The sequence below is a fragment of the Lysinibacillus sp. GW823-FHT06C08 genome (genome assembly GCF_058795135.1).
In genome coordinates this window covers 1,268,771-1,384,113 of record NZ_JBXAHN010000001.1, presented here as the reverse complement: position 1 = coordinate 1,384,113, position 115,343 = coordinate 1,268,771, and the positions used below count along the sequence as shown (strand labels likewise).

The 115,343-nt window shown below is 38.3% G+C and carries 105 protein-coding genes, 1 other RNA gene, 1 pseudogene and 2 riboswitches (1 of these 109 cut by a window edge); of the genes and pseudogenes, 25 read left to right on the top strand and 82 right to left on the bottom strand.

All coding sequences use genetic code 11. From position 1 onward, the window contains the following. The 6 genes from AC1Q6O_RS06475 to AC1Q6O_RS06450 form a co-directional block, all read right to left on the bottom strand. Positions 1 to 495, bottom strand: partial view of a sensor histidine kinase gene (locus AC1Q6O_RS06475; RefSeq protein ID WP_342550884.1) — the 5' portion only. It extends 948 nt beyond the left edge of the window; only the first 495 of its 1,443 coding nucleotides appear in the window; the start codon lies at positions 493 to 495; its stop codon lies beyond the left edge, outside the window. Beyond that, positions 488 to 1,150: a response regulator transcription factor gene (locus AC1Q6O_RS06470; RefSeq protein ID WP_008176378.1), complete on the bottom strand. Its 663-nt coding sequence runs from the start codon at positions 1,148 to 1,150 to the stop codon at positions 488 to 490. Before AC1Q6O_RS06470 ends, AC1Q6O_RS06475 begins: the two co-directional genes overlap by 8 nt. A gap of 228 nt (positions 1,151 to 1,378) precedes the next feature. Continuing rightward, complete coding sequence (locus tag AC1Q6O_RS06465; protein WP_008176380.1) at positions 1,379 to 1,690, bottom strand: hypothetical protein; 312 nt, start codon at positions 1,688 to 1,690, stop codon at positions 1,379 to 1,381. Between the two features lie 31 nt (positions 1,691 to 1,721). After that, entirely contained in the window at positions 1,722 to 2,405 is a 684-nt protein-coding gene (locus tag AC1Q6O_RS06460; RefSeq protein ID WP_043990124.1) for an ABC transporter ATP-binding protein, read from the bottom strand. Between the two features lie 12 nt (positions 2,406 to 2,417). Next, complete coding sequence (locus AC1Q6O_RS06455; protein ID WP_089985087.1) at positions 2,418 to 3,833, bottom strand: ABC transporter permease; 1,416 nt, start codon at positions 3,831 to 3,833, stop codon at positions 2,418 to 2,420. Between the two features lie 387 nt (positions 3,834 to 4,220). Next, positions 4,221 to 5,495: a cation:dicarboxylate symporter family transporter gene (locus AC1Q6O_RS06450; RefSeq protein ID WP_025115097.1), complete on the bottom strand. Its 1,275-nt coding sequence runs from the start codon at positions 5,493 to 5,495 to the stop codon at positions 4,221 to 4,223. Positions 5,496 to 5,841: 346 nt separating this feature from the next. Between AC1Q6O_RS06450 and AC1Q6O_RS06445 the strand changes: the two genes are divergently transcribed. The 3 genes from AC1Q6O_RS06445 to AC1Q6O_RS06435 are packed head-to-tail and all read left to right on the top strand — an operon-like array spanning position 5,842 to position 8,036. Next, on the top strand, positions 5,842 to 6,492 hold the full coding sequence (locus tag AC1Q6O_RS06445; RefSeq protein WP_043990126.1) for a DUF1232 domain-containing protein: 651 nt from the start codon (positions 5,842 to 5,844) through the stop codon (positions 6,490 to 6,492). Positions 6,493 to 6,508: 16 nt separating this feature from the next. Continuing rightward, positions 6,509 to 7,474, top strand: coding sequence for an LCP family protein (locus AC1Q6O_RS06440; RefSeq protein WP_492401008.1), 966 nt, complete (start codon positions 6,509 to 6,511; stop codon positions 7,472 to 7,474). 7 nt (positions 7,475 to 7,481) lie between these two features. Beyond that, positions 7,482 to 8,036 carry a phosphatase PAP2 family protein gene (locus AC1Q6O_RS06435; RefSeq protein ID WP_239354428.1) on the top strand — a complete coding sequence of 185 codons (555 nt, stop codon included), beginning with the start codon at positions 7,482 to 7,484 and terminating at the stop codon, positions 8,034 to 8,036. Positions 8,037 to 8,116: 80 nt separating this feature from the next. On the opposite strand, the gene AC1Q6O_RS06430 is transcribed toward AC1Q6O_RS06435, so the two are convergent. The 11 genes from AC1Q6O_RS06430 to AC1Q6O_RS06380 all read right to left on the bottom strand — a co-directional run bounded on the left by AC1Q6O_RS06430 (position 8,117) and on the right by AC1Q6O_RS06380 (position 20,125). After that, a complete protein-coding gene (locus tag AC1Q6O_RS06430) occupies positions 8,117 to 8,851 on the bottom strand; it encodes a 5-oxoprolinase subunit PxpA (protein WP_008176388.1) in 735 nt (244 codons plus the stop codon). A 5-nt stretch (positions 8,852 to 8,856) separates the two neighbouring features. Beyond that, complete coding sequence (locus tag AC1Q6O_RS06425) at positions 8,857 to 9,720, bottom strand: 5-oxoprolinase subunit C family protein (protein WP_342532459.1); 864 nt, start codon at positions 9,718 to 9,720, stop codon at positions 8,857 to 8,859. A 3-nt stretch (positions 9,721 to 9,723) separates the two neighbouring features. Beyond that, on the bottom strand, positions 9,724 to 10,419 hold the full coding sequence (gene pxpB / locus AC1Q6O_RS06420) for a 5-oxoprolinase subunit PxpB (protein ID WP_342532458.1): 696 nt from the start codon (positions 10,417 to 10,419) through the stop codon (positions 9,724 to 9,726). Next, complete coding sequence (locus AC1Q6O_RS06415) at positions 10,403 to 11,017, bottom strand: pyroglutamyl-peptidase I (protein WP_008176394.1); 615 nt, start codon at positions 11,015 to 11,017, stop codon at positions 10,403 to 10,405. The genes pxpB and AC1Q6O_RS06415 overlap by 17 nt, the downstream gene beginning before the upstream one ends. A 7-nt stretch (positions 11,018 to 11,024) precedes the next feature. Further along, complete coding sequence (locus AC1Q6O_RS06410; RefSeq protein ID WP_446936999.1) at positions 11,025 to 13,853, bottom strand: M14 family metallopeptidase; 2,829 nt, start codon at positions 13,851 to 13,853, stop codon at positions 11,025 to 11,027. 5 nt (positions 13,854 to 13,858) lie between these two features. Beyond that, a complete protein-coding gene (locus AC1Q6O_RS06405) occupies positions 13,859 to 14,761 on the bottom strand; it encodes an ABC transporter permease (RefSeq protein WP_008176398.1) in 903 nt (300 codons plus the stop codon). Next, positions 14,761 to 15,693: a nickel ABC transporter permease gene (gene nikB / locus AC1Q6O_RS06400; protein WP_043990131.1), complete on the bottom strand. Its 933-nt coding sequence runs from the start codon at positions 15,691 to 15,693 to the stop codon at positions 14,761 to 14,763. The genes AC1Q6O_RS06405 and nikB overlap by 1 nt, the downstream gene beginning before the upstream one ends. A 66-nt stretch (positions 15,694 to 15,759) precedes the next feature. Further along, a complete protein-coding gene (locus AC1Q6O_RS06395; RefSeq protein WP_115648607.1) occupies positions 15,760 to 17,340 on the bottom strand; it encodes an ABC transporter substrate-binding protein in 1,581 nt (526 codons plus the stop codon). A gap of 31 nt (positions 17,341 to 17,371) precedes the next feature. Next, positions 17,372 to 18,163, bottom strand: coding sequence for an IclR family transcriptional regulator (locus tag AC1Q6O_RS06390; protein ID WP_008176403.1), 792 nt, complete (start codon positions 18,161 to 18,163; stop codon positions 17,372 to 17,374). Continuing rightward, a complete protein-coding gene (locus AC1Q6O_RS06385; protein WP_492401007.1) occupies positions 18,160 to 19,137 on the bottom strand; it encodes an ABC transporter ATP-binding protein in 978 nt (325 codons plus the stop codon). Before AC1Q6O_RS06385 ends, AC1Q6O_RS06390 begins: the two co-directional genes overlap by 4 nt. Then, on the bottom strand, positions 19,112 to 20,125 hold the full coding sequence (locus AC1Q6O_RS06380; RefSeq protein WP_171365159.1) for an ABC transporter ATP-binding protein: 1,014 nt from the start codon (positions 20,123 to 20,125) through the stop codon (positions 19,112 to 19,114). Before AC1Q6O_RS06380 ends, AC1Q6O_RS06385 begins: the two co-directional genes overlap by 26 nt. Before the next feature lie 514 nt (positions 20,126 to 20,639). Here AC1Q6O_RS06380 and AC1Q6O_RS06375 point away from each other — a divergent pair. The 4 genes from AC1Q6O_RS06375 to AC1Q6O_RS06360 all read left to right on the top strand — a co-directional run bounded on the left by AC1Q6O_RS06375 (position 20,640) and on the right by AC1Q6O_RS06360 (position 23,711). Continuing rightward, positions 20,640 to 21,101 carry a chemotaxis protein CheX gene (locus AC1Q6O_RS06375; protein WP_008176411.1) on the top strand — a complete coding sequence of 154 codons (462 nt, stop codon included), beginning with the start codon at positions 20,640 to 20,642 and terminating at the stop codon, positions 21,099 to 21,101. 323 nt (positions 21,102 to 21,424) lie between these two features. Then, positions 21,425 to 21,547 carry a hypothetical protein gene (locus tag AC1Q6O_RS06370; protein ID WP_009370491.1) on the top strand — a complete coding sequence of 41 codons (123 nt, stop codon included), beginning with the start codon at positions 21,425 to 21,427 and terminating at the stop codon, positions 21,545 to 21,547. Between the two features lie 24 nt (positions 21,548 to 21,571). Beyond that, positions 21,572 to 22,063 (top strand): cupredoxin domain-containing protein, encoded by a 492-nt coding sequence (locus AC1Q6O_RS06365; protein WP_008176413.1) that lies wholly within the window; start codon positions 21,572 to 21,574, stop codon positions 22,061 to 22,063. Further along, on the top strand, positions 22,050 to 23,711 hold the full coding sequence (locus AC1Q6O_RS06360) for a b(o/a)3-type cytochrome-c oxidase subunit 1 (RefSeq protein WP_089985098.1): 1,662 nt from the start codon (positions 22,050 to 22,052) through the stop codon (positions 23,709 to 23,711). Before AC1Q6O_RS06365 ends, AC1Q6O_RS06360 begins: the two co-directional genes overlap by 14 nt. A gap of 48 nt (positions 23,712 to 23,759) precedes the next feature. Here the strand turns inward: AC1Q6O_RS06360 and AC1Q6O_RS06355 are convergent, their stop codons facing one another. From AC1Q6O_RS06355 to AC1Q6O_RS06230, 26 genes are all read right to left on the bottom strand, one after another. Next, a complete protein-coding gene (locus AC1Q6O_RS06355; RefSeq protein ID WP_427071628.1) occupies positions 23,760 to 25,256 on the bottom strand; it encodes a carboxypeptidase M32 in 1,497 nt (498 codons plus the stop codon). A gap of 73 nt (positions 25,257 to 25,329) precedes the next feature. Then, positions 25,330 to 26,424: a helix-turn-helix domain-containing protein gene (locus AC1Q6O_RS06350; RefSeq protein WP_427071627.1), complete on the bottom strand. Its 1,095-nt coding sequence runs from the start codon at positions 26,422 to 26,424 to the stop codon at positions 25,330 to 25,332. Positions 26,425 to 26,488: 64 nt separating this feature from the next. Beyond that, positions 26,489 to 27,469 (bottom strand): serine hydrolase domain-containing protein, encoded by a 981-nt coding sequence (locus AC1Q6O_RS06345; protein WP_008176424.1) that lies wholly within the window; start codon positions 27,467 to 27,469, stop codon positions 26,489 to 26,491. Positions 27,470 to 27,482: 13 nt separating this feature from the next. After that, complete coding sequence (locus tag AC1Q6O_RS06340) at positions 27,483 to 28,328, bottom strand: MerR family transcriptional regulator (protein WP_008176426.1); 846 nt, start codon at positions 28,326 to 28,328, stop codon at positions 27,483 to 27,485. A 279-nt stretch (positions 28,329 to 28,607) separates the two neighbouring features. Continuing rightward, entirely contained in the window at positions 28,608 to 29,555 is a 948-nt protein-coding gene (gene mdh / locus AC1Q6O_RS06335) for a malate dehydrogenase (RefSeq protein ID WP_008176430.1), read from the bottom strand. Further along, positions 29,555 to 29,929 (bottom strand): BMC domain-containing protein, encoded by a 375-nt coding sequence (locus tag AC1Q6O_RS06330; RefSeq protein ID WP_096364028.1) that lies wholly within the window; start codon positions 29,927 to 29,929, stop codon positions 29,555 to 29,557. Before AC1Q6O_RS06330 ends, mdh begins: the two co-directional genes overlap by 1 nt. Beyond that, positions 29,922 to 30,206, bottom strand: a complete 285-nt coding sequence (locus tag AC1Q6O_RS06325) for a EutN/CcmL family microcompartment protein (protein ID WP_008176433.1) — start codon at positions 30,204 to 30,206, stop codon at positions 29,922 to 29,924. Before AC1Q6O_RS06325 ends, AC1Q6O_RS06330 begins: the two co-directional genes overlap by 8 nt. A gap of 36 nt (positions 30,207 to 30,242) precedes the next feature. After that, complete coding sequence (locus tag AC1Q6O_RS06320) at positions 30,243 to 31,112, bottom strand: phosphate propanoyltransferase (RefSeq protein WP_008176435.1); 870 nt, start codon at positions 31,110 to 31,112, stop codon at positions 30,243 to 30,245. Positions 31,113 to 31,124: 12 nt separating this feature from the next. Further along, positions 31,125 to 31,715, bottom strand: a complete 591-nt coding sequence (locus AC1Q6O_RS06315; RefSeq protein WP_342532443.1) for a phosphate propanoyltransferase — start codon at positions 31,713 to 31,715, stop codon at positions 31,125 to 31,127. Positions 31,716 to 31,805: 90 nt separating this feature from the next. Then, positions 31,806 to 32,084 carry a BMC domain-containing protein gene (locus tag AC1Q6O_RS06310; protein ID WP_008176438.1) on the bottom strand — a complete coding sequence of 93 codons (279 nt, stop codon included), beginning with the start codon at positions 32,082 to 32,084 and terminating at the stop codon, positions 31,806 to 31,808. 16 nt (positions 32,085 to 32,100) lie between these two features. Continuing rightward, the gene (locus AC1Q6O_RS06305; protein WP_089985105.1) at positions 32,101 to 33,591 is read right to left on the bottom strand and encodes an aldehyde dehydrogenase family protein; all 1,491 of its coding nucleotides are present in this window, start codon (positions 33,589 to 33,591) and stop codon (positions 32,101 to 32,103) included. Positions 33,592 to 33,606: 15 nt separating this feature from the next. Beyond that, on the bottom strand, positions 33,607 to 34,257 hold the full coding sequence (gene eutL / locus AC1Q6O_RS06300) for an ethanolamine utilization microcompartment protein EutL (protein WP_089985106.1): 651 nt from the start codon (positions 34,255 to 34,257) through the stop codon (positions 33,607 to 33,609). A gap of 11 nt (positions 34,258 to 34,268) precedes the next feature. Then, on the bottom strand, positions 34,269 to 35,279 hold the full coding sequence (eutC, locus tag AC1Q6O_RS06295; RefSeq protein WP_089985108.1) for an ethanolamine ammonia-lyase subunit EutC: 1,011 nt from the start codon (positions 35,277 to 35,279) through the stop codon (positions 34,269 to 34,271). A 9-nt stretch (positions 35,280 to 35,288) separates the two neighbouring features. After that, positions 35,289 to 36,659 carry an ethanolamine ammonia-lyase subunit EutB gene (locus AC1Q6O_RS06290; RefSeq protein WP_008176446.1) on the bottom strand — a complete coding sequence of 457 codons (1,371 nt, stop codon included), beginning with the start codon at positions 36,657 to 36,659 and terminating at the stop codon, positions 35,289 to 35,291. Positions 36,660 to 36,664: 5 nt separating this feature from the next. Beyond that, on the bottom strand, positions 36,665 to 38,089 hold the full coding sequence (locus tag AC1Q6O_RS06285; RefSeq protein ID WP_008176448.1) for an ethanolamine ammonia-lyase reactivating factor EutA: 1,425 nt from the start codon (positions 38,087 to 38,089) through the stop codon (positions 36,665 to 36,667). 17 nt (positions 38,090 to 38,106) lie between these two features. Next, positions 38,107 to 38,607, bottom strand: coding sequence for a EutP/PduV family microcompartment system protein (locus tag AC1Q6O_RS06280; RefSeq protein WP_008176450.1), 501 nt, complete (start codon positions 38,605 to 38,607; stop codon positions 38,107 to 38,109). Positions 38,608 to 38,617: 10 nt separating this feature from the next. Continuing rightward, positions 38,618 to 38,959 carry an ethanolamine utilization microcompartment protein EutS gene (gene eutS, locus AC1Q6O_RS06275; protein ID WP_008176451.1) on the bottom strand — a complete coding sequence of 114 codons (342 nt, stop codon included), beginning with the start codon at positions 38,957 to 38,959 and terminating at the stop codon, positions 38,618 to 38,620. 25 nt (positions 38,960 to 38,984) lie between these two features. Then, positions 38,985 to 40,226 (bottom strand): ethanolamine utilization protein EutH, encoded by a 1,242-nt coding sequence (eutH, locus tag AC1Q6O_RS06270; protein ID WP_008176453.1) that lies wholly within the window; start codon positions 40,224 to 40,226, stop codon positions 38,985 to 38,987. An 83-nt stretch (positions 40,227 to 40,309) separates the two neighbouring features. Next, positions 40,310 to 40,888, bottom strand: a complete 579-nt coding sequence (locus AC1Q6O_RS06265) for an ANTAR domain-containing response regulator (protein WP_025115126.1) — start codon at positions 40,886 to 40,888, stop codon at positions 40,310 to 40,312. Beyond that, positions 40,881 to 42,287 (bottom strand): sensor histidine kinase, encoded by a 1,407-nt coding sequence (locus AC1Q6O_RS06260; protein WP_258954906.1) that lies wholly within the window; start codon positions 42,285 to 42,287, stop codon positions 40,881 to 40,883. The genes AC1Q6O_RS06265 and AC1Q6O_RS06260 overlap by 8 nt, the downstream gene beginning before the upstream one ends. 280 nt (positions 42,288 to 42,567) lie before the next feature. Further along, positions 42,568 to 44,475 (bottom strand): ATP-dependent DNA helicase, encoded by a 1,908-nt coding sequence (locus AC1Q6O_RS06255; RefSeq protein WP_008176459.1) that lies wholly within the window; start codon positions 44,473 to 44,475, stop codon positions 42,568 to 42,570. Positions 44,476 to 44,560: 85 nt separating this feature from the next. After that, complete coding sequence (locus tag AC1Q6O_RS06250) at positions 44,561 to 45,697, bottom strand: THUMP domain-containing class I SAM-dependent RNA methyltransferase (RefSeq protein ID WP_089985113.1); 1,137 nt, start codon at positions 45,695 to 45,697, stop codon at positions 44,561 to 44,563. Positions 45,698 to 45,700: 3 nt separating this feature from the next. Beyond that, a complete protein-coding gene (locus AC1Q6O_RS06245; protein WP_089985115.1) occupies positions 45,701 to 47,446 on the bottom strand; it encodes a putative bifunctional diguanylate cyclase/phosphodiesterase in 1,746 nt (581 codons plus the stop codon). Positions 47,447 to 47,938: 492 nt separating this feature from the next. Then, an RNA gene (rnpB, locus tag AC1Q6O_RS06240) (RNase P RNA component class B) lies at positions 47,939 to 48,318 on the bottom strand. A 60-nt stretch (positions 48,319 to 48,378) separates the two neighbouring features. Further along, positions 48,379 to 48,678 carry a cell division regulator GpsB gene (gpsB, locus tag AC1Q6O_RS06235; protein ID WP_036124847.1) on the bottom strand — a complete coding sequence of 100 codons (300 nt, stop codon included), beginning with the start codon at positions 48,676 to 48,678 and terminating at the stop codon, positions 48,379 to 48,381. A gap of 121 nt (positions 48,679 to 48,799) precedes the next feature. Continuing rightward, positions 48,800 to 50,023 carry a ribonuclease H-like domain-containing protein gene (locus AC1Q6O_RS06230; RefSeq protein WP_492401006.1) on the bottom strand — a complete coding sequence of 408 codons (1,224 nt, stop codon included), beginning with the start codon at positions 50,021 to 50,023 and terminating at the stop codon, positions 48,800 to 48,802. A 521-nt stretch (positions 50,024 to 50,544) separates the two neighbouring features. Here AC1Q6O_RS06230 and AC1Q6O_RS06225 point away from each other — a divergent pair. Beyond that, positions 50,545 to 50,901: a hypothetical protein gene (locus tag AC1Q6O_RS06225; RefSeq protein WP_107921791.1), complete on the top strand. Its 357-nt coding sequence runs from the start codon at positions 50,545 to 50,547 to the stop codon at positions 50,899 to 50,901. Between the two features lie 136 nt (positions 50,902 to 51,037). Here AC1Q6O_RS06225 and AC1Q6O_RS06220 read toward each other — a convergent pair whose 3' ends face one another. The 3 genes from AC1Q6O_RS06220 to AC1Q6O_RS06210 form a co-directional block, all read right to left on the bottom strand. After that, positions 51,038 to 53,311, bottom strand: coding sequence for a DEAD/DEAH box helicase (locus AC1Q6O_RS06220; protein WP_090001751.1), 2,274 nt, complete (start codon positions 53,309 to 53,311; stop codon positions 51,038 to 51,040). Next, positions 53,286 to 53,678, bottom strand: coding sequence for a YppE family protein (locus tag AC1Q6O_RS06215; RefSeq protein ID WP_239354402.1), 393 nt, complete (start codon positions 53,676 to 53,678; stop codon positions 53,286 to 53,288). Before AC1Q6O_RS06215 ends, AC1Q6O_RS06220 begins: the two co-directional genes overlap by 26 nt. Before the next feature lie 209 nt (positions 53,679 to 53,887). Continuing rightward, complete coding sequence (locus AC1Q6O_RS06210) at positions 53,888 to 54,082, bottom strand: hypothetical protein (RefSeq protein WP_008176489.1); 195 nt, start codon at positions 54,080 to 54,082, stop codon at positions 53,888 to 53,890. Positions 54,083 to 54,463: 381 nt separating this feature from the next. On the opposite strand from AC1Q6O_RS06210, the gene recU reads away from it, so the two are divergent. Together recU and AC1Q6O_RS06200 are read left to right on the top strand one after the other, a co-directional pair. Beyond that, entirely contained in the window at positions 54,464 to 55,108 is a 645-nt protein-coding gene (recU, locus tag AC1Q6O_RS06205) for a Holliday junction resolvase RecU (protein ID WP_008176494.1), read from the top strand. 1 nt (position 55,109) lies between these two features. Then, positions 55,110 to 57,791: a penicillin-binding protein 1A gene (locus AC1Q6O_RS06200; protein ID WP_089985119.1), complete on the top strand. Its 2,682-nt coding sequence runs from the start codon at positions 55,110 to 55,112 to the stop codon at positions 57,789 to 57,791. A 69-nt stretch (positions 57,792 to 57,860) separates the two neighbouring features. On the opposite strand, the gene AC1Q6O_RS06195 is transcribed toward AC1Q6O_RS06200, so the two are convergent. From AC1Q6O_RS06195 to AC1Q6O_RS06165, 7 genes are all read right to left on the bottom strand, one after another. Continuing rightward, on the bottom strand, positions 57,861 to 58,175 hold the full coding sequence (locus AC1Q6O_RS06195) for a YpoC family protein (protein WP_089985120.1): 315 nt from the start codon (positions 58,173 to 58,175) through the stop codon (positions 57,861 to 57,863). After that, on the bottom strand, positions 58,172 to 58,834 hold the full coding sequence (gene nth, locus AC1Q6O_RS06190; protein ID WP_089985122.1) for an endonuclease III: 663 nt from the start codon (positions 58,832 to 58,834) through the stop codon (positions 58,172 to 58,174). The genes AC1Q6O_RS06195 and nth overlap by 4 nt, the downstream gene beginning before the upstream one ends. A 12-nt stretch (positions 58,835 to 58,846) precedes the next feature. Then, the gene (locus tag AC1Q6O_RS06185) at positions 58,847 to 59,575 is read right to left on the bottom strand and encodes a DnaD domain-containing protein (RefSeq protein ID WP_008176501.1); all 729 of its coding nucleotides are present in this window, start codon (positions 59,573 to 59,575) and stop codon (positions 58,847 to 58,849) included. A 77-nt stretch (positions 59,576 to 59,652) separates the two neighbouring features. After that, positions 59,653 to 60,948 (bottom strand): asparagine--tRNA ligase, encoded by a 1,296-nt coding sequence (asnS, locus tag AC1Q6O_RS06180; RefSeq protein ID WP_089985123.1) that lies wholly within the window; start codon positions 60,946 to 60,948, stop codon positions 59,653 to 59,655. A gap of 28 nt (positions 60,949 to 60,976) precedes the next feature. Further along, complete coding sequence (locus AC1Q6O_RS06175; RefSeq protein WP_008176505.1) at positions 60,977 to 62,170, bottom strand: pyridoxal phosphate-dependent aminotransferase; 1,194 nt, start codon at positions 62,168 to 62,170, stop codon at positions 60,977 to 60,979. Positions 62,171 to 62,186: 16 nt separating this feature from the next. Next, positions 62,187 to 62,669 (bottom strand): cell wall elongation regulator TseB-like domain-containing protein, encoded by a 483-nt coding sequence (locus tag AC1Q6O_RS06170; RefSeq protein WP_008176506.1) that lies wholly within the window; start codon positions 62,667 to 62,669, stop codon positions 62,187 to 62,189. A gap of 344 nt (positions 62,670 to 63,013) precedes the next feature. Next, positions 63,014 to 64,435, bottom strand: coding sequence for a tetratricopeptide repeat-containing diguanylate cyclase (locus tag AC1Q6O_RS06165; RefSeq protein ID WP_043990148.1), 1,422 nt, complete (start codon positions 64,433 to 64,435; stop codon positions 63,014 to 63,016). A gap of 286 nt (positions 64,436 to 64,721) precedes the next feature. Here AC1Q6O_RS06165 and AC1Q6O_RS06160 point away from each other — a divergent pair, with 286 nt between their 5' ends. Beyond that, positions 64,722 to 66,581, top strand: coding sequence for a multicopper oxidase family protein (locus AC1Q6O_RS06160; protein WP_107921787.1), 1,860 nt, complete (start codon positions 64,722 to 64,724; stop codon positions 66,579 to 66,581). 51 nt (positions 66,582 to 66,632) lie between these two features. Here the strand turns inward: AC1Q6O_RS06160 and AC1Q6O_RS06155 are convergent, their stop codons facing one another. Both AC1Q6O_RS06155 and AC1Q6O_RS06150 read right to left on the bottom strand, forming a co-directional pair. Then, positions 66,633 to 67,880, bottom strand: a complete 1,248-nt coding sequence (locus tag AC1Q6O_RS06155) for an MFS transporter (protein ID WP_008176514.1) — start codon at positions 67,878 to 67,880, stop codon at positions 66,633 to 66,635. 190 nt (positions 67,881 to 68,070) lie between these two features. Then, the gene (locus AC1Q6O_RS06150; protein WP_089985128.1) at positions 68,071 to 68,949 is read right to left on the bottom strand and encodes a LysR family transcriptional regulator; all 879 of its coding nucleotides are present in this window, start codon (positions 68,947 to 68,949) and stop codon (positions 68,071 to 68,073) included. Positions 68,950 to 69,076: 127 nt separating this feature from the next. Here AC1Q6O_RS06150 and AC1Q6O_RS06145 point away from each other — a divergent pair, with 127 nt between their 5' ends. After that, positions 69,077 to 70,249, top strand: coding sequence for an MFS transporter (locus AC1Q6O_RS06145; RefSeq protein WP_089985130.1), 1,173 nt, complete (start codon positions 69,077 to 69,079; stop codon positions 70,247 to 70,249). A 240-nt stretch (positions 70,250 to 70,489) separates the two neighbouring features. Here the strand turns inward: AC1Q6O_RS06145 and AC1Q6O_RS06140 are convergent, their stop codons facing one another. From AC1Q6O_RS06140 to AC1Q6O_RS06105, 8 genes are all read right to left on the bottom strand, one after another. Continuing rightward, positions 70,490 to 71,725, bottom strand: coding sequence for a M20 family metallo-hydrolase (locus AC1Q6O_RS06140; protein ID WP_089985131.1), 1,236 nt, complete (start codon positions 71,723 to 71,725; stop codon positions 70,490 to 70,492). A 163-nt stretch (positions 71,726 to 71,888) separates the two neighbouring features. Further along, a complete protein-coding gene (locus AC1Q6O_RS06135; protein ID WP_008176521.1) occupies positions 71,889 to 72,347 on the bottom strand; it encodes a nucleoside deaminase in 459 nt (152 codons plus the stop codon). Positions 72,348 to 72,365: 18 nt separating this feature from the next. Then, positions 72,366 to 73,316 carry a carbamate kinase gene (arcC, locus tag AC1Q6O_RS06130; RefSeq protein WP_008176523.1) on the bottom strand — a complete coding sequence of 317 codons (951 nt, stop codon included), beginning with the start codon at positions 73,314 to 73,316 and terminating at the stop codon, positions 72,366 to 72,368. Between the two features lie 2 nt (positions 73,317 to 73,318). Continuing rightward, positions 73,319 to 74,797: a cytosine permease gene (locus AC1Q6O_RS06125; protein ID WP_107921786.1), complete on the bottom strand. Its 1,479-nt coding sequence runs from the start codon at positions 74,795 to 74,797 to the stop codon at positions 73,319 to 73,321. 31 nt (positions 74,798 to 74,828) lie between these two features. After that, a complete protein-coding gene (locus tag AC1Q6O_RS06120) occupies positions 74,829 to 76,256 on the bottom strand; it encodes a YlbE family protein (RefSeq protein ID WP_107921785.1) in 1,428 nt (475 codons plus the stop codon). Next, on the bottom strand, positions 76,249 to 77,802 hold the full coding sequence (gene fdrA, locus AC1Q6O_RS06115) for an acyl-CoA synthetase FdrA (protein WP_107921784.1): 1,554 nt from the start codon (positions 77,800 to 77,802) through the stop codon (positions 76,249 to 76,251). The genes AC1Q6O_RS06120 and fdrA overlap by 8 nt, the downstream gene beginning before the upstream one ends. A 2-nt stretch (positions 77,803 to 77,804) precedes the next feature. Next, entirely contained in the window at positions 77,805 to 78,683 is an 879-nt protein-coding gene (locus AC1Q6O_RS06110; RefSeq protein ID WP_008176530.1) for an oxamate carbamoyltransferase subunit AllH family protein, read from the bottom strand. Between the two features lie 31 nt (positions 78,684 to 78,714). Continuing rightward, on the bottom strand, positions 78,715 to 79,323 hold the full coding sequence (locus tag AC1Q6O_RS06105; protein ID WP_008176532.1) for an ankyrin repeat domain-containing protein: 609 nt from the start codon (positions 79,321 to 79,323) through the stop codon (positions 78,715 to 78,717). A 218-nt stretch (positions 79,324 to 79,541) separates the two neighbouring features. On the opposite strand from AC1Q6O_RS06105, the gene AC1Q6O_RS06100 reads away from it, so the two are divergent. The 4 genes from AC1Q6O_RS06100 to AC1Q6O_RS06085 all read left to right on the top strand — a co-directional run bounded on the left by AC1Q6O_RS06100 (position 79,542) and on the right by AC1Q6O_RS06085 (position 84,914). Then, the gene (locus AC1Q6O_RS06100; protein WP_008176534.1) at positions 79,542 to 81,260 is read left to right on the top strand and encodes a PucR family transcriptional regulator; all 1,719 of its coding nucleotides are present in this window, start codon (positions 79,542 to 79,544) and stop codon (positions 81,258 to 81,260) included. 134 nt (positions 81,261 to 81,394) lie between these two features. Beyond that, positions 81,395 to 83,149 carry an ABC transporter ATP-binding protein gene (locus tag AC1Q6O_RS06095; protein ID WP_089985138.1) on the top strand — a complete coding sequence of 585 codons (1,755 nt, stop codon included), beginning with the start codon at positions 81,395 to 81,397 and terminating at the stop codon, positions 83,147 to 83,149. 17 nt (positions 83,150 to 83,166) lie between these two features. Beyond that, positions 83,167 to 83,844 (top strand): response regulator transcription factor, encoded by a 678-nt coding sequence (locus tag AC1Q6O_RS06090; protein ID WP_008176538.1) that lies wholly within the window; start codon positions 83,167 to 83,169, stop codon positions 83,842 to 83,844. Beyond that, positions 83,841 to 84,914 carry a sensor histidine kinase gene (locus AC1Q6O_RS06085; RefSeq protein ID WP_008176540.1) on the top strand — a complete coding sequence of 358 codons (1,074 nt, stop codon included), beginning with the start codon at positions 83,841 to 83,843 and terminating at the stop codon, positions 84,912 to 84,914. The genes AC1Q6O_RS06090 and AC1Q6O_RS06085 overlap by 4 nt, the downstream gene beginning before the upstream one ends. 23 nt (positions 84,915 to 84,937) lie before the next feature. On the opposite strand, the gene AC1Q6O_RS06080 is transcribed toward AC1Q6O_RS06085, so the two are convergent. Continuing rightward, a complete protein-coding gene (locus tag AC1Q6O_RS06080; RefSeq protein ID WP_090001738.1) occupies positions 84,938 to 85,525 on the bottom strand; it encodes an NAD(P)H-dependent oxidoreductase in 588 nt (195 codons plus the stop codon). A 119-nt stretch (positions 85,526 to 85,644) separates the two neighbouring features. Here AC1Q6O_RS06080 and AC1Q6O_RS06075 point away from each other — a divergent pair, with 119 nt between their 5' ends. Continuing rightward, positions 85,645 to 86,082 carry a MarR family winged helix-turn-helix transcriptional regulator gene (locus AC1Q6O_RS06075; RefSeq protein WP_043990151.1) on the top strand — a complete coding sequence of 146 codons (438 nt, stop codon included), beginning with the start codon at positions 85,645 to 85,647 and terminating at the stop codon, positions 86,080 to 86,082. A 222-nt stretch (positions 86,083 to 86,304) separates the two neighbouring features. Next, positions 86,305 to 87,051: a YqcI/YcgG family protein gene (locus tag AC1Q6O_RS06070; protein WP_107921782.1), complete on the top strand. Its 747-nt coding sequence runs from the start codon at positions 86,305 to 86,307 to the stop codon at positions 87,049 to 87,051. A gap of 6 nt (positions 87,052 to 87,057) precedes the next feature. Here the strand turns inward: AC1Q6O_RS06070 and AC1Q6O_RS06065 are convergent, their stop codons facing one another. The 4 genes from AC1Q6O_RS06065 to AC1Q6O_RS06050 all read right to left on the bottom strand — a co-directional run bounded on the left by AC1Q6O_RS06065 (position 87,058) and on the right by AC1Q6O_RS06050 (position 90,735). After that, positions 87,058 to 88,374: an amino acid permease gene (locus AC1Q6O_RS06065; RefSeq protein ID WP_043990153.1), complete on the bottom strand. Its 1,317-nt coding sequence runs from the start codon at positions 88,372 to 88,374 to the stop codon at positions 87,058 to 87,060. Between the two features lie 15 nt (positions 88,375 to 88,389). Next, positions 88,390 to 89,325 carry an arginine deiminase family protein gene (locus tag AC1Q6O_RS06060; protein ID WP_107921781.1) on the bottom strand — a complete coding sequence of 312 codons (936 nt, stop codon included), beginning with the start codon at positions 89,323 to 89,325 and terminating at the stop codon, positions 88,390 to 88,392. Positions 89,326 to 89,469: 144 nt separating this feature from the next. Further along, complete coding sequence (gene splB, locus AC1Q6O_RS06055; RefSeq protein ID WP_012293725.1) at positions 89,470 to 90,498, bottom strand: spore photoproduct lyase; 1,029 nt, start codon at positions 90,496 to 90,498, stop codon at positions 89,470 to 89,472. A 12-nt stretch (positions 90,499 to 90,510) separates the two neighbouring features. Next, the gene (locus AC1Q6O_RS06050; RefSeq protein WP_008176555.1) at positions 90,511 to 90,735 is read right to left on the bottom strand and encodes a transcriptional regulator SplA domain-containing protein; all 225 of its coding nucleotides are present in this window, start codon (positions 90,733 to 90,735) and stop codon (positions 90,511 to 90,513) included. Between the two features lie 176 nt (positions 90,736 to 90,911). Between AC1Q6O_RS06050 and AC1Q6O_RS06045 the strand changes: the two genes are divergently transcribed. From AC1Q6O_RS06045 to AC1Q6O_RS06035, 3 genes are all read left to right on the top strand, one after another. Then, the gene (locus AC1Q6O_RS06045) at positions 90,912 to 92,300 is read left to right on the top strand and encodes a TldD/PmbA family protein (RefSeq protein WP_008176557.1); all 1,389 of its coding nucleotides are present in this window, start codon (positions 90,912 to 90,914) and stop codon (positions 92,298 to 92,300) included. A 3-nt stretch (positions 92,301 to 92,303) separates the two neighbouring features. Further along, positions 92,304 to 93,647 (top strand): TldD/PmbA family protein, encoded by a 1,344-nt coding sequence (locus AC1Q6O_RS06040; protein WP_043990154.1) that lies wholly within the window; start codon positions 92,304 to 92,306, stop codon positions 93,645 to 93,647. Between the two features lie 286 nt (positions 93,648 to 93,933). Beyond that, on the top strand, positions 93,934 to 97,035 hold the full coding sequence (locus tag AC1Q6O_RS06035) for a copper amine oxidase N-terminal domain-containing protein (protein WP_090001732.1): 3,102 nt from the start codon (positions 93,934 to 93,936) through the stop codon (positions 97,033 to 97,035). 84 nt (positions 97,036 to 97,119) lie between these two features. Here the strand turns inward: AC1Q6O_RS06035 and AC1Q6O_RS06030 are convergent, their stop codons facing one another. The 5 genes from AC1Q6O_RS06030 to AC1Q6O_RS06010 form a co-directional block, all read right to left on the bottom strand. Beyond that, entirely contained in the window at positions 97,120 to 97,629 is a 510-nt protein-coding gene (locus AC1Q6O_RS06030) for a QueT transporter family protein (protein WP_301337913.1), read from the bottom strand. 149 nt (positions 97,630 to 97,778) lie between these two features. Continuing rightward, positions 97,779 to 98,534: a 3-oxoacyl-ACP reductase gene (locus AC1Q6O_RS06025; protein WP_008176563.1), complete on the bottom strand. Its 756-nt coding sequence runs from the start codon at positions 98,532 to 98,534 to the stop codon at positions 97,779 to 97,781. Between the two features lie 56 nt (positions 98,535 to 98,590). Further along, positions 98,591 to 98,812, bottom strand: coding sequence for a DUF2829 domain-containing protein (locus AC1Q6O_RS06020; protein WP_043990157.1), 222 nt, complete (start codon positions 98,810 to 98,812; stop codon positions 98,591 to 98,593). 33 nt (positions 98,813 to 98,845) lie between these two features. Next, positions 98,846 to 99,727, bottom strand: a complete 882-nt coding sequence (locus AC1Q6O_RS06015) for a GNAT family N-acetyltransferase (RefSeq protein WP_090001730.1) — start codon at positions 99,725 to 99,727, stop codon at positions 98,846 to 98,848. Between the two features lie 13 nt (positions 99,728 to 99,740). Further along, positions 99,741 to 100,289: a histidine phosphatase family protein gene (locus AC1Q6O_RS06010; protein WP_043990160.1), complete on the bottom strand. Its 549-nt coding sequence runs from the start codon at positions 100,287 to 100,289 to the stop codon at positions 99,741 to 99,743. 464 nt (positions 100,290 to 100,753) lie between these two features. On the opposite strand from AC1Q6O_RS06010, the gene AC1Q6O_RS06005 reads away from it, so the two are divergent. Then, positions 100,754 to 102,061: an ATP-binding protein gene (locus tag AC1Q6O_RS06005; protein WP_008176570.1), complete on the top strand. Its 1,308-nt coding sequence runs from the start codon at positions 100,754 to 100,756 to the stop codon at positions 102,059 to 102,061. 230 nt (positions 102,062 to 102,291) lie between these two features. Here AC1Q6O_RS06005 and AC1Q6O_RS06000 read toward each other — a convergent pair whose 3' ends face one another. The 6 genes from AC1Q6O_RS06000 to AC1Q6O_RS05975 form a co-directional block, all read right to left on the bottom strand. Continuing rightward, entirely contained in the window at positions 102,292 to 103,755 is a 1,464-nt protein-coding gene (locus AC1Q6O_RS06000) for a spore germination protein (protein WP_089986559.1), read from the bottom strand. Positions 103,756 to 103,905: 150 nt separating this feature from the next. Then, positions 103,906 to 104,373 carry a 6,7-dimethyl-8-ribityllumazine synthase gene (gene ribH, locus AC1Q6O_RS05995; RefSeq protein WP_008176574.1) on the bottom strand — a complete coding sequence of 156 codons (468 nt, stop codon included), beginning with the start codon at positions 104,371 to 104,373 and terminating at the stop codon, positions 103,906 to 103,908. A gap of 21 nt (positions 104,374 to 104,394) precedes the next feature. Then, positions 104,395 to 105,009, bottom strand: coding sequence for a 3,4-dihydroxy-2-butanone-4-phosphate synthase (gene ribB / locus AC1Q6O_RS05990; RefSeq protein WP_492401005.1), 615 nt, complete (start codon positions 105,007 to 105,009; stop codon positions 104,395 to 104,397). A gap of 27 nt (positions 105,010 to 105,036) precedes the next feature. After that, positions 105,037 to 105,675, bottom strand: coding sequence for a riboflavin synthase (gene ribE, locus AC1Q6O_RS05985; RefSeq protein ID WP_089986560.1), 639 nt, complete (start codon positions 105,673 to 105,675; stop codon positions 105,037 to 105,039). A 247-nt stretch (positions 105,676 to 105,922) separates the two neighbouring features. Continuing rightward, positions 105,923 to 106,048, bottom strand: a riboswitch (FMN riboswitch). Between the two features lie 118 nt (positions 106,049 to 106,166). Then, a riboswitch (FMN riboswitch) is annotated at positions 106,167 to 106,292 on the bottom strand. Positions 106,293 to 106,403: 111 nt separating this feature from the next. Continuing rightward, a complete protein-coding gene (locus AC1Q6O_RS05980) occupies positions 106,404 to 108,029 on the bottom strand; it encodes an ABC-F family ATP-binding cassette domain-containing protein (protein ID WP_237068758.1) in 1,626 nt (541 codons plus the stop codon). 245 nt (positions 108,030 to 108,274) lie between these two features. Continuing rightward, positions 108,275 to 108,436: a hypothetical protein gene (locus tag AC1Q6O_RS05975; RefSeq protein ID WP_008176578.1), complete on the bottom strand. Its 162-nt coding sequence runs from the start codon at positions 108,434 to 108,436 to the stop codon at positions 108,275 to 108,277. A 207-nt stretch (positions 108,437 to 108,643) separates the two neighbouring features. On the opposite strand from AC1Q6O_RS05975, the gene AC1Q6O_RS05970 reads away from it, so the two are divergent. The 3 genes from AC1Q6O_RS05970 to AC1Q6O_RS05960 all read left to right on the top strand — a co-directional run bounded on the left by AC1Q6O_RS05970 (position 108,644) and on the right by AC1Q6O_RS05960 (position 111,847). After that, positions 108,644 to 109,768 (top strand): YibE/F family protein, encoded by a 1,125-nt coding sequence (locus tag AC1Q6O_RS05970; protein ID WP_089986562.1) that lies wholly within the window; start codon positions 108,644 to 108,646, stop codon positions 109,766 to 109,768. Further along, entirely contained in the window at positions 109,765 to 110,529 is a 765-nt protein-coding gene (locus AC1Q6O_RS05965; protein WP_090001330.1) for a YibE/F family protein, read from the top strand. The genes AC1Q6O_RS05970 and AC1Q6O_RS05965 overlap by 4 nt, the downstream gene beginning before the upstream one ends. Positions 110,530 to 111,229: 700 nt before the next feature. Next, positions 111,230 to 111,847 carry an HAD-IA family hydrolase gene (locus AC1Q6O_RS05960; protein WP_492401004.1) on the top strand — a complete coding sequence of 206 codons (618 nt, stop codon included), beginning with the start codon at positions 111,230 to 111,232 and terminating at the stop codon, positions 111,845 to 111,847. Between the two features lie 43 nt (positions 111,848 to 111,890). Here the strand turns inward: AC1Q6O_RS05960 and AC1Q6O_RS05955 are convergent, their stop codons facing one another. The 3 genes and pseudogenes from AC1Q6O_RS05955 to AC1Q6O_RS05945 all read right to left on the bottom strand — a co-directional run. Beyond that, positions 111,891 to 112,715 carry a methyl-accepting chemotaxis protein gene (locus AC1Q6O_RS05955; RefSeq protein WP_008176582.1) on the bottom strand — a complete coding sequence of 275 codons (825 nt, stop codon included), beginning with the start codon at positions 112,713 to 112,715 and terminating at the stop codon, positions 111,891 to 111,893. 97 nt (positions 112,716 to 112,812) lie between these two features. Beyond that, positions 112,813 to 113,769, bottom strand: a complete 957-nt coding sequence (locus AC1Q6O_RS05950; RefSeq protein ID WP_171365175.1) for a VanW family protein — start codon at positions 113,767 to 113,769, stop codon at positions 112,813 to 112,815. A gap of 405 nt (positions 113,770 to 114,174) precedes the next feature. Then, positions 114,175 to 115,113, bottom strand: a pseudogene (locus AC1Q6O_RS05945) (beta-propeller fold lactonase family protein); the annotation flags it as partial. Positions 115,114 to 115,343: the final 230 nt, after the last annotated feature.

The following is a 115,343-nucleotide window of genomic DNA, read 5'->3' as shown; positions in this document are numbered from 1 at the left end:
TATATAAGGAAGAAAACGTACTAAAACCTGAGAGGCCTCATCGATGGGTTGAAATGTCGCGAATACAGTAACCATTAAATTACGTTCATTCAGAAATTGTATGGGCAAGGAATGATTAAAGGCATTAACATTTTCTTCATTTTGTGATGTTTTTCCGGTAATAATGGATGATTGCGTATTTCCTTGAAAATTAAAAGAAGGCGAATAGATAATATTTCCGTTCTTTTCTTGTAGGTAAATGATTGCATTATTTTCTTTGGAGTACTCATCCAAAAGCTCTTTAGCTTCTCTTACTGTTAAACTCTTAGATTTATGAATTATTTCTGCTATGCCGGATTGAAGCTGATTTGTTTTATATTGCTCGTAGAATGTTGGAAGGAAGAAGTATAAAGTTAAATAAATTAAGACCGCAAACGATAGCAATATAAGTGAAGTAATCATAAAGAGCTTATAGGTTATTTTTTTCATCTTCATGAAGTTTACAATCCTATTCATCGATTTTGTATCCGATACCCTTTACAGTTTTAATATAGGGTAAATTTAATTTTTTTCTTAAGTTTTTTATATGAGTATCAATCATCCGTGTTTCTCCCGAATAATCGTATCCCCAAACTTTTTCTACTATGATCTCTCTAGTGAGCACTTTTTTTTCATTATGGAGTAGTAGTTGTAAAATTTCGAATTCTTTTGTAGTTAAAGGTATTTCCTCCTTATTTACATAAGCTTTATACCCGTCACAGTCGACATTCAGTTCATTAAAATTTAAATGATTACCCCAATTTTTATGATTGCTTCTTCTAAGAACCGCTTGTACTCGTCTGATCAGCACATGAAATGAAAACGGCTTAGTAATATAATCATCAATGCCAAGATCAAAGCCTTTCATTTGATCTTGTTCTTCTTCTAACGCAGTTAAAAATATAATGGGTATATTAGATTGATTGCGTAGCATTTTGGCCACTTCAAATCCATTGAGATTCGGCATCATAACATCAAGGAGAATTAAATCAAATGATTGTGTATTTAATCTTTTTATTCCCTCTACTCCATCAGATGCCACCTCAATCGTATAATTTTGTGTCATCAAAAACTGCTTAATTAATTCTTGAATTTCTAAATCGTCTTCTACTACTAAAATATTATAGTTCATTAAGATATCCCCCCTAGTTAGCCATTATAACCACGCAATCTGTAGTTTATGTGAAGATACCTACATTATTTCCTAAAAAATTTTATATGAATCCTACGATCAAAGTCATACATCCATATCATAAGAACAACATAACCTTCAGGTACAAAAATCCCCAAAGATTCATAGGTTAAATTTACAAATCTTTGGAGGTTTTATGTTGTTTTTTACGATAATTATGAAAGAAAATTAATACGGAGATGTTGAACCTTGTATACTTTCTTCTGAATGAGGTGTGGATGGATCCCACTGCTCAGGCATTTGTCCACCAGATTTTGATGTGAACTCCTCCCATTGTTCTGGGGTCAGTTTACCTCTCGGTTTTGGAGATTCCGAATCCCCCTGAGCCGGATTCCTTTCATCTAAATACGAATTATAACCCTGATACATATTGCTTTCATTGTCACCTAAGTCACCATTGAAGGCCACTAAGTTAGTAAGCATTCCTATAGCTATACCAATAGAGACTAAGCCTAATGAGGTTACTATTTTTGTCCACATTTATACCACTCCCATTCTTGGATTAGCTAAGTTACTTATTCAGATTTTCACAAACTAAATTGCGTTTCTTAAGGTAAATAATCTTATCAGATTGTTTGGCTACTTCTTGTGAATGCGTCACAACAATAATACATTTATTTTCTTGATGGGCTAATTCCTGAAATAGTTCAACGATTTCAGCCGAGGTTTTCTCATCTAAATTACCCGTCGGCTCATCCGCAATTAATAAATCCACATCACTAGATAATGCTCGAGCAATAGCTACACGTTGTTGTTGACCACCACTAAGCTGTAAAACCTTTCTTTTTGCTTCTATTTCGGTCAAGCCTACCATTTCTAATAATTCGAGAGCTCTTTTCTTTTTATCTTTTACTTTAACCCCTGTAATTTCCATTGCTGTTACTACATTTTGAAGGGCCGTCATGTACGTTATCAGATTATAGGATTGAAAAATAACCGAAACAAATTTATTTCTATATTTATCCAAACCAATTTTTCTTATATCTTTTCCCTTATAGAGCACATGTCCTTCCTTCGGGTTATCTAAGCCACTTGCCAAACTAAGTGCTGTTGTTTTTCCTGAGCCTGAAGGACCTAAAACGCTATAGAAACAGCCTTGCTCAAACGTAAAATTCACATTCTCTAGTAAAGTATTCTTCCTGTTATTACTTACATAATAATAATATAGGTTTTTAAATTGTAATATTGTGTCCATATGGGACTCCTCCTACTCATCTTTTAATAGTATTTCTTTTGGATTTAAGCGAAGAATGGATAGTGCTGGAAGAAGCGTCGATAATATGGCAATTAACAGTCCTAATCCACCTAACTTCAACACATCTTGTGAAGTTATACTTACATCAATATCATCGATAGGCTCCACATCATTATCTTGCTTATTCATCATGCCAAATGAGAATCCTAAATTATTAGATTCTTGTTGATTTTCTTGAGAGGCAATAACCTCTTGCTGTAATAAACTATCTCCCATTTTTTGAGACACTGTCTCACCTGTAATTGTAGAAATAACAAATGCTAGTACGGCTATACATAATACTTCTACTAATAGTTGGCCAATTAATTTTCTCTTTTTCTCACCGATTGCTAAGAGTATGCCTAATTCTTTACGTCGCTCTTTTATGGTTAACATAATAATAAGAGCTAAAATAATTGATCCTGTAATAGATACTAAATAGACCATCCATTTTGAAGTAGCAGCAATATTCTCAATAGGACCAACCATTTTCTGATATAAAGCATCATGTGCATCTAACTTGAACAAATCAAAATCGATATTGCTTTTCTTTGCGTCGGTTTTGAAATCTGCTATATTTTCTGGATCATTTAAGTAGTAGATAGCTTCATTAATGACTGAATTTTTTTCACCGCTCTCTTTCGTCGAGTCATAATTTGTGTATAGTTTGTTAGATGGATGCATCATAGCTGGTAAATTTTCCTCGAAGTCAGTTATACCAGAATTTTTATATACTCCTATTATTTCCAACTCTACTTCAGTCGTCCCTTCCATTGATTGGACCTTTATCATATCGCCAACTTGAAGCTCGTTTTGTTCTGCTAATCGCTTTTCAACTAGCACTACTTTCCTATTCTTATCCTCAGGTGTAATTGAACGACCTTCCATTATTTCATGTGTTCCATCCGTAAATTCTTGCAATAATTCAGAACTTCTCACACCTTGAAGAAACGTATTAGGCATTTTCATATTTCCAGAGACACTACTACCAACTGCACCGCTTACCCCATCATCACCTTCAGCATCGTTAATAGGTGTGTAATCATCTGCTACAACCATGTCACTTTTAAGATAGTTATAGTCTATTACATATGGTGATTTAGCTAACCGATCTGCATCATCTGCAAAAAGCTCAGGGTGTTGTATTTTTCCGTTTGGATTTTCTTGTCGCTGCTTTGCCACGTTTTCCATAAGCTTTTCTTCATCCATTCGAAGACTTACGTCTACACCTAATGTTTGTCTAGCATGGTCATTCGCCTTCTGTGACACATTTTGTATGGCGAAGCCGGCTAATACTAAATTGGAAACTACTAAAAATACTGTAAATAATATAATCGATTTCCCTTTCCTTGCCTTCACACTTAAAAATGCACGTTTGATAAAATTCATTTCCTTACCTCCTTGGTAGTTCAAATATATTTGACCTATCTGGAGTTAATATGGAGTGCGTGAAAACTTTATCTAGAGAATTAAGGGGGTTTATGTGAGTCATTTACTAAATTCTCAAACATGAGCTGCTAAACACGAAGTAACATACCCAGTTCTACTGTTAAGTCAAAGTAGGTCAACAAGAAAGGAATGCAGCAGATGAAGGCTACACATATAACATAATTCCAACAATTGAAAGCGAGAATTAAGTTTAATCTTATAAAGTCTTTAGACAATACTAATCTAGTAGACTTAAAAAACACCTTTACGTTGATTGATTATGGTTAAAACCATTTATCGACGAAAGGTGTTTTCTATGTTAACTTACACTAAATATTGTGATAAAGTTTAGGCTAAATTTTCATTATCCTTAAAGTAATTTTTCATTTTCACTGTATCAAAACGGCCTTCCCATTTCGCCATTACTAATGACGCTAATGAGTTACCAATTACGTTAACAACTGTACGTCCCATATCCAGGATACGGTCAATACCAGCGATAAATGCTAGACCTTCTAACGGAATGCCGACAGTACCCAAAGTGGCAAGAAGTACTACGAAAGATACCCCTGGAACCCCTGCAATCCCTTTCGATGTAACCATCAATACAAGCATTAACGTAATTTGTTCACCAATGCTTAGGTGAATACCGTACATTTGCGCAATAAATAATGCAGCGATCGCTTGGTACAGCGTTGAGCCGTCTAAGTTAAAGGAGTAACCGGTCGGGATAACAAAGGATACAATATCCTTTGGAGCCCCTAATTTCTCCATTTTCAACATAATTCGTGGCAACACAGCCTCTGAACTTGCTGTTGAGAATGCTAAAATGAGCTCATCTTTCAGTACTTTAATTAAAAATAATATATTGACACCTACGAATTTTGCAACAAGTGCAAGAATCACAAATATAAAGAATAGCATTGTAGCGTAAACAAGGATAGCCAGCTTAGCTAAAGGTATTAGAGAGGCGAATCCATATTTGGAAACGGTTACACCAATTAAACCAAATACCCCGAGTGGCGCAAATTTCATCACAAGGTTAGTTACCCAGAACATCGCATCTGCTACCCCTTGGAAGAAGTCTAAAACTGGTTTACCTCGATCGCCAATGGCCGCAACACCTAAACCAAAAATAACAGCAAAGAATATGATCGCAAGCATATCGCCTTCACCCATTGACTGAATGATATTGGTCGGTACGATGCCTACAATAATATCAAACGGTCCTTCATGCTGTACTTCTTCTGTAGTTGACACGTATTTTGAAATATCTCCTTGAGATAGCTCGTTCATGTTTAAACCTGCGCCAGGCTGGAAAATATTCGCGGAAAGTAATCCAACTACGATAGCTACTGTTGTAATAATTTCAAAATAAATAATGGATTTCCCGCCTAATCGTCCAAGCTGTTTCATGTCTCCAGTACCAGCAACACCTACGATTAACGTCGAAATAATAATCGGCACAACAATCATCTTAATTAAATGCAGGAAAATATCCCCTAATGGTTGTAAGTAGGTTTCAATTTTGGGGTTGCCATAAAAAATACCACCAACAATAATCCCTAAAATCAAACCGATTAAAATTTGACTGGCTAAACTAATTTTAAATTTCTTTTTCAATCCTTCGTACCTCCTCATATTATTTTTTTGGGGCTTGCCTAATAATAAGAGATACTTATAGAATCCGACAAAATCCGATGAAAAAACTTTTGTTTTTTTAGAAAAGTCAGAATATAAAGCTTGTTCGCTTCTTACAATTAAGTGCATTCTACCTTTATTTATCAGGCATTCACCGCAATTTGAAAACATTCCAAAACGCTAATAAGCCTTCAACTAATCAAATGTAAGCATGCTACCGTTATTACTTCCATTTGGCAGCATTTCATTGCCGAGTGTTGACAATTTGTCAACATCATTATACACTTCTGTTCAACAGTTATTTTTAATGAAGAAGGGAGAATCGAATATGACGGAAATGAAAGAAAATACGACTTTAGGTTTATTGTTGAAAGAGCTATTGAAAGAACGTTCATTATCTATGCGAAAGTTTAGTGAACTAACAGGAATCGATACGGCTACGATTTCACGGATTATTAATCATAAACGAAAAGCTACCCCACAACATGTAGAAAAATTCGCTGAATGTCTTGGTGTTCCTTTTATTCAGCTATTTGAAGCAGCGGGATATCCTATGGAACAAAGACAAGAAGAGTCACAATCAGATATTCACACCTCAGTTGATGCCATACAAACCTTTCTTAAGGCATCAAATGTATACGACAATCAGTTTTCAGTGCAGGATGTTGAAAAAAAATTAGACGATTATGGACTATTTTCTCAAACGGAGGAAGGCAAACATACCATTCATACGAGTTTTAATGAAAAGATTCAAAAAGTAGGTAGTGTTGGACCATTTATAAATAAGCTAAAAGAGTTATATGAAAAATTTACAACAGATAAAGGTACACTATTTGAATTAACAATAATCGGAAGTACATTATTATATTTTATTATTCCTGTAGATGTAATTCCGGATTATGTATTTCCTATTGGATATTTAGATGATGCAATAGCTGTACAACTTACCGGAAAATCTTTGTTGAAAAATAACGGATAGGTGGATTTATTAATTTATGGAAAGTAGTAAAACAAGCCGTAAATGGCTAAAAAATTCATGTTTCATATTCGCATCAATGATTGTAATAGGGGTTGTTTATTGGTTTTATCAGTACAATAGTGGGTTGGCCATGGCAGAAGACGACAGTAAAAATGAAGCTGAGGCTGAAGAAACTTTTGAGCCCTTCCAAGGCGCAGACCTACAATTTGGTGAGATTAATGTCCTCTTGATAGGTAGTGATACTAGAGGCGAAGAAGGTAGATCGGATGCCTTAATGATTGGACACTATAATCAAACGACGAATCAAGTAAAAATCGTTTCTATTATGAGAGATACGTATGTTGACATCCCAGATTACGGAAAGAATAAAATAAACGCTGCATTTGCTTTTGGAGGTCCAGAACTTGTTAGGAAGACCATTAAACAAAACTTTGATATTGATGTAAATTACTATGCTATCGTTGATTTTGAAGGATTCCCTAAAATTGTTGATCTTCTAGCACCCAATGGGATTGATGTGGACATCCCTTATGAAATGTCATATGGCATTGGCATGACATTATTTCCTGGAGAACAAACTTTACATGGTGATCAGTTATTAGCTTATGTACGATTCCGTCACGATCGTTTAAGTGATTTCGGACGAGTGGAACGCCAGCAGGAAATTATGACAAAGGTTAAAGATCAGATTAGCTTTCAAAGCTTAATGAATTTACCAAAAATATTAGGTGTTGCAGAGGCATACATCGATACGAACGTTGACAAAAAAACAATACTTGCAATTGGAAAAGGTTTAATGGATGGACACTCTAATGGGGTAGATACTTTACGGATTCCTGTTGCCAGTTCTTTTGAAAACAAACATGTAAATGTAGGTGCAGTTCTAGATATTGATTTAGAAATAAATAAACATGAATTAGAAAAGTTTTTATCCTCCGAGGATGATGTGCAAGTGTCTAAACTAGAAGGAGTTTCCTCTTAAAGAAAATATGACGATAGATTATCAGCTTTTTAAATTACTTAACCAGTTTGCAGGACAATACCCTATTTTTGATCAACTTGTCCTCTTGTTTTCAAAATATGGCCCTATCCTATTTGGATTAATATTGATATGGCTATGGTTTTCAAACTCTCAAAATCAGCATGAAAATAGAAAAATAGTATTATACGCCGTAACGATTGCTATTCTTACACTTGGTATCGATAAAATAATAGAGATGGTGTATTTTCGACCACGTCCATTCGTCAATCATAGCGTAATATTATTACTTGAAAAATCAAATCTAGACCCATCATTTCCTAGTAATCATGCGGCAGGTGCATTTGCCTTAGCATTTGCTTTGTTTTGGAAACGAAGAAAAATTGGAGCTGTCCTCATCTTGCTGGCCTGCTTTATGGCATTTTCGAGAATTTTTATCGGTGTACACTACCCTTTAGATGTGTTAGCAGGTGCTTGTATCGGATTAGTGGTAACTTACATAGTGATGCGGCTAATTGGTCTTATTGAGGACGCCAAGAATCACAGAAAAATGTATGTAAAATAAAAATGCTCTTCCAATCAAAAAAGTTCGCCCTTTATGCGAACTTTTTTGTGTTTCAATCCATTATGCTGAAGCCATCTACTTTATTGTTGATGTAGTTGCCTCCTAAGAGCAGCAATCTTTTTAGCAAAGTCCAAGGCATGTGGACCATCTCCATGAATACATAAGGTGTGCGCCGCTACTTTTATTTTTTGAGACTCTATAGACAATACTTCATTTGCCGTTAAAATACCTTTGACATGCTCCAGCATTTCTTCTTCAGTTTGTATTAAGGCATTCGGTTCCTGTCTGCTCACTAATGTGCCATTAGAGTGATAACGGCGATCAGAAAAAACCTCCTCATATACTTGAAGACCCTTATCCCTTGCGATTTCTGCCATTTGGCTACCCGCTAAACAATATAAAATAAGCTGAGGATGAAGATCATACACCGCATGAACAATGGCTGAAGCTTTCTCCTTATCATTTGCACTTTGATTATATAGTGCTCCGTGGGGCTTGATATGATGTACTGTCCCTTTTTCGATATGGACATACGCTTGCAGTGCCCCTACCTGATAGACAATCATATCGTAAATTTCTGCTGGGCTAAACGCCATATCCCTTCGCCCGAAGCCTTCACGATCAGGATACCCAGGGTGTGCACCAATATGAACATTTTTGCGAATTGCATTCCGAACTGTTTGGTGCATAATGGAATGATCACCCGCATGGTAGCCACACGCAATATTGATTGATGTCACATAATCTAGTATCTCTTCATCTCTTCCGGTCAAAAACGCTTCATAGCTTTCTCCTAGATCACAATTAATATCCATTCGTATCACATTTCCTCCAGTGCAAAATGTATTGTGCTAAACATACGCATTTGGGCTACTTTATGTAAATCATCTTCATGTACAGTGGCCATAATAGGATAGCCTCCTACTGTTTGAGCATCGGCCATTAAGATGATGGGATTCCCATTTTGAGGCACTTGAATTGAGCCAAACTGTGTCGCTTCAGATAGAATTTCCTTCATTTCTTTTAACTGTAAAACAGGGCCTTTTAAATAATAGCCCATTCGATTACCACCGCTAAACTGGAAAGGATTTTGCAAAAATTGTTGCTGACTCTCTCCTGTAAATAAATGAAAATGAGGACCCTTAAAAATTCTAACAGTAATCGTATTGTCAAAAGTCGGACGATACGGAGCATAAAGACCTCTATTATATTTTAATGGCGGGGCTATTTGTCCATATAAAATACTTCCTTTTGCATGGACCATACCTAGATTCCCCTGAGAGAGGTATGAGGTACTGCCAAGCTGCAATTTTGAAGTAAACCCTCCCAGCGGTGTCAAGTAAATGATAGAGCCTTGACTCACACTCTTAATCGTTAACCTATCACCCTTTGTTAAATGGAATGTTTTCCACATTTCAATGGCTGCATCATTGATCATGCATACCCCATGACCGCCTGTTAAAACATAGACCCCATCAGCCATTGCCTCAAATTCAAAACCACCCACGAACATTTCGAAAGAAGTTTGGTTATGATGATTTTGTAAAATTAGCTGGGCCGCTTGAAATGAAACATAATCCATTGGTCCAGATAACGGAATACCAAATGCCCGATAGCCAAACCTTCCTTTATCTTGTAAGCTACCATAAACCCCTTGTTTTGTTATGAGCAGAAGTGGCTTCAATCGCTACACTCCTTTGCTTTTCATTTCCCAATATTGTTGCTTAGTTATTTCATAAAACTGAACTTCATCACCAAGTTCAAATAGGAATGGCTCTTTACCATTGACATTAAAAAGCTCTAATGGCGTCCTTCCAATAATATTCCAGCCACCAGGTGAATCGACAGGATAGATCCCTGTTTGTCCACCTCCAACCCCAACAGAACTTGCAGACACCGACGCTCTCGGCTTTTCTAAACGAGGCACAAATAATTTAGAATCAAGTTCTCCAAGATACGGAAAGCCTGGCAAAAAGCCAATTAAATAAACGTAATAGCTTTTGGACATGTGTAACATTTTCATGTCCTCAAATGATAGACCCGTATAGTCCATCACTCGTTGCCTATCTAAGGCAAATTCTTCATCATAGCAAACTGGGATTTTTAATAGTCTATTCGTTCTGTCATCAATGACTGTGGATGCTTGACTGTCCAGCCATTGCCTTCTTAAAAGGTCTACATCTATTCGTTGTTTCACATATGCTGTAACTGTATGATAGCTTGCAACACACTCGACAAGATTGTGTCGTAGTTGTTTTTTCAGAAATCGATTAAATGCTTGTACTGCAGAAAAGTTTGGGTGGGATATTTCTTCCTTAAAGGAAAAGCGAATCGTATTCTTGCTAATCCACATTGAATAAGGAAATTCAATGATTACCTGCACGTATTGTCTCCTCAATGCAAAGCTTCACAGCAGCGATTAAATCACGAATATGCCAGCCTGGAATTTTGCCATGTTGGATGGCCAATTCAAAGGAAGCAGGTATATGTATAAAGCCAGCACGTACCCCTTCATGTTGCTGCGCATACACAAGCCCCTCATACATAATGTTATTGCATAAGTAAGTACCTGCTGTATTAGAGATTTCAGCCGGATAGCCCTCTGCTTGTAAACGATTAACCATCTGGCGAATTGGTAAATTCGTCAGATAGGCATCTGCCCCCTCCTCTTGAATGCTCTCATCCACAGGTGTGTAGCCGTTATTATCGGGCTCCCCATCTTTCACATTAATAGCAATTCGCTCAGGCGTTAGTTTATAACGACCCCCTGCGAGCCCTAAAGAAATAATGATTTGCGGTTGTATTTCCTCTATATATCGCTTTAGCTGCTCGGCAGATTGTTGAAAATCTACAGATAAAATTCTTCCTATAATATGATAGTCTTCTATCTTTTCGCCATCTAAGTTTTCTACAATTTGCATAGTTGGATTGAGCTTATAATCTAAAAATGGCTCAAATCCCGTTAATAATATGTTTGTCATGTGTTAGTCACCTAATTTCTATCGGACGTTTTTTTATGTAGCGTCCAGATTGTTTTTGTTTATTTACAGGAGTAGCTAGTGCAGCTTCTAAAATTGCCTGATTAAATAATTGATGGGCTGCCATACACGATAGTAATTCCTCACCATAAACGATTTCATCTGCAACTTCCGAAATGATATCTAAAGCGACCCACTGTGGATAACGTAAAATACTAACTGATGAATACGTAGGTGTTACTTCCATACTACGATAAAAGTTAATATTCCCCATTTCCTCAATCGGGTATTTATCTGGATCCCACGTTGTTCCATATTTATAGTATCGATCTCGCCAATACGCATTTTCTTGAGCAAACGTAGATCCATCAAACATCCTATTAACTCTTTCCGCTACTAGGTCCAGATTTTTGGCCTGAATTTCCTTCGTATCATCATCTGCATAACGACCAATCCCATAAATTTTGGCACTTGGAACCGTATAAGAAACTGGGAAAATAGGTGGGCAGGCGTAACCTGCGAACGGTTGAACCCACTCACGAGCTGGTATTCCATGGTCATCAATAACAATATCTGGAGCCCATTTTTTTAAGATAAGTGGTAATACATTTGCCTCACCGAACACACTTTTTCGGAATTTCACATGGGCAAATTCTAATCCCACCGCATTAAATCTTGCAGCATGATGCTTCCACTTCGGATGCTCCTTTGTCAAACATTCCATGATTTCATAGCCATCAGGGTTCGCTAAAGGGATAATAATGACATTCATTTTTTTTAATATTTCTGGTTGCTGACAAATAATATCTTCCATTAGCGCCAAAATCGCAGGAGTGCTAGATACTTCATTTGGATGATGGCCAGCTTCAAAAACAATCGTATGTTTTTCATCTGATTTTTTTAGCCCTGAATAATATTCACTCGTAATAGGTTCCGTCACCTCTAAAAATGGAATGACAGTACCTTTATAAGATATATCTCCATAATTCAATTTGACCTCTGAGTATTGTTTACAACGCTCTACTAATGGAATTATATTTTTCATGTTGTGTTTTAAAAAGGTTTTTGCCTTAGTGACCTTCAGTTCATTACCGATAGACATTTCTACAGTGTCAAACTGTCCTTCTTGATTAAACAAGATTCGCTTTGTAACGGGTTCCGCCATCGGTTTGTCATTCCACTGGTAAACCTTTATGGCACTTTTAATAGGCTTATACAAATCTTGTTCTATATGAATATAAGGAATAACACCACCTGGAGCTTTGTAAGGCTGATTAACTAACTGGCGACCAAGCTCATGAAAATAGTCTAAAGTATTAAAGTATAAATCCTCGTATAACGCCTCAAACGATGAGTTCGCTTCTTGCTGGACGCCTATTTCTTCTTCGATTCCAGAAGAAGTAAAGTCGATTTCAATTCGATCGAATAATGGAAATAGCTGAGCTTGATCAACGTTATGGGTATCTATTTTTAACTTTTTCACCATTCGTGGCAATAATTCCTTCATATAGTATTTATAGAAACGTTCACGATCAGAAAATATGATGTTCTCCTGCACTCGCTCTGTCTTGTTGAATAATCTATACCCAGCGGTAGTTGGGTAAGCTTTTTTCTGACCATCAACATAATCCACTTCACTAATAGGTGGAGTGAGCTCAGCTATTAACTGATCATCTACAAATACTCTATACACATGTTGTTGCGTGCTGGAAAGCTCAAATTGCACATGCTCCTTAGGTATGCCATATTGCATTTCAATCATTTCATCCACAGGGTATAGCTCCATAATCCAGCGATTATGTTGCTCTAAGCCGTTTACACTTACCCCATCCTTACATACTATTTTTACATGTTCAAAGCGCCCCTCGACAGATGGAAGTACTTCCTCTAATATCCAGTATAACCCTGTTTTAAAGGCAGCGCGAACTTTAATGGTTGTCAAATTTGAAAATTTTTCATATAAATCTAGCTTAAATTGATCACGATTTTTTTTAGTGGCCGTCATATAAATTTCAGCCTCTAACGCTTTATCTTGTTCTTCTTCTAATGCTTTTATCATGTACGAAGCTTCAGATTCATCGCTCCATTTTTCGTCCATTAAAATAGCCGCTTCATTCATTTGTTTTTCGTTTAACTCCCAAACTCCAAGCAGTCCACCCTCAGACACATGCTTTGCTGTTGCAATGGAATGGATAACGGTCGGTAGGCTTTCTTTCGTACCACAGATTTGAATGGCATTTTTGGCGGTCAATTCCATATAACTTTCGTTTTCGTGCTTGAATGAAATAGTTACATGTCGCTCTTCTGATGTTATAGCTGGTAATGAAATAGATGTGGCATATAGGCCTAAACGCAATGCTAGATAGCAAGTCTCTTTTAATAGAGCATTTGTCTTTAATTCTTCTTGTATATTCATTTTCACACTTACATGTTGCTGGGGATGTGCCTCATCCTTTTCACCCGTGCCATAGGCTGACCAAAGATGACTTAAATTTTCATAATCCGTTAAAGGGCTGTCCGTTTGGGTGTCGACCATTCCTTCACTGGCTATTGCACTTAACCATGTAGAAAGTGCTAATTCACTCTCATAATAAATGATCCATGTTGAGTCATCTTGTGAAATAAATGTGCTAGTATGCTGTAAAAACTTCATTGTATAGGACTGATTGGCTGGCTGAAATAAATCAAAGTCTACTTCATTTGCTTCAAAGCCTAAACGTAAGCAAAAATCAATTAATCCTAATGGAGCTAAATCTTTAGGTAAATCTATAAATAAAGAAGGCTTTTTTTTCGTTTCATTCTTTTGAAATAAACTAGAAAAAATTATAGAGTTCATCATATCACCTAAACTTTCATATTTGGATCTAAGCGATCTCGCAACCAATCTCCCAATAAATTAAAGCCTAAAACAGTTAACATAATGGCCACCCCTGGGAAAACAGATATCCACCAAGCTGAGGTCATATAATTTCGACTATCTGCTAACATTCCTCCCCATGAAGGTACTGTAGGCTCCACACCTAACCCTAAAAATGTTAAAGAGGCCTCCAATAAAATAAACTCTGCAATACACATCGTTGCTAACACTAAAATGGAGGAGGCAACATTAGGAAGTATATGCTTAATGATTATTTTGAAATGTGTCCCACCAATTGCCTTTGCTGCTTGGATATACTCTTGTTCCTTTAAAGCCAAAATCTCTCCTCGAATTAATCTCGCAAAACTAACCCAATATGTAAGTCCTAGGATAATAATAATTTTTTCAATACCTGTTCCAAAAACACTCATGATGACGATGGCTAGTAAAATAAACGGTAGCCCCATTTGAACTTCAGCTAGCCGCATAATTAAATCATCCATCCATTTCCCAAAGTAACCTGAAACAATTCCTAGAAATGTACCAAGCACTAATGAAATGATTACGCCACAAATGCCGACTAATAGAGATATACGTGCTCCGTAAATAATTCTACTTAGCAAATCACGCCCAACCTGATCTCCTCCGAGTAAGTATTCGGATTTACCAGTATCATCTAGCCATTTGGGTAGGTCAAGCCGATGCCCTAAGCTAGCCGCCCCCGGATCATAGGGAGCAATATATGGCGCAAATATAGCACATAGTATCGTAGTGACAACCAATAATAAGCCTATGATGCCTGTTGGATTGTTCTTCATGAATTTCAGAACTGTTACTATTTTATTGGCTTTTTTTATTTCGATTGCTTCTGTTTCCATTATTTGAGTCATTATTGCTCACCTCTTCCAGTTCTAATTTTCGGGTTAATCAATGAGTAGCATAAATCAACGATTAGATTTACTAAAATCATAATCAATGCTAAAAGTATGATTCCTCCCTGGACCACAGGATAGTCTCGTTGATTAATAGAATCAACAATCAACCTTCCAATCCCTGGCCAAGAAAAGACTTGCTCGACAATAACCGCACCTCCTAAAAGCCCCCCAAACTGTAAACCAACAAATGTTACAGTTGGCAATAAGGCATTGCGGAAAGCATGTTTAATGATAACTAGCCATTCTCTTATACCTTTCGCCCGTGCAGTTGTGACGTATTGCATTTTAAGTACTTCCAGCATAGACGTACGAATTAATCGAACTAAAATACCAGATAAGATAAGCCCTAAGGCAACGGACGGCAAAACTAATGAGCTAAATCCATCAAATCCGGATACTGGCAGCCATTTTAGTTGAACAGCAAAAATTAAAATTAGCATGAACGCCAACCAAAAATTAGGGAAGGAAATACCTAACAAAGAAAAAATACGACTAAACACATCAATGGATTTTCCTTTATAAATGGCTGATAAAATACCTAGCGGAACAGCTATTAACAATGCCACTGCCATTCCACCTAAAGCAAGCGCAATTGTCGGCCACGCTCGTTCGAGTAACATCTCTAAAACAGGGCTATTGGAACGATAGGACGTACCAAAATCAAGTGTTACTAAATCCTTCATAAATATGATGTATTGCTCCCAAACAGGCTTATCTAAACCGAGTTTGGCTGTCAGTTCTTCTACTGCCTGCTGTGAAGGTTCACCAGCCCCAAACATTATACTTACGGGGTCACCTGTTAAACGAATGGAGAAAAATATAATTAATGAAACCGCAATGATCACCAGCACGGTATGCGACAAACGTCGTAGAATATAGGAAAGCATAATTCCATCCTCCTAATGTGAAGTGAAAGAGATAGTATGCTAACATACTATCTCTTAATTTTTTACTTACTCGACAGTGACACCTGCAAAATTAAAGCGGCCATCATGTGGTGGTTGGAAGCCTTTTATTCGTTTATTCACTGCGTATATTTCAACTTCAGAATATAAGTTGACTTCAGTTGCATCTTCATATAATACTTCTGTAAGCTCTTTAAAGACCTTTTGTCTTTCGTCATTATCAATAGTGGCACGCTCTGCTGCTAATAATTGTTCTACTTTGTCATTTTTATAGGATGGGTTCCAGAATTCTCCCTCGTGATACATTAAATAAGCGGTATTATCAAAGTCCAGCGTCCAGCCACCCCAACCATTTTTATACATATGGCCAGCTTTTCCTTGAGGAATTAACTCTGATTGGAATGTCGTATTTTCCACACTATTAATCGATACTTTAATTCCAACTTCCTCTAAGTAAAACGCTACTGCTTGTGCAATCTCTTTAAATGTTCCATCTGTACCTGGAATAAAGAAATCTAATGTAGTACCTTCAGGAACTTTCGCTTCAGCCAGCAATTCTTTTGCCTTTTCAGGATCATATGGATATGGCTCTAAATCGTTATTATAGCCAAATGATAAATCACTTTGGAATGAGCTTATCAGATTCCCATAGCCACCTAAAATTTCTTTTACAATCGTTTCTTTATCGATAGCATAGTTAATAGCTTGACGAACACGTACATCATCAACTGGCTTTTGCGCCGTATCAAAACGAATTGAATAAGCTGTAGGTGTAGACACTTCCATTAATTCAATAAAGTCAGTTCCTTCTGCTGTTGCAGCTTGAGAAACTTCCAAACGTGTCATAATATCAATATTGCCTGTTTGTAATTCTGCAAGTGCTGTTGCTGTTTCTGGAATTACTTTAAATGTAACTTTATCTAGTTTAATAGCATCTTTATTCCAATAATCTTCATTACGTTCAATTATCACTTGTTTATCTCGTTGATAATCTGTCATTTTAAACGGACCTGTACCAACAGGTTTCATATCAAAATTCTCTGCTCCCTGTTCTTGAATATATTTAGGTGGTACGATTACGGCACCATAACCTGATAGTTTTGTAAGTAATACTGGATCTATAGAATTTAAGTGCATCGTTACTTCATATTCACCCGTTACTTCAACATGATCAATGGAAGTGTAATTTGAATATTGAGGACCTTTTTGACCTTCATCACCTAGCAGACGATCAAAAGTAAATTTAACGGCCTCCGCATTAAATGGTTCACCATTATGGAAGGTAACGCCTTGGCGTAATTGGAAGACAATTGTTTTTTCATCTTTATATTCCCAAGATTCCGCTAATCCAGGTTGAATTTCTAAATCTAAAGAACGACTAACTAATCCTTCAAATACTGATGTTGCTACGGTACTCCAAGACAGTAAAAATGTATCAATCGGGTCCCAGTTTTGAGGATCTCCTGCCACACGGACAACTAATTCATTACCCCTTGTGAGCGCAGCGTTTTCTCCAGAAGATTTGCTACTATTTTTACTATCCTCTTTTGTTGATGTACCGCCACTACATGCTGACAAAATAATCATCATGCAAACTAGTAATAGCGCTAGCCATTTTTGTTTCTTCATTATTGTTCATCCCCTTTTATGTTTGTGCTATTTATACGCCATAAGGATATGGCATCGAATAACCTAGTTCAGCCGAAATTAACGCAGCAGTTTCCCACAGTCCCTCTAAAAACATATTAATTTTTTCTTGTGGTAGTAGTGATTCTATACCAGCAATACTAATGGAGTACTCTACTTTTCGATCACTATTAAAAATTGGCACCGCTATTGATACAGTTCCTTCTTCTAGTTCTGACACGCTGTAGGCATAGCCATTTGTCTTACCAAATTCAATTAGTTCATGAATTTCTTTATCCGTATGAGGGGTTCCACTCGCATATTTTTTTCGAGGTTTATGAAGAACCTCGTTAATTTTCTCTTCACATTGAAAAGATAAAAGAATACGTGAGCAAGCGCCTGCGTAAAGAGGTGCTCTTCTTCCGACTCTTGTATATAATAGAACCGGCTTTAGACTTTCTATTTTTTCTATATAAAGGCCGTCCGTTTCATCCAATACTACTAATTGAACAGCCAAATCAAATTTCTGTTGTAACATTTTCATATATGGAATGGCTAACGAACGAATCTCTATGGAATTAGCAGCTATTGCCCCCAATTCAATTAGTTTATTCCCTAGTAAATAATGATCACTTAAAACTACCTGTCCACCACTTTGAACATATGGCCGTTTTAATACGCCTAAATCCGTAAATGTTTTTAGAAATCTATGTAAGGTCGGTTTAGGAATATCGGTTTCTATAGCTAGTTCGTCTAACCGCCAAGAAGGTTTTTCTTCCGTAAATAACGTTAAAATATTGATCCCTTTTTCCAATGTTTTGCTCATGTTAATCGCTCCATTTGTTCTTCATAAAGTAAACAAGAAACTTCATGTTGATCACTAATTTTTTTCAATTTCGGTGGTGTCACTTTACAAATCTCCATACAGCTTGGACACCGCGTATGGAAAGTGCATCCTGATGGCGGATTCGCTGGATTTGGCACATCTCCACTAAGGACAATTCGTTCTTTAACCGTTGAAGGATGAGACTTCGGTAATGCAGAAAGTAATGCTTTCGTGTAGGGATGCTTCGGATTATTAAACAATTCATGTTTGTCAGCTAATTCCACTATCTTCCCTAAGTACATCACCCCTATACGATCACAAAAATGATGCACGACACTTAAATCATGGGATATAAAAATATAGGTAAGATTCATATCCCTTTTTAAATCTTTCATTATATTTAGCACTTGAGACTGAATGGATACATCTAGTGCCGATACCGGTTCATCTGCAACAATCAATTTAGGATTTGATACAAGTGCCCTGGCAATTCCAATGCGCTGTCTTTGACCGCCTGAAAATTCATGTGGAAAACGTTCTAGCTGCTTTTCTGTAAGCCCAACTTGTTTGGCAACCTCAAAAACACGTTGTTTCCGTTCTTCCTTTGTACCGATTCCAAAATTCACTAAAGGTTCTTCAATTATTTTGAAAACCTTCATACGAGGATTAAGGGAAGAAAAAGGGTCCTGGAAAATGATTTGCATATCACGACGTTTTTGACGTACCTCTTTGGCGCTAAGTGTGGCTATATTTTCTCCATTCAGCAAAATTTCGCCCTCTGTAGGTGTTAGAAGCTGAATGAGTGTTTTGCCCATTGTGGATTTTCCACAACCTGATTCCCCTACTATTCCTAAAACCTCACCTTCGTTGACAAAAAATGAAATATCATCTACTGCTTTTAAATTTCCCGAACGTGATCCCTTCACTGGAAAATATTTTTTCAAGTGTTTAACCTCTAACAATGGACTGCTCATTTACAATTCCTCCTCCCACATCATCCTTTTCATATAACCAACATCTAACCGTGCTACCAATGGACGTAGTAAATAACTCTGGTTTCTGTTTACATTTTTCAGTTGCAAATTCACATCGATCGAAAAATCTACAACCTGCTGGCATATCGGCTGGTGATGGCACCACACCCTCAATAGACGGAAGATACTCTTGCTCTGTCTCAATATCCGGCAATGAGTTTAGTAACCCTTTCGTATAGGGATGGAGCGGATGATCAAATAAGTCCAACACATTTGCTTCTTCAACTATTTCACCCGCATACATGACAATCACTTTCTCACAGATTTCAGCCACAACGCCAAGATCATGGGTAATTAAAATAATGGACATGTCCAGTTTTTCTTGTATGTCTTTCATTAGCTCTAGAATTTGTGCCTGAATAGTTACATCTAATGCAGTAGTAGGCTCGTCTGCGATTAATATTTCTGGTCCACAAGCCAATGCCATGGCAATCATCACCCGTTGTCTCATACCACCAGATAATTGGTGTGGATATTCATTCACCACTTTATCGGGACGAGGAATACCAACAAGGCGAAGCATATCAACCGCTCGCTCATGTGCCTCTTTTTTTGAAATTTTTTCATGACTATGAATCATTTCAATGATTTGGGAGCCTACCTTATACACTGGATTAAGGGAGCTCATCGGTTCCTGAAATATCATTGAAATTTTTTTCCCACGAATCTTTCGCCATTCCTTCTTCAATTTTTTAGGAATTTGTTTTTGATCTATGTAAATCTCTCCATTTTGCCATTCAACTCCAGAAGGCAATAACCCCATAAGAGATAAGGATGTCATACTTTTTCCACAACCAGATTCCCCTACAATCCCCAATGTTTTACCTTTTTCAAGTTGAAATGACACCCCATTCACAATGGAAATATCCTTTTTATTTTGCTGAATACCTATTTTCAAATCCTTTACTTCTAAAATATTCAATCCCATTTTTCCCCCTCCGTTCCATATTATGAAACGCGATTCCATTTTTTAAAATTTTATCAGAGGTTAACAGGTTATTTCAATAGTTTTCAGAAAAAAATAAAAATTCTATTTATTATAATTATTTCGGAAAAACAATTAATACTGTTTGTAAACCGCTAAGATATCTTTTTACCTTTCGAAAAATACAAAAAAGCATGGTCCCGAGTGCTCGGACCATGCTTTATGTTTTTTTCTTATATAATTTCTTATTTCAAATGTGCAGTCGCCTGTTTCATGACGTATTTCCCTACTCCAATATAGATGGCTACAGCTGTTCCAATCAATACGAATGTCATTGCTGACCGCTCCTTTCATTTAATGTAGTGTTTTTCTCGTGTCTTTCAGACCAATTCATTGAATTTGAAAATCATTCTCACTAATATATTATAAATTTCCTGTTAATTCGTCAAGACATACTTTCATCTTACCCTTTTTACATGGTAAGATGTAGAAAAGTCGGAAAAAGGATGCGGTAATGATGAGTAATTCGAAGTACTTTCAAACTATTTTAAACGGGACTATTCACGCTTTAAAATCAATTCTACCTATGGATATAGAAGTAAAGTCGCCTAGTATTATTTCTGAACCCTTTCAACAGCAGCAAATGGGTGTATTAATTGGTTTAGTCGGAGATTTAAAGGGTCGTGTCATCATTGACTCCTCTCCTGAAGTGTTCAGTGGAATCGGTAGTACGATGTTCGGTATGCCGCTTGAAGGAGAAATGCTAGAATCCTTTACAGGGGAATTTGGTAACATGATTGCAGGAAATTTATGTACAGCTGTTGGGCAAGAAAGCTTAGAAATTGACATCACACCGCCAACTGTGATGGTGGGCAATACAAAATTATATGGCTTTGAGAAGGCCTTTGCTCTCCCAGTTTCGGTCCCAAGCGTCGGTGCCCTAACAGTTCTATTAACAATTGAGGAAGAAGCGGAGTAGAAAGCTAGGTTTAAAGTCTATGCCAAATAAGACATTATATGCAAGAGCATACAGCATATATGTTTTAAATTTGCCATTCGCCTATATACATTGATCATACTTCCTTAACATCTATTGTTTTTATTAAAAAAAAGCTAAATATAACAATGAAACAAGCTATCTCGATGACTTTTGAGATAGCTTGTTTTTTTCTCCCCTACATTCTTCACACTTTCTTCACACAATTTGTCTAGAAGTGTGATTTTTTTCACATCAAATTGCATTGAATTTATATATGATGACTGTAAGAAACACCAACTATAAAAAGCGTAGGAGGAGCAAAAATGGCAAATAAAAAGAAGTCAGATGAGAATTTAAAAGGTTCACTCTATGCAGTTTTTGGAGTAGGTATCATCATTATTTTACTTTGGGTGTACTGCTTTGATTTGTTCATTGGACGGTTTTAATCTACGAGGAAGGGAAAGAAACATATGCACATACATAAGTATGAGAAGTATTGGCTTGTGTTCGGAGTTGCTACTTTAGTCGCATTCCTAATCATTCTCGGTATCGGAGCATTTCATCAAGGCTCCCATCCGAACAATGGTAAAAAAACACTAGATTACGAGAAAGTGAAAGAGACAGCACCTTTTGATAATCCAGGAGTCCATAAGGTAGAGGGCAAAGATTGGGATTATGAGGTAGTCGTAATAGCCTCTGCATTCAATTATAATCCTCCACAAATTGAGGTACCACTTGGTGCAAAGGTAAAATTCATCGCAACAAGCGAAGATGTCATGCACGGTTTTGAAGTTGCAGGTACGAATATCAACATGATGCTTGAGCCTGGTTATATTTCAGAATATGTAACAGTAGTAAACAAAGTAGGCGAGTTTTTAATCGTATGTAATGAATATTGTGGTACAGGACATACGATGATGCACTCTATGCTAAAGGTGGTGGATTCAAATGAGTCACACTAATTCAATGACAAAAGTAGATCGTCGCGATGCAAAGCTAGCAATGGCGCATATATATGTGGCATTTATCGCATTGCTATTAGGTGGTCTTGCAGGTTTATTACAAGTATTTGTACGTTCTGGTCAATTTACTTTACCAGCGGGCATTGGCTACTACCAAGTGTTAACCGTACACGGAGTATTACTCGGTCTTATTTTAACTACATTCTTTATTTACGGTTTCCAAATTGCCAGTGTAAGTCGTACTTCTGGTACATTTACTAACAGTCAACGCAGACTTGGTTGGATTGGCTTTTGGTTAATGACAATCGGTACAGCCGCTGCGGCAACAATGGTTTTATTGAATAAAGCAACTGTTCTTTATACGTTTTATGCACCGCTAAAGGCACACTGGATTTTCTATTTAGGCCTTACACTAGTCGTTGTTGGTTCTTGGGTGGGCGGCGCAGGTCAAATTTTACGCTATGCTCAATGGCGCAAAGAAAATAAAGGTAGCGGTCAGCCTAGCCCATTATTATCATTTATGGTAGTTGTAAATAATTTAATGTGGTTCGTTGCAACACTTGGTGTGGCAGCTTCAGTATTAATCCAACTGTTACCATGGTCATTAGGTTTAATTGAACGTGTCGATGTTGCCTTATCTCGTACCCTTTTCTGGTATTTCGGTCATGCACTTGTTTACTTCTGGCTATTACCTGCTTATATGGTTTGGTACGTGATTATTCCAAAGGTCATTGGCGGAAAAATTTTCTCCGATTCTTTAGCAAGACTTTCGTTTATGCTGTTCTTACTCTTCTCTATTCCTGTTGGGATTCACCATCAGTTAACAGAGCCTGGTATAGATAGTACATGGAAGTTCATTCAAGTTGTCTTAACATTTGCTGTAATCGTTCCATCTTTAATGACAGCCTTCTCGATGTTTGCCATGTTCGAATTACGTGGTCGAGAATTAGGTGGAAAAGGACTGTTCGGATGGTTCAAAAAATTACCTTGGAAAGATTCTCGTTTCTTCGTTCCATTTATCGGTATGGTGGCATTCATTCCTGGTGGTGCTGGCGGTATTGTCAATGCCTCCTATCAAATGAACCAATTAATCCATAACACTATTTGGGTGACTGGGCATTTCCATTTAACGATTGCAACCGCTGTTGTTCTAACATACTTTGGTGCGGCCTTCTGGTTAATTCCACATTTAACAGGACGCACTTTAACAAAGGCTTTAAACAATCTTAGTAATTTCGCTGGTATCTTATGGGCAGTCGGTATGACTATTATGTCTTCTGCTATGCATATTGCTGGTCTTATCGGTGCACCCCGTCGGTCAGATTACTCAGAATATGGTGGTGCTTCACAGGCATACGATTGGATTCCTTATCAAATTGCACAAGCTGTGGGAGGAACGATTCTTTTTATCGCCATCCTAATCATTATTTATATCGTCGTGAAATTAGCTTGGTTTGCTCCTAAGGGTGAAGAAGAGTTCCCTATTGGGGATGTACATGAGCTTAGTGGTCCGACGCCGGCTATTTTAGAAAACTTTAAAGTGTGGCTTGTCATTTTAGTAGCCTTAATTTTATTCGCTTACACCGTGCCAATTTTCGATATTATTTCGAATTCACCGGCCGGCTCCAAAGGCTATCAATTGTGGTAAGTATTTAGAAAAAAAGCGATTTCTCATTATAGAGAAATCGCTTTTTTTTTATAACTGATATAGCTTTGTATATTTTTCTTGTAAGTAGTTTGCAAGATACTTGGCATTTAAGCCTTCCCCTGTCGCCTCCTGTAGCAATTCAAATGGCTTTTTCAATGCTCCATATTGATGAACTTTATCTGTTAGCCACTCACGAATAGGTAGAAGCTCGCCCTTTTCTAATAACTCATCAAAATGAGGAATATCCTTATCCATCGCATGCTTCCATTGTGCTGCATAAATCATTCCTAACGCATAGGATGGGAAGTAACCGAACATGCCACCTGACCAATGCATGTCTTGTAGTACTCCCATTGCATCTGTCTCAGGGCGAATACCTAAATATTCCTCATATTTATCATTCCATACTTGTGGGAGATCCTTCGCTTGTAATTCCCCATTGAACAGATCACGTTCAATTTCATAGCGAATCATGATATGTAGTGGATACGTTAATTCATCCGCCTCAATACGAATAAAAGATGGTTCGACCATATTAATGGCACGTAAAAAATCGGCTAATGCAACATCACCAAATTGAGCTGGTGAGAAGTGTTGAAGGCGCTCATAGTTATGCTCCCAGAACTTTTCATTTCTGCCAACAAAATTTTCATAAAATAATGATTGAGATTCATGAATCCCCATTGATGTACCTGTGGCTAATGGCAGACCTGCAAGTTTTTCATCAATGTTTTGCTCATACATCGCGTGACCGCATTCATGAATTGTACCAAAAATAGCTGAACGGAAGTCATTTTCATCATACTTAGTCGTAATACGAGCATCACCATAGTTTAAGCCAATCATAAATGGATGCACACTTTCATCTAAACGGCCAGCATCAAAGTCGTAACCAAGTTGAGCTAGCATCTCTAGTGATAGTTCACGCTGAGCTTCACGTGGAAAATGCTTAAATAACATGCTTGTGTCCGGTTTATTCGATGAATCAGCAATTTTTTGTACAAGTGTTATAATGGATTCTCGTAAATCACCAAATACATGGTCTAATACATCTGTCGTCATGTCTGGTTCATATAAATCGAGCAATGTATTATAGGGAGATCCATTTTTAATGCCCCAATATTGAATGAATTTTTTTTGCCATTGAATGATTTGCTCTAAAAATGGTAGGAATAGTTCAAAATTATTGCTTTCCTTTGCTTCTTCCCAAGCCGTTTCCGCCTTCGATTGTAGAATAACAAATTCTTTATACTCTTCAGCAGGAATTTTTTTATTTTGATCGTAATTCTTTCTTACTTCTTCCACTAAACGAAGTGTCACATAATCAAGATCTGATTTTTGTGCCTCTAAGGCTAATAGTAGCTCACCTAATTCTTCACTCGTTTGCATATCAAATAAGGAGGCTGATAATGTACCTATTACCTCTGAACGTTGTGCTAACCCTTTTTTAGGTGCTCCCGTTCTCATATCCCAATAAATTACATTAAGTGCTTCCTCATAATGCTGCATCTTCTTAACATAGTCAGTAAATTGTTGAACAGTCATGCTTTCATCCTCCTTGTGCTATAAGTTTATCATATTTTCGAAAATTTTGTATATTGTGGGCCGTTTAGTAGTTTTACTCAGATTTTTCATTTTTCACTTTATCTATTATTTTTAAATACTGAGTATCTCCGAGCCCATATTGAGGAAAGAGGCGAAATAATTGTGTTAACAATTCCTGTGATGACTGATCAACATGTTTCATAATATAAGTAGAAATATCATTTTCTTCTTTTAAATAGTCAAAATATAATTGAATGCCCTGATACATTACTGGTAAAAGCGTTGCCTCTGGGATACGATGGCGGATCAAAACGTCTTGATAAATCTTTAAATAGTCTCCAAGCACGATCTCAATTTCATCCACATCATAGGTCGCTTCCTGTACCATATGGAAATAAACTTTGCCTTCGTATTTTTGCTGCTCCAGAAAAGCAAGTACAGTTAGCAAGTTCATTTGACAAAACATATCATCCCCAAACCATAAAACGATACATTGATAGTTTTTGGTCCACAATGACTTTAAAGGATTCACTGTTATACGCTCATAGTCCTGGACCGCTACTTGGTGTCCAGCGGCACGAATTTTGTTAAATTCTTCACCCAAAATAGGGCTTGCTGTTTGATTGGTACACATGGCTTCATTAAAAGGTACATAATCACTGTTCCCCATTAATTGCTGTTTCGAAAACTCCTCGTACATCATTTGACCATTTAAAACATTCAATATCGCTTGATCATATTGCGCATGTATTTTCTCTTGCAATGCTTCAATTTTTAGTTTTGAAGAAATATCCATTGTAAACCATCCTCTTTCATCCTTTAAATTCTTTTTTACAAATGTTTGCAAAGGTTGTGGGGACTTTCGGAATTCATGAGGGCTTATACCAAAGACCTTTTTAAAGGCTCTAGAAAAGGATTCCTGTGTTGAAAAGCCATAATGTAAGGCAATATCGATCATTTTTTCTTCCGACTTTTTTAATGCTTCAGAGGCCAAATATACCTTGCGTAATGAAACATATTTTTTAATTGTGATCCCCGTTATTTGATGGAATTTAAACGAACAATAATACGGGGAATAGCCCATATCCTTCCCTAAATATTCTAATGAAAAGCCTTCTAAGAGATGATCTTCAATCCAATCAATCATCTCCTGTATGATGTTATTCATCCTCATCCCTCCTCCTTTGATTATAGTAGAGGTGATAAGGTTTGTTATGATATAGGTTGTGATATTATTGCATTAATGCTGGAATAATATGTTCCTTGATAAACGACCATCTATCTGGAGCATTGACCATAAAGAGTGAAGAGATAGCAACTACTGTGTTCAGTGAAGGAATACAACAGATTATATTGCCGCCATCGCCAACTGCAGCATAAGAAAAGAAATCTTCCTCCTCTCGTAGCCACCATAAATAGCCATAATGATGTGAATTTCCCGCAATAGATTCTTGAATCCATGCTTTTGACAGGATTCTTTGGTGATTCCATAAACCCTTATTCATATATAAAGAGCCTATTCGTGCCATATCTCTTGTCGTCATTGTTAATCCCCAGCCGCCTGTAGAAAGCCCATTCGGATCATGCACCCATCCTTTCACGTTTTTTCCGAATAAATCGTCAAAACCATAGCCAGTCATTGGATAATTCGGGATTTCTTTTATTCCTATCGGTTGAAATAAATATTCATTGGCAAATGCAAGGGCCGTCTTTCCTGTGCTCTGCGTCAGAATGGCAGAAAGTAAATGAGCTCCTGCTGAGGAATACTTAAAATGGCCGACTGCTCCTCCCTCCCCCATACTATTGAGGATATATTCCACCCAATCATCTTGCTGACATAAAATATCGAGTGGCTCATGCCAATCCTGAAACGGATAGGGAACTGTCATTGTTAAAAGATGTCGTATATTCATTTTTTGTTTAACGTCATCATCTGTTCGATACTCAGGAAAGAAATCCAATACCCGTTGTTCGACACTCTTAATAAAACCTTTATCGATGGCAATGCCGATAAGTGCGGATAGTACACTCTTAGTGACCGATGCCACATGCTGTGCTTGCTCTGAGTCGTTCTTCTGAAAATAATTTTCATATGCTAGCTTGCCATTTCTGATAATTACAATACCTGTTATATTACGATACGCTTCCTTTATAAAGGATTCATTCAAGCTCAATCTATCTGATGCAGGTATATTCCAATTAACTCCCATCATTTCAACCTCCTTATTATTTTTTCTTGATTGGAAAATAAACTTCTGTTAGCCAGTCTTCCGTATGCTGCTCTTGATTGGGATCTGTTATATAAATTTCATAAGGAGAATCCACTAGCTCATAGCCCTCTTTTTTCACCCACTCTAGTAAATTGGCATAAATTGCAGATAATTCATTATAAGCGCCTTTTAACACGGATTTTGCACAAAGTCCTCCTGGAAAATCTCTTGTTCCCTTCACTGATTCTTTAATAGGAATAGCAAATTCAGTATCATTACCAAGAGGATCATATTCAGCACTATGATAAATCGTCATCGGCTTCCCAAGTAGGGTGTATTGCTCCTTAGCGATTTTCTCATAGAGTGTTTGGAAAAAATGGTGATATCCCTCTTTATAATCTTCACCAGTCAGCAACTGCCGTCTAGTCAGTATTGTCTGCTGCTTCGTCTCAACGAGTTTGATAGGTATATCATCCAGATAAGACATAATTGATACACCCTTCTTTATATGGAGTAAATCATGATTGATTTGCTTCACTGTAAAATCATAAGCCTTCATACGCTCCTGCAATTCCCTTTTCTTTTGTCTGAGGACACCATATAGTTTTTCTTCTTGCTCGTGTTCTTCCATCATTACGAGCGTTTTGATTTCCTCAAGCGATAATTGATAGGATTTTAAACGATTAATAAAGAGCATTTTTTTCAATTGTTTAATGGAATAATAGCGATAGCCGTTTTCTTCATTTATCTCCTCAGGATGAATTAAACCAATTTCACTGTAATAGCGGAGCGTTTTCGTTGATACACCACAAATTTTCGAAAATTCACCAATTGATATCACACCATCACTTCTCCCTTTCATTTATGTCTTATATCCGTTATACACTTTCCCCTTAGGGCAAAGTCAACTTCCTTTAACTTATTTGCATAAAAGCACTTTTTACAAAATAAAAAAACTGTAGCAAACGATGCGCTTGCTACAGCTCGTCCTCTCTTAATCAAAGAGAGGTATATATTTAGGAGAATTTTCACTAGCTTTCGAGTAATGTTCGGTTTCCAATCAAACATTTTTAGGAGCTGCCATTCATTTTCAATCGAAAGAAAGATGGGGATTCTTTCTATTCATCAAAGTAGAGTCTGTTTACTCTATGTTTTGGCAAATGGCAATTACTTGTTTAACAGCCTCCGCAGAATGCTGAAGCGCTGCTTGTTCTTCATTTGTTAGGTGCAATTCGATTACAGATTCGATACCATTGCCGCCTAAAATTGTTGGTACCCCTAGATACAGGTTTTGGTACCCATATTCACCTTCTAATAGGGCAATAGAAGGGACAATTTTTCGTTGATCTTTCATAATGATTTCGACCATTTGCGCGCATGCAGCAGCTGGTGCATAATACGCACTACCATTGCCTAATAAACCGACAATTTCACCGCCACCTTTACGTGTACGTTCGACGATTTGCTGGAGTCTATCCTGGGGGATGAGTTTTTCTAGCGGAATACCTCCTGCATAGGAATAACGGATTAATGGTACCATTTCATCACCATGTCCACCTAGCACAAAGCCAGAGACATCTTCAGGTGCAATTTGTAGCTCCTGTGCAACAAACGTGTTGAAGCGAGCTGTATCTAACACACCAGACTGACCAATGATACGATTTTTAGCAAAGCCTGTTTCCTTGTGACATACATACGTCATGGCATCAACCGGATTACTTAACACGAGGACAATACTATTTGGAGCATAGTGTTTTATTTGTCTTGAAACCTGTTGAATAATTTTAGCATTCGTTGTCACTAAATCATCACGGCTCATGCCTGGTTTTCGAGGGATTCCTGCTGTAATGACTACGATATCTGCACCAGCAATATCCTCATAATTACTCGTCCCTTTAATAGATACATTAAACTTTTCTATTGGGCCTGTCTGTAATAAATCCAATGCCTTCCCTTTAGTTGGGTTCTCAGCTTCAGGTATATCAACGAGCACGACATCGCCTAGTTCCTTTTGTGCTAAAAATAAACTCAATGTAGAACCAGTATGACCGGCACCAATCACAGCGATTTTATTTTTACGAAATGCCATTATGCTTCACCTCGATTATCTGTCGCTGGTGTTGCTTCGGTTGTTTTTTTAGCACGTGTTGATGTAGATGTAGATGTAGAAGCCGGCTTTTTCTTCGGTGCCTCTGGTCCACTAATCATTTGGAATACCTCGTCATCAGGTCTTGGAATTACGTGAGCGCCTAATAATTCTCCAACACGCATAGCAGCCGCTTTTCCAGCTTCTACTGCTGCTTGTACAGAACCTACGTCACCTTTCACGACCACAGTCACAATGCCACCATCAACGAATTCCTGCTTGACGATTGTCACGTCAGAAGATTTAATCATCGCATCAGCCGCTTCATAAGAACCTACCAATCCTTTTGTTTCAATCATGCCAATTGCGCTACTCATTGTCCTCACCTCTCATCACTTCAGTAGAATCAATAATACCTATAACAACTGCATCGATTGGTAACGGATTTTCTTTCATAATATAGCGTGATGAACCGCCACTTGTTATTAGGACATCATCACCAATCCCTGCACCGATACGATCAGCTGCTACAATTTCAGTGCGAATCGGCTGTTGATTGGAGTCAATTGGTTGAATGATTAGTAGTTTTAAACCATTCAGCCCTTCCTCCTTACGTGTTGCCCATACACTGCCTATCACTCTTCCCATTTGCATGAACTTCACCCTCTTTATGTTACACAGATTAATTTGCTACTCAGAACGGATTGTTAACGTTTTATTTAACTCTCGCAGCTTATCATAGGCTAACGCCGTTACAATGGTTTTCTTTGGCACGACAATTTCTTGCGCATCTATTTCTAGCACTTCCAGTTGTGAAAGTAGCTTTTTGTCATAATGATAAATAGCTGGTTTTTCTACCTTTGCTACGACTGGAGACTGCTCTTTCACTGGAATCGGTTGCTCATTCACTTGATGCTGAACAATTTCTGCTACTGTTCCTTGCTGAATTAAACCTGCATTGGCTTCATCTGTATCAATATGCATCTCTAATCGATAACGCTCTGATACACGGATAACCACATTCGATAAAATAATTGGGCGAATACCTTCTACCTTGATTTGTACAGACTGTCCATCCATTACATTGAATTTCGCACTGTCTTCTGGGGACATATGAATGTGGGCTTGTGCAATAATGAGTCCTTCATTTAGCACGACACTCCCCTTTGGACCAATCAATGTAACTGGGCTAGAGCCTTGTATATCACCTGAAATTCTTAATGGTGGTTTTATCCCTAGTTTCATGGCATCTGTCCAGCTAACTTCCACTTGAGACAATGAACGAGCTGGACCCAGTATACGTACACGCTCAATCGATCCTTTTGGACCAGCAATGACTACGGTTTCCTCCGCAGCAAATTGCCCAGGTTGGGAAAGCTCAAACTTTGGTGTAAGCTGATAATTCTCACCAAAGAGCTGTTCCACTTCTGCTTGTGCAAGGTGGACATGGCGGGCGGATACACCAATTGGAATTTTACCGTCATGTGGAGGGGAAGATTGATTTTTTAAAACTTGCTGCAGAACTTCTTCAACAATTTTTTGCACTAATTTTTCTTGCATCTTGCCTCCTCCTTACGTTGTTACTTTTACTAAAGTTCCTTGTGCCTGTTGTTCAATAAAACCAGCGTTTGCTTCATCCGTATCAATGTGCATTTCCAAACTAAAATCATTGGAAATGCGTACAACTACACCACGGAATGTAACTGGGCGGTCACTGATTACTTCTACAGAAACCAAATCATTATTTTGGACTTCCAATGCTTTCGCGTCTTCCTCAGTCATATGAATATGTGCCTGTGCAATAATGACTCCTTGCTCAATGGTCAATTCATGATGTTGGCTACTAATTTTGATGCCTGCTGAATGGTCAATATCTCCTGACTGTCTCAGCGGAGGGGTTACCCCTAGTTTCATCGCATCTGTTCGGCTGACTTCCACTTGCGTAGCTGCTCTTACTGGACCAAGTACTCGGACATTATGGATAACGCCTTTCGGTCCCTCAATGGAGACACGCTCCTTTGCCGCAAATTGTCCAGGCTGTGATAAGTCAAAATCCTTTGTTAACGTTGCTTGTGGACCAAAAAGTGCTTGTAAGTCCGCTTCACTTAGATGAATATGACGAGCCGAAATGGCCACTGGAAATGTTTTTGTTGCTGTTGTCACGTTAGCCACCTCTATATTAAATGGATTGTTGTTACTTGATGACAGAAGGAGAGCTATCCTTTAGTTGGATCAGCTCTCATTGCTGATATATTAAGCTTCTGCTTTTGGTAAAATCATTTCTAATTCATGGTGTGGACGTGGGATTACATGAACTGATAAAAGTTCCCCTACACGTTGTGCTGCTGCTGCACCTGCATCTGTTGCTGCTTTTACAGCACCTACATCTCCACGAACAAGAACCGTTACGATACCGCCACCAACATGTACTTTACCTACTAAATTAACGCTTGCTGCTTTTACCATTGCGTCTCCTGCTTCGATTGCTCCTACTAAACCTTTTGTTTCTACCATTCCTAATGCTGTACTCATTTGTCATTCCTCCAAATTATTTATTTTGTAATGTGATTTGTTTTAATACTTGATCAACGATTTGTTGAACCATTGTTGTGTCTAAAGAAGGCTCCTGTGAGACAACCGACTCAACAACGGACTGTACTTCAAACTCTGGTTTTGGCACTTCTACATCCTTAATGCCATAAGCCATACGTTTAATGTTTAAAAGATGTCTTGCTGTAATGTTATCTGACGTAATATTGCCGCCAAATGTACCACAGCCTAATGTAAAGGATGGTGCTAATCCAGTTGTGCCACCTACTGCACCAATAGATGATAGTGTATTCACTACAATACGAGATACTGGTAATTCAACGGAGAATTGCTCTGCTAAAGCTGCATTTTCAGTATGAATCGAGCATGTATGTCCGCGTCCACCAATATTTAAAAGGTCAATCATCACTTGCTTAGCTTCTGTACTGTTTTCTACCGTATAGAGGGCAAAGATAGGTGATAATTTTTCAAGAGAAAACGGGATGTTTTTACCAATCATCGTTTCTAAGCCAACAAGTACTTTAGTATCCTCTGGTACAGTGATGCCTACAGAATCCGCTAAGCAGGTTGCTGATTTGCCGACGATTTGTGGATTCACCTTTCCAGGAACTGGTGAAATTAATTTTTCCATTTTAGCCTTTTCTTCAGCATTTAAAAGATAGGCACCGTTTTTCTTTAATTCTGTTTGTACCTGCTCTGCAATTGCTTTATCTACAATAATAGCTTGCTCTGTAGCGCAAATTGTGCCATTATCAAACGATTTACTGTGCACCAATTGACGTACAGACTTTTGAATATTTGCTGATTTTTCGATGTAGGCTGGGACATTCCCGGGTCCTACCCCATAAGCAGGTTTTCCTGAGCTATACGCCGCCTTCACTAATGCGCCGCCACCTGTCGCTAAAATCAAATGAATATCAGGATGCTTCATTAGCTGTTGTGTTGCCTCCATAGAAGACATTGTTAAACATTGTAGTAATCCTTCTGGTGCACCTGCTTGTTCAGCAGCTACTCGGCAAACGTCTAACGCCTCTTTTGTACATTTCACAGCATATGGGTGAGGACTTAGCACTAAGGCATTTCTCGTTTTTAAAGAAATTAATGTTTTAAAAATAGCTGTAGATGTTGGATTCGTCGTTGGCACAATTCCTGCAATAACCCCAAAAGGACTTGCAATCTCTGCCACTTTTTTCATACGATCATAGCCTACGATACCAACCGTTTTTAATTCTTTAATATCTTCATAGACATCTCGTGAAGCAACTTCGTTTTTCATTTTTTTATGATTAGGGATACCCATCCCTGTTTCTTGCACAGCCATTTTGGCTAAGCGATCCGCTTCCTTAAAGGCAGCATCCGCAACAGCTTTAACGATGCTGTCTACTTGTTGCTGTGAAAATTGCATATAGGCAGCTTGTGCTGTATTAGCATGTTTAACAGCATCTCTCATTTCTTGAATAGCTAATAAGTCTTTGTCTAATGTGGCCATAAAGCCGCCTCCTTTCTAAATCACTGGGTTTCTTGCTAAATTTTCAATGGCTTCCCTAAAAGCGTGTGCCGCAGCCTCACAGGAAGATTGGCTGCCACTTAATAAACCGCCACCAAAATTTGTTTCCGATGGAGGGCCAAAGAAAACCTTTAGCTCTACTTCTGCCGCCTTTAATGCTGCATCTAAACCAACAACTGCCTCCAATGGCGGTGCGATTAAATACGCAAGAGGTGTGCCAATCTTTACATCTGCTAGCTCGGCAAGATACGTCCCACAGCTTGCCACCGTATGGGCAAACAAAGCATGGTTGACATTGTTATTAATAGCTTCAAAGTACGTGTCAAACTCTATTTTCTGTTGAATGGCATCTAGACCACTACGGATTTCATCAGGTGAGCTTCCAGCAATAATGCCAATAACCTCCCCCGACAAGGGGCCAGATGAATGTGCCGCTCCTGCATAGAAACTTTTCGCATAGACAACATCAATATCTGCCTTCTTCGTTGCTTCATCTAATGCTACATATCCTACATCATCAATTGTGAGCGTCACGAGCCCAATACTATGATGGTGCGGCTTCAAATCTAGCTGCTCTGCTAATTCACTGTTAACTCTTGGAATAGTTTGCATCGCCAAAATTTGGGCCATTATTTTTTGAGGATTCATATTTCAGCCTCCTAACCTTCTTTTGCGACAAGCTCTACCCCACTTGCCTCGTAATGCAAGATTTTTTGTACGATTGTTCCAAGGTACGCGCCCGCCTCTAATGGTGGGATGCCTCCTTTATGGATATTAGATATGACCATACGCTCTGCTTCTACTGTGCCGATTCTAGGTTTATAGCATAAATAAGCACTCATCGATTCAGCTGATACTAGTCCAGGACGCTCACCAATTAAATAAACAATTACCTCCGCCTGTAACAACTCACCAATTTCATCCATGAGCGCCACTCGGCCTTTATCGATATAGAAGGTTGTGCCTATATCAATATTTAAATTGCTAAGACTTTGCTGAAGCGCTAAATAAACATCTTGTACATTTTCCTCAATCGCACTCGCACTTAAGCCATTCGAAATAATAATCTGTACTTTCGGCTGTTGCTTGCACTTTTGTTGAATTAATGACTTGGCTTCATCTGATAAACGACGACCTAAGTCAGGTCTTGTAATGTATTCCTCTTTATCTGTTACTTTCGTTGTCACTTGAAAGACATCAATTTTTTGTAAAAGATCTTCTGTCACTTCACCATACACAGCGTCCACTGCAGCGGCATGATCGAGACGGAACTTTAACCATGTTTTTGTTTTTGGTCTTGTGCCCGCTCTACCTACTCCAATCCGAGCTGGTGTATGTTTTTTAGCCGCCTGTATACTGTCCGTTAATGTGTCTGCCTCAAACTGAAAAGGCTTAATGGGTACAGCTACATTTAACGGTTGTTCAAAAGTTGCAGGAGCTATATGTGCCTGCTGAGGAGTTCCTTGCTGATACAGCTGAATTAATGGTTCACTTGTTGTAGACATAGGTTTTGCTAATTCTGTAGCACCTTTAGTTGCTGCTGTATCATAGAACTTAATAAGCGGCTCCTCTGTTCGTGTTGTGATTACCTCTGGAGCTTGCCCCTCAGTAGTTTTCTCCATCTTTTCCATGACAAGTTGTGTAATCATAGAGACTAATTGATCATTCACTCGACTCACCTACCTTTCAAAAATGGATAAATCGCCAGCCCTAGCTGAAAGTCGACCATTTTCATAAATGCCCATTTTCTCAAGCCACGCTAAATATTCTGGTGCTGGTTTTTTTCCAAATGTTTGTAGTAATGTAGCTACATCATGGAAGCTCATTGATTGATAGTTGAGCATGACATCATCACCCATTGGCGCCGCAATAATAAAGTTAACGCCAGCCGCTGTCAGTAACACACTTAAATCTTCCACATCATTTTGATCTGCCTTAATATGGTTTGTATAACAAATATCTACACCCATAGGGATACCATGCATTTTGCCCATGAAGTGATCCTCAAGACCCGCTCGTATTACTTGTTTATTGTTGTATAAATACTCTGGGCCGATAAAACCAACTACTGTATTAACGATATAAGGGTTGAAGTGTCGAGCAAATCCATAATTGCGAGATTCAAGTGTTACTTGGTCGATGCCCATATGAGCTTCTGCTGATAGTTCTGAACCTTGGCCTGTTTCAAAGTAGAATAGGTTCGGACCAGTACCCGTCCCCTGCTTTTTAATGAGCTCTTCTGCTTCTCGTATTAAATCTGCTGAAATCCCGAATGAACGGTTGGCAATTTCAGTGCCAGCAATACTTTGGAAAATCATATCAGCTGGTGCACCCTGTTTTATGGCCTTCATCTGTGTCGTAATATGGGCTAATACACAATTCTGCGTAGGAATTGACCAATCATTGATAAATTCTTTTGTAGCAGTTAATACCTTTTTGACACTTTCAACTGAATCATCCACAGGATTAATACCAATGACAGCGTCACCAATACCATAGGACAGACCTTCCTTTAGGGAAGCAATAATACCGTCGATATTGTCGGTTGGATGGTTTGGCTGTAAACGTGATGACAGCGTACCTTTTTGACCGATAGTAATATTACATGTCGATAAAATCTCTACTTTATTGGCTGCATGAACGAGATCTAGATTTGACATTAGCTTCGTGACAGCTGCAATAATTTCAGAGTTCATCCCTTTGCTTAAACGCTTTAACTCACGATCACCCGTATCATTCGATAAGATGTATTCGCGTAGCTGCTCAATGCTCCAGTTTTTTATTTCTCCATATATTTGCTCATTAATATCGCCCTCAATAATGCGTGAAACTTCATCATTTTCTTGCGGCACTAATGGATTTTCACGGATATCTTTCACTAGAAGCTCACTTAGTACTGCCTTCGCAGCTATACGTTGCTGAACGGTTTCAGCTGCAATTCCCGCTAGCTGATCACCTGATTTTTCTTCATTGGCCTTGGCCATGACATCTTTTAATGATTTAAAATTATATTTCTCTCCACCAAATATCACCGATAAATTCACATTCATCCTCCTTACTTTGAGTGGAAGGCAAGAGTTTTCACAACAACTGGAACAACGCCTGAAGGCAGAACCTCTCCAATGTCGATATAATCTCCCGTCTCCACTTTGATTTGATCGATGCAAATAATTGGGACTGTCGGATTAATTGCTTGTATGGTTTGTCCGATAATCTTTGCATAATCTGATTGAATGACTATGATAATTGGTATGTCCTTGGAGCATCTTGTTGCCAAATGTTGCAATAAGGCCTCACACAATGCATGTACATCCTGAAAGCTTAAATACGGCAATTCACTAAAATAGAGTGCAAATGGTGCACGATTATCCTGTATCGCAAATAAATCATCTGCTCGTTCCACCGCTGTTTTCACCGTGCTGTTATAGTCTATTGCTGTTTCATCCAGATGACAGTTAAACACAGGAACATTTTTGAGTGGTAACACCTCGGCATCCACCTGGATGGTTGCCCCACTAATTTCCGTAGTTTGTGTACCTGCACCAGTGACGGTCGCACGAGCGGTTTCTTTAGGTTGGAGCCATAAAAATGATTGCAGCTGCTCATGCTGAACGAGCATTTTCGCTAATCGTTCACCAATATCATCATATTGACGCTGAGTACATTCATTTTCATAAATACAAGAAGCTACTCCTCCAGAAAAGACGATGGCATCTACTGGTTTATGCCAGTTTGGCAAATGCCCAAGTAATAATGGATGCTTGTCATCCGTACACTGTCCCTTCAAAATTAAAGCAAGTGTACCGACCATTTCCTCTATACATTGCGTCACTCGAGCATCTTCTGCCGCATCACCGACGGATAACGGATTAGACCACTTTTCCATCAGTTCCATGAGTGGCGGAGAAATTGATTGAATCCTACCATTGTTAAATTCAATCAATCTACCACCAACATGTAAGGTACATGTCCCGATGACTTCTCCAAATTGCATAACAGCAATATTGGCAGTTCCACCACCAATATCAATATTGGCGATCACTTTTGAAGAGTTTTTTGATTGCTGTAAAGTACCTGACCCTTTGGCCGCAATAATGCCTTCTAAATCAGGACCAGCAGTAGCAACTAAAAAATGACCTGCGCCATCTGCAATGGTATGGACAACCTCTCTTGCGTTTTCCTTCGTGGCAGATTCGCCAGTTATAATAATTGCGCCCGTTGATATATCAGTTGGTACGATTTGAGCTAATTGGTACTGCTGAAAAATGAATTCTTCAATTTTTTTCATATCGATGATGTCTTTATTGATAAATGGTGTCTTGATGATGGGACTTTGATGTAACACCGTCTTTTCAATAATTTCAATCCTTGGCACATGGGTTACGCCAGCCACATTCTTTAACAAAAAACGACTAACTACCATTTTGGTCGTGCTTGTCCCAATATCAATGCCAGCACTATAAATTTTTTCAGTTTTCACCCTACACCACCCTCTCGCTACTGTGAGCAATACATGAGATATGGACTATCGCAATCCTTCACGAATTGTTGAATTTCTTCGTGTGTATGAAGCTGAATAAGTGGCGCAATCCATTCCACGCCAAGCTTTTTCCACGAAGAAGTTTTCACGATAGGGCCCTGTGTCATCACATTTTTTAATAAACCTGTCGCTCTTTCAACATCTGCATCAGGTGCATCAATTTTTGTAATGACACCGATTTGTATTTTCGGAATCCCTAAGCTAAATTGCGGAGGAAACACACTTCTTGAAGATGTGGCATCCTGCAAATAAATGACATGTGTTACTTCCAACGAAGTGGCCATAATGTTTCTGTAATACATGGGATTTTCAATATATTCACCGGGTGTATCGACAATCCAGTCTTCATAAACGAGTGCTTGTGTTTTATTGGCACTGCTTTCTTTGCCCAACAAAGTATTCATCAATGTTGACTTTCCTGCTTGCACACCGCCTATTATCATTACTCGATTTTTCATACGACACATCCTATGATTTTGTTATTCTTGATGGTGTATAGCCTAATACCTCGGATAAAAAACGATTAATTTCTAACATCGCCATTTCCACCTCTGATACACTACCGACAATAACGAGACTGCCTGTAAAACGGTCTAAAAATCCTAATCTAACATTGGCAGCTTTCGTCGCTAAATCCCCAGCGATGATAACCGTTTCACTTGGAGTACACGTCATAATACCTAGCGCACCCGATTCTTGAATACCCAGCTTTTGAAACATCTCGGGGTCAGGGTTCGCAATAAGGTGACTCAATGTTAGCTGTTTACCCGGCACAAACTCCTGAATAAATCGTTTCTTTTCTTCACTCACACATCATCACCTCACTTTTAATGGATTAAGATTTTTGATCTAAATATTCGCCTTCTTTTATAATGCCTGCTTTGCGATCTTCCATTTCTAACCTTAAGGCAGTCGGTACAGAAAGCTTATACGCTAAAATAATCGCAATCACACCCGCTAAAAACTTACCGGCAATAACAGGTAAAATAATCGTCGGCTGGAAATTAGCTGTAAATGATAAGTGATCGCCTAATAAAAATGCTGAACATACACCAAACGCAATATTAATCACTTTATCTTTTGGTGGCATATGACGAACAAGCGTGAACATCGCCAAGATATTAGCAATAGTTGCTAAAATCCCTGCACTCCCTACAGATGAAAGGCCCAATTTCTTACCAGCCGCTTCAAGTGGTTTCGATGCATATTTTCGAATTAAATAAACCATTGGGAATGCACCGGCTAGCATAATACCTATATAACCAGCTGTTTCTAATGCTCTGAATTGATCGATCTCATCAGCCATAATTGGATCGAAGCCCCATGCACCAAATATTTTTGTAAAAATACCTGTGAAAATTTCAACAATCGAGAACACTAATACCAATTTGATTCCGGCATCCATCACACGGCCGAATAACATGAAGCCTGCAATCATACCGTTTGGAATAAGCTTTAAGCCTAACGCGATTAATACAACAAAGATGAACAATGGCAGTAAATTAATTAAAATTTGTAGAACAGAAATGGCAAATACATATGTAGGCGCCTCTGTTGTACTAATAACTTCACGCACTTCTGTGTTAAATAGCACAATCATAATCGATGAAATAAATGCACCAATCGGAATTGTTAATACGCCGGCCATAATACCAAGCGCCATATATTTATGATCACGCTTATCTAACATCGCAAGACCCATTGGAATCGAGAAGACAATAGTAGCACCTGACATAAATCCAACGACTAGAGCCATTACCCATCCCTCATATGACTCTTTTAAAGCATTGGCTAATTGGTAACCACCCATGTCCGAAGCTAAAATAGTCGTCGCTGCAATCGCAGGATCTGCACCAATTAACTCAAAAATCGGACTAATAAAATGACTAATAAACCATGTTAAGTAAGGTATAGCTGCCATGATCCCTGCTGCTGGGACGAAAATATGACCAACTGTATGGATACCATTCATAAACTCTTTACCAATCCCATACTCAGCATCTCGGATTGCTCCGATTGCCCCTAAAACAGCACAAATCATAATAATATAAACGATAATCGTTCCTATCATTGCCATCTTACTCATCACCCCTTTATGATTAATAAATTTATATAAAAAAAGGCACTTTAAAGAAGAAATCTCTTTAAAGCGCCTTTGCTTCAACTATTAACTTGTAAGTTTAAAATAATTTGCTCCGCAATATGCACCATTTCTTGCTGTGTTTGCATACTTTCATTGCGAATTTTGCGGTAAGCCTCGTCCTCGCTTATATTTTCAGCCTGCATAAGCAAGCCCTTCGCTCGTTCAATGACTTTTCTCTTATCTAATTGTGTTTGCTTATGTAAAATCTCCCCATTGAGACGGTTGAACTTATCAATTTGATGAAAAGCAACCTCTAACACAGGCAACACATTTTTTTCAGAAAACGGTTTCATAACATATCCTAATATATTATCCTGCTTCATGTATAGTAATAATTCTTTTTCACTATATGCCGAGATGAAGAGAACAGGTATGCCAAGCTGTTGTTCAATAATTTTACTTGCCTTTAAACCATCTAGTTTAGGCATTTTAATATCCATTAAGATTAATTGTGGTTTATGCAAAAAGGCTAGCTCAATGGCGGTTTCACCATTATTAGCTTGTGCCACTACTTCGTAACCATTATCCTCTAGCATAAACTTCAAATCAATGGCAATCAATGATTCATCTTCGACAATCATAACTTTCCTAGTCATTTACGATAAATACCTCCTCACTTACAGGGAACTGAATTTGAGTATGTGTACCTTCTTCACTAGGGATAATTGAAAATGAGCCAGCTAAATCATATTCCACAAGCCTTGTGATAATTTCCATGCCAAATGATGCCTTCACTTCTTGCATTCCAACGCCGTTGTCGGAAATATGAAGTGAAATAGTTGAAGCTTCCTGCATGAAATGAATATCAATGGCTCCTTCATCACGACCAACAAAAGCATACTTTAATGCATTTTGTAGTAGCTCACAAATAATGAGTGCAAGGGATACTGCCTTTTTGGAATGGCAAAATACTTGCAAATGTTCGTGATGAAATGCTAGTTGAATAGTTGCTGTATTGGAGGTGCCAATCATTTTATGTCCAATTTTTTTAGCCAATGCAATAACGTCTACTCTTTCTTCAGCGTTATCCTCATTTTCTAAAATAAGCTCATATACAGATGAGATGCTATATATTCGATTTAATGCCTCCTGAAAAGCACTTGCATTGACAGCCGACAATTCATTGCGCATTTGCAAGCGTAATAGGCTTGTCACTGTCTGAAGATTATTTTTCACACGATGGTGAATTTCTCGTATGGCAAATGTTTTCATCATCAGTTCATTTTCTTTCAGCTTTAGCTCTGTTAGATCATGAATAATGAGGAGTGTAACCTTGTCATTTTGACTACGAATTGGGATTTTCTTGACGATAAAGGATTTACGATCAATCGTAATCTCTAGGAAAAAGACATCGTCGCCTTTATCATAGACCTCCTGTAAAAACGGTAAGATTTTATCCAATGCAACATTGTCAAAGTTTTCTAATCCCGAAAGTTCTGAAATAAAATGATAGCCAGCAGGGTTACTATAGATAACTTTGTTTTCATGATTCGTAAGAATAATTGACTCTACAAGTAAATCAGAAACAACTGGTATCGGTTGAGAATTAGGTTCTACAATATGTTCAATTAATGCAAAAGGCATATTTTGAAAATCATCTTTTGGTGTCGTTTGCATCTTCACCATCTTTTCCTGAATCAACACAGCAATTACTTGCTGTTGTTCATTAAAGATCGGAATCACATTTTGTTCGACTGTAATGCCTTCTTGTGTAACGGCTCTGGAAATCGATGATTTTTCTTTTTGTTTAAACGCAGTAAATACGGCTGGTTCAAAACTTTCAAAAACGAATTTTCCAATAACCGATTTTTCGTATAAACCTTTTTCCTTGTTAGGGAATGCTTCTGCCACGACAATTGCATGTGATAAATTATCCATCATACAATCTATGAACATATAACAATCAGTGAGCTCAGCATAATACTTAAGCGTAGCTTCTATTTCTATTAACTTGTCAATATCCGTTGCCGAAAGATTGGTATAGTTTCTACACAATGATTGAATGTTCGACAGGTTAAAGCCCCCCATCACGGAATAATCAACAATCAGTTTGATTATTCTTAAAAATTCTTGTCATTATTATAAACCTTTTGTGAAATTATTTTCAATACAAAAAATATTATCTTTCATCAAAATTCATTGCATTACAAAGAACTATATAGCCTAAAAGAGAAATATTCAACATATTTTTGTTATTACATTATTTAACAAGGGAAAAATATCTATTTCAATATAATAAAAAGAGAGCTTGCCGATTAAGCAAACTCTCTTAATTCTACTTTATTTCAGGTGCAACAGCTAATATATTTTCAAAGGCTGCGCGTTGTTTTTGTTCTTCTTCATTTAACAAAATATGAATATCACCATGATCGTTTGACGTCCTAATTAAGCGGCCCATTCCTTGCTGCAAGCGCAATTGCATAAATGGTAACTCCACTTCTTCAAATGGGTTTTCAGCAAACGTACGCTTCGCATCAAATAACGGATCCTGTGGAGGAAACGGTAAATCATAAATAATAACGCGTGTTAATGCTTCTTCAGGTAAATCTAAGCCTTCCCATAAATGATATGAGCATAATGTTTTAACGATTCCCTGCTGGAAATCACGAACAATGGCGGAGAGCTCTCGATCACCTTCAAAGGCAACATGCATGCGCTCCATTAATGGCAAATCGGCTTTAAATTTCAACATGGCTTGCTTGGATTTAAATAAAATTAATGTTTGCTCGCCATCACGTAGTAATTGCTGTACACGTGCGGTTTTAGCATGTTGATCAAGCTCATGTAAATAGATTTTCATTACTTCTTCATAATCAAATGGCGAAGGGACTGAAAATGATTGGGACTCTTTAATACCTAGACTATAGGCGATATACGAAAAGTCTTTATTAACGGATAAAGTAGCAGATGAAAAGACGATCGGAAGCTTTTTAGAGAATAGTTTTTCTGCTAAAACTTCTGTAATTAAACGAGGCATAATCACCAACGTTTCTTCTCCATCTGTTTCCTCCAGCCAATCCACTGCATCTCCTTGAGCTATGAAAATACGTAAGGAAGCCTCATATTGTTCTAAATATTCCTCTGCCATGTTTAACTCATATTCAGGAATCATATACATTTCAGATTCAAAAACAAATTCTTCCATCAATACTTCCACATCATGTATCAATTGTTTTCCATAAGCAAGCAATGTTTTGGATTTATTGATACGTTTACGATCCTCATCTGAAGCAACGATATCATCACGAAGCTGATCAAAAAATAACTCATGATCATCTTGCAATTTTTCCATAGCATACAAAGTTCGTTCTCGCACACCATCCACCATTAATCGCTCTAAAAGCTGAACAATCGTTGTTGCCTGTACTTTATAAGTCATTGCTTTTTGTGCAGCGTATTCCAACAGATGTCCTTCATCTAATACCATCATAGACACTTCTGGCAGTAAGGCAAGCTGTCCCTCACGTTCACGAGATTCCTTTGTAGCTAAATGCTCCATTAAGAAATCTTGCGAACAAATAACTAAATCCGTTGATTTACGGTAATGAGAACGATGCAATGTTTGCCCACAGCGATTACGTAGATCACATACAGAGCATTGCATAATCGAGTTGTAATTAACTTTTTGCCAATCCTCATCACTGACAGTTGGATAATTACTACGTTCTCCATATGGATGAATAGCAATCATTGAACCTTGGGCATACACACCATCCGGAATGGAGAAGGAAATATCATCAATCCATTCATCCGATTCAACTTTTTCTGCTTCCTCAAAGCGTTTTAAGCATAAATATTGATCCCGTGATTTGGCTAAACGAACATCAATTTCCAGACCAAGCGTTTTTTGTAGCTTATAGATGTCTCCGCCCTCTTTAACGAGCTGATCGATTAATGTTTCATCAGCACATGCAATAAGTGCCGGTTTCCCTGTATAGCGTGCATAAGAAATAGCTGGGAGTAAATAGGCGATTGTTTTCCCAGTTCCAACACCCGCTTCTGCAAAGAGTACGTTTTTTTCTTTTAGCGCTTGTTCTATTTGATAAGCCATAAAGATTTGCTCATCACGACATTCAAAGCCTTTTTCAGGCAATTCATCATAAAGGACGTCACCCATCCAGTCACCTAGTGAATCAAAAAATGATCGGTCCTTTGATAATGCAAATGGTAAAGATTTACGCAATTGATGTTCCCCCTCTTACTATCTGGTGCTATTATACGCGACGAAACGGAAGATAAGAAAAAATCTTATCTTCCGTTACTATTCGTTAATCTCTTTTAGACTTTTGTCCCCAGAACTGATAATAATTTGTTTCAATAAAACCATTAAATAATTTCCGTTTTTTCGTCGCTTGGCGTCCATATAATTCTTCAAAATTTTTCATGGAGGATAGCATATATACTGACCAAGTTGGATAGTTTTTCATAACTTGCCCTAAATCACGGATAACCTGTTCTACAACTTCAACATCACCAATACGTTCGCCGTATGGAGGGTTACCGATCATTACACCATCTGTTAACTGAGTCGTGAAATCACGTGCTTGCATTTGCTTAAACGTAATTAGCTCACCAAATCCTGCTTCTGTAGCATTTTCTTGTGCAATGCTTACCATGCGATGATCAATATCAGAACCTACAATTTCTAACGGCTGATCATAATTGGCCAAGCTTTCTGCTTCGTCTCGGACAGTGTCCCAGATTTGCGCTTTCATCCATGGCCAGTCTTCAGAAATAAACTCACGATTATAGCCTGGTGCTATATTTTGTCCAAACATGGCTGCCTCTAAAGCAATGGTTCCTGAACCACAGAATGGATCTACAAACGGACGATTTGGATTCCATTTTGAAACTTGTATAAGCGCCGCCGCTAAGGTTTCTTTTAACGGTGCCTCACCTTGTACTTGACGATAGCCACGTTTATGAAGACCTGCGCCTGATGTATCAATCGTTAGTGTCGCCACATCTTTTAAAATCGAAACCTCAATTTTGTAAGTAGCACCTGATTCATCTAAAAAGCCAAGTCGCTTATAATGCTGTTTCATTCGTTCAACAATTGCTTTTTTTGTGATAGCTTGGCAATCAGGTACACTAAATAATTTAGATTTAACCGACTTCCCTGAAACAGGAAAGGCAGCATCCACGGGTAAATATTTTTCCCACGGTAAAGCTTTTACACTTTCAAATAATTGTTCAAATGATTTTGCTGGGAATTGTCCAACGACAATTTTTACACGATCAGCTACTCTTAGCCACAAATTGGCACGTGCAATCGCTGTTTCATCACCCTGAAAATATACTTTACCATTGTCAACAGTTGTTTCATAACCAAGTGCTTTTACTTCTTGGGCTACAATTGCCTCTAAACCCATTGCTGACGTTGCTACTAATTGATAATTTGCCATAGATTATTTCCTTCCTTGATGCTCAATTTCCCAATATTCCATAAACTCCATTAGGTCGTTTAATGGTAATGGTTTGCTGTAATAATAGCCCTGAATAATATCACAGTTCATTTTACGTAGTATATCCACTTGTTGTGCCTGTTCTACACCTTCTGCCACAACTTTCATTTTTAGGCGATGGGACATTTGAATAATAGCATCTACAACTGCCTGTTTTTCATCGAGCGACCCAATATGTTGAATAAAGCTTCGATCGATTTTTAAACAATCTAGCGGAAAGCGAACTAAATAGCTCAGGGACGAATAGCCTGTCCCAAAATCATCTATGGAGATTTTAAAGCCTAATTGTTTCAAACGAACTAATTTGCTTACAGTTTCGTTAGCACTGTTCATGACTGTTCGTTCCGTCACTTCTATTTCAAAATTGTTTGCTGGCATATTATAGCGTTCTAATATTGCTTGGATCGATTCTAAAAAATTTTGCTGTCTAAAGTGAATACTTGATATATTAATGGCAACCGGTATTTTCCACCCGTATTGTTGCATTTGAATAACTGCCTCGCACGCCTTTTCCAGAATGACCTCACTTAGAGGAATGATTAATCCTGTTTCCTCAGCATAAGGGATAAACTCTCCAGGAGAGACAAAGCCTAGCCTTTCATTATTCCAACGGACCAATGCCTCTAATCCTTGAATTTGCTCATTGTCCATGTATATTTTCGGCTGGAAATGCAGCTCAAATTCACGATTGTCAATGGCTCTTCTTAACTCTGAATCTAGCAATAAGACACGCTGTGCATCTGTTTGCAGTTCATCAAAATAAAAAGAATAGCCATTCAAACCATTCTTTTTTGAATAGGTCATTGCTCTGTCAGCACAATTAATGAGTTCTTCCGTATTTTTCCCATCTACTGGATAGACACTTACGCCTATGCTTGTAGAAATAAACACTTCCTGGCCGTTTATCATCATTGGCTTTTCAATACTACTTATTATTTGTTCAGCAAATTGTGCAGCTTCTTTTACGTTTTTTACATTCGTTAATGTAATGACGAATTCATCTCCGCCATATCTTGCGATAATATCTTTGTTTTTCAGTAAATGTTTTAGTCGTTTGGCGACTTCTATTAAAATGGAATCTCCGACAGCATGACCTAAAGTATCATTAATTTGCTTAAATCTATCTAAATCTAAAAAATAGACCGCATGCTGCACTGAATGAGAAATAGCAGAAGTTGATTCTAAAAGATTATCCATTCTTTCGATATAAGCAAAACGATTGGATACTTCCGTTAGTGAATCAGTCAGTAAACGTTTTTCTAGTTCGTTTTCTACTATTTTTCTTTCAGACAAATCTGTGAAAATACCACAATAATTTGTAACCTCACCCTCATCGTTGGTTACACAAACAATTGTTAACCATTCAGGATATACGTCTCCAGTTTTACGACGATTCCATATTTCTCCTTGCCAAATTCCTTCTTGTCGTATCTGTTCCCACATTTCTAAATAGAACGGTAATTCATGTACACCTGATTGTAAAACGGCAGGTGTTTTTCCCACTACATCATCACGTTTATAACCTGTGACAAATTCAAAGGCAGGATTAACCATTACTATTTTTTTGTATTCATCAGTAATCATGATACCTTCAGATACATTTTCGAAGATTTTAAGTATTAAGGTAGTAGGATATTGAGAAATCAACTTCAATTTATCCATACTTTCCCAATTATTTACTCCGTTCATGTTCCGCCCCATCCTATCTCTCTATACTCCCCTTTAAAGGGCACTTACGTCAGGCCAACTCGTATGTAAATCAATGACACCCCATTTAGATGGTGTACAGTTTTTTTGAGTAACTCGTAAGCTCGTCTTAAAAATCTGTGACATCCTTAGAGGTTTATACTTGATTCAGCAGTCGTCCTGTCGCCACCTGAATGGAAAGAAAATGTGCAAACTCTTACTACCTATAGAGGAGAGTCATGTGTATCTAACATTTTGCTAGGTATCCAAACTTTTGCTGAATCAAGATAATACACATTGATGCGATCACCGTTTTCAGATGTTGTGACTTAGAAGCGGTAGCGATAGAGGCTTGGCTAGCAAATAGCCATTCTCAAACGTATCGCGCATACCAAGACTTGATTAACTAGGTTACTTTTTCCTCATAAACTCAAAAGAAAAGCTCTCCACCGAGTTGGAGAGCGCTTGTTATTTCGTAAATAAGCATCAAAAAAATTCCATAAGCCATGTTTTGTTCCTGAGTACTCAAACAGCTTGCGCCTCGTACGACCAGGTAGTAATCATCTATCTACAGAGCAAGCTCCGTCCCTCTATCCGTTCAATTCCTTCAAGAGAGTGCCCCTACCATAATTTGGGTTTCTCACTCGTGGGGTTTACCTCGTTCCACCTTGCATGTTTCCAAGCAAGCTTCGTCACTGTGGCACTTTCAGGAAGTGTCAACCATATCCAAGGACTTAGGTTTTCCTTCCGCCGTCAGCCTGAACAGCTGCCTTACCTTATTTTTTCAGTAAGCACGAACACTACGGACATCTCAGTACCGTGTGAGCATGGACTTTCCTCTACGACGTCTAGCGCCGCAGCGATTACCAGAATTTCATGATGATACGAAAGATTATACTAGAGTTTTATGTTAAATACAATATAATTGACTAAAATTATTCGTATAGCTTGCTACCAAATACATGTTTTTCTAAATTAGAAAGACGTTTTAAAATGTCAAAATTAGTTGTACCTGCTGCTGCCGCTGAAGCAACGGGTTGTCTCTTCGGTGTATTTTCAATTTCTTCTTTTAATTGTCTATTTTCTTCACGTAGTTGGGCCATCACTTTTTCAAACGTTTCATAGTCTTGAATAATTTCATCAAGGAATGAATCTACTTCTTCCACATTATAGCCTTTAAAGTTCTTTTTAAATTCCTTTTCAAGGATCATTTTTGACGTTAATTTAATGTCCATTCACATCGCCCTTCCTCACACTACATACACGAATACATTATAGCATACTTCAACACATTATATCGTCTGAAAACTCCAATTGTAAGGCTAAACTTGTCGTTTTATGCGATTACCTGGGAAATTATTTCTTATTTCCTAATCTGAGCAACCTCTTTTCCCAAGAAATTACCCATTTTTGTTTTTGTTCTGCTCTCCATTGCTCATTCTTTTGAATGAGATGTATGCCTTGTTGCGTATAATAAAGGGCCTGCTTATAATCTTTTATTTGGTGCTCATAAAGTATGGCTAGTTGCTCAAGGACACGCAACTTTGTTCTTGCTTCGACAAAATGGAGAGAGGCCACAAATGCATCGATGGCTTCACTATAGCGTTTACTCTTTTTATGCTGTAGTGCTAAATAATATTGAGCATTACCCGCTTCCAGTGCATCAAATTGTGTTGTCACCCTTTCTAACACCTTAACACTTTGTGTGCTTTCTTTTAAATCACCATACCATTTCCCAATATTGGTAAAGGTTTTTGCAGATTCTTCATATCCCTCTTCAAACAAGAGCTGAGTAGAATGACTATACAGTGTGATAAGAGACAGCAAATCCCACTCATTATGCAGCAAAACCTTCATAAGAGCATCTGGTACGCCACTTTTTACAGCATCTAAATAAATAATAGGGGCAAGATGACCAGGAATATCTCCCTTTCGAGAAAAACCAAGCTTCTCTTCCTCCACAGATTTTAATTTTAAGCGCTCCATATCATTTTTCCATAAACGCTTGGAACTATGCAATAAATCGATTTGTCGTTGTGATCTTAATTTGGGTAATGTTTTTTGATGCAGTGTCCAGCGCGTTTCAAGCTGCGGCCAATCAAAGCTTTTACCATTATAGGTGATGACTGTTGCTAATTTTTTCCACAGTTTTGATTCAAACAGAAACGCCGCCTCATGTGCAGGGTCTGCAAGAATATATTGAGTTAAACTAAAACATTCTTCGTCTACCTCTAAAAACCCAAGCAAAAAAATATGCGTGCCCACACCTTTTAAGCCTGTCGTTTCTGTATCAAAAAATAATACAGGTTCATGAAAATCCAGTGCATATGGATGATCAAACGAAGCATCCTGCCATTTTTTCAACGCATCAAAAAATGACTGTAGCTGATAATGACCATGCTGAAAAGAAAATGGATACTGTACATGGCGCTTAAACACAATACCAAAGTCATTTTCTACAACCGTAAGCCCAGCCTCTTCCCATCGCTCGGTATAGCTAGGCCTAGTTGGCTTTTGATAAGCCGGTTCCTCTACCCTTTGTGGAGTCGCCGCTGGTTTTTTACTAAGCATTTTTTTCATTTGTAGTATTTTATTTTCGTAAGACATGTATTTCACTCATTTTCTGCTTATAATATAAGACTCTCTTGCAAGATTACCATGATTGCTCGACTCATTCAAAATTTTCATCGCAGGAAATTCTTGTTTATAGAAACTCTATTTCTTGAATTGATGACCTTAAAAGTGTAAAGGACATGTGAGTATGTCTTTGCGGTTGCAATGGAAAAAGCACGCCCTGCCTGAGGAAGCGTAAAACAGCTGCAAAAAATAAAGCCCCGATTCAAACGTCTCTGGATTATTTTCGAGAAATTTCAATATTTTATTTAAAGAAACTACCCCGATATGCTTTTAGCTTAAAACTATTCATTAAACAATCCATTCTCAATAAAGATACGGCATTTCTTGATGTATGTCCCTTTTATGTCCTGGATACATAGAAAGCTCAAGCTATTGTCTATTGCCAGTGTACTATTGTAAGTATTTCCTATAAAATGAAATTACAAATAGAATGTGATAAAATTATGTTTTTTGGAGGAAATGCTTTGTTTAAAAATTTACGTGAAGAAATAAAAGAAGAATGGAAAAACACAACCGAGGATTTAGAAAAAGAAGTATTTAAAGTATGGCAATTAGACTATAAAGGCCATATTATTCGAATTGTAAATGCCGTGACTGAAGAAGTTCTTTCTATTAATAATGAAGTAGTAGATAAAAAAAGTAGAGATAGTATGTTCAAACAAATCTACCCTTATGTTACATTGACAGGTGAAATTACAGAAGCAAATGGCACAATCTCTACCGTAAAAGTAAAAATCGGTGGATTACTCAGTCTAAATATCGTCGTTAAAGTAAATGGTACTACATTACTGAACGAAAAACACAAAATATCTATTAAATAACTTTAGTTTAATAGAATACTACTGGACGTGAGTTAGAAAAACATACTATCATTAAACGTTAGATGAGCTACACACTATTAAATATGGAGGGCCTGAGGAAATAATTTAGTTATTCCTCAAGTCCTCTTTTTTCATGTTAATTAATTTGATTTAATCTTTGAAGAAGTATTATGACTCTCTTCTTGCCTTCCTGTAAACTGTCTTGGGCACCAATACATGATGGGCATCCAGATTCACAAGGACAATTTGAAACATGCTCCAACGTTTTCATTAATAGCTCCTCCCATAAGTCATAGACCTTTTCACTTAAACCAATCCCACCAGGGTATTTATCGTAAACAAAAAATGTGGGCAGCTCATTATGGGATGCTTTGACTTGTGGGACAACAGCTACATCACTGCTGTCACATTGAATAAATAAAGGGATAAAGGCATTCATGGCATAGGCTACTCCAATCATTGCCTCTGTCAATTCCGCCTCTGACCACTGTTCTGTTAGATGAAGTGATAGCCATGATGCGCTTGTATGCATTTCATCTGGAGGTAAATGAATAGGCCCCGATCCTATATTATCATGCGTGCCAAAGCGAATTTTCTTGAAAATAGTTGCCTGTGCAACTAATCCTACATCCCCAAAGCTAATCGTACCGCCGTTATAAGTTCGGCTTCGATCTTCCTCTAATACCTTCATTTCAACGGCAAGATTAGCATCTGTATAATAATCGATGTCGACTTCACGGACATAAGCTTTCTTTTCTTCCCAGTCGAGCTTCTCTACTTGGAATTGAATCCCTTGATGTAAATAAATCGCTTCTTCATGTAATAGTGTCATGGCACTATGACGATCCATTTCTCCAATTACCTTTGTTTGGGCAGGAATAGACAGATCAATTATAACCACATTTTCCTGGGAAGCCGACCGTAAGCTAATATCATGTGCTGGGAAACGATCGCTCATCCAATGCCACTTATCGCTCGTCTTAAAGACAACGCCCTCTTCTGCTAAATAATCTAGCAATTCTTGTATATCATATTCACCATACGTATCTTCTATAGAAAAAGGTAATTCAAAAGCGGCACATTTTAAATGATCCATTAAAATTAACATATTTTCTGGATAAATACGTGCTTCCTCTGGTGCACTACCAAGTAAAAATAAAGGATGATTCACCACATACTGATCCAGTGCCGTCGATTGTGCAACATAAATAATTAAAGCCTCATCCTGTCGCCTTCCTGCACGTCCTGCTTGTTGCCAGGCACTTGCAATATTTCCTGGATAACCTGTCATAATACATGCTTGTAACTGGCCGATATCGACCCCTAATTCTAACGCATTGGTACTGACAACGGTTTGAATGGTTCCATCACGCAAGCCTTTTTCGATTACCCGACGTTCAGATGGTAAATACCCACCTCGGTAGCCACGCACGGATTCATCCAGCAGCTTATTGCGAGTGAGCTCCTTTAAATAAGTGACAATCATTTCAACCCGTACTCTGCTTTTAGCGAAAATGATTGATTGAATACCAGCTATATATAGCCGCTTTGCTAAATCACTTACCTCTAACACGGCACTTCTACGCACCCCAAAAGTTTTATGAATAATGGGCGGATTATAGAACAGAAATGTTTTCTTACCGATAGGTGCTCCAGAGTCCGCGATGAGCGCATGTGATTCATTTGTTAATAGCTCGGCCAGCTCCTTAGGATTTTTTATCGTTGCCGATGTGCAAATAAACACAGGTTTACTACCATAAAATTCACATATGCGTTTTAATCTACGAATAACATGGGCAACATGGGAACCAAATACCCCTTTATATGTATGCAATTCATCAATCACGATATACTGTAAATTTTCAAATAGCGATACCCATTTCGTATGATGTGGCAAAATTCCTGAATGAAGCATATCAGGATTTGTCATAACGATATGTCCTGCTTTGCGAACCTTCTGACGAATGCCTGGAGCCGTATCACCATCATAGGTATAACTTAAAATTTCCTCACCACTTTGTTCAATCAGTTCATTCAAGTCATTTTTTTGATCCTGCGCTAAAGCCTTTGTTGGGAATAAATAGATCGCACGTGCGTTTTTATCCTCTACTATTTTTTGCAACACCGGCAAATGATAGCAATATGATTTACCTGATGCGGTTGGTGTAACAGCCGTAAAAGATGTACCACTCTGTGCCAAATCAAAGGCCTCTCGCTGATGCGTATAAAGTTGCTCGATTCCCCTTGCCTGCAAAGCCTTCACTAAAGAAGGATGTAAATTTTCTGGGAAAGGAGCATAGCTAGCAGGTCGTCCTTCAAGTGTTTGCCAATGTAGAATACGTTCTTTTAATTCTTCATCATATCTCCACTCATGCAAAAGCTCACTAATCGTTCGTTTCTTCGATAGCATTTACTGCCTCCTCCTTTACCAGTCGTTCAAAGTTTTTCATTGTAAAGGAGGTAGAATGAATCGCATCTAAGAAGCGTTTTTTACTTGTTTCTTTATAAAAAGATTGCACAACAAATTGCTCCATCGATTCTACCGTTGAAGCAATTTGTTGTGTATGCATATATTTCGGTCGATTCTCTTGAATCCATTTATTGGCCTCTTGCTGCCATTCCTTCAACAGTTGATGAATTTTATCAGCGTGTGGTTTCACCTCTAGAAAAAAGTCAGGTGTACGGTCCTCCTCACGCATTTGCCAAAAACGTGAAACACATCGATCACATTCATCTATTAATTGGGATGTTTGCTGAATAACTAACAATTTTTGCACCTCATCTCTCATCAATTACTCGTAAGCAAATATTTTTCGTAGCAAGTACATATATATGATGAGTATGTCTTGTCCATCATTTCAACTACGAAAATATGGCACCTCCTGATACCTTTACCTTCCCCTACTTGTTTTGTGGTAAATACTGTATCAATTTTAATGCTATAGAGTTAGTTCAATTGCTTATGAGATAAGTGTACCAAAGTCTATCATTTTTCACTACTAATAGGCGAACAAGCATTCTTTACTTGCCAGTTCTTTTCTGCTAAGCTTACTTTCTGGCTAACTGCTTTGAGCTGCAAAAAAAAGTGCATATTCTGAGCATTGTTCTCCAGCGACACTCTCGTGAAAAGTAATTGATTGACCAGATCTAACTGCGCAACTAATTGTTCTAACTTGTTCAAAATAACGCCCCCTTTGCTTTACTTAAAGTATTCCTCGCATGTATAGAATTACCTTCATGCGTGACAAAATAAGCGTAAGTTAGCTGAAAGAAGAAGATTTTCGATAAATTTTTATAAATGAACCTTCCAACTAAAAAAGCGTCCTGAATGAAAGGTGTAGATAATTCACCATTCTTCAACCGTTTCTATGTTTAAATTTATCAGTTATTTTGACGATTCAAGGAAGACAATTATTAGCTTTTTTTCGACGCAATTTGTTTATTCTTTGCATCCACTGTCTACTACTCTTGTAACAAAGACAACACGGATGGAGGTAGAGAAGAGCCATCAAATCATGGTAAACTAATATATAGGAAAGCAGTTTGATAAAGGGTGAGCTAAATGACAATTCGCTATCCAAATGGGAAATTGTATACCCCCCATACTTCTGTACAGAAAACAGAAAAAAAAAGTAAAAGTAAAGATTTGTCTTTTAGTAATCGTGGAAAGACACTAGAAGATGAAATTAATGAAGCAAACGACTATTATATTAAAAGGCGACTTGCTATCATTCATAAGAAACCTGTTCCTGTACAAATCGTCAAAGTAGAGTACCCTTCACGAAGCGCTGCTGTCATTCGTGAAGCATATTTTCGAACACCCTCTACAACCGACTACAATGGTGTTTGGAATGGGCATTATATTGATTTTGATGCAAAGGAAACTGCGTCCAAAACAAGTTTCCCTTTAAAAAATATTCATGAGCATCAAATGACCCATATGCAGCAAGTGACTGAACAAAATGGTGTGGCTTTTATTATCGTTCGCTTTTCAGCTTTTGAACGATATTTTATTGTGCCATATGAAGTTTTACAAAAGGCCTGGCAAGCAATGGAAAATGGCAATCGTAAATCCATACCCTTTTCAACGATTGAAGAAGAGGCGTATGAAATTCCCACTAGCTATTATCCACGGATCGATTATTTACCCATCATCCAACAACTGATCGTTGAAAAATGCTGCGGGTTTGAAAGTGAGGAGAAATAGTATGACTGAACGTCGTCGAACACGTGGAGAGCATCAAAAGGCTCTCGCTGAAAAAAATAAAAAAGGTAAGAAAACAACAACAAAGTCGTCTACACCCGCTAAAATGTGGATAAAACGTATTTTCTTAACGTTATTAATCATCGGTGTGGTAGGCTTCATTGGAGGAGCAGGATTATTTGCTTACTATGCAAGCACAGCTCCTAAGCTTGATGAGGAATTATTGAAAGACCCTGTGTCTTCAGAATTCTACGATAAAAACGGTGAAATATTCGCAACAATCGGTGCTGAAAACCGTAAATATATAAAATATGAAGATATTCCCGAAGATATGGTGAACGCTATTCTTGCAACGGAAGATGTACGCTTTTTTAAACATCACGGCATGGACTTCTACCGTCTAGGTGGTGCTATACTTGCTAACTTCCGTGATGGCTTTGGTGCACAAGGTGCCTCTACCCTAACACAGCAAGTAGTGAAAAACTCATTCTTACAAAATGAAAAGAAATTAAAACGTAAAGCACAGGAAGCTTGGCTAGCGTTTCAATTAGAACGTAAATATTCAAAAGAAGAAATTTTTGAAATGTACTTCAATAAAATGCTAATGTCAGGCCGTATTTATGGCTTTGGTACAGCAGCCCAATATTTCTACGGAAAAGAATTAAAAGATTTAACATTAGATGAAGAAGCATTATTAGCAGGGCTCGTACAAAGACCAAATGCTTATAATCCATTGAAAAACCCTGACCTTGCCAAGCAACGTCGTAATACAGTTTTAGGATTAATGTATCAACACGGAAAAATTTCGAAAACAGAAATGGAAGAAGCTAAAAACGTTGATGTCCAAGCAGGTCTTGCTGACGATGCAACTCGTCAATCATTTGCTGGCTCTAAATACGATGCCTTCCTAGATGTCGTTATTAATGAATTAGAAAATAATGGCGATGGTTCTGCCATGGCAGAAGGGATTAAAGTTTATACAACACTTGATCCAAATGCCCAAAAAGTTGTTGAAAATGTGATGAACGATGACAGCAATTTCCCAACAGAAGATATTCAGTCAGGTGTAGCGGTCATTGATACGAAAACAGGAGCTATCCAAGCTGTTGGTGGCGGTCGACATTATGGTGCCGAACGTGGCTGGAACTATGCAGATGATTTAACAAAAAATCAACCTGGTTCTACAATGAAACCATTAGTGGACTACGGTCCAGCCATTGAATATTTAAAATGGTCTACTGGCCATACACTTGTAGATGAACCTATGAACTATTCCAATTCAAAGCAAACTATTACAAACTGGGATGGCAGATATATGGGTGCCATGACTGCTCGTAAGGCATTATATGCTTCACGAAACGTACCAGCTGTCAAAGCATTACAAGAAGTAGGTACTGAAAATGCGAAGGAATTTGTTGGACGTTTAGGGATTGAAACAGAAAACCTTTATGAATCAGACGCAATTGGTGGTGGAGCGATTACTATCTCACCTATTCAAATGGCGGCTTCCTATGCAGCATTCGGAAATAACGGCGTTTACACAGACCCACATGCTATTACAAAAATTGTTTACCGTGATGGGAAAACATCTAAAAATTATACACCTGAGCCTAATGTAGCGATGAGTGAAGCTACAGCTTATATGGTAACAGATATGCTACGTGATGTAGTTGGCAACAAACCTGACGCATCAGGTACAGCGGCTAATGTCCCTGGACTAGACATCGCAGGTAAAACAGGTACAACCAACTATTCAGCTGAAGATTTCAATAAATATAATTTACCGAACACAAGTGTGCCAGATTCATGGTTTGCTGGTTATACGACAAACTATTCCATCGCTATATGGAGTGGCTATGAAAAACACTTTGATCCAATTACAACGTGGGAAGAACGTCGTTTACCACAAAATCTATTCAAATCGATTATGCAAGACATTTCAGCAAACGTTGAAACAGAAAGCTTTAAAAAGCCAAGTACAGTTGTAGAAGCAACGATTGAAGTGGGCTCTAAGCCATTGAAATTGGCAAGTGACTTTACACCAAGCGAATTACGTCAAACAGAGCTATTCGTTCGTGGTACTGAGCCAACAGAAGTGTCGAATGTTTATGAAGCACCAGAATTGGCTACGCCATATAACGTATCTGCAAGCTTAGATTTAGGGGCACAGTCTATCAATATTTCTTGGGAACATGATGCCAGCTTGAATCCAGAAACAGATGAACCATTACCAACTTCATTTGAAGTAACTGCAACCCGTGATGACGGTAAAAAGTTTGACCTTGGTAAAACAGAGAGCAAAGGTTTATCAGTTGCCAATACGTTGGAAGATGGCAATTACACGATTTCAGTCGTAGCCATTGTGGATGGTACACGAAGCGAGCCTGGTACCACAACTTTCCAAATTACAAGTACAACTGAAGAAGAGGATGTAGAAACGGAAGAGCCGGAAGAGCCGAACATTGATTTACCAACAGATCCTGGTGAAGAAGACCAAGATAACGGTCATAATAATGGCAATGGTAACGGTAATGGCAACAACGGTGGTAATAACAATAATAATGGAAATGGGCATGGGAATAACGGCAACAACGGTGGAAACAATGGCGGTTCAGATGGAAGCCAGCAACCAACTCCTCCTACAGATCCTGTAGACCCAAATAATGAAGAACAAAGCTCAGAATAAACAAAAAGCCGAGAAGCATATAATGCTTCTCGGTTTTTTCTGTCGGCACAAGTATTTTATTCTGCCACTCTATTTTTTACTAGCTTGAATTCGTAAACGTGCTGTACGCTTTTTCGTTTCCTTAAATAATTCATCCAACTGACGGTAACAAGCATATTGCCCTGGCTTCGCTTTGATAAAGGAAAGTCTTTCAACCCCATTAATCGGCAGCACCTCATCTCCTGCCGCTTGTACAAGCTGTTCAAACAATTGGATTGCTTCTTCCATTAAGTCTTTTGCTGTACCATTTCTAGCATCATGGGCTTCGTGGATAGTTGCTTGAAGGGTTGTCCATTGGGCAAACCAAGCATCTACCTGATCTTTTGTGATCGCCTCTCTATTCATGCTTCCTTCACCAAGCCTTTCTTCAAACGCTTTTGACCTTCACGACAATCACTTAGTAAAGGACAGGTATGGCAGCCAGGATTTTGGGCCTTACAATGATAACGACCAAAGAAAATTAACTGATGATGCGTTTTTGACCACTTATCCATGGGCGTTTTTTTCATGATTGTTTCTTCCACTTCAAGTACGGAATCCTTCCATCTACATAGACCTAGACGTTTGGAAACACGCTCTACATGGGTATCAACTGCTAGCGCAGGAATATCAAAGGCTACTGATAGCACCACATTGGCTGTTTTGCGACCTACACCTGGCAATGTTACAAGTGCTTCTCGGGTTGCTGGTATTTCGCCATTATATTCATCTAGCAAACGTTGACATAAAGCCTGAATGTTCTTTGCTTTATTACGATATAAGCCAATAGAGCGAATATCCTGTTGTAATTCTTCCAACGGGACAGCCAAATAATCTTCAGGCGTTTTATATTTCTGAAATAATGTTTTGGTTACCTTATTAACAAGTACATCCGTACATTGTGCAGATAATAATGTCGCAATTGTGAGCTCAAAGGCATTGTCATGCACAAGCTCACAATGTGCATTAGGAAACATTCGATCCATTTCTTCTAGGCAATGCTCCCACTGTTTTTTTGTTAACAAACTGGATGCCCCCTATTCTCTCTCTTCTAACCAATTATAAAAAGGTACTTTGTTAGTCGGTTGCGTGTCTTGCTGAACTGTCCGTGCTGGAGTCCTGCTAAATGTTTGCTTCTCTCTGAACTGCTCACTTTGCTTTTGTGCCGCTTGAGGTGTCGTAATATTTTTCTTCTTCCACTCTAACAAAATACGATCAATATAGCGAATGCTCAGTTTCCCAGCAAAAACAGCTTCTTTCAATGCCTCTTTAATGAGTGTTGGACTATGCTTGTCCTCATCAAGCCAACACCCTATTTTTTCAAGCTCTAAAGGAGATAAAAGACGTCCCATTTCTTCTTCAAAGAGTCGGAAAATCTCTCCTTCTTCTTGTTGAAGTGTTGTAGCAGATTTTTGTTGCTCTTTCATCTCGATCATCTGCACAATTCGCTCCCAGAGTGGATAAACCGAATATTTTTCATAGAGCTTGCCACCTGTATCCACATCACGAGTAATTTCAAGGAAGCCCTTTTGCATTAATCGTTGTAAACGGGATGTTAGTTCATTTTCTGGCATTGTGAGACGATTCTTTAAATCATTTGGTGTAGGGAAGTCATAGCCTTCCATATGAAAGGCTAACAGGTGCATAACAATTAGCGCCTCTTCATCCTCTATATTTAACTCCTTATAAAACTGAAAAAAAAGCTGGGGAATGGGAATCATTCTCTGCTCAGTCCATGTACGGAGTCGATGATTATTTGCATTCATATTCCTCTAGACTCCTTCTTTAAGTAAGTAGAAAAGCCGCGTAGATATTTCACTACGCGACTTTTAAATTGATTTGCTTATGGATATAAGCGGTTCAGTAAACGTGGGAATGGAATTGTTTCACGAATATGTTCTGTGCCAGAAATCCATGCCACAGTTCGCTCTAATCCAAGTCCGAAGCCTGAATGTGGAACAGAACCATGTTTACGAAGCTCCAAATACCATGCATATGCATCTAATGATAGGTTATGTTCTTCAAGACGAGATTTTAATAAATCATAGTCATGGATACGCTCAGAACCACCAATAATTTCACCATAGCCTTCAGGTGCGATTAAATCAGCACATAATACAACGTCATCGCGATCTGGATGTGGTTGCATATAGAAAGGCTTAATGCCTACTGGGTAGCATGTAATGAATACTGGCTTGTCGAATGAATTGGCAATAGCCGTTTCATGAGGTGCACCAAAATCGTCGCCCCATTCGATATCGTCAAAACCTTGTTCATGTAAAAGCTTAATCGCGTCATCATATGAAATACGAGGGAATGGCGCTTTAATATTTTCAAGTTTCGATGTATCACGGTCAAGTCGCTCTAATTCTAATTTGCAGTTAGCCAGAACGGATTGTACAATATGCGTTACATATTGCTCCTGTACTTCTAGATTTTCTTCAAACTCTACAAAGGCCATCTCAGGCTCAATCATCCAGAACTCGATTAAGTGACGACGCGTTTTAGATTTTTCAGCACGGAAAGTTGGACCGAATGAAAATACTTTTCCTAGTGCCATAGCTGCGGCTTCCATATAAAGCTGCCCTGATTGAGAAAGGAATGCATCCTCATCAAAGTATTTCGTATGGAATAGCTCAGATGTACCTTCAGGTGAAGATCCTGTTAAAATCGGTGGGTCCATCTTTGTAAAGCCATTGTTGTTGAAAAATTCATAAGTAGCACGAATGATTTCATTACGGACCTTCATAATGGCATGTTGTTTACGAGAACGTAACCATAAATGACGGTTATCCATTAAAAATTCAGGACCGTGCTCCTTCGGTGTAATAGGGAAATCTGTTGCTGTATGTAGAACCTCAATTCCTGTTACAGCTAGCTCACAGCCAAAGCTTGAACGTTCGTCAGCTTTCACCTCTCCTGTAATATACATAGAAGTTTCTTGCGTTAGTCCTTTAGCTGTAGCAAAAATTTCTTCGCCCACTTCTTCTTTCACGACAACACCCTGAACAAAACCAGAGCCATCACGAAGTTGTAAGAAGGCGATTTTACCACTTGAACGTTTGTTAGCTAGCCAAGCGCCCATTTTGACTGTTTCACCGATATGCTGTGGCATATCTTTAATCATAATTTTTTTCATAGAAATCCTCCAAAGTCGTCTAGAGGGATTAGTCTTGCCATTTTGATTTTACAAATGTATCAATACGACGGACTGCCTCTTCTAGTAAGTCTAAAGATGTTGCATAAGATAATCGCATAGTAGTTGGTGCACCAAAGCCAGAGCCTGGAATTACAGCTACGTTTGCTTCTGTTAAAATATCCGCAGCGAATGCGTCTACTGAATCATAGCCAGTGTGAGCCATAGCTTCTGCTACATCTGGTAATAAGTAGAATGCACCCTGTGGTTTTAATACATGGAAGCCAGGAATTGCACTTACCTGTGGGTAAATTTTCTCAAGACGAGATTCGAATGCTTGGCGCATTTCCTCTACCGCGTCCTGTGGTCCATTATACGCCTCAACAGTTGCATATTGCGCAGTTGTAGTCGCATTAGATGTTGAATGTGATGCAAGGTCAGTCATTGCTTTCACTACGTCCGCATCACCCGCAGCATAACCAATACGCCAGCCTGTCATAGAGTGAGATTTTGCTACACCATTTACAACGATTGTACGTGCTTTCACTGCATCAGAAAGTTGTGCAATTGAAAAATGCTCAATACCATTGTATACAAGCTTCTCATAAATTTCATCTGACACGATTAAAATATCCTTTTCTTCTGCAACTGCAGCAAGTTCTGCAAGCTCTTCACGTGAATATATCATACCAGATGGGTTGCTAGGTGAGTTGATAATTACCGCTTTTGTTTTATCAGTCACAGCAGCTCTTAATTGATCAGCAGTAATTTTATAGTTTTGTTCACGTGTACCTTCAACATATACAGGTACTCCGCCCGCTAATTTAACTTGCTCAGGATAAGACACCCAATAAGGGATTGGAATAATAACTTCATCACCCTCGTTTAAAATAACTTGGAATAATGTGTATAAAATATGCTTTGCACCTACACCAACAATCACTTCATTTGGCTGATACGTAAGATTATTATCGCGCTGTAGTTTATCAATAATAGCTTTTTTTAGCACTGGAAGTCCGCCAGCAGGTGTATATTTTGTATACCCCTTTTCCATTGAATCAATGGCAGCATTTAAAATGTTTTGAGGTGTATTAAAGTCTGGTTCACCAGCTCCAAGGCCAATGACATCAATACCTTGCTCTTTTAATGCTTTTGCTTTCGCAGTAATAGCTAATGTTGAAGATGGTGTTAAAGTTTTTACACGTGTTGCTAATAAGTTTTTCATCCGGGATCTACTCCTCTTATAAATTCGTAATGCGCTTCCACCAGTCGCCATCCTTAAACATAATATAGACATAGTTGAGTTTGTCATGGTCGTTTAGGTATGTAATCTCCCAAACAGCGCCCGGCTCCTCATAGCCCAATTTCATGTGGAGGACCTTTTGTACATTTCCTTCATTTTTAAAAACCGATAATGCTTGCTTTTCCGTAATACCATCTTCTAATAACACTTCCTGAATGGAATCCTTGTCTAGATTCGTGGGAACAAAGACAGCCTTTTTATCACCGTATTCGTCTACCCCGAACACAGTAACATACGAATGTTTGCCATTATATGTGTAGGACTCCGATACAATTGCGAGGGCTTTGGCATCGAGTGCCAACTGTTCAGCCTGCTCTTCAATTGAACGGAACGGAGCCTCGGCTTTCCAGAGTACTAAAATGCTAATGACAAGTGACAACGAAACAATAAAGACAGAAATGAAAATTAACCAGTTTTTCATCTATTCACCTGTTGTTTCATATCGTGCCTTTTTGGCACAACACATAGCGGATGTTTGTGTGTGTTTTTAACTGCATAACAATTCATTTTGCATTCCATTTTGTCAACCTGCTTTCTTTCCTCATACCACAACATTATACAACAATTTTGTGCTGTCGTGTTTCTTAATTTCATATATTGTACGTTGCTAGAATAACGTTTTCAACTGATTGGTACAGTAATTTTCATTCCGTATCATTTTACCTCGTTCTAATTTGCGATGACGCTCCAATTTCTCTCAAGAATATTCCCTGAAACAGGAGAAAAATTCCTATTCAACACTGTAAATAGGAATCACTCAAATTATCATAGTTCATAGATGACATTGGTGGCACGGCCTTTATCTTTTGCCTCATACAAACAGCGATCAGCTTGATCAAATAAATCATTATAATGATAATTTTTTCGATCATTCATACAAGCTCCCATACTGACCTTTAATGGATAGCTTTTCTGGTCTTTTTCTAATGTTAACGTAAGCAAATGAGCGTGTGTATTTTGGACAAGTGCTTTCATGTAATCCTTTTGTGGATGGCGTATACAGATAATGAATTCATCCCCTCCATAACGGATAATTTTTACGTCTTCCTCCCGCAAAAACTCCCTCAAGCCATTAGCTAAAAGCTGTAAAACTCGATCGCCAAACAAATGTCCATGCGTATCATTAAATAATTTAAAATTATCAATATCAAGAACTGTAATACATACATAGGATTCCGCCATTTTGGCAGCATGTAACCATTCATCTAGCTCGTAATCTAGAAAGTGGCGATTCAAAACACCTGTTAATGGATCATAATGTGCTTTTCTTTCTAATCTCTCTTTTTGACGCTTAAATTCCAAATTCAACACTTGCTGTAGTAAATTATCAACGCTCATCTGTTCCGAAAGGTCAATATAATCTTTTTGGACATCAAAAATTTCATCTCGCCAATTCAATTGGTACAGGACATTTAACAATAAGCGCATCACTTTTTTCGTAATGGGCTTATCACCATAGGATTTGGCTAGATCTATTGCTTGTTGATAATATTGCACCGCTTCCTCAAGCTTGTGCTGCTTTTCATATAAAAAGCCATAGCCAAACAAAGCTGCTACTTTTTCAGGTTTATGTTGAGAAATTATGCTTGAAGTTAATGAGTCATCAAGCAATGCCTTTCCTGCTAAAAAATCCCCTTCCAAAATATACACATCTGCTAAATTATTATTGATGCGAATATCTAATAATCTTGCTAAATCTGGCTGTGTCTCATATAGCGTTTTATTATATTCTCTTGCTAACAACCCCGCTTGAAGGGCTTCCTTCGTAAAGCCCTTCTCTACCTCTATATAGCATAAATTATTATGACAACGAACAAGCATCATAAAATCTTGTAATTCTTGAGCATAAGCAATTGACTTTTTCGTCATCTCTGCTGTTTTTTCACGGATTCCTACCATATCGTATATTAACGACATAACCAAATAATAATGCATCAAATCTTTGCTAGTACCATATTTTTCACAAATAGCCTCATACTCGAAAATAAGGCTGACAATGGCTAGCGTATCGCCCAAAGAATGATGTACTAAAATTTTCTGATAGTACAAGTCCAATACATATTCATAGTTGTTTCCCTCTAAAGCTACTAAAAGACCCTGATCTGCCAGTTTCAGCGCATCTGTTAAATACCCCTTTATGCGCATTTCCATGATTGTCTTATTTAATTCCTCTAATGTTAACACCACTGTCTCACCACTTTTCCAAGCCCCTATTTAATCCTTCACTTTGTTCTGTAACAATTATAAGACATATCTATTTACTTCGGCCGACTTTTTAGCAATATACCAACTATTACCTCGATTTCAAAAAAACTTTTATAAGACAGCTATTGAATGTCCTTTTGTTTTCCCCTCCCATTAAATTTTTATACTATTACACATTTTTCTCCATTTTTGTCCCAGTCAACTGTTGTTTTTACCCATATGATGTGATAACTAGGCATGTTAAGTAATTGAAAAGGGATGTGATGTTTTGAGTTTACCAATTAACCCTTCTGATCCAGCTACCATTCCAAAATTTGTAGATGCTCTACAGAAGCCGGTGACAGCAAAACCAAAGTACTGTAGAGGACAAAAGAAACATGATTATTACGAGCTAGTCATGATGGAGGGCGAGCACCGCTTTCACAAGCATTTTCCTAATACATTAATATGGGGGTACAACGGACTTTATCCAGGACCAACTATAGAAGCGACGAAAGATAAACCGATTTACGTTAAATATAGAAATCAATTACCACTACAGCACTTTTTACCAGTGGATTTTACACTACATGCCGCCAACGATTCCCAAGAGGTAAGAACCGTCACTCACTTACATGGAGCTAATGTGGATTGGGAGAGCGACGGTCATCCAGAGGCATGGTACACAAGAGATTATCGACATACTGGTCCAAAATTTAATAAAGAAATCCATGAATATACGAACCACCAGCCTGGTACTACAATGTGGTACCATGACCATGCTATGGCTTTAACACGTTTAAATGTCTATGCAGGCTTGGCAGGTTTCTATTTACTAAGAGATGCCCTGGAGGAACGTTCCAATTTACCATGTGGAGAATACGAATATCCTATTTTAATTCAAGATAAATCATTTAATGAGGATGGCTCTTTATTTTATCCTGATGAACCACCATTCCCAGTTACTGTACATCCTTCGATTACCCCTGGCTTCGTAGGTAACACCATTGTAGTCAATGGAAAGCTTTGGCCCTTTTTAGATGTTGAGCCTCGTAAATATAGATTTCGGTTCCTGAATGGCTCCAATCGAAGAGGCTATGTCATCAGCTTGTCAAATGAGCAGACTATGATGCAAATAGGCACAGATGGCGGTTTTTTATCAGCGCCTCAAGCGATTCAATCTGTAGAGCTGCTACCTGCTGAACGCACAGATATCATCATCGATTTTTCAGCTTGCGAGGGACAGGAAATCACCTTACTCAACACAGATACAGATTTTATCGATGAGCATACGAACGTCATTATGCAATTTAAAGTATCACTTCCCTTAAAATATGAGGATACGAGTGAAATTCCCGAGAGACTGGCAGTCACAATGGATTTACATCCACATCATGCACATATCGATAGACAGTTACCTTTGACAGCAACAACAGATGAATTTGGAAGACCTATGCTGTTATTGAACAACCGAATGTACCACGACCCAGCGACAGAAAAACCTTCCTTAGATAGTATTGAAGTTTGGAGTTTTATTAATACTACGCCTTTTATACATCCTATTCATTTGCATCTCATTCAATTTAAAATTCTTGAACGTCGGCCATTTGATTTAGAACTCTATCAAAATGAAGGAATCGTATCGTTTACAGGACCACCAGAGGAGCCTCGGGACTATGAGCGTGGTTGGAAAGATACGGTCAAAGTGGATGCTGGCAAAGTTACGAAAATTATTATGCAATGGAAGGATCATGTGGGGAATTACATGTGGCATTGTCACTTCCTTGAGCACGAGGACCATGATATGATGCGACCTATTCTTGTAATGAAGGATGTCCACGCTGTTCAACAGCCGCATGCTGAAATAGAACAGCCTACCCATCATGAGGCTACTATTACTAGTACTACGACAGCCCCTACCCCTACGACAAATACTACTAGTACGACACATCATAATGAGTCACCCGCACCATTATTAAATGCTTCTCAAATTCCTTTCACGGAGGAAGAAGAAATTGTGGATTCACTAGCAGAGGAGACTACACATATAGGAAATAATGATCAACATAGGCCCATCCTGCTTTTCCCAACTCCATCTACACGCACTGATACAAATAGACCTAGACCTCGTAGACCTAGAAGATTTTAGCAAGCCAATCACACAAAGAAAACTACCGTTTAAGTGGTAGTTTTTTTGTGTTCAAGCATGTATACGCCATAATCTATGCGTGAGTAGCGCCAAAAGCAGCATCATAACACAAATCATTAAAATCGGTATAAAGAGGTTGGCACGAAAGATCTCGAACAACAGTCCATAGCCCATTTGCCCAAGAGGTGCCATGCATTGTGAAACAGCCATCATGATCGCCATGACTTTCCCTAAATTTTCATTGGGTGTTTCCTTTTGCACAAGTGTCATTACGTAGATTGAAATGATCGTCATCATCATCGCCATCACAAGCGCACAACCGGTAAATAATAAGTATGAAGCATAATAGCCTATTTGAAGCATGGGCTGAATGACAGCAATGGCCATAGGAATCACCAAAAAAGCAGTCACCAATACCCAAATATATAGCCTGTTAATTTGGAGCTTTTTTGCGAAATAGCCCATCGATAATGCACCAAGTATGGTTGCAAAATCAATAATGCCCATCCCTATTCCGTACAACGAATCACTTACTTCTAACGTGACACGAAGGACGATCGGTACTCCTACGATAAAGAGCGGCGTAAATAATAAATTTAATAAGGCGGCCAGTACCGTACATTTTAAAATAAAGGATTGCTTCACAACATATGTAAATCCTTCTTTTATATCCTTGAATAACGTCATAACTAATTGTCCATCATCATCTCGTTTTACAAATGGAATAGTCATATACATTTCTACGATGGCTGTAACGAAAAATAATAGACCACTTACAAGGACCAGAATTTTGATGCCTAGTAACCCATAAAGAATTCCACCTAGTACTGGTGCAGCAACACCAGCCAAAGCCTGCACCCCATTCACGATTCCATTTGCCTGCTCAAGATGCTGTTCTCTTACTAATAACGGAATACTAGCCATGACTGCAGGTGAATACATAGCGCTAATGATGGACAGGAGCACCATAACTACGCCTATCCCTAACACTGAATGATATTCAGTCCATAATGTGAGATAGAATATCAAGACAACGACACTATTAATAACATCAAATAACACCATTAAATGCCGTCGATTAAAACGATCGGCAAGGGCACCACCGAATGGCGTAAGAAGAATAGGTATGCTTGAAATGGCAAATAGCACGGCAAAAAGATCGGCCCTGCCCGTCATATCTAAAACAAAAAGTGATAGCGCAAACCTTAATAAGGCAGAACCTAAAATAGAAATAATCTGACCAAATACAAGAATTTTAAAATCTTTCGAAAATCCTTTTTCCTTTACGAATGTGTCCATGTACTGTCTCCCCTTTAATAGACCGACTGTCGGTCATTATTTTTGTATAAAAAAAGTGTAGCAATAAGTTTGGATGTTCGTTGTGACTAAAACTTATACCACACTCTTTAGACCGTCTGTCGGTTTATAATTAGTATATGGGAACTCCCCCAAAAAAGGAACTTATATTTTTAGGAAGTTTTCAAAATCCTTATTCTTTTAAATATGCTTTTATTTGTTCTATAAAAGCTGTGGTGGCGTGACTTACATAGCGATCCACTCGGTAAATAATTGACAAACTTCGACTAGGAATAGCGTCTGTTAGACGAATGATACGTAAATCTGAATCATTCATTTGCTGAATTAATGGATAGGGCTGCACCGTAGCTCCTATATTTGCGCGTACTAGATTCATAATTGACGTAACAGAGCTTGTTTCAAGAATAGTATGGAGCTGGAAACCATGCTTTTTCACTGTCTCTTCGACTATTTCTCTTCCTAAAAAGCCTTCAGGATACATGACCAATGGAAGGTCTTTTAATTCAGCAATAGTGACCGCTTCTCGATGCGCCCATGGATGCTCCTTTGAAACCGTTACAACGTACTCCTCCTTTCGTAAAGGAATAATGACTAAACGATCATGGGGCTCAACATTCGTCCCAATACCTATATCCACTTCATTTTCAAGAACTTGCCTCATAATATCGATAGAAGCAAGGATTGTAAGCTTTACCCTAGGGAATTTTTGATGAAAATCAATGACAAGTTGTGTAATTCGATAGTCTAAATCAGATGGCATAATACCAACACGTATTTGACCACCTTGAACCTCTTGTAAATCTTTAATAGCACCTTTGACATTTTGTAGTGTATTAAGCATTGCAGTAGCATAGGTAAACAATAAGGCACCAGCCTCCGTCACCACTATTTTTTTGCCAATACGATCAAATAACGGCATTCCTAGCTCATCCTCAAGCACCCGTATTTGCTGGCTTAACGTTGGTTGAGAAATACCTAGCTTTTCAGCCGCTTTTGTAAAATGTAGCTCCTCACAGACTGCCATAAAATAGTGTAGATGACGTATTTCCATATGAATCACAACCAATCATAGTTTGTATCTATCATTGTAATAGTAATAATAGTATTGTCCAATCATTTATGTTGTTATAGACTTCAACTTAGGATTTATTTATTCAAACTTACGGAGTTGATATAGCATGAAAATGAAGCAAACGATTTTACCTATCATGGCCATTATTTTGGCTTCTTTAAATTTAAGACCTGTCATTACTTCCGTTTCACCTTTGTTAGGAACTATCCGAGAATCATTGCATATGAGTGCGGCAAGCGCTAGTTTATTAACGTCATTAGCTGTCTTATGTATGGGGTTATTTGCACCGATCGCGCTCAAGCTCGCTAATCGTTGGAGTATTGAACGAGCGATTGCCTATTCCCTCATATTAATTGGGCTTGCAACCACTTCAAGGTACTTTGCTTACTCTGCCTGGGTCATGCACGTTACAGCCCTATTTGCGGGTATTGGTATTGCCATTGTTGGTCCATTACTATCAGGTTTTATTAAAGCAAAGTTTGCAAACCCTTCTCGTATCGTCGGTATTTATTCACTCGCTTTAGTTGTAGGGGCTGCCTTAGGTTCAGGTCTATCCATCCCATTAAGCACCATTTTTCATTCTTGGCAAATCTCTGCAGCTTCCTGGGCTTTACTTGCGATCATCGCTTTGTTTTTTTGGTGGAAGCCTATCGAGCGGAAAACACACTCGACAAGTACTACAGGTAATAAAAATACCATCTCTATCAAGCAAATTTTAACAAGTGAAAAAGCTTGGCTATTAACAGGTTTTTTTGGTTTAATGGCCTTCATGTTTTATACGATTATGGCCTGGTTACCACCAATAGCTGAGCAAATGGGCTATAGCAAACATGATGCCGGAATGATGCTCACCCTATTAACGGTTGCCCAAATGCCTGCAACGTTTTTAGTCCCTATTTTAAATAACCGCTTCCAGCATCGAGCTGTTTGGCTAGTAGCTTGTTCATTACTTGAATTAATCGGTTTATCAATGCTGCTATTTTCCATTAACCCTTGGCTAAGCAGTGTCCTTATTGGCATTGGGGCAGGTGGCTTATTCTCATTAGGATTAACTTTACCAATAGATGAAGCCGAAGATATCCAAGAAGCTAGTTTCTTAGCGGCTATGACCCAATCTGTCGGCTTCGTATTTGCTGCTCTTGGCCCCCTATTTGTGGGCCTTGTAAGAGATTACACAGGGAACTTTACAGCTGCCATTATAGGCATGATGATAATCGTAATCGTCATGATCATGATCCAATTAAAAATTGGTAATCAGAAGCCCCATGCTACCCATTAAATTCATACGAAAAAGACGACTACATAATTAAAAGTCGTCTTTCTTCGAATGACCTCATTTCCTTCATTCCTAGAATCTTGTCCAGTCATTTTAAGGTGTGTCGCTTTAGTATTCGTTCTTTTACCCGAGTTTCTACTGACGATTAGCTGTCACCGCATACGCATCAGCTTAGGAAATTAAATAGGTATTACATGCCTGAACGACAAACCATGCTCCCGCTATTGTCTATCACGCATCATGCTAGATAATTATAGCGGATCTTAAAACCGCTTCTTCTAAAACTTCTATGCCTAATAAAATATCTTCAAGGTCTGTATGTTCATCAGGATGGTGACTTAAGCCGTCCACTGATGGGATAAAAATAAGGCCAACTGGTCCGAGTCTAATCATGTTCATTGAATCGTGTCCCGCACCACTTTGCATATATTGATAGGAGAGATTTTTATCTATACAAATACTTTCCAACCCTTTCATTAGACTATGTGAAAGTAGGACAGGCTCCTCCGAGCTAATGACTTTATAGTCAATAGCAAGCAGTCGCTTTTGTTGGACATTTGCGATGGCAGTATAGAATTGCTGAAGAACTCGATCCCTTGATTGTACTGAGGAGGAACGAATGTCGACTGTAAGCTCCACCTGTCCTGGGACAACGTTCATGGATCCTGCAACAACGTCTAAAATACCTACTGTTGCCACTGTTCCAAACTCTTGCTCGGCTATCGCTGCTTTCTCCAATTCTAATGCCAATTCTGATGCCCCTAAAAGTGCGTCCTTCCTCATATTCATCGGTGTTGTACCTGAATGGGAGGCTTTCCCGTTTAATGTCATTAATAAACGGACTGGTGCCGCCACCCCCGTAACAATTCCAATTTTTTTCTCATAGCTAATTAGCATTGGACCTTGCTCAATATGTAACTCAAAAAAGGCATGGAAACCTTCCCCTGCTCTATTTGCCTGATCCACACTACTAAAATCTAGCCCACAGTGGGCAAAAGCCTGTTCCATGGAAATGCCATCGCGATCTACGAGATGACGATATTTTTCTTTATCTATAAGCCCTGCCATTGCTTTACTGCCGACCGTTGATACACCAAAACGAGAAGACTCCTCACAGGCAAATGCAATAATTTCAATTGGATGCTTGGTCACGATTGACTTCTCATTTAATCGTTTGATTACTTCTAGGGCTGCCGTTACGCCAACAACTCCATCATACTTTCCACCTTGATAAACTGTGTCTAAATGAGAGCCCATGACTACAGGCTGTAATCCTGGTACTTTACCTTCTCTTCGAGCAATAAGATTTCCACATGGGTCAATATGAATTTGAAGATGTTCATCTTTACATAAACGAATGAAGGCATGTAAACAAGCCTGCTCTTCATTTGTATAAGCAACTCTCGTAATTCCTTTCTCACCTGAATTATATTGATTCATTTTATTTAGTAATTGTTGATAACGTTCTTTGCCAACCATGTAAACAACTCCTTCTTAAGAATTACGAAGATGAAAATCAAACCAAATTTGCTTTTGCCCTGTATCTATTTTAATTGTACCAATTATTTCATGCTTATTGGATGAAAAGTAGAAAAGGGATTCTCGAAAACGAGATCCCTACTCTAATCTTGATCATAGGCTATTATTTGCTATTAGCCATTTTGTTATTGAAATGATGGAATAGTGCATCACATTCTTCTGGCGTCTCCATTTTATGCATGTTTAGCACACTTTTATCTTTTCCAGTTAAGTAATCACGTATATGCATATCAGAGAAGCCATGTACATGAGCATCTTCTGCTGTATTGCAATAATGCACTTCTTTAATTCCTGACCAAATGATTGCTGAAACACACATCGGACATGGTTCACATGTTGCGTAGATGACACAATCGGATAAATCCATTGTGCCAAGCTTTTTAGAAGCTTCGCGAATAGCTACTATTTCTGCATGTGCAGTTATGTCTGTATCACGCATCATCGTATTTCCGACAACAGCGATGATTTCATCACCTCTTACAATCGTTGCACCAAAAGGTCCACCAATATTTTGATCGATACCGTCTTTAGTTTTGTCAACTGCTAATTGAATATAATCCATACCGTGATTCCCCCTATGTTAATTTATAATATGAGTACCCGCCTGATTATTGATTGCCTCTTTTAGACTCTCAGGATTTGTAATAATAACTCGGTGACCACCATTTTCTAAGAAGCTCAAACTTGCTTCGATTTTTGGTAGCATACTTCCTGGTGGGAATTGATTGTCTAAAACATGTTTCTTTGTTTCTTCAATTGTAATTTCTTCAAGTGCTTGTTGTTCTGGCTTCCCAAAGTTAATGAATACTCGTGGAACGCCTGTTGTAATAATTAATGAATCCGCATTTACTTGAGCTGCTAACAGACTTGTTGCAAAGTCTTTGTCAATAACAGCATCTACACCTTCGTAGATATTGTTTTCTTTTCTAATCACTGGGATACCGCCTCCGCCTACCGCGATGACTACATAGTCATTGTCAATAAGTGATTTGATTGCATCCTTTTCCACAATATCAATTGGTAGTGGTGAAGGCACCACACGACGATAACCGCGTCCTGAATCTTCTATCATTTTCCAATCTGGATGTTCCACTAACATAGCGTCCGCTTGCTCTTTCGTAAAGAATGAACCTACTGGCTTAGTAGGATTAACAAAGTTCGGATCATTTTCATTGATTTCCACTTGTGTAATCACACTAACTACCTTTTTATTAATTTGACGCTTCGCCAGTTCATTGATTAGGGCTTGTTGAATTAAATAGCCAATTCCGCCTTGTGTATCGGCAACACAGTTCACTAAAGGTACCGCTGGCATGCCAGATATTTCATTAGCAATTTCACTTCTTTGTAGCGTAAAACCTACTTGAGGACCATTGCCATGAGTGACAACCACTTTATAGCCTTCTTGAATCATATCTGCAATATGTTCGACAGTTTGAGCAACAGCTTCCTGCTGGCTATGAATAGATTCACTACCGCTATCTTTTACTAACGAGTTGCCTCCGATTGCTACAATTACTAATTTACTCACAACTACACCCCTACTTCATTTTCCACATTATTTTGAATTTTTTGGTTATTAAATCGATATAACACTGTATATAAAATGAACGATACGATTAGTCCGCTAAAGAAGGCGAAATCATTTAGCTTCACTAGGAAAGGCACACCTTTAAGGAAAGCACCTGACATTGGTAGCATAAAACTAATCAATAGCACGACACATGCTACGATGTTATAGCCAGATTTATAAGCCCCATTGTTACCGTCTTCCACATAAATTGTAGATAACTCAATTCGACGTTTACGTTCGATATAAAAACTAGACAACATAATGCCTGCAATTGGACCAAACATAGAGCCGATAAAACTATAGAAGAAGAATAAAGTTTCTGTACTAGATACTAGTTTCCAAGGCAAAATCATTGTTCCAACAATGGCTGTTAAAATTCCTGCTGTTTTTACTGTAAATACTTTAGGGAATAACGTTGTCATTTGTAATCCTGATGGTAGTAAATTACCGAATACGACAAATGAAGTTGCCCCAACATTTAATGCTAAAATTAATACAATAACAGAAAATGGATTTTGGATTTTATCGATTGCATCGACAATATTAAAAATTGGTTGTCCGAATGCAATTTCTGTCCCAGCTATTAAACTAATACAAGTGATGGCAAATAGTAGATACGAACCGATCATGCCAATAGATAAACCATAGACCATAGCTTTTGGTGACTTAGCTCTATTTGTAAAATCTGCAATATTAACAATTGGACCAGCCCAATTGGATACCAATGCGCTGACACAAGCAATAAATACTAGCGGACTTTCCATTTTTGTTGCCGGTGTGTATTCTAAAATTGGACCGATACCACCAGCAATATTGATTGCCCAAATCGCTGCGCCAATGATGAAAATATAAACGATTGGTGAAGAATATTTCCCAAAAACAGTGAGCATATTCATACCGCCTAAAAATAGTAAAACTGTAACTACCCATAAAATACTATAAGAAATCATTGTCGGAACATCTAAGCCAAAAAGAGTAAAGTCCCCACCAATAGACATATAGTTCGGAATAAATCTAGTGAATAAAACATTTAGAGATTGAGCCCCCACTACTGTGGTTGTACCAAAGAAAACAACCCCAGCAATTAATCCACGACATAACGCTGGAATAATGGAACCCTTTACTCCGAATGTATCTCTCAATAATATGGCAAATGGTATACCATATTTAGAGGCAGAATATCCATTTAAGGCGTAGCCTGCAGAAACAATCACTGCTGATAGCATGATGGCTAAGAAAACTTGATTAACAGATAATCCCAAGATAAAAAATCCTGCAACCGTCATATAAGACATAATATTGTGAACTGCACCCATCCAAACTGTGATGTAGTTAGTGATTCCCCAGTCTCTTTCCTGAGGACCCTTTGGTAATAGTTCTTCCGAATAGCCTAGTGCTCTATAGTCTTGATAGGACTGTTCAATTTTTGCATGTTCCATCTAAAGCTCCTCCTACTTATAGGAAGCGGGCTTAAGCCCACTTCTCACTAATTGTGATTAATGCTTTCTCAAAAGCTTCCATTGGAGGGTGAGTAATACCGGCACCAATCATACCAATACCCGCGTCTTTGTGTGCGATCGCTGTATTAATAATTGGAAGAATGCCAGTTTGAATTACTTTACGGATATCAATACCAGTAGCAATTCCCATGAAGTTTAATAATGGAATAGTAATGTTTTGGTTTTCAGTTGTCGTAATTTCTTTCATTTGGCGTGAATAACCAATTGCCTCATCCACTGTTCCACCTACTAAAGCAACGATTGCTGGTGCAGTAGCCATAGCGAAACCACCGATACCGTATGTTTCAGTAATTGCACTATCTCCAATGTCTAGACCTGAATCTTCTGGCTTATAACCAGCAAACATTGGTCCGATAACCTGTTGTGCAGGGCCAGTGAACCATGTGTTACCTGCCATCCCACTAATACGAACACCAAATTCTACACCGTTACGTGCCATTGTTGTCACAACCGTACTGTGCTCAATACCGTGTGCAGCATCTAATGCACATTTACAACAAGCCATCCATGTAGGACCTGAGAAATACTCACTACTTGCTACAAAATCAAATACTTCACGTTTCTGTTCAACAGGGTAATCTGTTTCTAAAATATAAGGTGTTAAAGCTTGAATGAGTAAAGCAGTACCTGCATTGTTACGGTTATGACACTCATCCCCCATATGAAGTGCTTGTGCGAGCATTAAACGAAGGTCGATCCCCTCTTTATTGAGCTTCATAGCGTCACGTAAAATTGGTCCTAAAACATCGCGCATCCATACTAAACGATCAATAACGCTGTCATCGTTTGCACCCATACGTAAAACTTTAGCCATTTGCTCACTTAAGTTTGTAAATGCACGATTACCGTATGTTTTATTTTCAACAATGTGCACAAACATGGAGGCAGATGTAACACCAGCCATAGATCCTACAGCGTTATGCTCATGACATGGTGAGAATACAATCTCTCCTGATGCTGCAACTTCCGCCGCTTCCTCAAGATCCTTTGCCAAGCCTTCGAAAATGATAGCTCCCATAACGGCACCTTTCATTGGACCATTCATGTTTTCCCATGTAATTGGAGGGCCAGCGTGTAAAATTGTTTTCTTCGTCATGCCTGGTACTACATTAATTGCTTGGTCGAAACCAATTAGAACCGGTTGAGAGTTAACAATTTTTTCGACTGCAAGACGGTTTGCTGCTTCAATTTTTTCAGCCAATTCAGTTTTATCGATTTTGTTTAGTGCCGAGATTATTTCTGGTTTCCCTCCACCTGGTGGTGACCATTCTAAGTGTGTAGCACTCGCATTTTGCGCTAAAATATCATTGTTAAAAAGTTCAATACCTACGTTAATTACGTTGATTTTACTAGTAAAAAGTTCATTAATCTTACTCATGATGATCTCCTTTCAAAACCATTTCTCTAGCCAGTAAGCCTGCATTTGTACTGCTGCTTGCATGTGTCACACCTGCATGGACTAATTTTTTCACTTGCTCTTCTAAACTTGGTTTATCTAAATCTGTTCCTAGAACATATCCAATAATCTCTAAGTGTCTGCCTTCTTTTTCTGCCAATTGTTTAGCCTCAACAATAGCCGGAAGCATAACACCAACTGGATCTTCATGTGAACCGAAGCCTAAAACGAAGTCCATTACAATGACACCAACCGATGGATCTTTTGCTTCTTGTAAGAAACGCTCAATACGAGAAGATGGGTCAATCATTGGGTGCGGTTTACCGTTAGTAAAGTCATCATCCCCAAAGTCTATGAAAGTATGTTCCTGGCTCACATTAATATCTCTTAATAGGAAGTCAGGATTTTTTTGGATATTGCTATATACATGATCGAATTTTTCCATTGCTAGATACATAGATTCATCACAAAGCGTTCCACCACAGAATAATCCACGGATATATTTTTGCTCTGGTGATAATTTAGCACGAACTTCTTCAATTAATGGAAGGTTCAGTGCACGTTTGTTAATGCCTGCTTCATCAATACCAGCAAGTAATACCGCTTGTAACGCTGCTTCTTTAGACGTTTTAGCGAAATGTCCGCCAGCTGCTATTACTGCTTCTTCATTACCACCGATAAAGTAAACAACTACAGGTTTGCTACACTCTTTAATTTGTGCTAATACTTTTTTCTCTACGCTAGCTTCAGGTGGCTTTGATACTAGAACGATTACTTTTGTCGCTTCATCGGCATCAAGAGCTTGGATACCATCCAGCATCATAATTCCGCCTACTTCTTTACTTAAATCACGGCCACCCGTACCGATAAGTTGAGTAATCCCACCACCGAAGTCATGAATACGAACGCTCACCTCTTGGCTACCAGTACCAGATGCTGCAACGATACCGATACTGCCTTTTCTTACAGCGTTTGCAAAGGCAAGCCCTATATTACTGATGATTGCTGTACCACAGTCTGGACCCATCATTAATAAGCCTTTGTCATGTGCTAATGTTTTTAATTCCACTTCGTCTTCGACGCTTACATTATCGCTGAATAACATAACATGTAAGTCATTCTCAAGAGCCTTGCGTGCTTCACGAACCGCAAAAGCACCATTCACAGAAATGACAGCAAAGTTTGCATCTGGGATACCTTGTGCAGCCGAATCAATCGTTGCATATTTAATATCGCTTTTTACTTGTGCTGAATTTTTATTTGTAAATAATTCCTCTACCGCTAAGTAAGCGCTTTCTGTTTCATCCGCATTAGCAGTTTTTACAATAATCATTAAGTCCCCTGCTGTTGCTTCTTCTACTTCAGGAGTCATTAAACCAACGTTGCGAATAACTCCCTTGTTCATTTCTGTACCCATACCAATAATGGCTTGCTCGACGCCTTCAATTTGATTCGCTTTTGTTGAAAGTGACATCAATGATACTGAATCAAAATATGTGTTTCGCTTAATTACGACTTTAATACTCATTATTATCCTCCTAATTTTATATTGGCTTCAAAGCCACATATAAGCCCTAAGGCGATATCTGTACCTGATGAAGAGCCGATGGCAAGTACCTTTTTCAGTGCTTCGATCGCTTCACCTTCCGTGCCAGATAGCATGGCAGAGACAAGTGCTTGAATAGATTCCCTAACCTGTCCATATGCAGCCTTGTTCAATGTTGTGTAACTAATATCATTGGTTAAAGGCTTCATCAATTTGATGACGCTTTCACACAATGGCTGATAAATAGAACACGGACTCTGTTCTAAATGGATGACCGTCAATAATCCAACTAAAAAGTCATCACCTGATGGCGTTAACCCTGGCCCCAAGCCCACTAAATCAAGTGCATACTGCTGAAAATTATCAAAACGGCGATTACATAATTCTTCATGGAGTAATGCTGTGCGCTCTTTTAGCAATCTCGAAGTTTCTGCCTCAAATGCACTAACTGGTGAATCACTGCGCTTCATCCCCCCACTTTTCCCATATATATCAATAAACTGTTTCACTTGAACGATATTCTGTTTTATCGTTGCCATGTCTAACGGGAAAATAGGTAGATGACACTGCCAAAGAGCGGCTGTTTCTATCGCAATTGTTAATTTATCTTCTATTAATAATTGGTGATGCTTCATCCTTACTTGGTCATCTTGGATTATGTGCAAATTGTCCAAAGTATCAAGATCAATGACAAGCGTATTAGGAGCATTATCCATAGCTTTCGTTGCAAGAGTAAAAATTTCATCATTTGCTGCACTGCGAATATTTAATGCATGCTTAAATACACTATGAACCGTTCCCGTAAACTCCGTCTCAACTAATTGCTGAAGGAAATAGTTATCACCAGATTTAGCGTGTATCATATGTACACCTCTTTAAGTCGTAGGATTGCTACTATTTTGCCCCAGCTTCTAGTAAAATGTTTTCAATAGCCGTAAATCCTTTTTCTCTAGCGATTGCTAGTGGAGTCACTCCATATTGATCGACTAATTGTGTGTCTGCACCATGCTCTACTAATAAACGAACAATTTCTTGTTGCTTCTCTCCACCATCATTCAAAAGGATTGCTTCAATTAATGGTGTCCAACCACAAATATTTGTATGATTAACATTAATATCTGTCGTTGTCACAAGCTCACGAACTACCTCAACAAATCCTTTCTCACTTGCTGGGTGAACACCTACTCCACCAAAACGTGTTAGACGTTCCAAATCTGTGTTTGCTTGGAGCATTATTTTCACAAGCTCTAATTTTCCATTAATACAGCCATATAAAAATGGATTTAAACAAATTTGATCTTGAAGGTTAATATCTGCCCCTTCTTGTATTAGAAATTTCACCGTTTCTAATTGATCGCTCATGGCAGCAAGTAAAATGGCTGTTCGCTTTTGCTTATTGCGAGCATTAATATCTACACCTTGTTGTAAAAAACGTTGCAAAGTATCTATATCTCCCGCTTCAGCTGCCGCTAAAAATTCTGAGATGATAATTGTATCTTCCAATTTCTTTCATTCCTCCATTTTCCCGACCTATTGTTCATTTCAACTAAAGGGAAATGAATCGCGAGAATGTTAGTTTTTTCACATTCCCGTCTTACATGCTTTATTTTATTCTCTTATGCCCTATATATCATTGTTTAGCAATACCAAAAAGAATGGAGATGATTTGGGCAATATGTACAATTTTTTGTGATAAGATTATGGCAAAGGAGTGAAATCATTTGCTAACAATTAAAGATTTATTAGAAATTAAGGCTTTGGAGGGAATTAAAATTGTTGCGGGAGAGCAAGGCATTCACAATAAAATATCACTTGTGAACATTATCGAGAATCCCGATGCATTTGATTGGCTAACACCGAATGAATTATTATTAACAACCGGTTATATCTTCCAAGATGATGAAGAACTACAAAATAAAATTATCCAAGAACTGTCCAAAGTCAATTGTGCGGGCCTCGTCATTAAAATGAGACGTTATCTCCAAAAAACACCTCAAAACATGATTGATATTGCCAATCAATATGGATTACCTTTATTGGAGTTACCTTATAACTACATCTTATCCAAGGTCATATCGATTATTAATGAAAAGGCATCTGGTCGCTATGACTTATTAAATCGAAAATCATTGGATATGCACAATACATTGTTTAAGGTGGCACTGGAAGGAGGAGGCATCGAATCGATTTCCTCAAAATTAGCGGAAACCATTAATAATCCTATTATCTTTTTAGATCAGGATTGGAATTTACTCCATTTCACTGATCTCGATGTCAATCCTGTCCCACTTGCCTATGGCATCGACCTAAAAAAAAATCGTCCGACTTTTTCAAAGGAATTTATCGATTCCATTCCTAAGGATCTCAATGAGATGCAAAAATTGATTACAAGAAATTATCATTTAGAGGATCTTACTGTAAAATGCAGAATTCTCCCTGTAGCAGTAGCCAATTATATTTACGGCTATATCGTCATTTGGCAAACCGTTCATGATCTCAATGAATTTGATTATATTGTTTTAGAGCAAGCCTCCACAATCGTGGCATTAGAGAGGATTAAACAGAAGGAAATTGAGGATGTCCGACTTAAAATCAAACAGGAGTTTTTTGATGATTTATTAACGGGAAAAATCACATCTAGCGAGACGCTTCAAACGCTCTGTGACCTTCATGGCTTAAATGTCCATTATAAATATTACTGTATTGTAATCTCTATGATCCGTGATAACCTGCAGGATCATCATGATTTAATTTCTCGAAAGTACGAATCCGATAATATTGCAAAAAAATGTATGAATTTAATCTATAAACACTCTAGTACCGTCAATGGTGAAATTACATGCCTTTATCGAAACCAGCAAATTATTGTGTTGGTGGGACAACAAGAAGGTAAGCAAGATATGACTGTTAATGAAACGAAACAGTATGCTGAGGAAATTCTGCAATTATTAAGTCAGTATCAAGCAGAAACTTCCTTTTTGATAGGTATTGGAAAAGAATATAAACAAATTCGTTACGTTCATAAAAGCTTTGCCGAGGCACACGAAGCTCTCCGTCTTATGCACCGATTCGAGGAAAGCGGAGCAGTGGCCCATTTTGCCGATCACTCCATCTATCACTTTTTAGATTCGAATATTAATGAGGTTCAATTAAAAGACTTTTTCTTAGAGAGCTTAGGGACTGTCTTTGAGCATGATTTATTACATGGGACGAGCTATTTAATTACATTGGAAAATTATTTTATTTATCATATGAATATTAGCGAAACCGCTAAGGAAATGTTTATTCATCGCAATACATTAATTTATCGTATCGAAAAAATTAAAGAGATTTTAAAGACCGATTTAAAAAGCTATGAAGAGCTATTACAAATACAATTAGCTCTAAGAATTTATCGACTACTCGGTAAGTCTTTATACCATGATGAGTTTGCTGACTAGTCCTATTTAAAAGGTGATGATGAATTGCACATCACCTTTTATTTCATTTCATATTCAGTTCATAAACACATGCTATAGTAAAAGCCATAGGAACGACATACGTTGTTTGACGATATTGAAGGAGGCTTATTTCTTTGCAAGAGACATCAAAAGAAACTACTAAAAAACCAGATTGGCGTCGTTTTATACAATTAGTAAAACGAGCTGAACCACCTATTTGGCTCCTAGTTATAGCTTTAATTATGAGTTTAGCAACTACGGGCGTAGGTTTTATCGTCCCATTATTTACAAAACAATTAGTGGACGGCTTTTCATTAGAATCGCTTAATTATTGGCAGATCATTTTGCTTGGTATTGCTTTTATCGCCCAAGCCATTGCAAGTGGATTATCTATCTATTATTTAAATCGTGTAGGTCAACATGTAGTAGCAAAATTACGTGATCAACTTTGGCGCAAGCTACTGCATTTACCCATCCCCTATTATGATGAAAACGATACAGGTGAAACATTAAGTCGTGTAACAAATGATACAGCGGTCGTAAAGGAGCTCATTACAGAGCATCTAGCAAACTGTTTATCGGGTGTTATTTCTATCATCGGTTCCATTATCATTCTCTTATTCCTAGATTGGAAAATGACATTAGTGATGTTAATCGCTGTCCCACTAGCGATGGTTATTTTAATGCTGCTAGGAAAACGCATGTTTGTGATTTCTAAAGGGATGCAAGACGAAACCGCTAAGTTTACTTCGGTATTAAACCAAGTTTTACCTGAAACACGTTTGGTTAAAGCTTCTAATGCGGAGCAAATAGAATATGAGCGTGGGAAAAAGGGCATTACGAACCTCTTTAACTTTGGCTTAAAAGAAGCTAAAATCCATGCGCTTATTTCACCCTTAATTTCATTCGTTCTAATGTCAGTTCTCGTCGCTATTATTGGCTATGGAGGCGTGCGCGTTTCCTCTGGTGAGCTGACAGCTGGTGATATGGTGGCATTTATTTTATATTTAATCCAAATCATCATGCCCATGACACAATTAACGATGTTCTTTACGCAACTTCAAAAAGCAATGGGTGCCACTGAACGCATTAGTGAATTACTGGACCACGAAGAGGAACATATTGAAGAAGGCATTACTGTTGAAAAAATAGATCAACCGATTTATGTTAACCATGTTGATTTTTCATATGGTGAGGAGCCGATTTTATCCGATATTAACTTCACAATAGAGCCAGGCAAAGTAACGGCCATTGTAGGTCCAAGTGGTGGCGGTAAAACAACCACATTCTCCCTGTTAGAACGATATTACCAGCCAACTAGCGGTAATATTACGCTAGGAGAAACGCCAATCGAGACATTTTCACTTCACTCATGGCGTAGTCAAATTGGCTATGTGGCTCAAGAAAGTGCCCTGCTGTCAGGAACAATTCGAGAAAATATTTGCTATGGTGTTGACCGTGAAGTGCAGGATGATGAGCTAGAAAGAGTAGCTAAAATGGCTTATGCTGATCAATTTATTAACGATCTTCCCGATAAGTTTGACACAGAAGTAGGCGAAAGAGGCATCAAGCTTTCAGGGGGGCAACGTCAGCGTATTTCTATTGCCAGAGCGCTACTACGGAATCCACAAATTTTAATGCTCGATGAAGCTACATCAAGTTTAGATAGTAAGTCAGAAATTTATGTACAAAAGGCGTTAGATAATTTAATGCAAGGTCGCACAACTTTAGTTATTGCTCACCGTCTTTCGACGGTAGTCGATGCCGATCAAATACTATTTGTAGAAAAAGGACATATTACAGGTTGTGGTACACATGAATCACTCTTTGAGACGCATGCCATGTATCGTGAGTTTGCCAAGCAGCAATTACGAATTAAAGAGGACTAACGAAGGGAATTGTTTAGATGACCAAACTATTAATGGTAGATGATGATGCCCATATTCGAGAATTAGTAAAAGTATTTCTACAAAATGAAGGTTTAGATGTTATTGAGGCGACGGACGGTGTCGATGCACTGTCCAAGTTAGCCTCTGAAAAGGTAGATATGGTGATTATGGATATCATGATGCCAAACATGGATGGGTGGGCTTTATGTGAGGAAATTCGCTCATACAACACAGATCTCCCTATTCTTATGCTTACTGCTAAAGGAGAAACCGCTCAAAAGGTCAAGGGTTTCCATTTAGGGACAGATGATTATTTGGTAAAACCTTTTGAACCTGCCGAGCTAATTGTGCGTGTTAAATCGATATTAAAAAGATATCGTATTGCTCTCTCTCAAGTAGTAGAAGCTGGCAATGTTAAACTCGATCGACATACACATGAAGTTGATCTGAACGGAGAAATCATTGTCCTTCGGTTAAAGGAATTCGAATTATTATTTACATTAGCGAGCTATGTGGGCAAAACATTTTCTCGTGAACAATTGATTGAAGAAATTTGGGGCTATGATTATGAAGGAGACGAACGCACAGTAGACGTCCATATTAAAAGAATACGTGAGCGTTTTCCTCAGGAGATTAGCGGCTTTGCCATCCGCACCATTCGTGGTCTTGGCTACCGCCTGGAACTAGCATTATGAGAAAACGAAAATTCTTTGTTAGAATTCTATTTGTTCTATTCCTCTTTCTCATTACGAATACACTATTTGCCTTTATTTCTTATCATGCAACAGGATGGCTATATGGTCAGTTAGGTACAGAACCCCATGATTTTTGGCAGCAATTAGGCACCGTCCTTGGTGTTTTTGTGCTCTTTGCCTGTTCGGCCGCTATTATCTTCTTAATTGGGCTCAATCGACAACGGAATTACTGGGACGCTATTGTTGAAGCATTAAGACAAATGGCAAAAGGGGATTTTAATATCCAATTAGATGTAAAAGGCAATAAGGAAGACCAATTTGGACAATTAATCCATGGCATCAATCATATGGCTGTTGAATTAGGAGAACTTGAAAGAATGCGACAGGAATTTATTTCAAACGTCTCCCATGAGATTCAATCGCCTTTAACATCTATTAATGGCTTTGCGAAGGCTCTTAAGAACATTCATCTACCTGAAGAAAAGCGTCAACATTACTTAGAAATTATTGAATTGGAAAGTAATCGGTTATCAAAGATTAGTGATAATTTGCTGAAGCTTACTTCCTTAGAATCACAGCATCATCCATTTGAAACGACAACCTATCGATTGGATAAACAATTGCGGAATGTCATTTTGGCTCTTGAACCAAATTGGGTAGCTAAACAACTAGATTTTGATCTCCATTTAGACAATATAACGATTACAGCAGATGAAGATTTACTGAATCAAGTTTGGATGAATTTGCTAACGAATAGCATTAAATTCACATCCGACAGAGGTGCAATCACTTTAACTATGACACAACATCTCGATACCATTACCATCATTGTGCAAGATACTGGTATTGGGCTATCCGAAGAGCAGCAAATGCATATATTTGAACGATTTTATAAGGCCGATCAATCACGGACTGCCGCAAATGGAGGAAGTGGTCTCGGTTTAGCCATCGTCAAAAAAATTATTGATATGCACCATGGAACTATCGCCGTCGAAAGCAAGCTTGGAAAATTTACAGCCTTTTTGATTACATTGCCCATCGATACTACAGAAACTCGTGCAAACGATTAAGGATGTCTGCACGAGTTTTTTTATTAGTAAGCAACCTTTCTAAAATACTGATAAACTTTGTTCAACTTTCGCTGTTGCTGCCCTTTTTTACTCTCCATGTTTCCAAACTCAAAAAACTTCACTTTCTTCATTCCTACAAAGCTAAATAACGCTCTTTTCATCAAAATTTTATGAGCATTATTCAGCCAAAGCAGTGGATATTTGGTCGGCCCTTTCATCGTTGACACACAAACAACTGACTTTCCTTTTAAGAGTCCCTCTGGAAATAATCCCTTTGTATCCCGATACGCAAAATTTGATGCAAACAGTTGATCAATATAGCCTAACAGCATAGCGGGCGGTCTCCCCCACCATATTGGATAGACAAATACAATTTGATCTGCCCATGTCAGCTGTTGACGGTACTTTTCCAATTGCGGATCACGATACATATCCCGACGTCGTTTATGCTCATGGAAAATTAAACGAGGATCGAATTCTTCTTCATATAAATCTAGTAGCTGTATCTCTTCAATGGCAGGATTCTCTTGACACCCCTTCACTACTTCCTGTAAAAATGCATAATTTAAGCTCTTATGGTTTGGATATGTATAGACAATTAACGTTTTCATACTACGCCTCCATTACTTATCATTTGATAACTAAATAATAATGGATTCGATTTTTGTTGTCAAATGATAATTGTTTTAAGACAAGTTATTTGTTATCTTGACAATAAGAGGTGATCCGATTGGATAAAAGCAGTTTATTTCATCAATTCGTAACGTTTACAGCTAATGTCCACCAAGTGACACACGAGCTAACACAAAACGTGACCGTTGCCAATATTACACCGCTTCAATATAAAATTCTTGAATATATTAAAGTAAGTCAGCCCGTCACGCCTACCGAAATAAGCGAATGCCAGCATATGTCCTTACCCAACACAAGTCGTGAATTACGAAAATTACAAGACCAAAACCTCATTGAAAAATGGAACGACACGGAGGACCGAAGAAAGCAGTATATTCGCTTGTCTATTGAGGGGGAAAAAATGATGGAGGCGGCCTTTGCATGCATCGAGGAACGCTTTCTACAGCTTATTCAGCATGCGACACAGGAGGATATAAAGGATATTCAACATGCCCTATCTATCCTTGAACAAAAGGTCTTTCAACAAAAAGATTAATATGTGCTGCTTCAATGGTTTTGATTTGTCAGCCATTGAAGCAGCACTGGTTTTCAAAACAATTGTGCTCTAAACAATTCAAATTAAGCAAAACTCTACCATTGATACCATTCATTGAGTGATTAATAATCGATCCATATACCCTTACATATTCATAATGATTTCGTAACCTATTGGCTTTTTCTTTAATAGAATAAAGGTGTATAGAAGGAGGAGACTCAAGTGGACGTAGGAGTATTTGATAGGAAGTGGATTGAGGAACATTTGGACACCCTTCCCATTTGGCAACAATCTGCCTACACGGATTTTGCCGCCACAATTGCCGATAAAGATAATACCTTTCCGTGTGTACCTGCAAGAATGGGGTTTTTATCGAACCATTTGCGCTATAGTTTTATCGGAGATCCACGGAAGGAGCCATCCATTCATGAGCTAGCACAATGTTTAAAGGAATTCGCAAAATCCTCCCAAACTTTTGGTAAATATACGACACTCACTGTTTTCTTTCATAGCCCTCAGGATATGCTCGCTCACTATAAAGTCGAGGATTATCAGCAATTATTTTGGACCATTCTTAACCAATTAACTAAAATCGATGATCTCGATTGGCCTGAAGAAATACCAACTGACCCTAACCACAATGAATGGGAGTTTTGTTTTAACGGGGAGCCCTATTTTATTTCCTGTGCAACACCCGCACATAAATTGCGCAGGAGTCGCCATTTTTCTACATTGCTGATGGCCATTCAACCACGCTGGATTTTTGAAGAAATAAACGACTCTACTGCATTTGGGCGAAAATTAAAAAAGCTCATCCGTCAACGCATTGCCCATTATGATGCACTCCCAGGGCATCCCGATTTAAAATGGTACGGACAAGAAAATAGTTATGAATGGAAGCAATATTTTTTAAGTGATGATAATCAAAGTCCATCCAAATGTCCGTTCTTACGGAGGCAACAAAACTAACATTCATTAGGCTTCCTTATGACTTTGCCTTTTCACAACAATCCAGGTTGCAATCCCTATTAGGACAATAAAGAGCAGGCTCACGAAAAAACCGAGTCTGCTTGTTTTTTCTCCTAACGTACCAGATACCGTAACAGCAATGAGCAGCATCCCCAACCCATTTTTCATATGCTCCCACTTAGATAACTCCATCAGCTTCATATATGTCACTAAAATAAAGAGCCAGTTATAAATCAACATTAAACCCGCTGCCGTCATCAAATATTCAAAGATTTTTTCTGGCATGAGAAAGCCAATAACAATGGTGATGACTAAGCCACAAGTTAAAAATATAAAGGCAGGAATAGGTACTTTCCTTTTCCCTTTCTTCGCTAATATTTTGGGTGCATCGTGATCCTCTGCAAGTGTAATAAGAATGGTAATCACCGCATAGAGAGAAGCGACCATTGTTGAAAAACCAGCAATGATTAAAACACCATTAAAAATATCCGCCACAAAGGGAATGTGATAACCTTGAAGGGCTGTAATAAAGGGACTCTCATCAATCGTAAAGTCTTTCCAAGAGACAAGCGCTAACGCAAGGGCAATAGCCATTAAAAAAATGATCGTAATAACAACTAACATTATTCTTCCTGCCTTTGGTGCTTCTTTTGGATTTTTCAAATCAATGACCATTAACCCCATTACTTCAATGCCTCCATAGGCGTAAAAGGCATACAATAGCCCGAGCCAAATTCCTTTTATACCTTGTGAGAAAAACTGTTCATAATTCGCATAGAGTGAATCCAATGTTGATGCTTGTGAGCCTTTCATGAGGATTACAACAGCTACAATAATAAACATTACAATTGCTGCCGCCTTTAATGCCCCAAAGATGTTTTGGAAGTTTTCAAAACCCTTCATGCCTGTTAGAATCACGACTAGCCCTATAGCAGCATAGATAGAGGCTGCAACCCATAATGGCAACGCCGGAAACCAAAACTTCGTAAAAATACCGAGTGCCATGAGCTGACTCCCCATAATAAGAATCTCAGAAATTAAATAGACCCAGCCATTACTAAATCCTGCCCACCTCCCAAATGCCTGTTTAGCATAAGTACGGAATGAGCCTTTATCAGGATTTTCAACAGACATTTTAACAAGTGCATCATAAACAATATACGTACAAATGGCCGCTAATAAAAAAGGAATTAAAACAGCCGGTCCACTTTTATGAATGGCCATACTTGTCCCAAGAAAGAAACCTGTTCCTAATGTGCAACCTATACCGAGAAGCGAAAGTTGCCACCAAGACAACCTGCCCTTACTTGTATTTGATGTCATGTAATCAACCCTTCACTACTTTCTGACTAAAGGCAATGTCATGCATCGAATGCCTCCCCCACCTTTTTCAAGCTCTGTGACGTCCACTTCTAGTAATTTCTTTTTGTGCAGTAATGGATGCTTTAATAACTGCTGCTTAGATGCCTGCTTACTGATTACTAATGTTTCTGGATCAAGATTAATCAAGTTAATGTCCGGAATGGTTTTATAGGTTTCGAGCCAGTAAACATCAAAGCCATGCCGCTTTAAAAATGGTTCTGGCATATCATAATAATTCCCTTGGGCTGTGAACACCTGTACAGGAAAATAACGCACAAAGCTTTTAGCAATCACTAAGTTATGATGTACAACATTACAATTCATATCTAAATGAAGCGTATCATTGCCCTTCGGTAAATCAATGACCGCAATTTCTGAAAATCCTTGTTGAAAAAAGCGCTCCTTCAAGCTTTCAATAGCCTCTATTGACGTTCTCATCCCTAGATTCATGAGGACTGCATCCTTATTTAATAGCATCACATCCCCACATTCAAGTGATTGAGAAGGCTGTTCTTTACGCATAAATTGTTCAGGAAACCACTTGGCTAAAATAGCATGGGCATGTGGATACTCTGGGCGCCTTAACGAGCTGCCTGCATTTCCAGGTAAAAGCTGCTGTCCCACAACACAGGCTAAATCGCGCACAAAATAACGATTAATGAGCTGCTCACTTAACAGCTGCTGATCATTTGATAATTCTTCGGCATAATCAATCACTCTTACCCCAGCTTTTTCAAGCGTTGTCTTCAATGCCAGGAAATTTTCCATAGCTTTATGATGGTTGACAGGCTCACTCCACCCAACCTGCTCAGCTATTTTTGAATCAGTTACATCTACTATCGAAGGTGCACAAAGCATGACCACCTTTAGTTCCTCATGCTCCGACCAACAATTTACTTGAAATGAGTCCATCCTTGTTCTCCCCTTCTGCTTGTCGTTCTCTGTTAGCGTTACCATTGAAAGGGGGATTATACAATAGGATTAGTCACAAACAATGCCATGAACCATATGTAGCTTAAATAAAAATTTAGAGAGAACGACAAAGGCTCTCTCTCATTACGTAAAATATTCTAATTTTGCTTGTGGGAAGAACTTTTTCATATAGCCATATAAATGTTCTTTAATATCTTCTTCCTCATCTTTTTGATAAATGTATTTACCTATTCCATATTTCCCCCATTTATACCTTCTCACGGTTTCGTCGAGTTCTAGCTTTGTCATAGGATAATTTTTTTCAATCACACGCTTAGCTGGCTTCGTAAAGCGATGCTGGATAAATTCAAACGTAATATCCTCACGCACATCCTTTGGTAATTCAGCATCTAACCGCTCAAACATTTGATAATAGCCCTCCTGCCATCCATCATGCAGATAAATGGGGGCGACGATGAAACCGAGCGGATAGCCAGCCCTTGCCACTTTCCCAGCTGCCTCAATTCTTTTTGCTAATGGAGAAGTTCCTGGCTCAAAATGTTTAATAACATAATCCGCATTGACGCTAAAACGGAATCTTGTCTTACCATTATGTTTAGCATCCAATAGGTGATCCACATGATGGAACTTCGTCACAAATCGTAATTGACCTAACTCACTTTGTCCAAAATGCTCAATAGCACGTTTCAATGTATGTGTGAGATGGTCAATCCCTACAATATCGGACGTACAGGATGCCTCAAAACGTGTGATGTCAGGAGCTCGTTCAGCCATATAATGATCCGCCTGCTCCAATATTTCATCCACATTGACATAAGTACGAATATAAGGCTTGCTCCCCATCGTTGTTTGTAAATAACAATAATGGCAATGGCCCATACAGCCAGTAGCAAATGGAATGGCATATTCAGCGGAGGGCTTGGATGTATCAAACTTTAACGTTTTCCGAATGCCTACTACCAAAGTAGATTTCGCTACGCGATACTTTTGAAAATCATTGTCTCCAGGAAGATTTCTTACTTGATTATGCGAAGTGGTATAACGTATTTCAATCCCCATTTGCTCAAACTTTTCTTTTAACTCCTGACCTAACGGATAGTGAAGCGCATCAGGCTCAAAATAGACGAGCTGAGGGATAAATGGCTTATTCATCATAATCCTCCCTTAATGAAAATACTGATGGTAGGCTTGCTCAGCCGCCATTTCGCTTGAAAAAATTAACATGTCTTGCGTTATCGGGTAATAGGTTTCAAATAGAAATACGGCTAGCTCTTCTGGTTGCTCTGGATGATAAACAACCGCGGCTTCCTGTATATTCGCTACATCCTGAATATGAGGATTCCGATAAAAAATATAAACGATATCTCCGACATTATATGGTTGTTGCATCTTTTCACCTTCCTCTGTCTTTCTGTTAGTGTGGCGAAATGGTTAGAGAAATATGTCATAAAAAATTTTTTATGTACTATACATAAATTTATGTGACCCTATCTTCAAATCTAGGAAAATAGGATAGTACAGAATTTTTTAACTATTTGGTATAATCAAGAAAAGGAGGAAGATATATGATCAAACAATCCATTATTGAAAATGTCCTTGAAGCCGCGCTAGCAACTGGTGGGGACTTTTCAGAAATTTTTATAGAGGATAAATATGTAAATGACTTTGTCTTACAAAGCGGCAAGATTGAACAAAGTATTACTGGGCGTGATTTTGGAATCGGCATCCGTATTTTTTCAGGACTTCAAAGCATTTATACGTATACCAATGATTTTTCTGAGGAAGGTTTACTTGCAGCGGCAGAACGTGCAGCCTTAGCCATCAAAGGCGGTGGATCGGGTACCATTCACCCTCTTCATAAAGAGATCATCACTCCTATTCATCAAATTCTTCACATGCCTCATACAGTGGAGCATGCAAGAAAAACAGCTGTTATGCGACAAGCAGATTCGATTGCCAGACAATATGACCCCCGAATTCACCAGGTAAAAGTTCGATATTTCGATGAACAACAAAACGTACTGATTGCAAATTCAGAAGGTAAATTTGTTGAGGATACGCGTGTTCACAGTAGACTTAGCATGCAAGCGACAGCTACAGAGGGTACTGAGGTACAAACGGGCTTCTATGGCCCAGGTGCACATGCAGGCTTTGAATTTATTGAAAAGCTAGACCTAAACCATTACGCAGGGGAAGCTGCACGTATCGCAGTCACAATGCTTCATGCAGACGAATGTCCAAGCGGTAAATTCCCAGTCATTATTGATAATGAATTCGGTGGCGTCATTTTCCATGAGGCTTGTGGACATGGCTTAGAAGCAACTGCTGTTGCCAAAAATAATTCCGTGTTCGCCAATCGTATCGGTGAAAGAGTCGCTCCTGAAATTGTTACATATATTGATGATGGTACACTTCCTAACGAGTGGGGCTCATTAAATATTGATGACGAGGGAGAAAAAACAAGGAAGAACATTTTAATTGAAAATGGTATTTTAAAGGGCTACTTAATTGATAAATTTAATGCTCGCCGTATGGATGCTCAGCCAACAGGCTCTTCTCGTCGACAATCCTATCGATTTAACCCTACATCACGTATGACAAATACGTATATCGCCCCAGGCTCATCTACGCCAGCCGATATTATCGCATCGACAGAGTATGGTATTTACGCAAAGTATATGGGAGGTGGACAAGTTTCCCCTTCTACTGGCGATTATAATTTTGCGGTAATGGAGGCCTATATCGTCAAAGACGGAAAAATCGAACGCCCTGTTCGTGGCGCTACACTCATTGGCAATGGCGCAAAAACATTGCAGCTTGTTGATCGAGTAGGTAATAATCTCGCTCATGGAGCAGGTATGTGTGGTTCTCTAAGTGGGAGTCTTCCTGTCAATGTAGGTCAGCCAATGATTCGCGTAAGTGAAATAACAGTTGGTGGAACGAAGGGGGAATAATGGATGAACATGGTTAAATACCAGGAAAAACTATTAGATAAGGCACAAGAAGCTGGTTTTATAGAAGCTGAGGTTTATTATGAACAAAATAAATCGATCAAATGCATGCTTTACAAGGGCGAGATTGATAGCTATGAAACGTCTGAGGACGGAGGTCTAAGCCTACGAGGACTTTACAACGGTAAAATGGGCTATTCCTATACGGAAAAGCTAGACGATGAGTCAATTCCCTTTTTAATTAATAGCGCTAAAGCCAATGCAAACATACTTGATGAGGATGAGGGCATAGCTATTTTTGATGGCAGCTCTGAATACCCATCTTATGACTATTACAATGAAAAATTAGAAACGATCGGAATTTCAGAAAAAATAGAGCTTCTTCGTTCCATCGAGGAAAAGATTCATGCCTACGATTCCCGCATTATTACTCTCGATTATTGTTTCATGGAAGAATTTACGGCTGAACGCTCATTAGTGAATAGTAAAAATCTTGCCTTATCCCATAAGGAGAACGGCTTCGTGATTTTCCTCTCCACAGTTGTAAAAGAAGGCGAAGAAATGAAAACAGGCAGTTATTTGAAAATGACACGTGATTTTCATTCTCTTCAGGCGGATGATATTGCAAAGGAAGCAGCAGAGGAAGCTCTTGCGAATTTAGGTGAAAAATCGATTCCAGGTGGTAAATATCCAATCATTCTTCGTTCTGATGCATCAGCCTCATTATTAGAAACGTTTATGCCGATATTGTCCGCTGAAAATGCTCAAAAAGATCAATCTCTATTAAAAGGAAAAGTCGGGCAAAAAGTGGCATCAGAAGCTGTTACATTGCTGAGTACTCCATTCCATCCTGCCGCATTGTCTGGAGCAAGCTTTGATGGTGAGGGTGTTGCAACTAAAGAGCAGGAAATTATTTTAGAGGGTACACTCCAAACGCTTCTGCATAATAGAAAAACGGCTAAAATAGATAACTGCGAAACAACCGGGCATGCCCATAAAGATTCCTACAAGGGAGCGTTAACGATTGCGCCTCAAATTTTATATATTTCAACTGGTGAGAAAACACTAGATGGGTTAATTCACTCGGTTAGGAATGGTGTATTGATTACTGAATTGTCTGGGCTTCACTCTGGTACGAATACGGTTTCAGGTGATTTTTCAGTTGCTGCAAAAGGATTTCATATTGAAAATGGTAAAATTGCCTCCCCAGTTAAGCAAATGACCATAGCCGGTAATTTTTTCGAATTCCTACATGATATTAAAGAAACTAGCTCCGAGCTTTACTTCCTGCCAAAAGGATATGGCTCCTCATCTTTACTTGTAAAGGAACTATCAGTAACAGTGGAATAACACCAAAAAGTAAGCCATTGTAATTTCTCGGCAATTCTTTTATCTATAGTCACCATCCTCTCATTCAGTGGAAGTGACTATGGGTAAGAGCGTTGCCTTCTTTATTTTATAAAGATCAGTGTAATCCTCTATTTTAGTAGATCCTCCTCCCCAGAAAATACCGCTACACAGCCACTAATGGTTAAATTTTCTTTTAGAGGTAAATTGGTGAAACTTTTAGACCTTTGATACGTTAAATTAGTTGTCATGCTGCGTCAGTCATATAGCATGAAGAAGGGTGGAATTTATGAAAAAAATATGGACTTTATTTTTCGCAGCAATGCTTATTGTACCGCTATTGCTGCAACCGGCAACCGCACAAGCGGCAAAAGCCATTACAATTACTGTGGACGGGGTTCAATTGAAGACCGATCAGCCGCCAGCGATGATTCAAGGGCGTGTTATGCTACCACTTAGAGCAATCTTTGAGGCATTGGGTGCTAGTGTAAATTGGGATTCAAGGAGTCAAACGGTAACAGGTTATAAAGGAGATACAACAGTAGTTCTCAAGATGAAATCGAAGGTAGCTACTATTAATGGCCAGTCAGTTACACTTGATGTACCAGCACAAATTTTAAGAGGCAGAACAATGGTACCAGTCCGCTTCGTAAGTGAAGCGCTTGGTCAGGAAGTTGACTGGAACTCAAGAAATCAGACCGTAACGATTATATCTGATGACACACCAAGCAATATTAGTATTTCTCCTGCGAGCAATGTATCGGTTCGCGATGTCAATGATCAGGGAGATGGGCGTGACATGGAGGTTAGCTTTTCCAGATCATCTACAGAATCATACGTCGATCATTATCGGGTAATGGTGTTGAAGGCTTCAAAGAGCTTTAATTTGGCATCTGCCTTGAAAGTCTCCCCTTCTAATTATTCAATGGTGTCTACATCAGGTTCGAACCGTGCTATTACTTTATCGCAGAATTCAAGAGATGTGGACGGGGACTATATTAGAAATGATCAGCCATATGTGGTTCGTATACTTGCTGTTGGGAAAGGTTCTTATTCTAGCGTTTTATCGAGTTCTTCTGCAAAAATTACCTTAACCAATTTGTCGTCTGTTACAGAGGTAACAAATGTGAAAATGAATGATATAAACGATTTTGGCGATGGACGCGATATCTCAGTTAGCTTCACTCGTCCGCAAAATGATAATAATATTTCCAATTATCGTGTGTTTATCGTAAAGACTAGGGATGCTAGCAATTTTAATCTTACCACTGCAAATAATTTATCAAGCAGCTACTACACAACAGTGAATAAATCGGGAAGTAACGGCAGTATTTTGACAGGAACTTTGTCTTCCACTGCACGTGATACTGCCGGTGATCTCATTAAAAACAACGTACCTTATACAGCGGTCGTTCTATCTGTAAGTAATACGAATTCATTAGGAAATAAGCTGTCAACTGGCTCATCATCAGTAACACTTAGTCAAAATACAATGTCTACACCAATTATTACACAAGTGAATGACGTCAATGACTTTGGGGATGGGCGAGATTTGAGAGTGAGTTTCAATAAAGTGTCCGATGAATCTACTATCAACGCTTACCGAATTTTTGTAGTAAGAGCTAACAACTATTCGAACTTTACATTGACGAAGGCGAACAGTTTATCTAGCACTTATTACACACAAGTAAATAAAACAGGCTACAATATTACTCAGGTGCTCTCTTCAGGGGCTAGAGATACTGACGGATATCCCATTCAAAATGGAGTTAACTATCGTGTGTTCGTTATGGCCGTAGCAAATAACTCAGCGAATAACATGCTGTCTTCAGTCTCCAATACGATTACGCTATTTAGCAGCAATGCAGGTGCAGTATCGAATCTTTATGCTAGCGATGTAAGTGATTATGGTAATGGACGTGACCTATTTGTCTCTTTCAATAAAGCTGTAGACGAGTCAATCATTAGTCACTATCGGATTCTAGTTGTACCAACAGCATATTACAATAGCTTCAGTCTGACGGAAGCAAGTAATGTATCCAGCAGCAATTACACGACTGTATACAAATCTGGAAAATCTACGTATGAGCAAACATTATCTGAAAATACTCGGGATGTGCGCGGTAATACGATCAAAGAAGGTACTAGCTACCGTATCTATGTTTTAACTGTCGCGAATGGCATAGGAAGCAATGCACTTTCTGCGCCGACGTCTACAATGACGTTAAATAAGAACTTTAATGTGCAAGCTGTAACCAATCTAAATGTCACAGATATAGACGATAATGGTGATGGCCGTGATGTGCAAGTAACATTTACGAAGCCCTCTAATGAATCAAATGTCAATCATTATCGAATTCTAATCGTACCGACAGCGTATTACAGCAGCTTTAATCTTTCACAAGCCAATAGTAGCAATTATTACATCACAGAAAGCAAAGGTGGGAATACCGCTACAACTAGAACGCTGGATGGGATTAGGGATGTGCGTGGTAATTATATTACGGAAGGAACTAGCTACCGCGTCTATGTACTGACTGTTTCCAATGGGAATTCTCCAAATACCTATGCCCTATCCTCCGCTTCGCCTGTAATAACACTTAGTAAAAGTAAAGCTGTTCAGGCGGTAAGTAATGTTACTGCAAGCGATATTGGTGATTTTGGAGATGGTCGAGATTTACAAATATCATTCTCGAAGCCTTCTGATGAATCGAATATAGGTAGTTACCGCATTCTTGTCGTACCCGCATCAAAAGCAAATGGCTTTGATGTGAACGCAGCTAGTAAAGTAGCTAATTTTACAGATATAAATAAAGGTCAATCTAGTATGAGTTTGGCAACTGATAGTAAAGATATAGATGGAAGACTTATCACGAATGGTGAAGAGTATCGTGTGTATGTATTGTCCGTAGGTAATGGAACTGCCAAGGCCATGTATACCTTATCCTACCCATCTTCTTCTATTACTTTAGTGGATCACTCAGCACCTGTAACGATGGAGAATGTGCAACTGAGTTTTAAAGAGGGTCCTAATAAATATTCCGATATTACAATTAGCTTCAAGGTCAATAACGGACAAAATGTAACGGAATATAGAGTGTTTATGCTACCTAAAAATGAAGCAGATAGCTTCAAAGATAGTGATGCCATTAACAATAATAATAGTACTAGAATTTATCAGAATGGTCTCCCCAATGTAAGTCAAAGTCTAAATATAGAGTTGGATGCATTTGGTAAACCACTCATCCCATCCACAGAATATGTGGCTAAGGTTTTAGCTGTGGGCAAAGGAAATTATATACTATCAAATACGTCCAATTCAGTGCAGCTTCTTGCAAAGCCTGATAATACTAGTGGTGAGACGTCCATAGACGCTCAAGTTAACCAATAGGATAAATAGAAGGGACTCCCAATGGTGCTTTATCGACCAATGGGAGTCCCTTCTTGCTGTATGGATCATGCTATAATCATTCAATTATTTAGACAAATCTATTTTTTTATTTAATAAGTAAATTGTCAGTCCACCAACAGTCATAGACAATAATTCTCCAATTCCCACTGTGAACCATGTAGCCCAAAAAGGAAGGTCATAAAGAATAGTTAATTGCCCAGCAACCGTAAACATAGATACAGCAAATATCAGGGCTGTCACTACCATTTTTCCAATATCATTAGCGATATGCTTTGTAATACTTCTACAAAGTAATAAGACTAGGAAGGTGGCAATCCCACCAATAGGCACATCTACTATCCATGTGGGCGACATGAAATTTGCAAGTATAACGCCTAACGTTACTGCTACTACATAGCGCTTATTGTACAAGGCCAGATAATTAAACATTTCTGACAAACGTAGTTGGACAGCGCCAAAGCTAATGACTGACAATAAAACAGTTACAGCAACATAGAGAGCTGCAACAAGAGCCATCTTTGTCAGCTCACTTACTGACAGACGGCTTGAATCTTTTACAATCGAAGTATTCAATTTTATTCTCCTTTGTAAAATAGCTAATCGCTATTTTAGTAATAACTACGACCAAAGGAAGAGAGCTTAGCGCCCTATATGAAGTGCCGTAGTGCAAGCAATTTTACTTACTTGCGTATTATAGCAGAAGAATAACTGAATGAACAATGCTACTTGGTCAACCAGCCGCCGTCGATTGGCAAGACAGTGCCATGCATATAATCTGCTGCTGAGCTTGCTAAAAATAAGGTTAAATTTGCCACCTCCTGAGGTTGTGCCCAGCGACCAGCAGGTGTTTCCTCTGCCACCCATTTCGCCATTTTCCCATCGCCTTCAAAATCTGCCTGATTCATCGGCGTTTGAATGGCTCCAGGTGCAATTGCATTAGCCCGTATTCCCGCTCTACAGTAATCTAAATCTAGTTGCTTCGTGTAGCCAACAATGGCATGCTTAGAAGCTGTGTAGGCCGCTCCTCCACCACCTGCAACAAGTCCAGCAATCGAAGCCATATTGACAATCGTACCAGCTCCACGTGCAACCATATGAGACAAGATTCTATTAGTCACAAAAAACGTTCCTTTGACATTCGTGTTCATAATTTTATCCCACAGTGCTTCGTCTGTATCTAGCGTTTTTGCAAAGCCGTCTAAAATGCCTGCTGTATTACATAAAATATCAATTTGTGTAAATGAAGAAATAGCAGCCTCGTATGACTGTTCCACATCTTGTTGGCTGCAAACACTTCCTACCATATAGGCAAAATGCTCTGGATATTGCTGCTGCAATTGGACTAACCCTCGTACCTCTATATCAAATCCAAATACATTCGCACCATTTTCTAAAAATGCAAGGGCTTGAGCATATCCAATGCCTGACGCTGCCCCCGTAATGAAAACAGTTTTATTTTTATATTCTTCAAACTTCATACCATGTCTCCTTACAAAAAGAAGCCACCTCAAAATTGAGATGACTTCTCATATTATTATTCAACGACAATCCAATCTTCTGCTAATAAATCACATACTGTAGGCGTGAACATTGTGTACCCTTCTCCGCGTACATTAATTAAAAAATAAGGATTCAAAGTCTCTCCATCGTGTTGGCTTTGACCAACTAGCTTCACATATAGTTCAGCACCGCCCCAGCCTGCACGAATACTTTTTTCTCCTGCTTTTAAGCGTGGTAATATTTCTTCAAACGTCATGTCCTTCATCCTCTATTCCCATTCATTATCGCATTAGTATACTGGATTTTCGTTAGGTTGACAACTATGGTTAGATTTGCTTTTCATCTGTACCTGCTCTGTCGTCACCTTTAGTCCATTTGCCACTAAATAGCTCGTTGCTGGGTTGCTTGCTCGGAAATTAACGGCGGTTATATTCACCTTCTGAGCTGTCACACTGGCTAAGAAGTGTGCTAGTAAATCGACTTTATACTCTTCTAATACTTCCAATTGATACAGAATGACCCGCTCCAACTCACCCTGTTTCCCCCACACTGTTTTATATAACATATAGCCGAGCACATCATTTGCTTCATTATAGAAAACTCTAGCTTCTCCCTGCTTAATGCTATGCCAGCTACATTGCCAAGGAACATCTTCCTGATAAAACGGCACATGAGGTAATTGTTCTGGGCGAATTATTTCAGTCCGAATAGCTGACGTATGTTCTACCTTCGCCTCATATTCCCCACTTAAAAACTGAAGATGATCAGTTATAACATAGCCATATCTTTCATACAAAGCAATTGCTACTGAGTTTTCCTTTATTGCTTCCAGTGTGGCAATTTCAACATTTTCCCGTTCATAGATAGCTAGAGTTTCCTCCATTAATAATCGTGAAACGCCTTTCCCACGATAAGTAGGCGAAATACCCGTGCCCCCATTCCATGCTATTTTCTTGCCACCCATGTGTCGAAAGCCGTTCATGACAATACCAATTGGTTCATGATCGTCAAAAGCGACAATGGAGTGCTCAACTGACAGCCCCTCCCCAACAAGCCGCTGTAAAAACATCTCTGCCGTCATGTCGATGGGCACAATGTATCCTTCAAAGCCTTTGTTCCACGCCCGTAATACTTCCTCTAATGTACATTGTGAAACTGTTTTAATATTCATCGTTTCCCTCATCTCAAATGGAATCTAATTTTGCTAAATCTTCTAATGTCAGTTTCCCCAAAATTTCATATCCTTGACCTAAGCCTTTGGGTTTTATAATAACCGTGCCCATATTCGGGATGACCCCTAGTCCCACATTTTTCGGAAAACTATGACCAATTATGACTCTATTGATTCCCTCTGGTGGTTTCATTTCCAACATAGATTGAAAAGCCATTAAAATTGAATTTTGTTGAACAGTCGAAAGATTTCCATCTAACATAAAAATCTCAAACAAAAAAGGGTCTATTTGTACCTGAACATTCGGAAAAGCCAACTGAGCTGTTTCAATCGTTCGACAAAAAGGACTTGCATTGATAGGCGCAAGGATGGGAATTTGCCAATAACGCAACATTTGGCCATAATATACAGCCTCATGACGGCCTTGTTCGGATAAATTTCTTTGATACTGACAACTTTGAAATAGACCATTTACTTGATCTACACCAACTGTTGCAGTCCCATGTCTTGCATATAAAATAAGTCCTCCCTCTTTTAATAATTTCAGGAGATCCTTTTCCAATTTTTTCATCCCCTTCATTTTATCACTTTATTCTTTGTAATGTATGTCTTACAAATAGAAAAAAGCTCCCTATTTTCACATGGAAATAAATGAACTGTCGATTTCTGCAGGAGTCGCCGATCCTCGTTCCTTTTAACTTTTATATAAAGTACTTTAACTACAAATAGGAGTGAAAAGATTATATATGACTGGGACCCACTCATTTTTTATGTGACCTTTGTTTTAGAAACTTTTTGAATTTTCCATGAGTATAGGAAATGAGACTTAAAATATGCTGTTTCACCTTTTTAGTTTACTTTCTTGTAAAGGATTATTAAACTAGTGTTTACGGTGTGTAATTTTAAAGTCATATTGATTTTGTGTTTTAATTTATGTAGGATAAACAAGCATTGTTTGGTTTACAAACAAAAAATAGAGTTAATTAATATTCTAGAATATTAATAGATGAGGAAGTCCCGAGTAATATGAAAAATCGAAAAATAAAGCTTATATTAATTCTATCCACCATTTTATTATGTTTGTTTACAAGTTTAAACATCATTACATCCTATGTAAAAATTAAAAAGACCGTTGAAGAATCAATTGCTAATCAAAGTCTAGAGGCTGCTAATTCCATTGCTGCTTCCATCGATACAATTGCTTATCAGCAATTTTTGAATAATCCGCAAAAAAATGATTATTATTGGGAAGTAAGAAGTTACTTAAATGATGCAAGGGTAAAGCTAGGTGCATTATTTGTTTATACATTGCAGGTGGATAATCCAAAAGTATCAAAAGCAATGGTGATGGGTCTGCCAAGTGAACTAAAAAAAGGATTTGAAATAGGTGAGGTTTGTACTGTTCCAGCTAAACAAGTAGAAAAAGCCTATCATGGTGAAACCTATGTCACAGAGGTAATCCATGATTCAGTCCATGGTTCTTATTTATCTGTTGGTGCGCCAATTAAAGATGATACAGGTCAAATAATCGGTTACCTAGGCATTGATATAAGTGCAGATACATTGAATGGTATTAAAGGCAAAGTGATTGAAGATAACCTATTTATTTTTATTTTCAATGGTGTATTTATTTTAATTGTTGCTGGTTCTTTTTTATTTTTACAAAGATGGTACCAAAAAGAGGTAGCGAAGGAAGTAGGCGCCACAGAAGACACTTACCAAGCAGAAATCAAAACATTGATTACTTCGGTGTCATCGTTACGTCATGATTTCACGAACCATATCCAAGTTTTACATGGCCTTTTACAATTAGAAAAAACGGATCAAGCAAAACAATATTTAGCATCACTGTCGAAAGAAGTACAAGCGATTAAATCATTAAAATTAAATATTGACCATCCAGGTTTATCCATATTATTACAAACGAAAAAGCTAACAGCACAGAATCATAATATTGATATGGATTTCACCATCTCTCAGGGCGATTTTAATAAAATTAAAACGACCGATTTAATCAAGATTCTATCGAACTTAATTGACAATGCGATTGATGCTGCGAATGAATTGCCTGAGGGGCAACGTAAAATTATGATTTGTTGTCAAGCTGATGAAGGACAATATGAATTTAAAATTACGAATACAGGACCGAATATTGTAGACGCAAACCAAATCTTTAAACAAGGATTCTCTACGAAGAAGCATGAAAATGGGAAAATTCGAGGGCAAGGACTATTTATTGTGAAAGAAATCGTCCATAAATATCATGGAGATATTTCGATTGAATCATCGAAACATCTTGAAACGACTGCCATCGTCCATATTCCTTTCAAATAGCTACAAAATGTAGAGAGCTTTAGACAAAAACCATTGAGAAGATAATGACTCTCAATGGTTTTTGTTATTCTTTCTCTTTCATATGCGGAGAAATAGACGTTCAGCACTACGGAGTTCTTAAAAGTGGATTAGAAACAGCTCATCTCCCGTAGTGGAATTAATTATAAAAAAAGACTATAGGCAAACTCCAATTTTTTTGAGCTTGTCTATAGTCTGATGTCAGGTAACGGTCATACCCCCTGATCTTTTTTTGATTTAATATTTGCCGTTCGTGTCCGGTCCTGTGGTTTTAGGAAGGACGGTCTTAGACTATAGCCCTTCGGCGATAAACGCAGTAAGGATTTTCCAATATTACCCTGTTCAAAATCTGCATTAAAATTAATATAGGGCACACCGAGTACACGCATATTTGCTGCATAGATAATAATGAAAAAGACCGAAATAAAAAATCCAAACAGACCCAAAAAGGCTGAAAATAAAATGATAATTAATCGAAAAATACTCATTGCTGTTACAAAGGCTTGATTGACGAGTGTAAATGCAGCAATGCTTGAAATCGCAATGATAACAATCATCGAAGGGCTTGTCACGCCAGCTTTAATTGCAGCATCTCCAATGATTAACCCTCCAACAACACTGATCGAGCCACTGATGGCACTAGGCAAGCGTAAGTTGGCCTCGCGGAACATTTCAAACATAAATAGCATCATCATGATTTCAAGTATCGTTGGAAACGGTAACCCCGTTCTTGATTCAACCACTGTCGCAAGTAGAAGATAGGGGAGCTGCTCTTGATGATACGTCGTTACGGCTAGCCAAAAACCAGGAAGTAACATACTAATCAGTATCCCAAAAATTCGGAGCACCCGTTCCATTGAACTGACAATGACCGGATATTCATTGTCCTCAGATGTTTTAAAGAGCAGCATAATATTGGCGGGAATAATCATGGCATAGGAAACGCCATCGATCATTATTAGTATTCTTCCTCTCATTAATGCTTGAAGAGCAAAATCTGGTCTTCCCGTATAATCATGTCTAGGTAGAACTTTAGCCGTCTGTTCGATTGCCTCCATCAGTAAATCACCATTGACGACAATATCTGTATCAATTTTTTGTAATTGTAATCGGATTTGTTCTAGCATATTTAAATTCACAATGTCTTCCATATATAAAACGGCTACCGTTGTTTTAGAGCGTTGACCGATTTCTAATGTTTCTACACTAAATGAATTCGTAGGTAAACGTTTTCGTAATAAAGCTATATTAATAAATACATCTTCAATAAAATCATCTCTTGGTCCTTTTACAACTAACTCAAGCGTTGTTTCCCCCGGCTCACGATTAGGTCTATTTGAAATATCACTGGAATAAATCAAATGATCTTCCTCAAAATATAATAAGACATGGCCTTTGTAGACTCTTGTAATCATATCCTCTTTCTTAGTGACCTTTTGTAAATAGGGCACATGAAGATGCTGTTCAATTAGCTCCTCTAACGTTTCATCAGAACCACAGTTAAATAAGGATTGAACACGTTCGACCACAACCGTTTGAAGGAGTTCTTCGTCTATCATAGCATCACAGGTTATCATATGGACTGTATGTTGCTGAAATTTATACTGTTGGAATATTATATCAGCAGAGCGTTGAAATAGTGATTTCAACATTTTCAAATTCATCATTTGTTCCATTGAAATACTTCTCATCTCCTACTGAGCCTGCTCAAATTTAGTACATTTATGAAAACTACGACATGTAATAAATATACTTAGGCATATTTTTCCCATGGACATAAAAATTATTCAAGAAACAAATACTGTGATAACCTATTCAGAATGTTCTTAGCCAATCATTTTTTGTAGATTAGCCATCTCAATTGCCGATATCGCGGAATCATAGCCTTTATTACCTGATTTTGTTCCCGCACGCTCAATCGCCTGTTCAATATTTTCTGTTGTAACAATACCGAAAATAACTGGTACATTGGTCGTTAAGGATACATTCGCAATTCCTTTTGCCGACTCATTACACACATAATCATAATGTGTTGTAGAACCACGAATAACAGTCCCTAAACCAATAATGGCATCATATTTCTTTGTCTCTGCTAATTGTTTCGCAATAAAAGGCACTTCAAAAGCTCCTGGCACCCATGCAACATCAATAGATGCTTCATCTACACCGTGTCTTTTTAATCCATCCATTGCACCATCTAATAATTTGCTTGTAATAAACTCATTGAATCGACCTACGACTACCGCAATTTTTAAATCCGTCCCAATTAATTGTGCTTCAAATGTTTGACCCATTTTTTAAAATCTCCCTCGTTATTAGTTTGTTGTAAATGATTGACTGCGATAAGTGGCTAACGCCTCAATGGAAATCATTTTTAATCCATGATGTGCTGCATACTTTGTCAATTCATCAAAGCGCATCATGTGACCATCGTCCCCCATAATTTCACAAATCACTCCAGCAGGAATACTGTGACAAAGCTTAGCTAAATCAATGCTCGCCTCCGTATGGCCCCTTCGCTCTAAGACACCATTATCCTTTGCGATTAGTGGAAAAATGTGTCCTGGTCGACGAAAATCAGTTTTTTTCGCCTGAGATCCCAACATCTTTTGTATGGTGAATGCCCGCTCAAAGGCACTAATCCCCGTTGTTGTGTCCATATGATCGATACTTACGGTAAATGCTGTTTGATGGTTATCCGTATTGTGCTGAACCATTGGGTGCAGATCTAACTGATGTGCTAGCTTCTGCGAAATCGGCGTACAAATTAGACCTTTTCCATAAGTCGCCATAAAGTTGATCGTTTCCGGAGTAATAAATTCAGCAAGCGCTAGAAGATCCCCCTCATTTTCCCGATCCTCATCATCCACTACGATGATTATTTTCCCTTGCTTTAAATCCTCTATGGCATCTTCAATTGCATGTAGCACTATTTTTCATCTCCTCATTATGTGATTTTAAAAACCATGTCGTGCTAAATAATCTCTTGTAATCATTGACTTGCCTTGCTCATTTTTCAATTCGTTTAAAATATATTTACCGACTAAATCTGTTTCAATATTGACGAAAGCGCCTACTTTTTTCATACCTAAAATCGTTTCCTTGTAAGTATGAGGAATCAGTGAAATCGTGACCTGCTTCGTTTCAACATGAAAGATTGTTAAGCTTGTGCCATCAATCGTTACGGAGCCCTTCGGAATACAGAAACTTGTTAGTTCCTCAGACAATTCGATATCAATATAAACCGCGTTGGCCACCGGACGTTTTCGTAAAATCTTCCCAACACCATCGACATGACCAGCAACAAAGTGACCCCCAAATCGCCCATTAGCAGGCATCGCACGCTCCAAATTAACCGGATCCCCTATTGTCAGCTGATGTAAATTTGTAGCTTTGACGGTTTCAGGCATAACATCCATCGTAAGCTCTCGATTCGTAAAATGAGTAACCGTTAAACAAACACCATTGACCGCTATACTATCCCCTAACCCCACATCTTCAGCAACTTTCGATGATTGAACCGTAATTTTCATACTGTTCTTATTGATTTGCAAGGCTTTAATAGTGCCAATATCCTCCACAATACCTGTAAACATTTCTTCACCTGCTTTCACACTGATCTTACGTAGCTTCTATCCGTGGCTTTTGGGTTTCTATCCGTCACTCTTGAGCTTCTATCCGTCACTTTTGGGTTTCTATCCACCACTCTTGAGCTTCTACCCGTCTCCCTTCTTAAAGCTCATATAAAAAGAAAAACCCCTTTGACAAAGGGGTTTTGGGAGTATAAGACATCAATAAATAAGCCTATTTGGATATACATTTTTTCCATAGACTAGTATCTTATTTGTTCTTCTCCCATCCAGACTATCACTGTCGGTTTTGGATTTGCACCAAATCAGCTTGCGCTCACGGACTTTGAATTGCTTCATCACCGCCGATTGGGAATTTCACCCTACCCCGAAGAACATCTTCTATTCAATTGATTGGCTAAATAAAAAAACTTCCCAACATACTTGCGGGAAGTCGTGTCATAAATGCATAGTCAAATAGACCTTCTAAATTACATTGAATTTAAAAAGCTCGCACTTATACCCTTCTCCCATCCAGACTGTTACTGTCGGTTTTGGATTTGCACCAAATCAGCTTGCGCTCACGGACTTTGAATTACTTCATCACCGCCGATTGGGAATTTCACCCTACCCCGAAGGATCATTTTATTTAGCTAGTTCTTACGATAACACTATTTAATTATATTATCTATACTTCTGTCTGTAATTTTTAAAAAAGGGGCCACCTCTTGCTATATAGGTAGCCCCTAAATCCTTTAATGGCTTATTTTTTGAACATAATCATCATAATTTCCCGAAAAGGCCGTCATCCCAGTTGGTGATAATTCAAGCAATTTATTTGCTAGCTTATTAAGGAAATAACGATCATGAGAAATGCATAATAAGGTGCCGTCAAATTGCAATAGCGCCTCCTCCAAAACTTCCTTGCTAAATAAATCAAGATGATTGGTCGGCTCATCCATAATAAGCACATTGGCTTTTTGCAAAATAAGCTTTGCTAACGCTACACGCGCTTTTTCCCCGCCGCTAAGGGAGGCTATCTTTTTAAAAACATCCTCTTTCGTAAATAAAAAATTACCGAGTACTGACCGTATTCTTGCCTCTTCCATCGAAGGGAAAGTACTCCAAACCTCTTGTAATACCGTATTATTAGGATGTAATGTCTCTTGCTCTTGATCATAATAGCCGATTGTCACACCATTTCCCCATGCGATAACGCCACGGTCCGGAGACAATTCATGTAATAACGCCTTCAAAAGCGTTGATTTCCCAACACCATTTGGACCTACTAATGCGACCCGATCTCCTCTATCCAAGGAAAACTCAATATCTTGCAATAATATTTTCTTGCTATCTTCTAGCTGATAGGAGAGCACTACATCTTTTACCTTCAACACTTCTTTATGAGATCTCTTATCTGTAGCAAATGTCATTTGTGCGTGTTTTAGATCCTTCTGAGGCTTTTCAAGACGATCTATTCGTTCGAGCTGCTTCCTTTTGTTCTTAGCGCTTTTCGAGGAAGTAGCCATCGTAATATTCCGCTCAATATAATCCTCCATTTTGGCGATTTGCTGCTGTTGCATCGTATATTTCTTTTCCATTAATTCGCGATTTTTCACCTTGCTTTCCACATACTTAGAATAGTTACCGCTGTATGTTGTTCCATGGGTGCGTTCAATCTCATAAATTTCATTGACAAGGGCATCTAAAAAATAACGATCGTGCGAAATAACAATAATAGCACCCTGATAGCCACGTAAATAGCTTTCAAGCCAGTTTAAAGTCGCAAAATCCAAATGGTTAGTCGGTTCATCTAACAGCAATAAATCCGGCTGCTCTAGTAAAATTTTAGCAAGTGCCAGTCTAGTTTTCTGTCCACCACTTAATGATTCGATAAGAGTGTTTGTCGGGATGCTACCAAAGCCCATTCCATTTAACATACTATTTATTTTTGCCTCGACATCATAGCCACCTTGCTGTGAAAACCAATCTGATTTGCTGGCATATATCTTCATTACCTGTTCCAGCTTTTCGGGGTTATTGATGCAGGAAGGCTCACCCATCTGCATTTCCAGCTCTCGAAGTTCCTTTTCAGCCTCTTGAAGCTCAGTAAATGCCCCAAGCATTTCAGTCCAAATCGTATGTTCTGGCTGTAACCCACTATCTTGTCGCAAATAACCTAGCTTCATTCCCTTGCCTATAAAAATGTCGCCTTCATCATAGGGAAGATCCCCTGTAATGATCTTTAGTAGCGTTGATTTTCCTGCCCCATTTACACCTATAAGTCCAATCCGATCGCCACGTTCCATTTTCATGGTTATCTTTGAAAGAATCGGATCTCCCAAGTAGCTCTTACTAATTCCATTTAATTGAAGTATCATTTTTTCAATCTCCTTATTTATTTTATCCATTACTACTAAGCGAATTGCTCAAGAAATAAATGGACATATAAGGTTACACATCACTTTTCACTCCTTTCAAACAAACACAAAAAAGGCGCCGTCATAAAACGGCACCTTACAAACATCCCTATGAGAAAAAGGGCATGTTAAATTTTATAATTAAACAAAAAAAGCGCCGTTACGAACCGGCGTCTAGCAATCTATACATCCCATTTAATTGGATGTCAATCAGTAAGAAATAAAGAAGGCAAAAAGCAACCGGAACCTGCATCGATATGAAATTTGCTTAAAAAAGGGCATACTTCTCCCTTAGCCAGCAAATCCCCACAAAGATTGTAAGATTTTACCTCTACTTCGGTTAAACCTTTCGCACAAACAGTTTCCATTACTTCGCCCTCCCTTCGAATTTATAGTATTAAATAATCTATCATATTTTTTTCTAGAATACAAATATCCTGCCGCTTTTTTATAGCATAAATGCCTTGGAATCTATCATTCCTATCGTTAAACTAGAGAATATATTGGAACTTACTATTCTTAAAATCGTTCCTGTACAAGTGACTATTTAGTCCACTAATTTGGAGGTCATTCCATTGCACTATTTTAAAAAAATAACTTATAAACAACGTATTTTCTATGCCTTGTTATTACTTGGCTGTGCCCTATCCATTTTTTTCGTTCACCATAATGAACAATTTTATGATCGACCTATTGCAGAAATTCTGAAAGTCAAAGTAACAGAATCTGAACCAATAACAGATATGTATGAGAATGAAGATATGTTGTATACACAGCAAATTAAAGCCGTACTTAAAAATGGGCAGCACAAAGGAAAAACGATTGATTTGACGAATGACTATTCTTCATCTGGAGCCTTTGATCAGGAATACAATGTTGGCAATGAAATCTTTGTCGCTATAGATGCACATTCAAAACAATCAGAGTTAACGGGCACCATTCTCGATTTGAAACGAGATCAAACAATTATGATGATCGCTTGGATTTTTATCCTTGTACTACTCATCATCGGTAAGAGACAAGGTTTATTTGCCATTATTAGCTTAGTCGTAAATGCCTGCATTTTAACATTGGCATTAGACCTTTACGTAAAGCATGGCAGCCTCAATTTATTATTCATAAGTGGGGTTTGTGTCCTATTATTTACCGTCATTTCCTTGTTACTGATTAGTGGTTTGAATACGAAAACATATGCAGCCATTATATCTACACTTTTAGGGACAATGATAGCCCTCATAATTAGCACTGCTGTGATGTGGTTGACGGGGGAAAATGGTCTACGCTATGAGGAAATGCAATTTTTAACACGTCCCTACCGAACTGTCTTTATGGCTGGTTTATTTATCGGTTCACTTGGGGCTGTTATGGATGTTGCCATTACGATGTCCTCTTCTATTTTCGCCCTATACGAACAGGATTCTCGTATTTCTTTACAAGCTTTGAAGGCATCTGGACAAGAAATTGGAAAAGACATTATGGGTACCATTACAAGCATTTTATTTTTCGCGTATATTTGTGGCTCCATACCAATGGTCATACTCTATTTGAAAAATTCTTCAACATTAGGACTAACACTATCCTTGAATCTTTCATTAGAGCTAGCTCGTGCACTTGCAGGAGGTATTGGAGTCGTCCTCACCATACCGATTAGTCAATACACCGCTATTTTTTTCATTAATCGAAAGCGGGTGAAGGAATGAATGTTATCGTTGTATTGGCAGGAATTTTATGTATATTAATGGTGGTAATTGGAGGAAAGCAAGGACTACGCTCGTTTCTTTCCTTATTTTTAAATTTCGGCGTGCTATTTGTGACTATTTTTCTTATGACAGACCCTAAAAATAGCCCTATTGTCCTGACGTTTATTGCGTGCACTGTTATCAGTTGCATTAGTTTGTTTTATATTAATAAAACGAATAGTAAAACCATTACAGCGTTTATTTCTACAATGGTAACGATTGTTGTTTTATTGCTTTTTATTACGTTTATAACGAAAAAGGCCATGATTCAAGGATTTGGGGAAGAATCAACGGAAGAATTAAGTATCTTTTCTCTCTATATCGGTGTTAATTTCGTGCAGATTGGTGCATCGGTCATTATTATGAGTACGATAGGTGCCATTATGGATGTTGCCATTTCCATTGCTACCTCTATGCATGAGATCTTTTATCGCAATCCTTCGATCAGTAGAAAGACACTTTTTACATCTGGAATAAGTATTGGAAGAGACATTTTAGGAACCGATACAAATACTTTATTTTTTGCTTTCTTTGGTGGCTATTTAAGTTTATTGATATGGTTTAAGGATCTCTCTTATTCGATTGGCGAAATCGTCAATTCCAAAGTCTTTAGTGCGGAAATGATGACGATTTTTTGCGCAGGCATCGGCATTGCCCTCATTATTCCTATCGCTTCCTCCGTCAATGCTTATTATTTAGTTAAAACACGAGAAAAAAAATAGAATAACACTCGCATAGATACCAGACCTATCACCTTAGCGTGATAGGTGCTGGAAATACGCTCCCCCATTAATTCCGGTCCAATTCCTATCATTTTTTCAATAGCTTTCAGCCCAAACATATCATCCTGCATTAGTAGTATGAATGATACAAACTATGTTACTACTTTAGTATCAGAGATATAGCTAAAAAAACATTCCAAATTTGAAATGACCAAATGCTTTAAAGAAATCGGATATCAATTGACGCACACGTTACAGCAATGAAAAAATACAAAAAATATACCTTCTAACTATAGTTAGAACCTGTCTTGAACGTTAATTAGTCACAGCTTTCACCTTTAAGACTCTTCATTTTATTTCGTCTCACAAACAGCGGAATAGTAAAATATCCAAATTTCAGATTTAAAATCGTACAACACACAAAAAACGGCTTGCAAATTGAATAGGACTAAAATGAAACACTGTTATTTTCGTTATATAGCGTATTAGGTGTCTCAATTGATTTTTGTGACACCTTCTTTTGTTACATGATTTCCGTTGCAAACGCCGCATTTTCTGATAATATTTACCATATGATGATTACAGACCTTTTATTTTGATTGTTATTCCCTGTTTCATGACCCAATCAATTGCCCATTCCATGTAACATTTTTTTGCATAAAACGTCTATACAACTAGATGATAAAGGAGAAAGTTTGCCATGAAGCATATAATTTTTGATTTTGATGGAACGCTTGCGGATTCGACCGCCGTGTTTGCATCAGCATGGAATACGTTAGCACAAAAATATAAATTTAAAGGAATTGAATTGAAGGAAATTGATACATTAAAAAAATTATCGATTTCAGAACGTAGTAAATTATTTGACTTCCCCATGTATAAATTACCTATGATTTTACCGCAATTTTACAAATTATATCGCCAATCATTAAACGATGTTCATCTTTTTGAAGGGATGAAGGAAGTTTTGCTCGAAATTGATAAAAGAGGGTATAAGATTTTAATTATCTCTTCCAATTCGAAGGACAATATTTTAGAGTTTCTCAAAATGAATGGCATTCACTGTGTTGCAGATGTCCTTTGCTCCAATCGTATTTTTGGCAAGGATAAAGTCATGAAGAAGTTTTTAAAAGAATCGAATGTTTCAGCAACTGAAGTGGTATATATAGGGGATGAACAGAGGGATATTGTAGCATGTAAAAAAGCTGGAGTACCTATTATTTGGGTGGAATGGGGCTATGATGCAATTGAAGTTATACAAAATGAAGAGCCCGAATACAAGGTAACGATACCTGAGGAGATTTTAGAGATTATTTAGTAGAAGGATAATAGCCCTTTACTGGCTATTATCCTTTATATGTTTAAGCTTTGATTTCGCTAATATGCATTAACTTTTCAGCAGTATGATTTACTCCTTTATACGCATCGCTTAATTCATACATACTCGTGGCAAATTGCTGGGTAAAGGCAGCCACTTGATTAGCAGAAGCATTCACTTGATCAATCGATTGTTTAATGCTTTCTAATTGTTTCGTAATACTATTTGCACTTTCTGTACTGCTCTGGGACATTTTTTGTATTTCAGATGCGACAACTGCAAAACCACGACCATGCTCCCCCGAACGTGCCGCTTCAATCGATGCATTCAAGCCAAGAATTTTAGATTTCATCGCTAAGTCTTTTACTAATTGAACAATTACATTAATTTGTTCAATATCACCTGCCATTGATTCGGAGAAATTTGATAGTGCCCCTAAACGATTGGAAACATCTATACTGGCAGTAGCTAATCCTTCATTTGTGGCAGTCATTTCTTCTACCGCACTCGAAAGATCCGTCGCCAATAGACGCATATGATCCATTTTTTCATTAGAAATGATGGCACTTACTACACCTATAATTTGACCTCCATCAAAAATAGGCTGTGCCGAGGCGATATAGGCCATACCAAACCCCTCTGCTCCTCGTTCCTCTTTAACGAATCGACCTGAACTCAACGCGATTTCTGTTGCTGTTCCTCGATATTTATGTACTGGCTCACCTACACCTACTTTTAAGTCAACATGCTTCCCCGGTTTATAGGCAAGTACTTTTTCAGTGTCTGCCACTATGACACAAGCATCTTCTGGGTATGTTGCCTGATATAAATCCATCGTCTCTATGACGGCCATTAGTTTTGGATGCATTGTCTGTCCCCCCCAAATATTTACTAACTATTCAATTTTAACTATATCATGACACTTATAAAAAGACACCAACGTCCTATGGTGTCTTTTCGTCGCATTAACCCTTTGTCAATATTTCTACATATTTTTCAGCAGTTCGTATGTCGATTGTCAAAAAATCTTTTCCATAGGTAGTTTGAATTACAAATGGAACATCACTAGTGTTCTGAAACCTAAAATCCAAGCTTCCATAGGCAACCGTCGCATCCCTTCCCTTTGGCACATATCCAATATCCAGAGAATGATGGTGACGTTCTACATACTTGACTTGTAGCTGATCCACTGCATTAAAGAGGGTCGAGGAAGTTTGACAAATACCCCCACCAATCCCCATTACCACTTTCTTATTAATAATTTCTGGTGCAGGCTGATAGCCATTTGCCTCATCTCGAGGTCCAACCATCGTATTAAATGAAAAATGGTCACCACTACCCACGATGACATTATTAATAGCCTTGGCAGAAAGCTCAATATTTTTATTTCTTCCCAAATCAGCGCTATTAAAATACGTCGTATAGGATGCTACAACGACCTCCTCTAAATAAGGAATGTCCTCAAATGAATATCCACTTTGCGTCAAATAAAGAGGTATCTCCACTTGACCACCAGTCGCAGAGGCATCCAGTATTCTCTCTACTAATTCACTTTCTTTTAAAATCATTTGCGGCCTTCCCTTGATTACTTTTCCTTCTTCATCCAATCGATCAAGCATCATTCGCTGGTCATAGCCCTCCATTTCATCCATCCCTCTTGCTAATTCCTTTGCTAACTGCTCGATATGCTGCTGATAGGCTTGCAAATTTGTCTCATAGCCACTATCCTTTGGTGAAATGGTTTCAATAATCTTCTTTGTTTTCGGATCTACAATCTCCACAAGAGCCGGCCCATTTTGTGGAACTTGCTCATAGGTAACTGGCTTTTTCATTTCTTCGACTGGCTGTTTTAATGGTTGATTTTCTTGCTCTAGACTTTGGTCGTTGTTTAAATTTTTTTGACAACCTACTAGTCCCACCATACATAAAACACAAAATGCGGAAACTAACTTCCTTTTCAACATATACACCTACCTCTATGGTCATACTACAGAGACATCTTATTCATAAATTGCTTATAGTGTGTGGTTTTTGTAGATATTTATTTGTTTGCCTGACAAAATGAAACTTCCGGATCTGCTTACTCTTGACGATCACAGTTAATAAGGTAGGCTTTTTCTTATGTATCGCAGGGATAGCCTGGCACTAAGACAAGTTAGAAGTAAACGACTGCTACCCCAATATTTTGCTCTTTAATCATGCACAATTGACAGAACGTATCTTACTATTTTTTTCTTTGCAAAGTATTTGAGTACTACGAGTATTTTGTTGAAACCTTTGAGCTACCAGAACATTGGTGGATGAAATTAACTTGTCTTTATTACAGGCTATAGACAAATTACCCCTGTATCTATACCAGTCGGTCCATTAAACCCTGGGATTACATCCACTACCATATTGGTTGCTATATCTATGACATACACTGTATTGTCCGTTTGATTTGTGACATATGCAAAAGTGCCATTTGGTAAGATCGTTACTTGGTCAGGTGAAGAACCAACAGGGATTGTTGCTATCACCATATTTGTCGTTGTACTGATGACAGATACGGTATCACTACCTTTGTTGACGATATACAAAAGTGTTCCATCAGGTGTAATGGCTGATCCTACAGGTCCTGTTCCTACAGGGATTGTACCAACTACTATATTGGTTGCAACATTAATGATAGATACATTATCGCTATTTTCATTTGTAACATAAGCAAATTGTCCATTTAATGTGAAGACAATTGATCTTGGGCGAATTCCAACAGGGATAGTAGCAACCACCATATTGGTCGCTGTATTTATAACAGATACACTACCTGAATTTTCGTTTGCCACGTAAGCAAACGCACTATTCGGCGTAAAAGCAATACCTTGAGGTTGAAGCCCTACTGGAATTGTTGCTGTCACGGTATTTGTCGCTGTATCTATGACGGATACAGAGTTAGCGCCTAATCCGTGATTGGAAACATAGGCAAGGGCTCCATTTGGTGAAATCGCTACACCAAGAGGCTCACTTCCAACTGGAATCGTAGCGACTACCGTATTTGTCGCTGTATCAAATACAGTTACATTATTGGAGAAGAGCGCTGGCACATAACCAAACGCACCATTTGGTGTAATCGCTATTTCTAGTGGAGCCGTTCCTACTGGAATGGTAGCGACTATCGTATTGGTTGCTGTATCGATTACTGATACTCTGTTATCAGGAGTTGCTAACTGTCCAGCGTCTGTTACATAGACGAGATAGTTACAAGTTGGTGGTACTGGTAAAAATGGGTGCTTACAACGACAAGGGCAACAAAAACCGCAGCAATGGCAATGACAACCTGGATTTGATTTAAACTTGATTTTAAAAAATCTTTGTTCTTTTCCCACACTGAACAACCTCCCAGACATATATGACTACTATATGCCCACAAAATTGAGTTTCTTGTATATTTACCTATTTGAACTTGTGTGAAATGTGTAGATTAGTTGTTTACATGAGATACCAGCACTTTTAGTTT

What these genes read in the sequence shown, in the direction of transcription:
- AC1Q6O_RS05960 (WP_492401004.1), top strand. Translation starts at nt 111,230, where the DNA reads ATGAAGCATATAATTTTTGATTTTGATGGAACGCTTGCGGATTCGACC.
- AC1Q6O_RS05975 (WP_008176578.1), bottom strand. Translation starts at nt 108,436, where the DNA reads ATGGAAACTGTTTGTGCGAAAGGTTTAACCGAAGTAGAGGTAAAATCT.
- AC1Q6O_RS06065 (WP_043990153.1), bottom strand. Translation starts at nt 88,374, where the DNA reads ATGACATCAAATACAAGTAAGGGCAGGTTGTCTTGGTGGCAACTTTCG.
- AC1Q6O_RS06035 (WP_090001732.1), top strand. Translation starts at nt 93,934, where the DNA reads ATGAAAAAAATATGGACTTTATTTTTCGCAGCAATGCTTATTGTACCG.
- ribE (WP_089986560.1), bottom strand. Translation starts at nt 105,675, where the DNA reads ATGTTTACAGGTATTGTGGAGGATATTGGCACTATTAAAGCCTTGCAA.
- AC1Q6O_RS06310 (WP_008176438.1), bottom strand. Translation starts at nt 32,084, where the DNA reads ATGAGTACAGCATTAGGAATGGTAGAAACAAAAGGTTTAGTAGGAGCA.
- AC1Q6O_RS06185 (WP_008176501.1), bottom strand. Translation starts at nt 59,575, where the DNA reads ATGAATGCAAATAATCATCGACTCCGTACATGGACTGAGCAGAGAATG.
- mdh (WP_008176430.1), bottom strand. Translation starts at nt 29,555, where the DNA reads ATGGCATTTCGTAAAAATAAAATCGCTGTGATTGGTGCCGGTCATACT.
- AC1Q6O_RS06460 (WP_043990124.1), bottom strand. Translation starts at nt 2,405, where the DNA reads ATGGACACAATATTACAATTTAAAAACCTATATTATTATTATGTAAGT.
- AC1Q6O_RS06330 (WP_096364028.1), bottom strand. Translation starts at nt 29,929, where the DNA reads ATGAGTAGCGCAATTGGCATGATTGAAACAAAAGGATTGGTAGGTTCT.
- AC1Q6O_RS06430 (WP_008176388.1), bottom strand. Translation starts at nt 8,851, where the DNA reads ATGGATATTAATTGTGATCTAGGAGAAAGCTATGAAGCGTTTTTGACC.
- AC1Q6O_RS06040 (WP_043990154.1), top strand. Translation starts at nt 92,304, where the DNA reads ATGAACATGGTTAAATACCAGGAAAAACTATTAGATAAGGCACAAGAA.
- AC1Q6O_RS06320 (WP_008176435.1), bottom strand. Translation starts at nt 31,112, where the DNA reads ATGCAAGAAAAATTAGTGCAAAAAATTGTTGAAGAAGTTCTGCAGCAA.
- eutH (WP_008176453.1), bottom strand. Translation starts at nt 40,226, where the DNA reads ATGGCAATGATAGGAACGATTATCGTTTATATTATTATGATTTGTGCT.
- AC1Q6O_RS06360 (WP_089985098.1), top strand. Translation starts at nt 22,050, where the DNA reads ATGAGTCACACTAATTCAATGACAAAAGTAGATCGTCGCGATGCAAAG.
- AC1Q6O_RS06015 (WP_090001730.1), bottom strand. Translation starts at nt 99,727, where the DNA reads ATGAATATTAAAACAGTTTCACAATGTACATTAGAGGAAGTATTACGG.
- AC1Q6O_RS06150 (WP_089985128.1), bottom strand. Translation starts at nt 68,949, where the DNA reads ATGGAAATACGTCATCTACACTATTTTATGGCAGTCTGTGAGGAGCTA.
- AC1Q6O_RS06245 (WP_089985115.1), bottom strand. Translation starts at nt 47,446, where the DNA reads ATGAACGGAGTAAATAATTGGGAAAGTATGGATAAATTGAAGTTGATT.
- AC1Q6O_RS06350 (WP_427071627.1), bottom strand. Translation starts at nt 26,424, where the DNA reads ATGAATAACATCATACAGGAGATGATTGATTGGATTGAAGATCATCTC.
- AC1Q6O_RS06080 (WP_090001738.1), bottom strand. Translation starts at nt 85,525, where the DNA reads ATGAAAACGTTAATTGTCTATACATATCCAAACCATAAGAGCTTAAAT.
- AC1Q6O_RS06325 (WP_008176433.1), bottom strand. Translation starts at nt 30,206, where the DNA reads ATGCAAATGGGAAGAGTGATAGGCAGTGTATGGGCAACACGTAAGGAG.
- AC1Q6O_RS06375 (WP_008176411.1), top strand. Translation starts at nt 20,640, where the DNA reads ATGAGTAATTCGAAGTACTTTCAAACTATTTTAAACGGGACTATTCAC.
- AC1Q6O_RS06155 (WP_008176514.1), bottom strand. Translation starts at nt 67,880, where the DNA reads ATGGACACATTCGTAAAGGAAAAAGGATTTTCGAAAGATTTTAAAATT.
- AC1Q6O_RS06365 (WP_008176413.1), top strand. Translation starts at nt 21,572, where the DNA reads ATGCACATACATAAGTATGAGAAGTATTGGCTTGTGTTCGGAGTTGCT.
- AC1Q6O_RS06045 (WP_008176557.1), top strand. Translation starts at nt 90,912, where the DNA reads ATGATCAAACAATCCATTATTGAAAATGTCCTTGAAGCCGCGCTAGCA.
- AC1Q6O_RS06465 (WP_008176380.1), bottom strand. Translation starts at nt 1,690, where the DNA reads ATGTGGACAAAAATAGTAACCTCATTAGGCTTAGTCTCTATTGGTATA.
- AC1Q6O_RS06340 (WP_008176426.1), bottom strand. Translation starts at nt 28,328, where the DNA reads ATGAAAGGGAGAAGTGATGGTGTGATATCAATTGGTGAATTTTCGAAA.
- AC1Q6O_RS05955 (WP_008176582.1), bottom strand. Translation starts at nt 112,715, where the DNA reads ATGCATCCAAAACTAATGGCCGTCATAGAGACGATGGATTTATATCAG.
- AC1Q6O_RS06470 (WP_008176378.1), bottom strand. Translation starts at nt 1,150, where the DNA reads ATGAACTATAATATTTTAGTAGTAGAAGACGATTTAGAAATTCAAGAA.
- AC1Q6O_RS05965 (WP_090001330.1), top strand. Translation starts at nt 109,765, where the DNA reads ATGAATGTTATCGTTGTATTGGCAGGAATTTTATGTATATTAATGGTG.
- AC1Q6O_RS05950 (WP_171365175.1), bottom strand. Translation starts at nt 113,769, where the DNA reads ATGGTGGGACTAGTAGGTTGTCAAAAAAATTTAAACAACGACCAAAGT.
- AC1Q6O_RS06170 (WP_008176506.1), bottom strand. Translation starts at nt 62,669, where the DNA reads ATGAAAAACTGGTTAATTTTCATTTCTGTCTTTATTGTTTCGTTGTCA.
- asnS (WP_089985123.1), bottom strand. Translation starts at nt 60,948, where the DNA reads ATGAAAAAAATTATGATTAAAGATATGCCACAGCATATCGGTGAAACA.
- AC1Q6O_RS06020 (WP_043990157.1), bottom strand. Translation starts at nt 98,812, where the DNA reads ATGACGTTTGAAGAAATATTACCACGCTTAAAAGCAGGAGAAAAAAGT.
- AC1Q6O_RS06090 (WP_008176538.1), top strand. Translation starts at nt 83,167, where the DNA reads ATGACCAAACTATTAATGGTAGATGATGATGCCCATATTCGAGAATTA.
- nikB (WP_043990131.1), bottom strand. Translation starts at nt 15,693, where the DNA reads ATGCTTTCCTATATTCTACGACGTTTGTCGCATACCGTGCTGGTGATC.
- gpsB (WP_036124847.1), bottom strand. Translation starts at nt 48,678, where the DNA reads ATGGACATTAAATTAACGTCAAAAATGATCCTTGAAAAGGAATTTAAA.
- AC1Q6O_RS06290 (WP_008176446.1), bottom strand. Translation starts at nt 36,659, where the DNA reads ATGAATGTGAATTTATCGGTGATATTTGGTGGAGAGAAATATAATTTT.
- AC1Q6O_RS06380 (WP_171365159.1), bottom strand. Translation starts at nt 20,125, where the DNA reads ATGGGATTGAATATTTTAGAAGTAAAGGATTTGAAAATAGGTATTCAG.
- AC1Q6O_RS06435 (WP_239354428.1), top strand. Translation starts at nt 7,482, where the DNA reads ATGACGATAGATTATCAGCTTTTTAAATTACTTAACCAGTTTGCAGGA.
- AC1Q6O_RS06280 (WP_008176450.1), bottom strand. Translation starts at nt 38,607, where the DNA reads ATGAAAAATCGAGTAATGATAATAGGCGGTGTGCAAGCAGGAAAGTCA.
- AC1Q6O_RS06125 (WP_107921786.1), bottom strand. Translation starts at nt 74,797, where the DNA reads ATGGAACATGCAAAAATTGAACAGTCCTATCAAGACTATAGAGCACTA.
- AC1Q6O_RS05980 (WP_237068758.1), bottom strand. Translation starts at nt 108,029, where the DNA reads ATGATACTTCAATTAAATGGAATTAGTAAGAGCTACTTGGGAGATCCG.
- AC1Q6O_RS06230 (WP_492401006.1), bottom strand. Translation starts at nt 50,023, where the DNA reads ATGAAAAAAATGCTTAGTAAAAAACCAGCGGCGACTCCACAAAGGGTA.
- AC1Q6O_RS06140 (WP_089985131.1), bottom strand. Translation starts at nt 71,725, where the DNA reads ATGGTTGGCAAAGAACGTTATCAACAATTACTAAATAAAATGAATCAA.
- recU (WP_008176494.1), top strand. Translation starts at nt 54,464, where the DNA reads ATGACAATTCGCTATCCAAATGGGAAATTGTATACCCCCCATACTTCT.
- AC1Q6O_RS06385 (WP_492401007.1), bottom strand. Translation starts at nt 19,137, where the DNA reads ATGAGCAGTCCATTGTTAGAGGTTAAACACTTGAAAAAATATTTTCCA.
- AC1Q6O_RS06455 (WP_089985087.1), bottom strand. Translation starts at nt 3,833, where the DNA reads ATGAATTTTATCAAACGTGCATTTTTAAGTGTGAAGGCAAGGAAAGGG.
- AC1Q6O_RS06250 (WP_089985113.1), bottom strand. Translation starts at nt 45,697, where the DNA reads ATGGCAAATTATCAATTAGTAGCAACGTCAGCAATGGGTTTAGAGGCA.
- AC1Q6O_RS06005 (WP_008176570.1), top strand. Translation starts at nt 100,754, where the DNA reads ATGAAAAATCGAAAAATAAAGCTTATATTAATTCTATCCACCATTTTA.
- AC1Q6O_RS06060 (WP_107921781.1), bottom strand. Translation starts at nt 89,325, where the DNA reads ATGGACTCATTTCAAGTAAATTGTTGGTCGGAGCATGAGGAACTAAAG.
- splB (WP_012293725.1), bottom strand. Translation starts at nt 90,498, where the DNA reads ATGAATAAGCCATTTATCCCTCAGCTCGTCTATTTTGAGCCTGATGCG.
- AC1Q6O_RS06050 (WP_008176555.1), bottom strand. Translation starts at nt 90,735, where the DNA reads ATGCAACAACCATATAATGTCGGAGATATCGTTTATATTTTTTATCGG.
- AC1Q6O_RS06120 (WP_107921785.1), bottom strand. Translation starts at nt 76,256, where the DNA reads ATGAGTAAGATTAATGAACTTTTTACTAGTAAAATCAACGTAATTAAC.
- AC1Q6O_RS06085 (WP_008176540.1), top strand. Translation starts at nt 83,841, where the DNA reads ATGAGAAAACGAAAATTCTTTGTTAGAATTCTATTTGTTCTATTCCTC.
- fdrA (WP_107921784.1), bottom strand. Translation starts at nt 77,802, where the DNA reads ATGAGTATTAAAGTCGTAATTAAGCGAAACACATATTTTGATTCAGTA.
- AC1Q6O_RS06370 (WP_009370491.1), top strand. Translation starts at nt 21,425, where the DNA reads ATGGCAAATAAAAAGAAGTCAGATGAGAATTTAAAAGGTTCACTCTAT.
- AC1Q6O_RS06220 (WP_090001751.1), bottom strand. Translation starts at nt 53,311, where the DNA reads ATGCTATCGAAGAAACGAACGATTAGTGAGCTTTTGCATGAGTGGAGA.
- AC1Q6O_RS06025 (WP_008176563.1), bottom strand. Translation starts at nt 98,534, where the DNA reads ATGAAGTTTGAAGAATATAAAAATAAAACTGTTTTCATTACGGGGGCA.
- AC1Q6O_RS06345 (WP_008176424.1), bottom strand. Translation starts at nt 27,469, where the DNA reads ATGATGGGAGTTAATTGGAATATACCTGCATCAGATAGATTGAGCTTG.
- AC1Q6O_RS06135 (WP_008176521.1), bottom strand. Translation starts at nt 72,347, where the DNA reads ATGGATTATATTCAATTAGCAGTTGACAAAACTAAAGACGGTATCGAT.
- ribH (WP_008176574.1), bottom strand. Translation starts at nt 104,373, where the DNA reads ATGGGTCAAACATTTGAAGCACAATTAATTGGGACGGATTTAAAAATT.
- AC1Q6O_RS06405 (WP_008176398.1), bottom strand. Translation starts at nt 14,761, where the DNA reads ATGACTCAAATAATGGAAACAGAAGCAATCGAAATAAAAAAAGCCAAT.
- eutL (WP_089985106.1), bottom strand. Translation starts at nt 34,257, where the DNA reads ATGAATCCTCAAAAAATAATGGCCCAAATTTTGGCGATGCAAACTATT.
- AC1Q6O_RS06390 (WP_008176403.1), bottom strand. Translation starts at nt 18,163, where the DNA reads ATGAGCAAAACATTGGAAAAAGGGATCAATATTTTAACGTTATTTACG.
- AC1Q6O_RS06175 (WP_008176505.1), bottom strand. Translation starts at nt 62,170, where the DNA reads ATGAAAAACTTATTAGCAACACGTGTAAAAACTTTAACACCATCTTCA.
- AC1Q6O_RS06305 (WP_089985105.1), bottom strand. Translation starts at nt 33,591, where the DNA reads ATGGCCACATTAGACAAAGACTTATTAGCTATTCAAGAAATGAGAGAT.
- AC1Q6O_RS06395 (WP_115648607.1), bottom strand. Translation starts at nt 17,340, where the DNA reads ATGAAGAAACAAAAATGGCTAGCGCTATTACTAGTTTGCATGATGATT.
- AC1Q6O_RS06145 (WP_089985130.1), top strand. Translation starts at nt 69,077, where the DNA reads ATGAAAATGAAGCAAACGATTTTACCTATCATGGCCATTATTTTGGCT.
- AC1Q6O_RS06445 (WP_043990126.1), top strand. Translation starts at nt 5,842, where the DNA reads ATGACGGAAATGAAAGAAAATACGACTTTAGGTTTATTGTTGAAAGAG.
- AC1Q6O_RS06265 (WP_025115126.1), bottom strand. Translation starts at nt 40,888, where the DNA reads ATGACTAGGAAAGTTATGATTGTCGAAGATGAATCATTGATTGCCATT.
- AC1Q6O_RS06110 (WP_008176530.1), bottom strand. Translation starts at nt 78,683, where the DNA reads ATGATACACGCTAAATCTGGTGATAACTATTTCCTTCAGCAATTAGTT.
- AC1Q6O_RS06355 (WP_427071628.1), bottom strand. Translation starts at nt 25,256, where the DNA reads ATGACTGTTCAACAATTTACTGACTATGTTAAGAAGATGCAGCATTAT.
- AC1Q6O_RS06195 (WP_089985120.1), bottom strand. Translation starts at nt 58,175, where the DNA reads ATGAATAGAGAGGCGATCACAAAAGATCAGGTAGATGCTTGGTTTGCC.
- AC1Q6O_RS06000 (WP_089986559.1), bottom strand. Translation starts at nt 103,755, where the DNA reads ATGGAACAAATGATGAATTTGAAAATGTTGAAATCACTATTTCAACGC.
- AC1Q6O_RS06440 (WP_492401008.1), top strand. Translation starts at nt 6,509, where the DNA reads ATGGAAAGTAGTAAAACAAGCCGTAAATGGCTAAAAAATTCATGTTTC.
- AC1Q6O_RS06410 (WP_446936999.1), bottom strand. Translation starts at nt 13,853, where the DNA reads ATGATGAACTCTATAATTTTTTCTAGTTTATTTCAAAAGAATGAAACG.
- AC1Q6O_RS06415 (WP_008176394.1), bottom strand. Translation starts at nt 11,017, where the DNA reads ATGACAAACATATTATTAACGGGATTTGAGCCATTTTTAGATTATAAG.
- AC1Q6O_RS06200 (WP_089985119.1), top strand. Translation starts at nt 55,110, where the DNA reads ATGACTGAACGTCGTCGAACACGTGGAGAGCATCAAAAGGCTCTCGCT.